The following is an 83452-nucleotide window of genomic DNA, read 5'->3' as shown; positions in this document are numbered from 1 at the left end:
CCCTGCTGTCATGCGCCGGCTCTCGCGCGATCACCCGATCAGGAACCCTGTTCGACCAGGCCAGCCCCGTGATCGATAAGCGGATGGCGTCTGAGTTCAGTGACCTGACCTGACACCTGGGCGTGGAACCGTAGGTCGCCCTCATGGTGACTGCGACGGTTCGTGAGTGGCATGACGAGGAGGGGTGGGGGGTGCTCGACTGCGCCGAGACGCCGGGTGGTTGCTGGGGGCACTTCTCCGCCGTCGAGATGGAGGGGTTCCGGACGTTGTCGGTCGGGCAGCGGGTCGGGCTGGTGTGGGAGGCGCCCGGGTTCAAGCAGGACGGGTGCGACTTCCGGGCGGTGCGGATCGTGCCTCGGGTGGAGGGGGCGTGAGAAGAGGGATCCCCTGGGTCTTGACCCACGGAAGTGGCCCCAGGGGATCTGCCTCCTGGGGCCACCGTCATTGCCGGGCTTGTCCGGCTTGTCAGCCGTAGAACGGGCCCGGCGTGCTCCACGTCGAGTGGCCGAAGACGTTGTCGTCCGCGATGGTGACGCTGACGTTGGTGACCTTGAGGCCGTACTGGGCCGGGGTCATGCCCGTGGGGCAGTCCACCGTGACGGCCGGGAAGTTCATGTAGAAGTGCGGGCCCGCGTCCCGGGTGGGGTTCTGGCGAAGCTCGTAGAGGACCCAGTTGGCTTCCGGGTAGTAGTAGGTCGGAATCAGCTCCTGCTGCTCGGTGCGGACGACGAAGCTGGTGTCGTGGTCGAAGGTGCCGTCGGGTCGCAGGCAACCGAAGGTGCGAGCGGTGTCGGCGTAGGCCTTGAAATGGTCGTCGGTGCTGCTCAGGCCCGCGATGTAGCCCGGCTGGTCGCGGACGTTGTGCAGGGTGATGCCCAGCTCGAAGCCGCCGCAGCCCGGGGTCGGGTTGTAGTCGTGGTACGTGTTCAGACACTTGCGGTCCCCGAAGGCGGCGGTGGGGTCCGGGTTGTAGGGCTTCGGGACGACCGTGTCGTAGAACTTCACCGTCGCCGAGACGCCGTCGGCGGTGGGCGCCGGGATGTCGACCGTGGTGGTGGCCTGGGCGGTGCCCGGGCCGGACAGGGCGAGGCCGGTGGCGGCGAGCAACCCGATGGTCAGACGCGTCAGCGCTCTTCGTGCGTTCCGCAGGTTTCCGCGGTTCCCCGGGTTCCCTGGGCTCCCCGGGTTCCCTGGATTCCGCACCTTCCGCGTGTTCCCCGTGTTGCGCATGTTCCGCATGTGAAGGAATCCCCCCTCGTGCACGTGGTGCACTCTCACATGGACAGTGGCATGCACACGCTAGTCGGCCCAGGGGGTGGTCATCCGGCGCACACCTTGACGCTCACAACCGGAACGTTCCAGTCGTTCGAGCGGCGGGAGTCGCGTGCCGTCCTCCGCTGCCGGCCGCCGGCGCTCGCGAAGACGAACAGACGCAGGACCAGGAAGCGGCCGACTCCGGCGAGGGCGGACGCGGAGAGGTAGACCCCCTGCTCCCACAGCATGCTCGGCGACGACTGAGCCGTGTGCAGCAGGAACACCGCGGCGCAGGTCACCACGTACGCCGCCGTGGCCGAGCCCGCGGACTGCAGGTGCCGGCGCCAGCCGGGGCGCCGGCCCGTGCCGAAGGTGACGAGCGCGTGCAGCTCGGTGCACAGGAGGGTGGACGCGACGGTTGTCACCGCGTTCGCGGCGGCCCACGGCATGGTCACGGCGAGCAGCGGTACGGCGAGGGAGGCGAGGAGGCCGACACCGCCGCCGCAGATCACGAACCGGATGAAGGAGGCGAGGGGGCCGGGAGTCCGGGAGGCGCTGCTGGTCTGCCGCGGCTCGCCGTGCGAGGGCTGCGGCTGCGCCGGCGTCCGCCTCTGCGGTTGCGGCTTCGACTCGAGCAGCGTCGACTCCATGACGTTCCTTCCGGGCGGGGCGGCTTCGATCTCTGCGACTCAGCTGACACCGGCCCGACTTCAGCCGGCCTTCAGCCGGGTTTCAGGACGGGTTTCAGCCGGGTCTGCCTGCGTTGCGATCAGCCGGTATCGGCCGGGATCAACGATGCCGTCGTCCGCCGTAAGGAACGATGGAGCGCGCTACCGGACCGGTGGTACAGCCAGCTCCACCATGCCGGGATGGGTAGCCACCGACGGCCTCCCCACCTCGTCGCCCTCCCCACCTCCTCGCTTCTTTGTGTCACTCGCCCTTGGCGTCCCGGTCCCGGAGTTCCTCGATGTAGCTGTGGGCCATGGCCGTGGCGCGGGTGAACCAGTCGGTGATGGCGGCGAGTTCGTCCGCGGAGTAGTCGGCGAAGAGGTCCGTCAGCCGGGCGTAGTGGGGCTCGGAGAGGGCGACGACCCGGGTGACCGCGTCCGGGACCGCGGCCACGCGGACGCGGCGGCGGTCCGCCGGGTCCGGGACGCGGTTGACGTAACCGGCGCGTTCGAGGCGGTTGAGGATGCCGGTCGCGCCGCCGGTCGTGACGTGGGCACGTTCGGCGATGTCACCGGCCGTGAGGAGGTCCTCGCCGGCCTCCAGGACGTAGGCGAAGCAGAGGAGGTCGGTGATGCTCAGGCCCAGTCGCTGGGCCATCTCGTGCCGGCCGAGCAGGTGTGCCGCGACGAGGGAGTCCATCGCCGACAGCGCCTGGGCCGGAGTGGCGGAGGGACGCGACTTGGCTGGCATTGCGGGTTCCTGTTTCCCTTAGTTCGTGAGAGGTTCAGAAAGTAAACTTCTTACGCCGTGAGGTACCCGTACGGGAGGAAGGCGGGCGGGCACATGAGCGCACATCAGTATGACGAGGGGCATACGGTCGCCGGATGGACCGGCTTCGGCATCGCGAGCGTCGGGACGACGGTGTGGGGACTGGGGCTGTGCCTGGTGTCCGTACCGCTCCTGGCGGCCGGGATCGCGATCGATGTCGTAGGCCTTCTCGCCACCTGGGCCCTGCATCTCACCGGCTGGGGCAAGCCGCCGGGCAGGCGTCCCAGGGAGCAGTGGGGTATGCGGGTGCGGGACACGGCCGCGCGGGCCGGGCATCCCGGGTGCGTGGGGTGCCGGCTGGCGGGGCGGGGGGTTGCTCGTACGGCAGTGGACACGGCCCCGGCACAGGCGCCGGAAGCGGAGAGGGAAGCAGCCGCGGCCTCCGGCGTCATGCCTGTTTCCGCAGGTGAGGCGGAGCCCGCTGCCGCCCCCTTTGGCGGCTGAATCCCGCGCGGCCGCCGTTGTCAGTGGTGCCCTCTACTCTCGGAAGCGATGGCACAGGCATGGAAGTGCTCGGGGCTGCGATGGGTGGCGGGCTGTCCCGTGCTGGTGTGGGACGGCGGGCGGCGCACTGCGCTGACCTGGGGGAAGAGGGTGGCCTTCGGGGTCGCGGAAGGGGGCGGGCGGACATGTGTGGGAGCGCGGGGGCATCCCTGTCCGGTGCGGACGGCCGTGCCGGGGCGGAGTACGGGGGCGCGCTGCGAGGAGTGCGCGCGGCTGGACCGGGCGCACTCCGTCGCGGCCGACACGATCGCCGACGACCCGCGCCCGTACCGCGTATACCTGGCCTGGTTCGGGCCCGGCATGGTCAAGGTGGGGATCACCGCCGAAGAGCGTGGCTCGGCCCGGCTGCTGGAGCAGGGCGCGGTCTGCTTCAGCTGGCTGGGCACCGGACCGTTGATGGCGGCCCGGCGCACTGAGGAGCTGCTGCGCGCCGCGCTCGGCGTGCCGGACCGGATCCCTTACGCCGAGAAGCGGGCGGTGCGGGCCCGGTTGCCGGAGTCGACGGGGGAACGGGCCGCCGAGATCACGGAGCTGCACGGGCGGGCGGTGGCGCTCGGCGGCTGGCCGGAGTCGCTCACGCCCGCGCCCTGCCGACCCGTCGATCACGTCGACGTGTTCGGGCTCGGGGGCCTGCCCGCCGCCGTCGGTGCGGTGAGCGAGCTGGTCGCGGGCGGTGCGGTGGGCGGCCGGCTGGTGGCGGCGGCCGGGCCGGACCTGCACCTGGAGACGGGGGCCGGCTCGGTGGTCGTGCTGGACACGCGGCTGATGACCGGGTGGGAGCTGGTTGCGGTCGGGGGCGAGGAAGTCACGGTGCCGGTACGGCGGTTCAGTGCGCCTTCGGGTGTGCAGTCCGGGTTGTTCTGACCATGAAGCCCGGGGTCTCCAGCGTTCCCCGGGCTTCGCAGGCGCCCCCAGGCCTTCCCAGGCCTTCCCTGAGAGTCACCTGTGCGTTTCTCAGGAAAATCACAGAGATACGAAAGGGTGCTCTCAGGGGGTCCCGACATCGTGTTCATCATGACCACGACCTCGCCCCAGGGGCGCACCGAACTGCTGAGGCCGGACGGGAGCCCCGTTCGAGTGCTTGTGGTGGACGACGAGCTGTCGATCACCGAACTGCTGTCCATGGCCCTCCGCTACGAGGGCTGGCAGATCCGCAGTGCCGGTGACGGCACGGGCGCCCTGCAGACCGCCCGTGAGTTCCGGCCCGACGCCGTCGTCCTGGACATGATGCTGCCCGACATGGACGGGCTGACCGTTCTGGGGCGGCTGCGGCGCGAGCTGCCCGACGTGCCGGTGCTCTTCCTCACCGCGAAGGACGCGGTCGAGGACCGGATCGCCGGGCTCACCGCAGGCGGCGACGACTATGTCACCAAGCCCTTCAGCCTCGAAGAGGTCGTGGCCCGGCTGCGCGGGCTCATCCGGCGCTCGGGCGCGGCCGACCGGCGCTCGGACTCCGTCCTCGTCGTGGGTGACCTCACCCTGGACGAGGACAGCCACGAGGTGTCGCGGGGCGGGGACAACATCCACCTCACCGCCACCGAGTTCGAGCTGTTGCGCTTTCTGATGCGCAACCCGCGCCGGGTGCTCAGCAAGGCGCAGATCCTCGACCGTGTGTGGTCGTACGACTTCGGCGGCCAGGCCAACGTGGTCGAGCTCTACATCTCCTACCTGCGCCGCAAGATCGACGCCGGCAGGGAGCCGATGATCCACACCCGGCGCGGTGCCGGCTACCTGATCAAGCCCGCCGCGTCATGAGCGAGCGGCGCCGGCCGCGTACGCGACAGCGAGCAGACGAGCCGCGCACCCCGAGCGCATCGAGCACCCCGAGCACTCCACTGACCTCGCCCACCCCGCGTACCCGGCGGAACCGTGCGGGCAGGACCCGCACCCCGCGTACCCTGCGGACCCGGCTCGTCGTCGCGTCGGTGGTGCTGATCGCCGTGGTCTGCGCGGTGATCGGCACGGTGACGACGCTGGCGCTGCGGTCGCATCTGTACGACCAGTTGGACGGGCAGTTGCACGAGGTCGCCATGCGCGCCTCGGGCAACTTCCCCCTGCCCGACGTTCCCAAGGGCGGCAGCGGCGGCGACTCCAGGGACCGCTCCAACGTGCCCGGTGCGCTGAAACCGGGTAAGCCGATCAACATCAAGGATTTCGTCAAGCGGGGCCCGCAGCCGCCCGGCACCATCGCGGCGGAGCTCACGGAGGGCGTCATCACCGACGCCAAGGTCGGCCAGAAGACCGACGACGCCGCCCAGATGGAGGCGGTGTCCCTCAGCGACGCCGCGAAGCAGGCGCTCACCCAAGTGCCCCATGACGGCAACTACCACACCGTGGAGCTCTCGGGTCTCGGCGGTTACCGCGTCACCTACGATGCCGGTCCCAACGGCGCCTACTACGTGGCGATACCGACCGCGGCCACCGACAGCACCATCAACACCCTGATCCTCGTCGAGCTCAGCGTCACCGCCGCCGGCCTCGGCGCCGCCGTCATCGCCGGATACGTGCTCGTCGGGCTCGCGACCCGGCCCCTCCGCAAGGTCGCCGCCACCGCCACCCGCGTCTCCGAACTCCCCCTGCACACCGGCGAGGTGAACCTCAGCGAGCGGGTGCCCGAGTCCGAGACCGACCCGCACACCGAGGTCGGCCAGGTCGGCGCCGCGCTCAACCGGATGCTGGACCATGTCCACGGTGCCCTGCACGCCCGCCAGCAGAGCGAGACGCGGGTACGGCAGTTCGTCGCGGACGCCAGTCATGAGCTGCGCACCCCGCTCGCCTCCATCCGCGGGTACGCCGAGCTCACCCGGCGCGGCAGGGAGCAGGTCGGGCCCGACACCCGGCACGCGCTCGGCCGTATCGAGTCCGAGGCGGGCCGGATGAGCCTGCTCGTCGAGGACCTCCTGCTGCTCGCCCGGCTGGACGCGGGCCGGCCCCTCCAGTTCGAGGAGACCGACCTCGTACCGCTGGTCGTGGACTCCATCAGCGACGCGCGCGCGGCCGGACCGCAGCACACCTGGCGACTCGACCTGCCCGACGAGCCCGCACTGGTGTCCGCTGACGCGGCCCGGCTCCAGCAGGTGTTCGTCAACCTGCTGGGCAACGCCCGTACCCACACACCGCCCGGTACGACCGTCACCGCGCGCGTGCGGCGGCGCGGGCCGTGGCTGTGCGTGGACGTCGAGGACGACGGCCAGGGCATCCCGCCCGAACTGCTCCCGCGTGTCTTCGAACGGTTCGCGCGCGGCGACACCTCGCGCTCCCGCACTTCCGGCTCGACCGGTCTGGGGCTCGCGATCGTGCAGGCCGTGGCGGCCGCACACGAAGGCGCGGTGACCGTCGACAGCGTTCCCGGGCGCACGGTGTTCACCGTGCACCTGCCCGCACTGGGCCCGACGTCCCCCCGTCCGGCGCCAGAAACGAACTGGCAACCGCACTCACAGGCGCAGCACAGCGCCGCCATATGGGTGCAACAGGGCGCTTGACCAGAGTCGTTCCCATGCGAACCGACTCTTCTCCCGGCACCCTGCCGGCGCGGGAGCACCTCCCGGCCGCACCAGCCGGAACACCTGTCCTGGACGTAGTGATCCCCGTCTACAACGAGGAGAAGGACCTCCAGCCGTGTGTGCTGAGACTGCACGAGCACCTCAAGCGCACGTTCCCGTACGCGTTCCGCATCACGATCGCGGACAACGCGTCGACGGACACCACCCCGCAGGTGTCCCGGCGGCTGGCGGCGGAGGTCCCGGAGGTCAGGGCCTTCCGGCTGGAGCAGAAGGGCCGCGGCCGAGCGCTCAGGACCGTCTGGTCCGCCTCCGAGGCCCCGATCCTCGCCTATATGGACGTGGACCTGTCCACCGACCTCAACGCCCTGCTGCCGCTGGTGGCACCGCTGATCTCGGGCCACTCCGACCTGGCGATCGGCTCCCGGCTCGCCCACAGCTCCCGGGTGGTGCGCGGCCCCAAGCGGGAGTTCATCAGCCGCGCCTACAACCTGATCCTGCGCGGCTCGCTCCAAGCCCGCTTCTCGGACGCCCAGTGCGGCTTCAAGGCGATCCGCCGCGATGTCGCCCGGGCGCTGCTGCCGCTGGTCGAGGACACCGGCTGGTTCTTCGACACCGAGATGCTGGTGCTGGCCGAGCGCGCGGGACTGCGGATCCACGAGGTGCCGGTGGACTGGGTCGACGACCCCGACTCCACCGTCCACATCGTGAAGACGGCGACCGAGGACCTCAAGGGCGTGTGGCGGGTGGGCAAGGCCCTGGCCGGCGGATCGCTGCCACTGGACCGGATCGCCCGGCCGTTCGGCGACGACCCGCGGGACCGCGAGATCCAGGACGTACCGAAGGGGCTGGCCCGTCAGCTCGTCGGGTTCTGTGTCGTCGGTGGCCTCTCCACCCTCTTCTACCTGCTGCTCTACAGCGTCTTCCGGCAGTTCGGCGGCTCGCAGATCGCCAACGCGCTGGCGCTGCTGGTCTCGGCGGTCGCCAACACGGCGGCCAACCGGCGCCTGACCTTCGGCGTGCGCGGTCGCGGCGGCGCCGTCCGGCACCAGGCACAGGGTCTGGTCGTCTTCGCCATCGGCCTCGCGCTGACCAGCGGCTCCCTCGCCGCCCTGAGCGCGGCCACCTCCGACCCGGCGCACTCCACCGAACTGGCCGTCCTGATCGCCGCGAACCTGGCCGCGACGGTGCTGCGCTTCCTGCTCTTCCGGGCCTGGGTGTTCCCGGACCGGGGTGAGGACGCCCCGACGCCGCCGAACGGGCAACCGTACGAGCCGCAGCCGTACGAGCAGCAACAGCCCGGCCAAGAGCAGTACGGCCATCAGCAGTACGGCCAACAGCAGTACGACCAGCACCCGCCGCACCCGCCGCTGCCGCAGCGGCCGACGGCACCGACATACGCCACAGGGCCCCAGAGCTCGTACCAGACCGTGCACCTGCAGCCGGTGCGCCCGGCCGACACCGACCCGAGGAACTCCTGATGACCACTCACACCGACCGGACGACCTCACCGGGTCCCTCGGACTGGGGGCCGCCGACGGCCCCGGGCAACACAAGCACGGCGGATACGGCAGATACGGCGAACACGGCGGGTACGGACGTACAGGAACCGGGGATTCCCAAGGACCCCCGCTGGGCGCGTCCCGCGTTCCTCGGTCTGCTTCTCGTGACCGCCGCGCTCTACCTCTACAACCTGAGCGCCTCCGGCTACGCCAACTCCTTCTACTCCGCGGCCGTCCAGGCCGGCAGCCAGAGCTGGAAGGCGTTCTTCTTCGGCTCGCTGGACGCGGGCAACGCCATCACCGTCGACAAGCCCCCGGCCTCGCTGTGGCCGATGGAGCTGTCGGTCAGGATCTTCGGCCTGAACTCGTGGGCGATCCTGGTCCCCGAGGTCCTGATGGGCGTCGGCACGGTCGCCGTCGTGTACTCCTCCGTGCGCCGCCGGGTCGGTGCCGCTGCCGGACTGATCGCGGGCGCGGTGCTCGCGCTCACCCCCGTCGCGGCGCTGATGTTCCGGTTCAACAACCCGGACGCGATGCTGGCGCTGCTGATGGCGGTGGCCTGCTGCCTCGTGGCCCGGGCCCTTGAGGACGGCCGCACGAAGTGGCTGGTGTGGGCCGGTGTCGCGATCGGCTTCGCGTTCCTCGCGAAGACCCTGCAGGCCTTCCTGATCCTGCCGCCGCTCGCCATCGTGTACGCGGTCTGCGCGCCGGTGAGCGTGCGGAAGCGGTTCGGCCAGCTGGCCGCGGCGACGCTCGCGCTGGTCGTCTCCGGCGGCTGGTGGGTCGCGATCGTCGAGCTGTGGCCCGCTTCCTCCCGCCCCTACATCGGCGGCTCGCAGAACAACTCCTTCCTGGAGCTGACCTTCGGCTACAACGGGCTCGGCCGGCTGAGCGGCGACGAGACCGGCAGCGTCGGCGGCGGCGGTGGCGGAAACGCCGGTACCGGCATGTGGGGCGAGACCGGCTGGAACCGGATGTTCAACTCCGAGATCGGCGGCCAGATCTCCTGGCTGCTGCCGGCCGCGCTGATCCTGCTGGTCGCCGGCCTGGTGGCCACGCTCCCCCACTCTCGGCTTCGCTCGAGCGGGGGGACCCCCATCCTCGGCCGGACATCCGCGACCCGGAGCGCGTTCCTGGTGTGGGGCGGCTCGCTGCTGATCACCATGGTCGTCTTCAGCTACATGGCGGGCATCTTCCACCAGTACTACACGGTGGCCCTCGCCCCGTACCTCGCCGCCGTGATCGGCATGGGCGCGGGGATCCTGTGGGAGAAGCGCTCCAGGGTCTGGGCCTCGCTCACCCTCGCGGCCGCGGTCGTGGCGAGCGCGGCCTGGGGATACGTCCTCCTCGACCGCACCTCGGACTACCTGCCCTGGCTGAAGTGGCTGGTCCTCCTCGGCGGCCTGGTCGCCGCGCTCGGCCTGATCTTCGTAGCCAGGCTGGGCCGGCAGCTCGCTCTCGCCGCGGCGAGCCTGGGGATCGTGGCCTCGCTGGCCGGTCCGACGGCGTACACCCTCACCACCGTGCGGGAGGGCCACACCGGCTCCATCGTGACGGCCGGTCCGGCGGGCGCGAGCATGATGGGCGGCCGGGGCGGCCCCAGGGGCGGTGGCTTCGGCGGCCGTGTGCCGGGCCAGAACGGGAACGGGAACACCAACGGGAACACCAACGGGAACACCCAGGGACAGGGCCAGCCGGGCAACGGCTTCCCGGGCGCCGGCACCGGAGGCTTCCCCGGCGGCGGCATGCCCGGCCAGAGTCAGCAGGGCGACGGCGGCCGCACGGGTGGCGCCGGCGGAGCGATGGGCGGTCTGCTCAACGGGGCCTCCGTCACCGCCGAGGCCAAGAAGCTGCTGGAGACGGACTCCGACCAGTACACCTGGGCCGCCGCCGCGATCGGCTCCCAGAACGCCGCGAGCTACCAGCTCTCCACCGGTGAGCCCGTGATGGCGATCGGCGGCTTCAACGGCACCGACCCGTCCCCGACGCTGGCCCAGTTCAAGAAGTACGTGGAGGACGGCAGGATCCACTACTTCATCTCCTCCGGCTCCGGCCGCGGCGGTGGCATGGGCGGCAGCAGCGGTACGTCCTCGCAGATCACCTCCTGGATCGAGGCCACCTTCAAGAAGGTCACGGTCGGTTCGGCCACGTTCTACGACCTGACGCGGAAGGCGTAGGAGTCCGGCCGGGAAAAGAGAAGCCGACAGCGGCGGTGGCCCGGGGTTCGCACGACCCCCGGGCCACCGCCGTTTCCGTACGCCGAGAAACAACGTTGTACGCCGTACAGGAACTGTTCTACGGTGTACAGCATGACGACGTCCCCCAACGAACCGTCGCCCAGGAAACCGGCGCCCACGAAGCCGTCGCCCGAGGAACAGGCGGCCCCGCCTCCCGCACCGGCCGGCGGCCACCCCCAGCGTTGGCTGATCCTCGGTGTCATCTGTCTCGCGCAGCTCACCGTGCTGCTCGACAACACCGTCCTGAACGTGGCGATCCCCTCGCTCACCCGCGAGCTGGACGCCTCCACCTCCGACGTCCAGTGGATGATCAACGCGTACTCGCTGGTGCAGTCGGGTCTGCTGCTCACCGCGGGCAGCTCCGCGGACCGTTACGGCCGTAAGAAGCTGCTGGCGGCGGGGCTGGCCCTGTTCGCCGTCGGCTCGCTCGTGGCGGGCCTGGCGAGCACCAGCGGGCAACTGATCGCCGCGCGCGCCGGGATGGGCGTCGGCGGGGCGCTGCTGATGACCACCAGCCTCGCCGTCGTGGTCCAGATCTTCGACGACACCGAGCGGGTGAAGGCGATCGGCCTGTGGTCCACGGTCAACTCGCTCGGCTTCGCCGCAGGCCCGCTGCTCGGCGGGGTGATGCTCGACCACTTCTGGTGGGGCGCGATCTTCCTCGTCAACATCCCGGTCGCGGTCATCGGCCTGATCGCCGTGCTCGCCCTGGTCCCCGAGTCCAGGAACCCGCGGGGCGAACGCCCCGACCTGCTAGGCGCGCTGCTGTCCACGATCGGCATGACGGGCGTCGTCTACGCGATCATCTCCGGGCCCGACCACGGCTGGACCTCGACGCCCACCCTCACCTCCGCCGCGATCGGAGTCCTCGTGCTGGCCGGGTTCGTGACGTGGGAGCTGCGTGTCCCGTACCCGATGCTGGACATGCACTTCTTCCGCAACCAGCGGTTCACCGGCGCCGTCGCGGGCGCGATCCTCGTCGCCTTCGGAATGGCCGGCTCGCTCTTCCTGCTCACCCAGCACCTTCAGTTCGTGCTCGGATACGGCCCCTTGGAGGCCGGTCTGCACACCGCGCCGTTCGCTCTCACCATCGTCGCGCTCAACTTCACCGGAGTCGGTGCGAGGCTGCTGCCGAAGCTGGGCACGCCGCTCACCATCGCCGCCGGGATGACGTGCCTGGCGGCGGGGCTCGCCTCGATCGCCCTGCTCGGCACGGACAGCTACGGCGGCATGCTGCTCGGCCTGATCATCATGGGCGTCGGTGTCGCCTTCGCCATGCCGGCCATGGCCAACGCCGTGATGAGCGCGATCCCGCCGGAGAAGGCGGGCGTGGGCGCGGGCGTCAACGGCACGCTGGCGGAGTTCGGGCAGGGGCTGGGGGTCGCGGTGCTCGGCGCCGTGCTGAACTCGCGGTTCGCCGCGGCGGTTTCCGTGGCGGCGGCTTCCCTGCCGACGGCGTTGGCCGAGGCGGGGTCGTCCGGGGAACGGCGTCAGATCACCGATGCCTTCGCCTCCGGCCTGGAGACCAGCCAGTTGGTGGGTGCGGTGGCTGTGCTGCTCGGGGGACTGGTCGCTGCGGTGTTGTTGCGGCGGGCTGAGCGGGGAGACTTCGCCTAGGAGCTCGGGTGGCCGGGCAGGCGGGCGACTGCGGGTTCGTTGTGGTCGGTCGCGCCCACGAGGAGGTCCCCCCGCTCGAGCGGAGCCGGGAGCGGGGGAGGAGCCGCACACAGGTGCAGTCCCGTGCCTCCTGGTGGGGCGCCTAAGCTGACCGGCGTCGGAAAGTCGAGGAAGGTGCGCCCATGGTGAGGTCGGCCGAGCGGCGGACGGCGCGGACCAGCGTCTGGCTGGAGGGCAAGGCGCGTCGCCGTGGGCGCGGGGGCAGGCAGCCGTCCGGGCTCGACCGCGACCGGATCACCGAGGTCACCGTGCGGCTGCTGGACACCGAGGGGCTGGCCGGGTTCTCCATGCGCCGGCTCGCCGCCGAGCTGAACGTCACCGCGATGTCGGTCTACTGGTACGTCGACACCAAGGACGACCTCCTGGAACTGGCCCTGGACGCGGTGATGGGAGAGCTGGAGCTGCCCGATCCGGAGGCCGACGAGGACTGGCGGGACCAGCTGCGCACGCTGGCCCACGGCTACCGTGCCGTGCTGATCCGCCACCCCTGGCTGTCCCCGCTGGCCGGTCGCTTCCTCAACCTCGGTCCGAACTACCTCGCGTTCGCCCGGTGCGTCCAGCAGGTCATCCGCAAGACCGGCCTGCCCGTGCACCGGCTGATGGGGGCCATCGCGGCCGTCTTCCAGTTCGTCTACGGCTACGGCACGCTCGAGGGCCACTTCTACACGCAGGTGACGGGCACCGGCATGACTCCGGACGAGTACTACCGGGCGGCCATGTCCGAGGCCACCGAGCACCCGGACGCCGCGGAGATCATCCAGGGGTCCACGGACATCATGACGGCCCGCGGCGGCGACACGGTCGGGGAAATGATGGACCGGGACTTCGAGTTCGCCCTGGATCTGCTGGTGGCGGGCATCGAGACGATGGTGACGAGGGCCGACTGAAGCCCACGCGCCGCCCGAACACCGCGCCCCGTCGGGACACCGGGCGCTGCCCGAACACCGCGCTCCGTCGGGACACCGGGCGCCGCGCGAACACCGCGCCCCGTCGGGACACCGGGCGCCGCGCGAACACCGCGCTCCGTCGGGACACCGGGCGCCGCGCGAACACCGCGCTCCGTCGGGACACCGGGCGCCGCGCGAACACCGCGCTCCGTCGGGACACCGGGCGCCGCCCGAACACCGCGCCCCGTCGGGACACCGCGTCCCGTCAGAGCACCACGCGCCGTGGGAGCACCGCGCCCCGCCCGGACACCGCGCCCCGTCGGGAGCACCGCGCCCCCGAGCTTCCGGGGCGTCCCCGCCTCGCTAAGGCCAGCCCGGCTCCGCCTCGCTAAGGCCAGCCCGGCTCCGCCCCGCCCCGGCCTGCCCGGCCCCACCCCGGTCCGCCCGGCACCGCCCAACTCCGCCCCCGCTCAGCCCTCCACCAGCCGCGCAGGGAATCCGCCGGTGGCCACCGGCCCCCACCGCTCCGGTGTGACCCGGATGATCGACTTCCCCTGCTTCACCATGGCCGCCCGGTACTCGTCCCAGTCGGGATGCTCACCGGCGATGTTGCGGTAGTACTCCACCAGCGGCTCCACGGAGTCCGGCGGGTCGATGACCTCGGCGGTGCCGTCGATCTGGACCCACGGCCCGTTCCAGTCGTCGCTCAGCACGATCAGGCTGACCCGCGGATCCCGCTTGGCGTTGCGGGTCTTGGCGCGCTCGGGGTAGGTCGACACGACGATCCGCCCGGAGTCGTCGACGCCGCAGGTCAGCGGCGATCCCTGGGGGCCGCCGTCGGCCCGCCGGGTCAGCAGGATCGCGTGGTGGCGGGGCCGTACGAAGTCCAGCAACTCGTCCAGCGATACGGAGGTGTTGGTCGCGATGTTCGGTGCCATGGCGCCAGCCTAGAACCCCTGGGCGCCACAGGCCTCCCAGGGAGCGCCAGGGAGTGCCGGGGCCTCCCAAGGAGACCAGGAAGACCAGGGAGTCCCAGGGCGTGATCCGCCGGAGGGGGCCTCAGCCGCCGCACGGCCGTCAGTCCTCCAGCGCCTCGCTCAGGTTGTCGTACACCGGCACGTCCCGCCGCACCCCAGTGAGCTCCAGGACGCGGGTGGGGACCCCGTCGGGCCGGGCCACGACCCGTAGCCGCGCACCGGGCGGGAGCCGGTGGCCGACCTCGCCGACGAGGCGGACGCCCTGGGAGTCCATGAAGTGGGTCGCGGTCAGGTCCAGGACCAGGGTCCGCAGCCGGTCGGCACGGGTGTCCAGGGCGGACAGGACCCGGTCCAGCAGGCCCTCGGCGTTGGAGACGTCGATCTCGGGCGGAAGGGCGAGGATGGTGGTGCAGCCGGGCAGATCACGCAGATCACGCAGCTCGCACGGATTCGGGAAGAAGGTCACAGTGCTCACCTGGCAGACGTTCGTCCGGATTCCGGGGTGGCCACTTCCTGACCTGTCGCCCCCATTCCACCATGCCGACGACCGTGCCCGAAAGGGCTTGCGTCCGGGCGTCGGCCGGACGTCACCTCGACGCAACCAAGCAGCTAAAGTGCTGTCCGTCCTGTGCTCGCAGTCGGGAATGTGCTGCGGAGCTCTCCTGCGCACGGCCGCTCGGTCGTGCATGCCGAAGAGGTTCGTGGTGGCTGCGTCCGAGTTTCCTGATTTGCCCCGTTTTCACGCTGGTTACGAACTGGCGGAAGTCCTGACGGCGGCAGCTCAGCAACTGCACGACACGGTGACCCCGCACAGCACCATGCACACCGCGGTCCGTCTCGCCGTCACCCTCCTGCCCGGCGCCGACCACGCCGGCATCTCCGTCATCGAGCGCTCCCACCACCGCCGTACGGTCGCCTGGACCGACGAGGTCGTGCGCTCCGCCGAGGCCGGTCACACCTCAGGCGCGCAGGCGCCGTACTGGGGACATCTGTGGACCGCGCCAGTCGTGCGGCTGGAGGACAGCGAGGCCGACGACGGCGGGGCCCTGCTGGCCGAACTGGGCCTGCGCTCGGCGCTGTCGCTGAGGCTGCGTGCCGACCGCCGCCGGCTGACCGTACTCACGGCCTACTCCCGCAAGCCGCGCGCCTTCGACGAGGCCGCCACCCGCGTCGGCCGGCTGTTCACCGCGCACGTCAGTCTGGCCCTCGACTCGGCCACCGTACGGGAGCAGTTGACGGAGGCCATGCGCACCCGGGACCTGATCGGGCAGGCCACCGGGATCCTCATGGAGCGGATGGACATGGACGCGGCGGAGGCGTTCGAATCCCTGGTCAAGGCCTCGCAGCGGGAGAACATCAAGCTGCGCGACCTCGCCCGCCGCATCGTGGACGCGCACAACGCCCCCTGACCGCTCTGTGACGGACCGGGGGGCGCGGGGCGTTAACGGGCATTGACGGGATATCCGTACGGTCATGAGCCCTGATACGTCCGACACGCTGGAAATGGCCATCGTGCGCAGCAGCGGTCTCGACACGCTGCTGCGCGATCTGACCGACCGCGCGGTGCAGGCGGTGCCCGGCGCGGCAGCCTGCAGCATCACGGTGCGCCGTGCCGACCGGCTGCTGACGCTGGCCGGCAGCCGCGGCCTGCCCAGCGGCCTCGACCAGCGCCAGTACGAGAACGGCTCGGGGCCGTGCGTGGAGGCCGCCGAGACGGAAACCGAGCAGTACGCCCCCGACCTGGAGGCGGAGACCCGCTGGCCCATGTACACCTCGTACGCGCTGTCCGAGGGAGTGCGCTGTGTGCTGGCGATCCCGATCGCCGTCGAGGGCGAAAGGGGCGCCGCCCTCAACCTGTACGGCCTCGAACCCGGTTCGCTGGGCCCGGGCCGGGAAGCCGCCCGCGCGTTCGCCGCCCGGGTGGGGGACGCGATCAACGTCGCCCTGCGCGTCGAGCGCCGCCGCGAGTCCGTCGCCGACGTGCGCACCGCGCTGGTCTCCCGCAGCGTCATCGACCAGGCCATCGGCATCCTCATGGCCCAGGAGCGGATCGACGCCCGGATCGCCCTCGAACGCCTGCGCCGGGTCTCCCAGAACCACAACGTCAAGCTCCGGGACCTGTGCACCGACCTGGTGGCCCGGGTGAGCGGCGGCGACGGGCGTTCGCGCGGTGGCAACTGAGGCCCCGCGCGAGGGGATCGGGGCGTGTCCGGTTCGTACGGACGCCTGCGCTCCGCCGCCCGCACCGCCTACCGTGGCCCCATGAGCGCGGAAGACCTCAGCCCCGAGGAACAGTGGCCGCTGCCGCCCGCCTGGATGTGGGACTGCGCCGAGTGCGTCCGCCGCTACGAGGCGATGAAACACGTTCAGGCCGTCATCGCCGGACTGACCGCCGAGGACCCGGGTGTCGACTGGGACGTCACCGACAGCATCGTCGGCACACAGATCAGCCTGAGCCGGCACCTGGCCGACGCGCACCGCGAGGCGCTGCCCGACTGGGACCCCGCCTGCGCGACCTGCGCCGGGCACCGCACCTCCGTGGCCAGAACCGCAGAACGCTCCCCCGACCTGCTCCCGGGCGCCGTGATGGCGGCCGAGGAACACCGCGCCCGCCACCTGTTCGCCCCGCCGCGCGTCGTCGGCCTCATGTAGCCGCGCTTCGTCGGCCTCGTGGAGCTGCGCGTCGTCGGCCTCGTGGAGCCGCGCGTCGTCGGCCTCATGTAGCGCGCTATGCCTGCGGCAGCGACTCCCCCTGGACCGCCTGCACGTCCAACTCCACCCTCAGCGTCGTCCCGATGGCCGCGATGCCCGCCTGGACGACCTGGTTGTAGTTCATCGCGAAGTCCTCGCGGTGCAGTTCCGTCGTCGCCCGGAAGGCCGCCCGGGTGCCGCCCCAGGGGTCGGAACCGGTACCGAGGTAGGCCAGGTCCAGGTCGACCGGCCGGGCGACGCCGTGCAGGGTCAGTTCGCCGTGCACGGTCCAGCGGTCCGAACCGGCCGCGGTCAGCCCGGTCGAGTGGTACGTGATCTCCGGGAACCGCTCGACGTCCAGGAAGTCCGCGGACCTGAGGTGGGTGTCCCGCATGCCGTTGCCGGTGTCGATGGACGCGGCCTTGATGACCGCCTCCACCCGGGACTTGGTCACGTCGTCCGGGGCGACCTCGATCGAGGCCGAGAACTCCGTGAACCGGCCGTGCACGCTGGAGATCCCCAGGTGCTGGGCGACCGCGGCCACACTGGAGTGCGCCGGGTCGACGGTCCACGGCCCGGGCGGCGGCAGTTCGGTGCCGCCCTGCCGGGCCAGCGTCACCGTGCCGACCTCGGCCCGGCCGCTCGCCGTGACGAGCGCGCTGGCGGCGGCGGGTGCGTAGCCGACGGCGGTGACGATGACGGTGTACGCCCCCGGCTCGAGCGGAGTCGTATCCCGTACGGCGCCCTCGGGGTCGGCCTCGGCGCGCAGCACCTGCGAGCCGGTCATGTCGGTCACCGTGACGACCGCGTGCGACACGGCCCATCCGTCCCGCGTACGGATCTTCGCGGTCAGTCCCATCCCGATTTCTCCCTGCGAAAGCTTTACAAACTGGTCATACCGCCGGTCATGGCGCCGGTCGTGCCCCTGGTCACAGCGCTGGTGGTAACGAGACCGGCCCGCGCCGGGCACGCCTCCGCTCGGAGCGTGCCCGCCGCGGGCCGGATCCAACTACTCGCTCGGGTGGCCGAGTTCGATGTCGTGGCCGTCCACACCCTGACCGTTGACGGTCAGCGCGGTGGCGACGGGCGGGTAGCCGGTGGCGATGACGGTGTACTCGCCGCTGTCGAGGTCGGTGAAGGCGTACGCCCCGTCGCTGCCGGTGGTGGCGGTGCCGATGACGTTGCCGGCCGCGTCGACCAGGGTGACGCGGGCGTCGGCCAGCGGACCGTGCGGTGCCCGTACGACGCCCTGGAGCTGGGCTCCGGCGTCCAGGTCGACCTCGATCCGGGTCACCCCGGTGCCGCCGACCTCGACGGGCAGCGCACGCGGCCGGAACCCGGCGGCGTTCACCGCGACGGTCACCGCACCCGGCACCAACTCGGCGAAGGCGAACTCGCCCTGCTCCCCGGTGCTCCCGGTGGCCAGCAGGTCACCGCGCACGTCGGTGACGATGACCATGGCGTCCTTGACCGGGCTGCCGCCGTGCGCGGCGCGCACGACACCGGTCAGGCCACTGGTGCCGGACAGGAGGATGTCGTACGAGACCGGCTCGGCGCCCACCACGACGGTGGAGGCCTGCGGCTGGAAGCCGTCCGCCGACGCGATCAGCACGTACGACCCCGCGCCCGGCGCGTCCACCGTGTACGAACCGTCGGCCTGCGCGACCGCCCGGCCCAACTGCCGTCCGCCCAGCGAGATCAGGGTGACCGCGGCCTGCGGCACCGGGGCGGACTCCGCGCCGCGCACGAACCCGTGCACCGCGACACCGCCGGAGGAACCCGGGGCCTGCTCGGGCCGCGCGATCGTGGCGAGGGCCGCGAGCCGCTGCGTGCCCTCGGGGCCCGCCTCCGCCGAGGAGTCGGTGACCGCCCAGCTCGGGACGTGCTCCCCGGCGGGAGCCTGCGCCTCGGCCGGAGTCTGCGCCCCGGAGGCCTGAGCCGGAGCGGCCTGCGCCGGGGTTTCCGGCGCGGCGGCCTGCGCCAGTGCGCCCTTGGTCTTCAGCGGGACCTCCTTGATGAACAGCGTGATGAGGAAGGCGAGCAGCGCCAGGGCCGACGCGATCAGGAAGACGTCGGCGATGCCGTGGCCGTACGCGCTCTCCATGACCGTGCGCAGCGGGGCGGGCAGCTTGTCCATGTCCGGGATGGAGTCGCCGGAGCCCGAACCGGACGCGAGGGACGCGTACTTGGGGCCGAGACCGGCGATGCCGTCCTTGGCGTAGTCGCCGATGCGGTTGGCCATCACGGCGCCCAGCGCCGAGACGCCCATCGCACCGCCGAGGGACCGGAAGAAGGTGACCGTGGAGCTGGCCGCGCCGAGGTCCTTCGGGTCGACCTGGTTCTGCGTGGACAGCACCAGGTTCTGCATCATCATGCCGACGCCGAGACCGAGGAGGGCCATGAAAATGGCGACCTTCCAGTAGTCCGTGTCGTAGCGGATGGTGCCCAGCAGGCCGAGGCCCGCCGTGATGAGCACGCCGCCGCTGACCAGCCAGGCCTTCCACTTGCCGGTGCGGGTGATGAACTGCCCGGAGACGGTGGAGGAGACGAACAGGCCGCCGATCATCGGGATCGTCATGACGCCCGACATGGTCGGGGACTTGTCCCGGGCCAGCTGGAAGTACTGGGCGAAGAACACCGTGCCGGAGAACATCGCGACGCCGACGAACATCGAGGCCAGCGACGACAGGGTGATGGTGCGGTTGCGGAACAGCCGCAGCGGGATGATCGGTTCCTTGGCCCTGGACTCGACGAGCACGAAGATCAGGCCGAGCACGATCGAGCCCGCGACCATCGCGTACGTCTGCCAGGACAGCCAGTCGTACTTGTCGCCGGCGAAGGTGACCCACACCAGCAGCAGCGAGACCGCGGCGGAGATGAAGAACGCGCCGGCCCAGTCGACCTTCACGTCCCGCTTCACGACGGGCAGGTGCAGGGTCTTCTGCAGCACGATCAGCGCGATGACGGCGAAGGGGACACCGACGTAGAAGCACCAGCGCCAGCCCAGCCACGAGGTGTCGGTGATGACACCGCCGAGCAGCGGGCCGCCGACGGTGGCGACGGCGAAGGTCGCGCCGAGGTAGCCGGAGTAACGCCCGCGCTCACGCGGGGAGATCATCGCGGCCATCACGATCTGCGCGAGGGCGGACAGACCGCCGACGCCGACGCCCTGCACGACACGGCAGGCGATCAGCATGCCGGGGTTCTGCGACAGACCGGCCGCCGCCGATCCCAGCACATAGATGACCAGCGCTATCTGGACGAGCGCCTTCTTGTTGTAGAGGTCGGCGAGCTTGCCCCACAGGGGAGTTGTCGCCGTCATCGCGAGCAGGGTGGCGGTGACGACCCAGGTGTAGGCGGACTGGCCGCCGCCGAGGTCGCCGATGATCTCCGGGAGGGCGTTCGAGACGATCGTGGACGACAGGATCGCCACGAACATCCCGAGCAGCAGCCCGGAGAGCGCCTCCATGATCTGCCGGTGCGTCATCGGAGTGCCGTCGGGGGCCCCTCCTGAGTGCTTGGCGTGGGCCCGCACACCGGCTGGTGTGGTGGTTGCCATGGACTTCCTTCTCTTACGTGGTGATCGCGGGTGTACGGGTGGACCGGTCCGTGGACCGTTCGAGCACGGGCGCGGTGGGCGGCCGGGATTCCGGGTGCACGGTTCGGCAGTCGTCGAAACTCGACCTGAGCCGCGCCATGAGCCGGGTGAGCTGTCCGACCTCGTCATCGGTCCAGTCGCTCAGCCGTTCGGCGAGCATGTCGCTGGTCCGCCGGGTCAGTTCGTCCATCCGGTCCCGCCCCGCGGGCGTGAGGTGCAGGATGCGTGAACGTTTGTCCGCCGGGTCGGGGGAGCGCTCGATCCAGCCGCGCTCGGCCACGTGGGCCACATGCCGGCTGGTCACCGACATGTCCACGGCCAGCAGTTCGGCGAGCTTGCTCATGCGCATGTCCCCGTGGCGTCCGAGAAGCGTCAGTACGGCGGCGGAGCCACTGGGGCAGTCGGACGGCAGGATCCGCCCCATCTCCCTGCGTACGGCGCCGAAGGCGCTGAACTGACGGATCAGCTCCTCGTACCGCGCCTGCTCGGCCATCACACCTCCCGTGTTCGTTGCTTAGGGCAACCATAGGAGTTGTTGGTTGCTACAGGCAAATGGACGCGGGGGTTGCGAGACAAAAACTTGGCAAAGGCAAGTATTACGGAAGTAAATACGCAGGTGGTATGAGGTGATCCGGTGCCTCGGCCCACACTTGGGTCCCCTCCGGGGATTCGCTAGGGTCTCGGGGCATGGCTAACACCCAGGGCCCCCAGGGCACCAACGACCCCGCCGGCAGCACCCAGATGTTCCGCGCGTTCGTCGACGAGGCCGCCCCGCGGGGCAGCCGGCAGCAGACGGCATCCTCCGGCGGTCCCCGCCTCGGCCTGATCATCGGCGTGATCGCCGCGGTGGCGATCGTCGCGGCGGTGGCCTGGCTGGCGATGAGCTGACCGGGCTGAGGCAACCGCCGTCGATCGGGCCGAGGAACCGCCTTCGACCGGGCTGAGGCAACCGCCTTCCGCCGGGCCGAGGAACCGCCTTGGACCGGGCTGAGGCAACCCCCTCCAAGGGCTCCCTACTTCCACTGGACGGACACGTCCCGCGTCTCCACGTGCATGCCGATCGGTACGCGCCAGGCGTCGACGCACACCGTCCAGGTCCGCTCCTTCCGGGCCCCGGCCTCGATCGGGGCGGGGAGCGCCGCGGTGGACCCGAGCGTCGCCCAGTCGATGCCGAGTGCGCCGATGACGTGCGTCCCGAAGGTCACGCTGCCCGAACGCACCGCGGAACCGCCGGTGTTGCGCAGGGCGAGCGTCACGTCCTCGCACCAGCGCTTGTCCGTGGCCTTGCGAACGGGGGCGCTCACGGCCAGGACGGCGGGTGACGACGGGCGCGGGCTCGGCGTCGTAGGACCGGACCCGGCGCCCGGGGACGACGGTGACGTCGGGCTGTCGCTCGCGCCGGCGGGCGGCTCGGACTGCCGGGGGCTCGCCGAGGCACGGCCCGCCGAAGTGCGGGCCGCCGGCGTACGGTCCGCCGAAGTGCCGCTCCCGCCGGGCGGGGGGCCTCCGCGAGGAGACCCTGTGGTCGGTGGCGTCGGCGGCGGCGTCGTCTTCGGCGCGCTCTCGTCGAGCGGGATCAGCCGCACATCACCCGTCGGTGTCACCGCCGTACGCGCGGGCCGGGGCGGGCCGCCCGCAGGGCCCGTCGCGGTGTACCCCTCGCCGGCCCCGCCGCCCGCGCACGCGGCCAGGACGCCGCCCAGACAGACGACGGCCGCCGACGCGCCGATGAAGGCGCCCCGACGGCCTTGTGTCGATGTCGCTCGAAGCATCGCGCCATGGTGGCTGACGCTCCGTCAAAGAGGAACCCTCGCGGCGCTCCCGGGCGGGCCTCAGTCCGAGATGAGGCCTTCCCGCAGTTGCGACAGCGTCCGCGTCAGCAGCCGGGAGACGTGCATCTGGGAGATGCCGACCTCCTCGCCGATCTGCGACTGGGTCATGTTCGCGAAGAAACGCAGCATGATGATCTGCCGCTCGCGAGGCGGGAGCTTGGCCAGCAGCGGCTTGAGGGACTCGCGGTACTCGACGCCCTCCAGGGCGGTGTCCTCGTAGCCGAGGCGGTCCGCGAGGGAGCCCTCGCCGCCGTCGTCCTCCGGGGCCGGGGAGTCCAGCGAGGAGGCGGTGTACGCGTTGCCGACCGCGAGGCCGTCGACGACGTCCTCCTCCGACACTCCGAGCACCGTGGCGAGTTCGGCCACCGTGGGCGACCGGTCCAGCTTCTGGGAGAGCTCGTCGCTGGCCTTGGTGAGGGCGAGCCGCAGTTCCTGGAGGCGGCGCGGCACGCGGACCGACCAGGAGGTGTCGCGGAAGAACCGCTTGATCTCACCGACCACCGTCGGCATCGCGAACGTCGGGAACTCCACGCCCCGTTCGCAGTCGAAACGGTCGATCGCCTTGATCAGGCCGATGGTGCCGACCTGGACGATGTCCTCCATCGGCTCGTTGCGCGAGCGGAAGCGGGCTGCGGCGTACCGCACCAGCGGGAGGTTGAGTTCGATGAGGGTGTCCCGGACGTACGCACGCTCGGGGCTGTTCTCGTCCAGTGCGGCGAGCCGCAGGAAAAGGGAGCGGGACAGGGTGCGGGTGTTGATGGCCTCCGGAGCAGGGAGGGCGGGAGCCGGCGCGGCCTCGACCGCCGTTACTTCGTCGAGCGCGGGCGCAGCCTCGCTCTTTGTGAGCGTGAGCACCTTCGAGCTGCCCTTGTCTGCGGACATGCCACCCCCTTTGGGTCGCGGGACGGTCGCGGCGGACGCTCCCGTCTGGGGAACGCAGCCTTCACCTGAATACCGGCGCCGAAGCCCCGGCAAACGCTCTTCCGGCAGAATGTCACATGTCGGCAACACGCTGTAGTGACATGTCGACATGTGAGATGTGAATACGCCCTGGATAAAGGGGGTCTGACGGTTTTCTGACGCGCAAGCCCCGGCATCCTCGCTGGTGAGCGATTCGCTCGGGACGGTGACCTGTCGATCATGTATGCGATTAGAGAGCCCTCGGAGCCCTCTAGGCCTCGATCCGGTTCGCGGAGCGCAGCCGTTGGAAGCTGCGCGCGAGAAGCCGCGAGACGTGCATCTGGGACACCCCGAGTTCCGCGCTGATCTGCGACTGGGTGAGATTGCTGTAGTAGCGCAGCAGCAGAATTCGCTGTTCGCGTTCCGGCAACTGGACGAGCAGATGCCGGACCAGATCGCGGTGCTCGACGCCGTCCAGGGCCGGGTCCTCGTAGCCGAGCCGGTCCAGCAGTCCCGGCATCCCGTCGCCCTCCTGCGCGGCCTCCAGCGAGGTGGCGTGGTAGGAGCGTCCGGCCTCGATGCAGGACAGCACCTCGTCCTCGGTGATGCGCAGCCGCTCGGCGATCTCGGAGGTGGTCGGGGTGCGCCCGAAGGCGGTCGTCAGGTCCTCGGTCGCGCCGTTGACCTGTACCCACAGCTCGTGCAGCCGGCGCGGTACGTGGACGGTGCGGACGTTGTCCCGGAAGTACCGCTTGATCTCGCCGATCACCGTCGGCATCGCGAAGGTCGGGAACTGCACGCCCCGGTCCGGGTCGAAGCGGTCGATGGCGTTGATGAGACCGATGGTGCCGACCTGGATGACGTCCTCCATCGGCTCGTTGCGGGAGCGGAAGCGCGCGGCCGCGTAGCGCACGAGCGGGAGGTTGGCCTCGATGAGCGCCCCGCGCACCCGGGTGTGCTCCGGCGTGCCCGGCGTGAGGCCCTTGAGCTGGGCGAAGAGCACCTGGGTGAGGGCCCGGGTGTCGGCACCGCGACTGCGCTGCGGTGCGGCTGCCGCGACGTCGGCGACGTCTGCGGCCTCGGCGACCTCGGTGACTTCCTGGGGCGGCGCGGTACTGGCCGACACGGTCAACGCCACCTCTTCATCGGTCTGCATCGGTCAACTCATCCATCAAAAGCGGTCATAGCATCACAAGACATGTGCACTGTGTGCAAGCACCGCATAACCCCGTGTTGAGGGAAGAGTTGGCCACACGAACCGGAAAAGCCCCCGCCGGAACGGCGGGGGGCTGTGAAGCAGCGGGAAAGCCCTAGTACTCGTAGTCCGCGATCACCCAGGTGGCGAACTCTTTCCACAGGGCCACGCCCGCCTGGTGCTCCGGGTGCTCCGCGTACCGGCGCAGCGCGGCAGCGTCCTCGAAGCCGGAGTTGATGGCGAAGTCGTAGGCGATGGGGCGGTCGCTGACGTTCCATCCGAGCTCCCAGAAACGGATCTCCGGGATCTTGCCGTCGAGGGACCGGAAGGCCTCCTCGCCCTTCACCACGCGCGGATCGTCGCGCTCGACGCCCTCGTGGAGCTTGAAGAGGACCAGGTGGCGGATCATGTGCGCTCCTCCTACTTCGCCCCGCCGGCGAGCCAGGTGAAGAAGTCGCCGACGGCCTTGGCGGCGTCCGATATGCCCTGGAAGGCTATCTGGACGTAGTCGGCGGCCTTGGGTGGGTCTGTGATGATCACGTAGAGCACGAAGACCACCACGGCGTAGACGGCGATCTTCTTCGAGTTCACCGCCATCGCGGCCTCCCTGTTTCCCCTGTCACCGATGAGTCCAATTCGCGCACATGATCGCACGAAGGGCCCCGTCTGACGACGGGGCCCTTGTGAAGCGGTAGCGGAGGGATTTGAACCCTCGGTGACTTGCGCCACACTCGCTTTCGAGGCGAGCTCCTTCGGCCGCTCGGACACGCTACCGAGGGAGACCTTACAGCACGGTGGGGGATGGTTTGAAATCCGTTTCCCGGGCCGCCGGGGCGGTCAGCGGGAGCGGAAGAAGTCGGTGAGGAGCGCGGCGCACTCCTCGGCGAGCACGCCCTCGATCACCTCGGGCCGGTGGTTGAGCCGCCGGTCGCGGACGACGTCCCAGAGGGAGCCTGCCGCGCCCGCCTTCTCGTCCCGGGCGCCGTAGACCACCCGGTCCACCCGGGACTGCACGAGGGCGCCCGCGCACATCGTGCACGGCTCCAGCGTGACAACCAGCGTGCACCCGGACAGCCGCCACTGGCCCGCCTGCCACCCACCACCACCCTTGCCGGAGGCGCTTCTTGCCGCTGAGTTCAATGCGGCGGCGCCCCGCCTCAGGGCGAGGACCTCCGCGTGGGCCGTCGGGTCGCCGGTGGCCTCGCGTTCGTTGTGTCCGGCCGCGAGCACCGTCGTACCGTCCGGGGACAGCAGGACGGCGCCGACGGGGACGTCCCCGCCACGGCCGGCCTGCCCGGCCTCGGCCAGGGCGAGCCGCATCGCGGCCCGCCAGCGGTCGCGTACCGGATCCGGCGGTCCTTGGAAGCCCTGGTCGGTCAGCGGACGGTCTCCAGGGTCTCCGAGGCACCGAGGGACTCGGCGATCTCCGTGAGCGCGTCCGTGGACAGCGACTTCAGCTCCTTCTCGCCGACGCCGAGGTCGTCGAGGATGCCGGGGTCGCCGAGCGGGCCGTGCGGCACCGCCTCGGCGGAGGTGGCACCGCCCGCGGCGTCGTCGTCCTCGTCGTCACCGTCCTCGGTCCCGTCGAGGTCGAGGGAGTCCAGGTCGGCGACGTCGTCGTCCCCCGGATCCCGGCCGAGCAGTTCGTCGGTGAGCAGGATCTCGCCGTACGAACTGCGAGCGGCGGCGGCGGCGTCCGAGACGTAGATGCGAGGGTCGTCCTCGCCGTCGATCCGGACGACACCGAACCAGGCGTCCTCGTGCTCGATGAGCACCAGCACCGTGTCGTCGTCGGGCGAGGCTTCACGGGCCAGGTCGGCCAGGTCCGACAGCGTCTCCACATTGTCGAGGAGCTCTGTGTCGCTCGCTTCCCACCCGTCTTCGGTGCGCGCGAGCAGTGCGGCGAAGTACACCGTGACTCTCCCACTGGTCTTAGGCGTGCCGGTTGGGGGTCCCCCCGGCGGAGGTTGCGGGCGGGGAGAGCTCTGCTCCAAGCCCCACCCACTCGGAATCGTGGCAGAAACCAGACGCTCAGGGGACGTCTTCGGCTCCCTGTGTGTCCCGGCTGCCGCCGATCTCATGGCAGCCGAGGGTCCGTCGAGGTCTCACCAGCGCACTCGTTGCCGCCAACAGCGGATCGTACGCGGCTTTTCCAGGCCTGAACGCACGACCACCCGCACAACGCCCGTGCGTCCTGTGATCTTCCCTTCCCGGCCACCTTCCGGCGTGTCCCGGCCCGCCCCCACCGGTCTCCGGGCAGCGGACCCGTGGATCACCAGCGGAAGGTGCGCATGCGCATCGCCTGCCGGAGGCGGGCGGCCTTCACCCGGCGGGGCTGGACACGGTCACGCAGCTCGCGGGCCTCGGCCAGTTCGCGCAGGAACTGGGCCCGGCGCCGCCGGCGCTCGGCGTCCGTCTCCGGAGTGTCCGGCCGCTGGAGCACACCGGGTATCTCCGGCCTTCCCTGAACGCTGCCCGGACTCGCAGGACTCCCCGGACGGGCCGGACCTGCCGGACTCCCCCGACCGCCCGACCGGCCCAGCGCGCCCGGCCTTCGCGGGCCGCCGCGCCTCCCCGCCCTGCCCGGTGGCTGTGACTCAGGTGATTCAAGCGACTCCTGTGACTTACGTGACTCCTGTGACTTGGATGCTCTCGAGGCGTACGACGTGTGCGGTTGTCGGCGTGTCCCCGGCGTTGTGCGCGGCGACGGATCCTTGCGGGTTTCCCGGTCAGGCATAGGTTCATCACCCCAGTCCGTCCCTCCCGCTTTCCCCGGGACGGGCGATTTGACGCCACCGAGCGGGTGTCGGGGGCCTGCCCGGTCCGTCCGGGGGCACCGGGCCCACACCGCCCGGCTACTGTTGTCGCCATGCGTCTCCACGTCGTCGACCACCCCCTGGTCGCCCACAAGCTCACCGCGCTGCGCGACCAGCGCACCGACTCCGCGACCTTCCGCCGTCTCGCCGACGAACTGGTCACCCTGCTCGCCTACGAGGCCACGCGCGACGTGCGCACCGAACAGGTCGACATCACGACGCCGGTCGCCGCGACCACCGGGGTCAAGCTGTCCTACCCGCGTCCGCTGGTGGTGCCGATCCTGCGGGCCGGCCTCGGCATGCTGGACGGCATGATGCGGCTGCTGCCGAGCGCCGAGGTGGGCTTCCTGGGCATGATCCGCAACGAGGAGACGCTGCAGGCATCCACCTACGCCACGCGTATGCCGGAGGACCTCTCCGCCCGCCAGGTGTACGTCCTCGACCCGATGCTCGCCACCGGCGGCACGCTGGTCGCCGCGATCCGCGAGCTGATCAGGCGGGGCGCCGACGACGTCACCGCGGTGGTGCTGCTGGCCGCCCCGGAAGGCGTGGAGGTCATGGAGCGCGAGCTCGCGGGCACCCCGGTCACGGTGGTCACGGCCGCGGTCGACGACCACCTCAACGAACTCGGTTACATCGTCCCGGGCCTCGGCGACGCGGGGGACCGGCTGTACGGAGCGGCCGAGTAACAGCCCCCGCCCCTCCCGTACGACCGCCCCACCCGTACGACCGCCTCTCGCGTACGACCAATCAGCGCGTACGGCCGGTCAACACGCCTTCTTCGAGGTGCCCTTCGGCTGCGGCGCGGTCAGTCCGGCCAGGGCCTTGTCGGCGGCGGCCTTCGGGGAGAGGGCCTTGAAGCCGGTGCCGATGATCAGGTCGATCTCCGTGCCCTTGCGGGCCGCGTCGGTGCGCCGCTCGGCGGTGGTGAGCTGGGTGGCGAGGACCGGCAGCGAGGTGTTCAGGGAGGACGCGGGGCCGAGCAGTACGCCGGTGCCCTTGACCTTCTTGTCGAACTCCTTGGACGCGTTGCCCACGTCGCCGATCTTGAAGCCGCGCTTCTTCAGCTCGTCCGCGGTCTCCTTGGCGAGTCCGCTGCGGGGCGTCGCGTTGAACACGTTGACGGTGATCCCGGCGGGCTTGGGAAGGGCCGCCGCGGTCGCACCGGCCGAGGGGCTCGCCTTCGTGCCGCAGTCCGTCCTGGTACCGGCCGCGGCCTTCTTGCCGCCGCCGGTGAAGACGTCGATGAGCTGCAGGGTCCCCCAGCCGATCAGCCCGAGCGCGGCGACGGAGGCCACCAGCCCGAGCACGAGCCTGCCGCGTCGCCGGGGTTGGCGCATCCGGGGGTATTTGTCTCCCGTGATCCGGTACTTACCGCCCATGCCGGGGGGAGTCAGCATGCTCATGGGCGCAGCGTAGTGCGCCTGGGCGGCGATTCCTACTAGATGATCATTGGACGCCGCACAGTCCAACCCGAAAGGGCCAACCGGTGCCGGACGGTGCGTCAGTCCAGTTCCAGGACACGTGCGTGCAGCACCTGACGCTGCTGCAGTGCCGCCCGCACCGCGCGGTGCAGGCCGTCCTCCAGGTACAGGTCGCCCTGCCACTTCACGACGTGCGCGAAGAGATCGCCGTAGAACGTGGAGTCCTCGGCGAGCAGGGTTTCCAGGTCGAGCTGCCCCTTGGTCGTCACCAGTTGATCGAGGCGGACCGGGCGCGGCGCGACATCCGCCCACTGCCGGGTGCTTTCCCGGCCGTGGTCGGGGTACGGCCGGCCGTTTCCGATGCGCTTGAAGATCACACGGAAAGCCTACCGGTCGAGACGTTCCGGGCGCAGCCTCCCGGCTCGGGACGCGTGGGCCAAGTACGTGCGGATCACCTCCCATACCGGTCAAAGGGGGTGCATGCCGACCGGTGGGAGACAGCGGCACACCAGGAGTGGGTGGGCCGGTGATCCGGACACCTTGCGGTGTCCGGATCCGGAATCAGCCGCGTTTGTGCTGTTTCAGCGGCTGCGGTGCCGGTTTCTTCGCTTCCGGTTTGGGTGCGTTGCGTACGGCCTCCGCGCGCAGCAGGGCGCGCAGGACCGCGTACGGGTCTGTGGGCATGCGTGTGTTCCTCGCCTGGTGGCTGCTGACTGGCCTGGGGGGAGACGGCCTGTCAGCAGCGCAGGACCACGGAGCGCAGGGCACGCGCGGCGTACGGCGCGACGGGCGGCGCGGGAAGGGGCCGGCCACCCTCCGGCGCACCGGGTGCCGGGGCCGGGAGGGGTACGGGGCGCAGGGGTACGGCGGCTCGGCGGACGGCGGTGGCCGGTGGCCGTACGGCCGTTGTCGCGGCGGCGTCCAGGACGTCGTACTCGACGATCTCCAGGGACGCGACCGGCGCCGCGTGTGCCGCGGCATGGGTGCCCGGCACCAGGACGGCGAGCAGCAGCACGAGCACCCGCAGCCAGGCGCGGCTGCGCGGGAGGCTTCGTACGGTGCTCATGGGAGGTCATCTCCCCATGACACGCCGGTCGCTCAGCACGCCCGGGAGGCAAACCACCCGTTCGGCGGACGCCACGGTCACAGCGTGCGCGGGACCTGAACCGCCCGGGCCCGGATGGTGAGCGCGGTGACGATCTCGACGACGCCGACCGCGACCAGCCAGATGCCGCCGACCAGGGTGAGCACCGCGACCGACTCGAACGGGGAGTCGATCAGCACGACCCCGCCGGCGAAGGTGACGATCCCGAGGAGGATCTGCCAGCCGCGCGCGGGCATCGAGTGGTCGGAGAGGGCGGCCAGGGTATGGGTGATCCCGCGGATCAGCCAGCCGATGCCGATCCACAGGGCGAGCAGCAGGATCGACTGCATGGGTCCGCGGAAGCAGAACAGGCCCAGCAGGAGGGACAGGGCGCCGCTGATGAAGGCCAGCACCCGCAGTGAGGTCGTCCGGTGGGTGCCGAAGGCGGAGACCAGCTGGAAGACGCCGCTGACGACGAGGTAGACGCCGAAGAGGATGCCCGCCGCGAACAGGGAGGCGCCGGGCCAGACCAGGATCAGGACGCCGAGGATGAGGGAGGCGACGCCGGTGAGCAGGACCGCCTGCCAGGCGGCGCGGGAGAGCGCGTGCAGGGGCCCCTCGAAGGGCGGTTCGGGCTCGTGTGCGCCCGCCGGTCGCTCGTGTGCGCCCGCGGGGCGGGCGTGGACCTTGCGGTCGTCGTACGGCGGGTCCCCGGGGGAGCCGGTCGGTGCCTCGGTCATGGTCCATGCTGGGACCGCGCAGGACGGGCCCGCCATCCGGGACGGTCCGGTCGGGTTACTTCCTGGCTGCCTTCGCCGCCGCCTTCATCTCCTGTTTGTGGGCCCGTACCTTGGTCAGCGACTCGGGTCCGGTGATGTCGGCGACGGACCGGTAGGACCCCGGTTCGCCGTAGGCGCCCGCGGCCTCGCGCCAGCCCTCGGGCCGGACGCCGAGCTGCTTGCCGAGCAGGGCCAGGAAGATCTGTGCCTTCTGCTTGCCGAAGCCGGGCAGTTCCTGCAGACGCCTCAGCAGTTCGCGCCCGTCGTCGACGCCCTTCCAGACGAGCTCGGCCCGGCCGTCGTAGTGCTCGACGAGGTACTGGCACAGCTGGTGGATGCGCCCCGCCATCGAGCCCGGGTAGCGGTGCACGGCGGGCTTCTGCGACAGGAGCGCGGCGAAGGCCTCCGGGTCCAGCGCGGCGATCCGGTGCGCGTCCAGGTCGTCGGCGCCGAGCCGGTCCGCGATGGTGCGAGGGCCCTTGAACGCCCACTCCATCGGGACCTGCTGGTCCAGCAGCATGCCGACCAGCGCGGCGAGCGGAGAGCGCCCGAGCAGCTCGTCGGCCTCGGGGTCCTGGGCGAGGTGAAGGGTGACGTCCATGTCCCCGATCATGCCTGCTGAGGCCGTGGGGCGCTCCTCAGGCCGCGGTGGGGCCGTGGGCCGGTTCTCGGGGCCCGCCGGGGCTGTGGGCCGTTCGCAGCCCCAGCACCGCGCGCGCGGCCCAGCACCGCCCCCGAGGAGGCGTACGGGATCGACCGGGCCGAGACGGTGCGGGCGGCCGTCGAGGAGGTGGCTGCCGAAGGGCCGGTGGCCGGGGCGGACGTGGCCGGCGGAGGGCCGGTGGCGCGGTGGGGCGACACCCATCGCCTCGCCCCCTGGCGGGCGCTGAGCGGCACCTCGTACGACGAGGACGGACCGGGGCTGTCCGGCGACCACGACTGTGTGCTGTCCACGTCCGCCGTGCCCGTCTGGAGCGATCTGAGCGTGCGCGGCCCGGCCGCCCGGTACGTCTGGGACCTGGCCCGCCGTGAGGACAGCCGCTGGGTCGTGCCGTTCGGCGCGTCCGGGGTGCCCGGTTCGGCCCATCACCGTGACCAACTCCCCTTGTGGCTCAAGGGAGATCTCGTCCCGGTCGGCACCGACTGGGCGCGGCTGAAGAAGGAGAGCGATGTCTGACGCGTACGTCCCGGCCCGCGAGCCCGTGCACGAGGAGAGCGTCGACGGCTTCGGCACCGTCCGTGTACTGCCCCTCGACGCGCACGCCGACGCCGGGCTGGTCCATTCCTGGGTGAGCGAGGAACGGGCCGTCTTCTGGGGCATGAACGGCCTGACACAGGACCAGGTGGCCGGGATCTACGCCCACATGGCCACCCTCGACACCCATCACGCCTATCTGATCGTGAAGGACGGCGAACCGGTCGCCCTGCTGCAGACCTACGAGCCCGAGGCCGACCGCGTCAGCCTGTGCTACGAGGTGCGGCCCGGCGACATCGGCGTCCACCTGCTGCTGGCGCCCGCCGGGCCGGGCGGCGCGCGGCCGGGCTGGTCGTCGGTGCTGCTCGGGACGGTGACCTCGTACGTGCTGAAGGGGCTGGGCCGCAGTCGGGTCGTGGTCGATCCGGACGTGCGCAACGAGAAGGCGATCACCCGTTTCCGCAAGCAGGGGTTCGAGGAGGGACCGGTCGTCGTCCTCCCGGAGATAGACGTGCCGGACGTCCACCTGCCCGAGAAGCACGCCCAACTCGCCTTCCTGGAACGGGCAGTGGCCTTCCCGGAGCGGACGGTGGGCTCCGCGGAGCGGACGGTAGCCTTCCCGGGTGACGCCTGACGACCTGATCACCCACTTCGCCCTCGAGCCCATCCCGCGCGAGGGCGGGCTGTTCCGGCAGACCTGGGCGGGCCCCGAGCGGCCGGACGGCCGGCCGGAGGGCACCGCGATCGTCGCCCTGCTGACCGCCCGCCCCGGTGACTTCTCGGCCCTGCACCGGCTGCCCACCGACGAGATCTGGCACTTCTACCTCGGCGACCCGCTGCACCTCCTGCTCCTCGCCCCCGACGGCACCTCCCGCGCCGCCGTCCTGGGCCCGGACGTCCTCGCCGGCCAGCACGTCCAGCTCACCATCCCGGCCGGCACCTGGATGGGCGGCCGGGTCGCGGCGGGCGGCGCGTGGACCCTGTTCGGCTGCACCATGGCGCCCGGATTCACCTTCGAGGGCTACGAGCACGGGGACGCGGCGGAACTGACGGCCCGCTACCCGGCCGAGGCGGACCGGATCGCGGACCTGTGCCGGCCGTGAGGATTCCCGCGGGGTGAGCACCCAGGCGCTCCCGTCCGTACGTATCCGGAAGGCGGCCCGGAAGGCGGCAAGTCCACAGACGGAGACATGACGTGGAGCGTGACGGTGAGCTCAGGACAGGACGACCACGACACCGGCGACTTCAAGGGCTGGTGCTGCTCGGCACCGTGCTGGTCCTGCTCGTCTTCTCGGGCGCCGGAACCGCGTCGGCGCACGCCGCCCTCCGCGGCAGCGACCCCGAGGACGGCAGCGTCCTCAAGTCGGCCCCCCGCCACATCTCCCTGACCTTCACCGAGTCCGTCGGCCTGCTCGACGACTCCTTCCGCGTCATCGACCCCGACAACCAGCGGCTTGAACCGGCCGACGTCCAGCACGCGCCGGACCGCTCCGACACCGTCCGGGCCACTCTGCCCCCCAAGCTCACCAAGGGCACGTACGTGGTGGCCTGGCGGGTCGTGTCCGCCGACAGCCACCCCATCTCGGGCGCCTTCACCTTCTCCGTCGGCGCACCCTCCCCCACCCCGCCGGCCATCGACACCGGCCCCGTCGAGGACCCGGCGACCGCCGGCCTCTACAACATCGCCCGCTACCTCGCCTACCTCGCCGTCGCCCTGCTCCTCGGCACCGCCGTCTTCGTCACGGTGTGCCGCCCGCCGGATCCCCGCCCGCTGCGCCGGCCCCTCTGGGCGGCCCTGTGGACCCTGCTCGGGGCCACCATCGCCCTGCTGGTGCTGCGCGCGCCCTACGAGTCGGGGGTGGGCCCCGCGTCCGCCTTCGACGCCTCCGGCCTCGAACGCACGGTCACCACCCGCCCCGGCGCGATGCTGCTGCTCCGCCTGGCCCTGCTGCCCCTGGCCGCCTTCTTCCTCGTACGACTGCCGCGGCGCGCCGAGTGGTCCCGCCCCTGGCTCGCGGCGGGCGCCGCGCTCTCCGTGGGCCTGGCACTGACCTGGGCCGGCGCCGAGCACGCGTCCGCCGGGATCCAGGTGCCGGTGGCGATGACGTCGGCCGTGCTGCACGTCCTGGCGATGGCGGTGTGGCTGGGCGGCCTCGCGGCCCTCCTCCTCACCCTTTACCGCTCGTCGGCGGCCCCGCCCGACATGGTCGCCCGCTTCTCCCGGCTCGCCTTCACCTCCGTGACCGTCCTCGTCGTCACCGGCGTCTACCAGTCCTGGCGCGGCCTCGGCTCCCTCGACGCACTCACCGGCACGTCGTACGGCCGCCTGCTGACCGCCAAACTGGCCGCGGTGATCCTCCTGTTGACGGCGGCGTCGATGTCCCGGCAGTGGACGGCTCGGCTGGCTTCGGCGGATGTGGCGGCGGACGTGGCGTCGGATGTGGAGGACGTGGCGTCGGAGGTCGAGTCCGCGGCTGTGGTGCGGGAGCGGGTGTCGGAGCGGGTGCCGGAGCCGGTGGGGGGACCGCCTGGATCGGCCGGGCCTTCCGGGGCGGTCCGGGAAGGGGCCACGGAAGGGGCCACGGAAGAGACCGGGGACGGGGCTGGGGAAGGGACCGGAGAAGGCCCCGGGAAGGGGACCGGGGAAGGCCCCGGGGAAGGCACCGTGGGCCCGTCGCACCCCGCCGCCGAACCTGCCGCCCAATCCGCCCCCGAAGACTCCGCTCCCGAAGACCCCCGCCGACGGGGCCTGCGCCGCGCGGTGCTGGCCGAAGTGGGCGTCGGCGTCGTCGTACTGGTGCTCTCGACGGTGCTGTCCGGAACCCTGCCGGGCCGGGCGGCGGCCGAGGTGGAGCAGTCGGCGCAGGCCGCGCAGTCGGGCGGGGTGCAGACCGCGTCCGTCACCACCATCCCCTTCGACACCGGCACCCCCGGCGGCTACGGCAAGGCGCAGATCACCCTCATCCCCGGTACCAGCGCCGGTGACTACTCGGTCGAGGCCGTGGTCTACGGCCCCGACGGCGGCCTGTCCAGCGTCCCGGAACTCCGGCTCTCGTTCACGCTCCCCTCCCAGAAGATCGGCCCGCTCAACGCCAACCTCACCGACAAGGGCGGCTACTGGGCCACGGACGCGCTCACCCTCCCCATCGCGGGCGACTGGACGATGAAGGTGACGGTCAGGATCTCGGAGATCGACCAGGCGAGCGAGACGAAGAAGGTGCGGCTCGGGGGCTGATGATCCGCTGGTCCTCAGCGAGGAGGCGGGACATGGTCTCGGCGGCGTGTACGGCGGAGTCGGCGCAGCAGTTGTTGAACAGGACGTGCAGCTCGTCCACCTGCCGGGCGAGGGTACGTAAGCGGGGGATCCACCCGGCGAGTTCGGCGACGGAGTAGTCGTAGCGGAAGCGGTCCTCCTTGCTGCCGGTTCCCCAGGCCGTGCTGCGTCCGTGGAACCGCACGACCGACAGGTGCGGGGTGGTGACAGGGGTGACGGGCGGCACGGAGGACGCGAGGGTCTGCGTCATGTCGACGGCGACGGCGGTGAAGCCGTGGTGGGCCAGCAGGGTGCGGGTGGTCTCCGTCCGCTTCTCGTCCGCCCACCACTGCGGATGGCGGAACTCCACGGCGACGGGCCAACCGGCCGTCCGTCGCGCGCAGTCCGCGAGAAACGCCTCCGACCGGGCACCGGGCCGGAACCAGGGCGGGAACTGGAACAGCACGCAGCCGAGCCGCCCCGCCGCCCTGAGCGGTTGTGTCCCGGCGGTGAACCGCTCCCACACCGCGTCGAGGACTGCCGGGGACCGGGCATCGGGAGGCAGCCCGTCCGGCATCAGCGCGGCCCGGGTCGGATGCCCGGTGAGCAGCGAGAACGCCTTCACGTCGAACACGAACCCGTCCGGCGTCCGCTCCGCCCACAGCCGGCTGTTCCGCTCGCCGGGCAGCGCGTAGTAACTCGCGTCGACCTCCACGACCGGGAAGCGCTCGGCGTAGTACCGCAACCGCCCCTCGGCGTCCCGCCGCCCGGCCGGGTACCAGCCGCTGCCGACCAGGGCACGATCGGTCCACGAACAGCTGCCGACAAGGACGTTGGCCATGGAGGACCGGTTACCCGCCGCTCAGGAGGAGAAGCCCCTTCCGGGCCGGCTGTCAGGCCGGTCTTCAGCGCCGGTCTTCGGCGCCGCTCTCATAGCCGGCCTTCAGGGCTGGTGCGGCCGCTGCTGCTGCGGCGCCTGACCGTACGCCTGACCGTGGCCCTGTCCTCCGGGCCCGCCCGCCCCCTGCGCCTGAAGCTGTTCCGCCTGCTCCTTGGTCACCTTCTGCTCCGCCCCGCAGAAGGTGCACTGCGTCGCGTACTTCGTGGAGAGCGGAAACAGCGGCACGAAGAACAACGTGAACTTCGTGACCCGCTTCCGGAGTGTGTGGGCGGACGGATTCCCGCACTGCCCACACACCAGCGTCAGTATCGCGAGCTGGTACAGATATCCCTTGGTACCGAAGATGATCACGCCGCTGATCCTTCCCGTGCCACCGCTCCCGACGAGGTGCCGGTCGGCCGACAGTACTTCGAACCCGCCTGTGGGCGCGTCCGCGGCGGCTGGGTCACCTGGTAGAACCGTAATGCGTCCGGGGCGGCGCGTGCGCACGCAGCACGGGGACACACACGCCCTGCCCCCGCAGGCCCGCGCCACCACGGCCACATCCCCGGCGAGCAGAAGGAACGTCCGTGCTGACCGTCTCCTCCTGAACCCTCCTGTGGTCCCCCTCGCCGACTGGGTTGACCGGCCGGCTCAGCGGACTCGGTCGTAGACGAGGGCCAGCGTGCCGTGCTCGCCCGCTGTCTGGCTGACGAGCGACCACTGGCCGGCGGGCAGGCCGTCGTCGAAGAGGCGGGGGCCGCCGCCGAGGAAGACCGGGAAGACCGTGAGGGCGAGCCGGTCTACCTGGTCGGCCGCCAGCAGCGCCTTGATGACGCTGGCGCTGGAGAGGACGAGAATGTCGCCGCCTTCAGTGGCCTTGAGGTCCGCGGCCACCTCGGCGGCCGGCCTGTCGACGATCCTCGTCCGCTCCCACGGAGCCTGGTCGAGGGTGGAGGAGAGGACCACCTTGTCGGTGTCGACGAGCCACTTCGCGAAGCCCTCGTCGCGAGGGTCGGCGCCCTCCATGCCGATGACAGTGGGCCAGAAACCGAGAAATCCCTCGGCGTTGACCCGCCCGAGAAGGGCCGTGGTCGCGGGCTCCCAGAGGCTGGTCAGGTGGTCGCGGGCGACGTCGGTGACCGCGTACGGCATCACCCAGCTCATGTCGAGCGGGTTGTCCGGCGCGGCGTAGTGGCCGTCGAGGGAGAGGGCCAGGTTGGTGACAACTCGGCGGCCGGCGATCTGCTCTGTCATTTCGCGCTCCTTGTGTCGGTGCTGTCGGTGCTGTCGGTGCCGCGGGTGGTGTGAGTGCTGTCGGTGTCGTGCGCGTCCGCGGCGAGGGTCGCCGCGAGCTTGTCGAGGCTCTGTCCGAAGCCGATCTCGATGTCCGCGATGAAGTCCGCGGAGTCGACAGTGGTGTCGGTGATCCGGTACTGGACGTCGAGGTCCGTGCCCGCGCCGGTGGGCCGCAGGCCCATGTCGACGTGGGCGGTGAAAGCGAGGCCGCCGTCGGGAAGCAGCGGGGAGAGCCGGTAGGAGAGGCGCTCACCGGGGCGTACGTCGTCGACGACTCCCTCGGCGCGTCCGGCGACCAGGTCGGAGCCGGCGGTGTCTTCGGCGTCGCGGTACTCCTGGACGATCCGCCCACCGGGTCGCGCCTCGAAGACGAGCTCCGAGACGCGGAGGTCCTCGGGAGTCCACCAGCGCGCGAGCCGGACGGCCTCGGTCAGGTGGCGCCAGACCAGCTCGGGGCGCCCGCTCAGCGACCGGTGGAACGTGAATGAGCGGCCGTCGGCCCACCCCGGCTCCTTGGCGGCGAGCCGCTCCGCGTGGAGGCTGCGCTCGTAACGGTCGTACGTCGCGTGCGGGCCGCTGACCTGGTCCGCGGTGTCGGCGAGTCGGCCGAGCGCGGCTGCCAGGTCACGCAGTGGGCCGGGCCGCAGTGCGTAGATGCGGCGCTGACCGGTTCGGTGGGAGGTCACGACGCCGGCGCGTTCGAGGGTCTGCAGGTGCTTGGTCGTCTGCGGCTGGCGTGCCTCGGCGAGCTGAGCGAGAACACCCACCGGGCGGGGCCGCTCGGCCAGCAGGCTCACGAGCCGCCAGCGGGCCGGGTCGGCCAGTGCGGCGAGGAGTGCGTCCATGTGACTAATATTCTCTACAGGGAATATTCGTGTCAAGGAATAATTGGCCTCTGGTCGGAACGGACAACGACGAGGGGCCCCGCTGCTTGAGCGGGGCCCCTCGACACTCTGACCACGATCAGAGCGGCAAAGACGGGAATCAGGTCCGGTTCACCCCCTGCGCCAGGCACCGATCAGTTCCTCGGGGCTGTACGTCGCCTGGAGGCCGGAACAGCTGACCCCGTTGCGGGAGACCGCCACGAGCGGTACGGGACCGTCGGTGATCGCCGCCCGGTGCTTCTGCAGCGCGGCCAGGTCGTGGCTGTCGAACGAGGAATTCTCCAGCCATTTGATCGAGCCGAGGAACAGCAACTGGTTGGCCACGGGCTGCCGGTCGGCGCACACCAAGTCGATTTCGACATCGTTGCCGCGCGTCCAGTACCCGCCGATCACCGGAGTAGCGGGCAGGAGCCCGTCCGGCAGGAGACAGGCGAGGGATTCCCGGACCAGAGGCTCGATCGCGCGGCCCCGCCAACTCGTCCACTGCTCCCTGATCCGGCTCAGCGTGAGATCTCCCCGCATCCGCTCGATCTCCGACATGTGCGGATCCAGGAACGCGAGCCAGAACCGCAGGTAGGGGTCCGCCACTCGGTAGCGGCGTTCCCTCGACGGCCGCAGCGAGAGGGGTAGTTCGGCTGCCACCACCCGTTTCTCGGTCAGGGCGTCCGTGGCCCGGGCGAGAGTGGTGTGGGCGATACCGCCGGCGGCGCGCGCGATGTTGGTGAAGGTCCGCTCCCCGGCTCCGATGGCCCGGAGGACTTCCCTGCTCATCGTCTGTGGCGGGAACTCCGCGGCCAGTGAGCGCTCGGCGGAGACCAGCAGTGCCGAGATCGGGTTGTCCAGCGAGTCGCGCAGGAACTCCCAGATGTCCGCCCCGGCTCGCCACTCCGCGCAGATCAGCGGAAGGCCGCCCGTGACCAGGGCGGCGTCGAGGGCCGCGGCCGGCGACAGGTCGAGCATCTCGCCGATGTCGGCAGGGCTCAGCGGCCCGACGACCATTTCCCGGCCGCGCTCGTGGAAGGGGCGGTCGTGGCTGTTCAGCGCCTCCATCACGGACAGGTCGGATCCGACCAGGAGGAGGAGTACGGGCTTACGGCTGAGCAGGCGGTCCCAGGCCCGTCGCAGCATGCCCTCGAAGGCATCGATACGGTCCATGAGGCACGGAACCTCGTCGATGACGACCACACTCGGGCTGTCTTCGGGAAGGATCTCCGCAAGGAGCCTGAGTGCGGCATTCCACTGCGCCGGGGTCTCTTCGGAGAACAGTTCCCGCTCCGGCAGAGTGGATCTGGCGACGGCGTCGAGCAACCCCGTCAGCTCGTCCTTCGCCGTGCCACCCGCGGCGGTGAAGAAGAGATACGGCGTCTCGGTGCGCCGGAGGAACTCCTCGACGAGCCTGGACTTGCCGACCCGCCGCCTTCCCCGCATGAGTACGCACTGACCTGGCTGTGCTGCCGACCCGGCGGCGTCGCGAACCGCCTGGAAAGCGCTCCCGAGCACGCTCAGCTCGCGGTCCCGCCCGATGAAACGACGCATGGGGATACCTCTGCGGTCGATAGTATCGAGAGAGATGCTATCGAGAGAGATGCTATTGCAGTCGCTACCATTCTCTCGCGACTACCATCTTCCCCTCATTCGAGCATGACGCTGTGGATGCGGGAGAGGGTGAAGACGCGTTCGGCGTCCCGCAGGTGGCACCAGGCTTCAAGGCAGGGCGGGTCGAGTGCCAGGCGGCTCCGAGGCCGCGTGGCCTCCGGTTTCATTCGGTGCTGCTCAGCGCGGTCATCGGGGTGATGCGGGTGGTGCGGCGGGCGGGCAGGAGGCCGGCGAGGGCGGTGAGGCCCGCCAGACCGGCGACGACCGCCAGCAGTTGTCCGCCGGGCAGTCCCAGGGGCGCGGTGACGAGGACGATACGGACGAGCAGCCAGGCGTAGGGGATGCCGAGTGCCAGTCCGAGGACACCGCCGAGGACTCCGTACAGGCCGGCTTCCAGGGTGATGGTCCGGCGCAGTGCGCCGCCGCCCAGTCCCAGGGCGCGCAGCAGCCCGAACTCCCGGGTGCGCTCGATCGCGGTCAGGCTGGTGGTGGCGGTGACGCCGACGACGGCGATGAGGACGGTCAGGGCTACGAGGCCGAGGGCGATGGCGCCCGTCATCTGGATCGCGTCTCGGTCGCCGTCCCGGGCTTCCGCCAGCACGCTGATGCTGACGTCGTCACGGCCGGGGAGGTGCGCACGGATCAGGGCTTCCAGTGCCCGCTGCGCCTTCCCGCGGCCGGTCAGGCCCTCGGCGGCGGCGTCGGCGAAGACACCCGTCGGGCTCTTGGGGGCGCCCAGCCGGTCGAGGTCGGCGGGGGCGACGAGGACGTCGGCCATGCCCGGGCCGTCACCGGGCAGCGTGGCGGCGACGGTCAGCTTGATGCTGCCGCGGTGGGACGGAAGGGTGAAGGTGTCGCCCGCCTTGACACCGAGGACGTCGGCCACGTGGGACCCGACGACCGCGCTGCCCGGGCCCAGGCCGTCGAGGGAGCCGGTGACGGTGTCGATGGACTTGCCGGTGGGCAGAGCGTCCGGGTCCAGGTCCGAGACCTCGGCGTCCCGGACCGTGTCCTTGGGGCCGATCGAGACGTCGACGGTGCGGTAGCCGGTGACATGGGCGAGCTGGGGCGATGCGGTGAACTGCCGTACGACGTCGGAGCCCAGGCCCTTGCCGTCGCCCACGACCCGGAAGTCGGCGGGAGCTTCGACGGCAGAGGTGTGTGCCAGGTAGCCGTTCAGGCTGTCGATGCTGACCAGGGCGCCGGAGACCAGGGCGACGCCGAGCGCGACGACGACCGAGACGCCCGCGGCACGGCGCGGCGTACCGCCGACGCCGCTGACGGCCAGTCTGCCGGTGCTGCCCAGCCGGCGCAGCGGCCACCCGGCCACGGCCAGCACGGGGCGGACCAGGAGCGGCCCCAGGGTGACGAGCGCCGCGAAGGCGAAGCCCGCCGAGGCGACGGTGGTCAGCATGGCGCTGCCGCGGTCGTAGTCCTGCTGGCCCGGCTCGGGCAGGTCGCCGAGTTGCAGAACGGCGAGTCCCGTGGCGGAGGCGGCGAGGAGGATTCCGGCGGCGAGCCGGGTGCGGTTGACCTGGCGTTCACCTGTGACGGTGCCGGCGGCGCGCAGTGCCTGGAGCGGTGACACGCCGGCCGCCGACAGGGCGGGGGCGAGGACCGCGCAGACCGTCACCAGCACGGCTCCCACGATCACCAGCACGGCCTGCCGCACGGCCGAGCCGGGTGCCGACAGTTCCTGTCCGGCCAGGATGCGGGCGACCGACGGGGCGAGGTGCCCGGTGCCCAGCGCCGCCAGCACACCCAGGGTGCCCGAGACCGCCCCGACCAGGGCGCCTTCGACGGCGAGCGCGGTCACCAGCCGGCCCTGCGGGGCGCCGATGGCGCGCAGGAGTGCCAACTGCCGCAGCCGCTGGGCGAAGACGATACGGAAGGTCGAGGTGGCGACCATGGCGGCGGCCAGCACGGCCACGGCCAGGAACGTGGAGATCACCTGGAAGAGCTCCTGGACGCCTCCGCTCAGGGCCTGGTGCGCTTCCTGGGCCCGCACAGTGTCGCCGGACCTGACCGACGCGGCGGAGGACGACTTGGCGAGTACGCCGCGCACCTGCCGGGACAGCTCGCTCACCGGGACACCGTCCTTGGCGCGGATGTCCACGCGCTGGAAGCCCGGCTGATCCACGAGGGGCGCGACAAGCGCGTCGGTGGTGTAACCGCCGGCCTGCTGCTCGGTCGTCGCGTTGCTCTCCACCACACCGGTGACGGTGGCGGTGGCCTTGATGGTCTTGTCCCCGTCCTTGGGATCGGGAAGCAGCAGGGTCGTGCGGGTGCCGGTGGCCAGCTCCAGTTCTTCGGCGGCCCGGCGGTTGACCGCGATCTCGCCGGCCCGGTCGGGGTAGCTTCCCTTGACGAGCTTCACCCCGGACAGCGGTCCGTCGCCGGGGTCGGAGTGCAGCTGCAGCCAGCGCTCGGACGGACCGGCAAGCGGTGAGCCGGTGTTCACGCGGCCGACGGCCTCGGCCACACCGGGCAGCGCGCGGATCCGCTTCAGCGCGGTACCGCTGACGGCCGCGGAATCCTCTCCGGAGGTCGCGACCAGGTTCGCGGCCTCTGGTGTGCCGCGGAAGTGGTCGACGGTGGTGTTCGTGGTGATCTGCTGGGCCATGACCGTCGCGAAGACCACGAAGGCGGCCACCAGGACCGACATCCCGGTCGTCACCAGCCGGCCGGGCCGCCGGCCCAGCTCGACCAGCTGCGATCCCAGGACGCTCGCCCGCCAGGAGGGGTTCATGCGGCCCTCCCCACGGTCCGAAGTGCCAGGGTGACATCGGCGCCGGCCGCAGCGTCGAGGTCGTCGACGATGCGTCCGTCGGCCAGGACGAGCACGCGGTCGGCGTAGGCGGCGGCACGGGGATCGTGCGTCACCATGACCACGGTCTGGCCGAGGTCGCGCACGGAGCGGCGCAGGAAGTCGAGGACCTCCGTGCCCGACCGCGAGTCCAGGTTGCCGGTGGGCTCGTCGGCGAAGACCACAGCGGGCCGGGCCACCAGGGCCCGGGCCAGCGCCACGCGCTGCTGCTGGCCGCCGGACAGTTCGCTCGGCCGATGCGACATCCGGTCGCCGATGCCGAGCACGCCGACGAGATGGTCGAGCAGGTCGCGGTCCACAGGCCGGCCGGACATGGTGACCGGCAGCGCGATGTTCTCCAGAGCCGTCAACTGCGGCAGCAGGTTGAACGACTGGAAGACGAAGCCGATCTTGTCCCGCCGCACCCGGGTCAGCGCCCGGTCGGACAGCCCGGTCAACTGTGTGCCGTCCAGGACCACCTGGCCCGAGGTGGCCGCGTCCAGACCGGCCAGGCAGTGCATCAACGTCGACTTTCCCGAGCCCGACGGCCCCGCGATGGCCGTGAACCGCGCCCGGTCGAAGCCGACGGTCACTCCGTCCAGGGCCCGGACTTCTGCCTGCCCCTGCCGATAGATCTTGACCAGATTCAAGGCCGCGGCGATGTGCTCACCTGCCGCAGCGCCAATGCGTGTGTCCTGCGTCGTAGCCATGGGCTGAATTCCGTTTCCCGCAGCGCTTCAGGAGGTGATCTGGGGAAGCGAAATCTCGATTCCGGCTTCTATGCAGTGGCGGTTGGCCGTGTCCTCCAGCTGCTTCACGTCACTCTTCGACGGCGGCGTACCCTGTCCCTTCGCGTTGCCGAGCGCCCAGCCGTCGTAAACCGAGATGTTGGCGCCGAGGTATCCGTCCTTCATCTGCGACCTGCGCTGGCGCTCGCTCTTCTCCCACTTGTCGATGGCTGCCGTGCCGTCGGGGATGTGCTGCGCAGAGTCGACGAGCTTCTGCGCCAGCTGGCAGTCCACCATGGACGCCTGGCTGAGCTTGTTGTGCTGGTGCCACCAGTAAGCGCCACCGGCGGCCAGCACCACGGCAAGCGCCGCCGAAACAGTGCCGAACAGTATCTTCCTGCCGGTCGACGCCTTCTTGTCCGACGCCTCATTGTTCAGGGTGGGTGCGGAAACAGCCATGATGCCCTCCAGGTAATTCTTCGAATTCTTCCGAGTTGTTCGTCGATACTGTTCGTCGATCAACACGGGTAATTCTTGGGGGACCTGGCATCGCGGCACATCGGCTCAGGATCTGGTCTTCGCGCCGCGCGGCTGCGACCGGGAGGGGAGGGCGTGACTACGACCGCAGTCGCAGGCCCGCCCTCAGTGCGCTGGTCAGGGCCCGCTGACGGGTGGTCAGTCGGCGGGGCTGGCGAGACCCGAGTCATAGGCGAAGATGACGGCCTGCACGCGGTCGCGCAGGCCCAGCTTGGTCAGGACCTTTCCGAAGTGGGTCTTCACGGTCGCCTCGGCGATGAACAGGCGGGAGGCGATCTCGCTGTTGGACAGGCCCTCGGCGACCAGGCCGAGCACGTCTCGTTCGCGCGTGGTCAGCAGGTCCAGCCGCTCGTCGTGGCGGGACGAGGGAGCCAGCTTGCCGGCGAACCTGTCCAGGAGTTGGCGGGTGACGCGCGGGGCCACCACGGACTCGCCGGCCGCCACGACGCGGATCGCCGTCACGACTTCCTCGGGCGGGGTGTTCTTCAACAGGAAGCCGCTCGCTCCGGCCTGCAGCGCGGCGAAGGCGTCCTCGTCAGTGTCGAACGTGGTGAGCACCAGCACGCGGGGCGCTCGGGGGAGTTGGCACAGTCGGCGCGTTGCCTCGACCCCGTCCATGACGGGCATGCGGATGTCCATGATGACGACGTCGGCGTCGGTGTCTGCCAGCAACTTCAGGGCGTCCGCGCCGTTTTCCGCCTCGCCCACGACCTCCATGTCGCGCTGCGCGGCCAGCACCATCGAGAATCCCGCCCGGATCAGTGGCTGGTCGTCCACCACGACCACCCGGATCATCCCGCTCATCTCATTCACCCCGTTCATCCCGTTCATCCCGTTCATCCCGTCGTTTTCACCGGCAGCTCCGCAGCGACCTGCCATCCCGCGCCCAGGCGCGGTCCGGCGGTGAAACTGCCGCCGGACACCTCCAGGCGCTCACGCATCCCTATGAGACCGTTCCCGCCGGTGCCCCGGTCCGCCGCGGGACTGGAGCCGGCCAGCTTGCCGGCTCCGTCGTCGACCACGCCGATCCGCACCACGTCCTTGTCGAACCGCAGGGTGATGGTGACCTCCGCGCTGGGACCGGCATGCCGCAGTACGTTGGTGAGACTCTCCTGGACGACCCGCAACACGGTCAGTTCGTCCGCCGTCGACAGCCCGTCCCGCTCACCCTCGGTCTCCACGGTCACCTTCAGTCCGGCGGCGCGGGCGCGCTCGGCCACCGTCTCCAGATCGTCCAGCGAGACCCGGCGGCGACCGGTTTCCGTATCCAGCGCCCCGTCCTGCCCGGGGGCCCGGCCGCCGCGCAGGACCCGCACGATCCGGTGCATGTCCTCCAGCGCGTCACGGCCGGTGTCGGCGACGGCCTTCAGCGCGGTCGCGGCTTTGTCGGCGTCCGTCCTGAGGACGTAGCCGGCGCCGTCGGCCTGCAGAATCATCACCGCCAGGCTGTGGGCGACCACATCGTGCAGCTCCCTGGCGATCTCCGCGCGCTCCTCGGCGGCCGCGAGCTGCACCAGGTGCTCACGCTCCCGTTCGGCTGTGGCGGCCCGGGCTTCCAGGCTGGCCACGTACAGCCGGCGCGTCCGCAGCACCATGGCGGTCAGCCATATGGCCGCACAGACACCGCCGACCGCGACGATGTCGATCAAGCTCTCGCTCGCCGACCTGCCGAACGGGACCATCCCGCCGAAAAGCGCCGCGATGCCCAGCACCACGCCCGCGCCGGCTGCGTAGGCGTGCCACATCGTCCGGGTGTGGGTGACCACGGAAACCATCGCGACGAGCAACGCCACGTCGTACGCGGCCAAGTCGTGCGTCACCACGTACTGGATCAGCGTAAGTCCCCAGACCACGCACATCACCGGCATCGGCCGATGCCGCCGCAACAGCAGCGCCAAGGCCATCATGCAGCCGATGAGAAGGTCGTACGCCTCGTCGTAGCGCGAGGTCACCAATGCCACCGTCACCGCGATCGACACGTCGTAGACGGTGTGTATCCGCGGCAGGGCCATCAAGCGGCGCAACATGGCCGCCAGGCTACGACAACCGCTCCGCGGGGCCGGACCACCTGCTGCCCGCGCGGACACGCCGAGAAGGCCACTGTTGGACGCAGATGCCTGGTTGGTACCGGGCATCTACTGCGGACGCGCATGCCTGGCTCGCGTCCAAGCTGAGCAGGCACAGCCAGGGCGTGACGGTGTCGGGGCTCACGATTTCGGGGCCTTCAGCTTGGGAAGCTGAGGTGATCTGAGGCTCGCTGTGTGGCTGACCTGCTGCGAAAGTGCGTCGCTGACCGGTGGCACGTCCGTTGCTTCCCCGGTGTTCCCCCTGGTTCCCGGCACGATCTGGCACGCGTGTGGCACGACTGCTTCCTTGTGGCAGGCCCCTTGGGGGCCAGGCGCTTGGAAGATGCGGGCACGCCCTGGTGGGTCGGGCCGTCGGTGTTTCGCCAGTGTCGTGCTGGGCTGTCGAGTGCCGCTGCCGTCCGTCGTGGTTGCCGTCAGCGTTGCCGTCACTGCTAACGGAAGCGACGTGACGGCGGGCCTGGCACGCCGATCTTCTGATGTTCCTCGACTTGCCTCCGCCAATTGGCACCGATGCCGGTTTTCGACGCGGCGTCTCTGACACGGGCGAGAGCCGCCGACGACTGTCGGCACCTGTCGACGCCGACCACCTTCGGACGGTCCGCAGACGGCCCGAATCCGAGTCTGTGCCCTCGCCGAGGAGACCACGCAGCCCTACTGAAGTGACAGAGCGATTCGCTGGATTGACGGTCTATGGATGCAGGGGTGGCCGGTTTGGTGGGTGCTTTGGGGGGCGGCGTCCTGGGTGCCATCGGCGCTTGGGGAGCGGGCCTAATCGCACTTCGCAGGGCCAGGTATCAGGCAGATGCTCAAGTCACGATGACCCATGATCAGTGGCTTCGGCAGATTCGCCGGGAGGCGTACTCGAAGTTTCTGGAGGCGGCCGACAAGATGCAACCTCTACTCCTGGTCGAGGTAACTGGCGGCGTCATCATAGGAGATGAGTTACGCGATGCTGGCACATGGTCGACGGCTCGGCAGGTCTTGGACGAGTTCATTAGTGCCAAAGCCACGCTTTTGCTTGAGGCCCCGGTGGAGGTCAGGGAAGCCGCGTACCGTCTCCATGAGCCGATAGCTGATCTCTTCGGGCGAATCATGGGGCTCGCCCCCAGCGAAGTGAGCGCCGAGGCTATCGGCCGGTACAACGACTACATTGCAGCACTGTCCGATGTGCGGGAGCTCTGCCGTAAGTCTCTTCAAGGAAGGGGCGGGCCGGGCTTCTGACCTGCGGACTTGTTGACGATCAACGCTGCGACCCGCGACTTAGCTGTCGGTGGTTGTCGGCGTTGGTTGTCGTCGGGCTTCCTCGGACGGCCCCGGGACGGCCCGATCCGTCAGGGAAGCGCCTCTCAGGTGACGGACGGCGCTGGACGGGGGTGAATGAGACCAGAACCGAGACCAGGGCGCCGGGTCATACCTGCTTGACGACGATGGTGTCCGGGAGGAGCTTCTCCAGGTCGTCCACGTCCGAGGTGAAGACGGTGACCTGGCCCTTCTGCTGGCGTGCGATGACAGTGAGCACGGCGTCGATGGCGTACTTGTGGCCGTGCAGCTTGGCGTCAGCCAGGAGGCGCCGGGCCTGGCGGGCCTCGTCCTTACCGATGTCGGCGACCTTGAGTCGGGAGAGCACCCAGTCCCAGCGCTGCTCGGTGGTTCTGCCGTCGTACGCCTCCACCAGGGTCATGGGCGACGTGACCACTTCGGCTTCGCCTCGTGCTGCGAGATCGAGCCAGGCGATCATCTTCCGGTCGCCACGCACGGCCAGGGACAGGGCTTCGCAGTCGAGTACGAAGGCGCGCAGTGGCCGCTGCCCGTGCTCACCGGCTCGCTTGGTCACGCGGCCTCTCCGGCGTTGTGTCCTCCGGCGGTGAGGCGACGCTCGTGCTCGGCGTCGAGATCTTCCAGCTCCGAGAGTGCTGCCGCGCGCTCGTCCTCGGTGACCGCGCCGTGTTCCTCCTGCAGCCAGTCGACCAGTTCCAGCAGTCGGTCCCGATCGCGCTTGAATCGCAATGCTTCGGCGACGTACGCCGAAAGTCCCCGCTCAGCCGCCTCGGCGCGGATCTCGTCCAGGAGATCTTCGGGGATCGTCACCGTCACTTTCTTGGTCGCCATACAAGTCACCATACTCTTGGTGTGAATGCCCCGACCAGATTGCCGTGACCCGTAGGGCAAGGAGGCCAATGGCCAATCCGTGAGCCCTGCCCATGCGTGATCGCCGACTCCTACCGCTTCACTCGGCCACCGCGTGCCGTTCACTCTCATCAGCGCATGCTGCGTCGGATGAGGATGGCTGTCCTTCGCGGTGGTCAGCCTCCTGCCGTTGACGGAACGACAGGAGGAGAGTCCATGTCCCTGCTGCCTTCGACAGACGTCTTCAGGTCGATCGAGCTAAAGGTTCCGCAGCTGCTCGGTGGACAGTTGGTCTGTCCACATGTACCCGGGGAGAGATGTTCGGTCGGCGAGCACCTCACGCTCTCGGAGGCGAAGGAAGCGGCGGCACGGGATGCCGCTGATGCTGCTGTTCGGGATGCGCTGTGGCGGTGCGTGGGGCGCGATGCCCGAAGCGACGTGCCGAACTTGGCCCAGCGTGGCCAGTTGCTCGCGTTGTACTTCATCATCCCCTACCTGCGGAAGTCGGCCGCGAGAGTTTCACGGAGGCTCTGCGTCGATGTCGCAGAGGTGAGGTCAGCCATGCTCGTCGGCGCCTTGTACGGGCTGGCACTGGCCGCTGAAGCCGACGACGTCCGTGATCAGGTCATCCGGGCTGCCAATGCCGCCGGCTGGGCGGTGGAGCGGTCTGATCCGGCCGAGCGTACGACGGATCCGCACAGCCTTGTCGACCGTGCGAGCCTCCTTGACGACGACTACTCGCCCATCCGCAACGAGTCGGACATCCAGGCCGTCGGTGAGGTGGACTCTTTGCTGGGGGAGCGCATCAGCGGCGAACGCATGGGCGCTACCTTGCACCGCCTCGGGCTCTTGGCCGCATTCCTCGCCTCGGGTTCGGGGCAGGTGCCCGGGGGCGAGCCCTACGAACTCGACGGACTGCGGAAGGAAGCCGAGTGAACCCGAGCGCAAGGCGGCTGTCGCAGTGGCTGGGCGAGCCAATGCCCCTCCGCAAGGTGGCAGATCTCCTTGGGGTCGACGCAGCGAAGGCGTGCGGACTGGTGAGGGCGGGCCGCTTCCCCTGCCGTGTCACGAAGGAGAAGGGGAAGTACGTAGTCCTTCCCGCCGATGTGTTGGTGGCCATGGGACTCGATGATCCGATCGTGCGGATCGTCGACCTGCTGGCCGGAGCCGAGTTCGCGAGGAGATGGGACTGAGGGCCGGCCGCCGCCGGGCCGAGTGCGACATCGGAGGGCAGGCCGCGTGAACGTCCCACCCTCCGCGGTGACGCCGGCATGGAACGGGTTGGTGGGGCGCATGTGGATGGTCGGTGCGCTGCTGATCCGCCGAGCGGCTCCGCGTCGGCGGCTTCGGTCGCACGAAAGCCCAGGCCATGCCTGGTGATACCGGGTGGCTCCGAACCGCCGGGAGCCGGATGGTTCTGCGGTTCTCCCTTCCCTACAGGGAGGGAACCGCCTGATCCGTTCCCCACTGCACCGAATCGGGTCCGACGAGAAGCGAAGGAGCAAGATCATGTACGACTGTGAGGGATGCGGACGGTCCCGGCAGGGGTTGTTCTTCGGCTCCGGGATCGGACAAGCGGAGTGGTGGTGCTGGCGCTGCCAGAGTACCGATCAGAAGGAACTGATCAGCTCTCTGGATGACCACGCCCGGGGCGTGCTCAACCGTGACGCCGACGGCGTGCACTGGCCCTACGGCCCGAACATCTACGTCCAGATGCGCGCGGACCTGTTGGACTGGGCGGACCGGCACGACCTCAAGAGTGGCAACACGGGGTGTTCGTCCGGACTCCACTGGCTCGACAGGGGCCGCTGCGCCAAGAGGGAATGCCAAGGCAGGCCGGGGTTCTACGACCACACGACCACGTGGCTTTCGCGGACCACCGGCAGGCCCGCTCTGGTGTTCAATCAGCCGTACAGGCAGGTGGACCCGGCCGAGGTTTGGGATTACATCAGCGAGTACCCGTCTCTCACGGCCGAGGTCGGGCCGGAGAGTTGGTACGGCGCAGGTACCAGCGGTGTCTACATCTGGAATGACGGCAACCGTTCCGTGGCTGTTCGGCCGCCCCGTTAACCGCGCATCGAAGGGTTCCACCTCGCGGTGGGCCGCTCCGGAACCGTGCCCGGTGAGGCACTGGCGGAGGATACGAGATTCGAACTCGTGAGGGGGGGAGCGGACTGTTCAGCGGCTTCCGGACACAGCTGAACGTAGGTGAATGAGACCAGAACTGAGACCACGAGGTGACGGGGGCTCGCGTCGTTCGCGGGGTACTGCACCCAGGTCGAATTCCTACTTGTTTGATAATGTCGGTCCCATGAGCGAGATTCCTTACAGCGTCGGCGAAGGGCCAGCCACCAGGGTCAGCCTCTCCCTCCCCGAGGGGACGGCGGAGGCGATCCGCCGACGGGTCGGCAAGCGTGAGTTCTCCGCGTTCATCACCGAAGCGGTGGAGCGCGAGCTGCGCGGTCAGATCCTGGACGAGTACCTGGCCGACTACGAACGCCGCCAGGGGCCGATCTCCGAGCACGAGCAGGAGCGGGCACGCCGGGTCTTCGACGAGGTGTTCGCCGAGGAGGGGCAGTGGCCCGCCGCAAGCTGAGCCACGAAGGCACCCTCGTTCTCGACTGCGAGGGCCTGTCGAAGTTTGTCAGCGATCACGAGCCCGTCGTCGCCCTCATCGCCGAAGCCCGCAAGCGAGGCATGGAGGTGGTCATCAGCGCACTCACCATCATCGAAGCGGTGCATCGCCGGACCGACAAGGCGCGGCTCGCCTGGGTCCTGTCCGGCGTGCGGATCGTGCACATCGGCGACGAGGAGGCCAAGGCCGCCTCAGCCATGCTGATCAACGCTGGGTTGCATGGTCACAAATACGCCATCGACGCTGCCGTGGCCGAGACGGCGCTGCGCCAGCGCCGCCCGGTCGTCGTGCTCACCTCGGACATCGACGACATGACGAAGCTCTGCGGCGACAGAGTGCGCCTCGTCGCCGTGTAGTCGACGTCCAGGATCGGAACGCCGGGGACGGAAGGTCGGCCCGTACGACCTTGTCCGAGCGCGGCGGGGCCGGTGGAACAGTCGGTAGCACCCAGGGCAGCAGCCGCGTATTGGCCTCGTCCCGCGCGAAACGGCCGGGGCGAATTCCGTGGCGGACCGAAGTCCGAGCCACACAAGCATGGCGTGGTGTTCCTAACGCCGCCACGCTCGGCCTCATCGACATCGAGTACGTCCCCCCGGCGGGCGCCCGCGACGACTACCGGGACAACTGGGGCGGCGACTACCTCGACCAGCTCAGCCGCTACGACGGCCTGTCCGCACTCCGCCTCAATCCCCTGGGCGCCCACGCCGTCGGCCTCACGGGCGACTACGCCCCTGCCCAGGCCCCGCCTCGGCCGTCCCGACGGGCAGGGTCACGGTCCTGGCGAACTTGGACATCGTGGCCCTCGACGGGCTGCCCTCCGCCGACACACTCCTCCTGGACGCCTTCTCCGACCGGAAAACCGACCGGGTCTGGACGCTCACCCCCGCTTCTCTTCTGCACGCCCTCGACCGCGGGCACACCCTCGACGAGCTCCGTGCCTACCTGAACCAGGCTGCCTCGCACCCCGTGCCCCAGACCGTCACCACCCTGCTCGACGACACCGGCCGCCGCACCGGCCGACTCCGCGATACAGGGCAGGCCCATCTCATCGAGAGCGCGGACGAGGCGCTGGCAGCCCTCATCATCAGCGACCGCCGCCTGCGCGTGCTGTGTACCCGCATCGGTGAGCTCCACCTCGCGGTCTCCCCCCGACCGTCTGCCGGCGTTTCGCAAGGCCGCCCTGGCTCTGGGCTACCCGCTGGCCTGATGGCACGAGGAGAGCCGCCTCGGGGCATCTCGGGCCGGGCGGGGCGCACTCGATGCGTGACCGCTGATCACCGGCAGAGGGCGCGTTCGCCGCATGCCTGTGGCAAAGGGCCCTGACCGCAGGCGCGGCGAGCGGCCTCATGAGCTCCTCGGCTGTGGTGGAAGGCCCTCCGACTTCGCGGCGCCCAAGACCAGCGGCCTGCCCACCCTGGCCAAGGGACTGTGGGCACGGTGACCCCCGAGCGCGGGGCACCTGCGCCGCCCGCGCGCCCGCTACCGAAAGGCCGGGCATACAACGATTCATGCACCCAATGGAGTAATACGGTGATACGGCTGAAGCCGATACGTTACGCGACAGAAACCCTGCTAAAGGGGCGGATCGCTAATGTCTGACCGTTGATGAGGCCGACGAGGCGGGAGTCGCAAATGAGGTTCTCCGTCCGAGGCCGTTGGGCGCAGACCATGGGCAACGCATTCGGCTGGCGCACCATCCGTGGACGCATGGCGCTCATCCTCGCCGTACCGACCTGCCTGCTGCTGGTGATGGTCGGCGTGGCCGTCAACAACCAGCTCCATGCGTACCAGGACGCGCGTGACACCAGGTCGCAGGTCGGGGTGAGCGTGCGCATCCAGGCTCTGGTGCACAACCTGCAGACAGAGCGCATCCTCACCTACGGCCTGCTCGCCGGCGAAAACAGCTACCGCGCACAGCTCACCGGCAAGCGCGAGCAGGTCGACGACTTCCGCCGTCAGCTGCGTGACGAGCCGCTCGCGGCCGGCGCGATGAGCCGCTTCGGGAAGTTCGACTCGATCCGCACCGACGTGGACTCAGGCACGGCCGACCGCAAGAAGACCCAGACCTATTACACCGACGTGATCGGCGCGCTCAATGCCGCCGACCCCGCCGCGGACAAGGCCACCCGCGGCGACCGGCTGTTGCGCGACGACCTGGCCGCCCTCCAGGCGCTCGCCGAGGCGAAGGAAGCCCAAAGCCAGGAAGGCAGCCTGCTCGCCGGCGTTCTGGCCACAGGTTCCTTCAAGGGGTCGAGCTTCCTCGACTTCGTCGAAGCGCGGGCTACGCGCCGGTCCGCAATGGGCCGCTTCTTCAAGCTCGCCACTCCGTCCCAGCGCGACGACGTGACGAAGATCTTCTCCTCGCCCGTGATCCAGCGCCTCGACAGCCTCGAGAACGCGGTCCTCAAGGCCCACGACGGGTCACGGCTGCACGCCGACCCGGCAGCGTTCGCCCGCGACGGGAGCCGCGTTGACGCCACCCTGCATCGGGCGCAGCAGCGGATCGACACCGACGTACAGGCCCGCGCCAAAACTCTCAGCGACGACGCCGCCACCGCCCTGGCCGGCTACATCGCCCTCGGCGTGCTGATGGCCGCCGCCCTGGTCGCCGCCGCGATCCTCGCCGGCCGCGCCATCACCAGGCCCCTCGACGCGCTCGCCCGCGAGGCCGACGACGTCGCCCAGCGCCGCCTGCCCGACACCGTGGCGCGCATCCAGGCCGGCGAACTCGTGCCACCCGAGGAGGACCGGGGGCTGCCCAGCAGCGCACAGGAGATCACGAGGGCCGTCTCCGCCCTGCACAACGTCGAGCGAACCGCCGTCGGACTCGCCGCCGAGCAGGCCGTGCTGCGCCGCAACACCACCGAGTCCCTCGCCAGCCTCGGCCGCCGCAACCAGGGGCTCGTCCGCCGACAGTTGAGCCTCATCACCGCCCTCGAACAGCAGGAGCTCGACCCCGAGGCGCTCGCCGAGCTCTTCGAACTCGACCACCTCGCGACCCGTATGCGGCGCAACGCGGAGAGCCTGCTCGTCCTCGTCGACGAACGCAGCCCCCAGACCAGCAGCGTGACCGCCAGCAGCCTCGAACTCGTACAGTCCGCCATGGGCGAGGTCGAACAGTACCGACGGGTGACCCCGGCCGAGATCGAGCCCCGCCGGATCAGCGGCCGCGCCGTCGCCGAACTCTCCCATCTGCTGGCCGAACTGGTCGAGAACGCCCTCACCTTCTCCCCGCCCGACCAGCCCGTGGACGTCCACGGCTGGGGGGACGGCAACGAGTACTGCATCGCCGTCGTCGACCACGGCGTCGGCATGTCCCCCGAGGATCTCGACCGCGCCAACGCCCGTATCGCCGGGGAGGAGGCGTTCCTCGTGGCCCCCACCCGGTATCTCGGCCACTACGTCGTCGGCCGCCTCGCCCGCCGCCTCGGCGTCGAGGTCCTGCTCTCGGACACTCCCGGCGGGGGCGTGTCCGCTCTCGTCACCCTCCCCGCCCGGATCCTCGCCCCCGACGAGGCCCCGCCGCCGGACCGGCGGACGTACGTCTCCTCCATGCTCAACGGCTTCCGGGCGGGCGTCGCGCGCGCCGAGGCCAGATAGGAACCACCCGTGACCTCCGCGCACCAGAACTTCGCCTGGCTCGTCTCCGACTTCGTCCGCACCGCCGACGGCGTCACCCACGCGGTCGCCGTCTCCTCCGACGGCCTCCTCATAGCGGCCTCCGAAGGCCTCACCTGCGATCGTGCCGACCACCTCTCCGCCGTGGTGTCCGGCATCGCGTCCCTCACTCAGAACGCCGCCACGACTCACGGCTTCCGCGGCATGAAGCTCGTCATGATCGAAATGTTCGACGGGTTCATGATGGTCAACCAGATGCGCGACGGCTCCTGCCTCGGTGTCCTCGCCGAGGAGGGCTGCGACATCGGCCTGGTCGGCTACGAGATGGCCGTCCTCTCCGATCGCGGCGGCGCGCTCCTCACCCCTCAGCTCGTCGGCGAACTCCGGCAGGCGCCCGGGAGGCGCTGACCAAGAGGGAGTTACGCGCTTCCACCGCCGTCTCCCGCCGCCACAAGGCTGCTTGTGCATGCCGCGAGGAATCCTCACCGCTCCAGATGGGCCAACACCGCCAGCACCCGCCGATTGCCCCGCTCCGTCGGTGTCGGCCCCAGCTTCTGGAAGATGTCGCCGGTGTGCTTGTTGACCGCCTTCTCCCTGATGAAGAAGGGTGATCCTCGTGCCCTGCCGTGTCGGGAGCTGTGCGGCTGCGGTCGACAGTCCGTGGCGGGCCTGCACGCAGCCGTTGCAAGGCGGTGCTCCGGCGAGAGCGGGAAGTGCCTTGTTGTCCTCGTCGCGCGCCCGGGTGGGGGTGAGCGGCAGGTTCCGCCATGCCTGAAGCAGTACGGCGAACTGCTCCGGGGGTTCCTGTTCCGCCCAGGCGTCGTACGCCTCGGTGGGCGCCACGCGGTCGCCGTCCCGGCCCAGGAGCCCGGCAGCGTACGCGGTTTCGCGAGTGAGGCGTACGACGGCGTCGTCGGCCTGGGCGGCCTTGCCGATCCGGCCGATTTCACGCGCACCGATTTCCTGGATCAGGAGTCCCCGTTCCAGTGCCCACCGGGCGCCCGGTGCGAGGCCGGGGCTCGGATGCCCGAACATGATGAACTGCGCGGGCTCCCCCGGCGCGGCCTCCGCTCGGCGTTCGAGCAGTTCCCGGGCCGCCGCAGGGGCCTTGGCGACCACTGAGGTGGGCCGCCGCCGCTCTCGGGTGCCCGACGTGGGAGCAAGGGCCGTGCTTCGGGTACGGCCGGCTGACGCGCAGGTACGGGCGGTACGCGGCCATGTCGTACTGCAGGGTGTGCCGGGCCGTCCTCAACGGGGGTTATCCGGGAACTGCAACCAAAACTGCAACCACGGAACGACGAGGTCCCGACCGCTGAACGGTCGGGACCTTCGTTTGCCCAGGTGGGCGGCTGCGGAGGATACGAGATTCGAACTCGTGAGGGGTTGCCCCCAACACGCTTTCCAAGCGTGCGCCCTAGGCCTCTAGGCGAATCCTCCGCCGCAAACAATACAAGACGTTGAGGAGTGCTCGCGAACTCGTTCCCCCCGCTCAGATCCTGTAGCCTTGGCGCAGCCCCTCACGCGGCGCTATCTGACTGAACTCCCCCAGGGCCGGAAGGCAGCAAGGGTAGGTTGGCTCTGGCGGGTGCGTGGGGGGCGCTTGCGTTGGCGGGTGCTGGGGGAGGGTGACCGGCGGGCGGGGCCCGATGTCAGTGGGCGCCTATAACCTCGTAAGCGTGTCGTCTCTCGCGTTGTACCGCCGCTATCGCCCGGAGTCGTTCGCCGAGGTCATCGGGCAGGAGCATGTCACTGACCCGCTGCAGCAGGCGCTGCGGAACAACCGGGTCAATCACGCGTACCTGTTCAGCGGTCCGCGTGGGTGCGGGAAGACGACCAGTGCGCGGATTCTGGCCAGGTGCCTGAACTGCGAGCAGGGACCCACGCCCACCCCTTGCGGTGAGTGCCAGTCCTGCCGCGACCTGGCGCGGAACGGTCCGGGGTCCATCGACGTCATCGAGATCGACGCCGCCTCGCACGGCGGTGTGGACGACGCGCGCGACCTCAGGGAGAAGGCCTTCTTCGGGCCGGCCGGCAGCCGGTACAAGATCTACATCATCGACGAGGCCCACATGGTCACGTCGGCGGGCTTCAACGCGCTCCTCAAGGTCGTCGAGGAGCCCCCGGAGCACCTCAAGTTCATCTTCGCCACCACCGAGCCCGAGAAGGTCATCGGGACCATCCGGTCGCGGACCCATCACTATCCGTTCCGGCTGGTGCCGCCCGGGACGCTTCGGGACTACCTCGCCGAGGTCTGCGGGCGCGAGAACATCCCTGTCGAGGACGGTGTGCTCCCGCTCGTCGTGCGCGCGGGCGCGGGGTCCGTGCGTGACTCCATGTCCGTCATGGACCAGCTGCTCTCGGGGGCGGGAGCGGATGGTGTGACGTACGCCATGGCGACCTCCCTGCTGGGATACACCGACGGCTCGCTCCTCGACTCCGTCGTCGAGGCCTTCGCCACCGGTGACGGTGCCGCCGCCTTCGAGGTGGTCGACCGCGTCATCGAGGGCGGCAATGACCCCCGGCGGTTCGTGGCCGACCTGCTGGAGCGGCTGCGGGACCTGGTGATCCTCGCCGCCGTGCCGGACGCCGCGGAGAAGGGGCTCATCGACGCCCCCGTCGACGTCGTCGAGCGGATGCAGGCCCAGGCCGGCACCTTCGGCGCCGCCGAACTCAGCCGCGCCGCCGACCTCGTCAACCAGGGCCTGACCGACATGCGGGGCGCCAACTCGCCCCGTCTCCAACTGGAGCTCATCTGCGCGCGCGTGCTGCTGCCCGCCGCCTACGGCGACGAACGCTCGGTCATGGCCCGTCTCGACCGTATCGAGCGGGGCGTGAACTTCTCCGCTGGTGGGGGCGCGCCCGCGATGGGCTACGTGCCGGGGCCGGAGGCGCATGGGGGAGCGGGCGCGGGAGCGGTGGGCGCGCCGGTTCAACCGGTTCCGCCCGGCAGTGGGCCCGCTGCGGCTCGGGCCGCCGTACGGGCTGCGGGTGCGCCGGGAGGCGGCGGTACGGCGGCCGGGGCGGGGGCTTCGGGTGCCGTGGCGCCGGTGGGACATTCGGCGGCTTCGGGACAGGGGCCGGCCTCTGGCTACGGCGCGGCTCCGGGGCACGGTGGCGGCACCGACCAGGCTGTCGCGGGCGCTCCTGGGGCTCCGGGCGCCGGGACGGGTGTCGGCGCGGGCCCGGCTGCGGGCGCTGATCCGCGCGCGTCCAGCGGCTCACCCGCGTCCACCGGTTCACCCGGGTACGGCGATTCACCTGGGTATGGCGATAGGCCCGCGTACGGCGATACGCCGCCCGCGGCGCCCGCCGGTTCATCCGGCAACGCTTCGGCCCCCGGCCACCCCGGCGGCGCACCGTCCCCGGCGCCCGAGCAGTCCCGCCCCCAAGGGGCGCCGGCTGCCCCGGCCCCGGGTGCCTGGCCCACCACAGCCCAGGCGGGCGGCGCCCGACGGCCGGGCGGCTGGCCCACCGCGGCCCCCGCGGGCGGCGGCCGACCCACACCGGCCGCGGGCCCACCCGCCTCCGCCTCCGCAGGCACGCCCCCACCGGCGCAGGCCTCGCCACCCGCGCCCGCATCCACGGCCCCGGCCGCCTACACCCCCTCGGCCGGAGGCCCGGACCCCCGCACGCTGTGGCCGAACATCCTGGAGGCGGTCAAGAACAGGCGCCGTTTCACCTGGATCCTGCTCAGCCAGAACGCCCAGGTGACCGGCTTCGACGGCACCACCCTCCAGCTCGGCTTCATAAACGCCGGCGCCCGCGACAACTTCGCGGGCAGCGGCAGCGAGGAGGTACTGCGGCAGGCGCTGGCCGAGCAGTTCAACGTGCAGTGGAAGATCGAGGCGATCGTCGACCCGTCGGGCGGCGGCACCGCAGCCCCGGCCGGCGGCACTCCCGGCTTCAACGGCGGCGGTGGCACCGGTTACGGCGCGGGCGGCGGCGGTGGGTACTCCGGCGCCGGTGGCGGTACGGCGCCACAGCGCCCGGCGTACCCGCAGTCGGCCCCCGCTGCACCCACCTCGCCCTCGTCCTCCTCGTCCCCGGCTCGCTCGGCGACTCCTGCCCCCGCCCCCCGGCCGGCCGCCCCCGAACCGCCCCCGGTCTCCCCCGAGGACGACATCCCCGCGGACGACGATCCCGACCTGGACGAGTCGGCCCTCTCCGGCCACGAACTCATCGTCCGGGAGCTGGGAGCGACGGTGGTGGAGGAGTTCACCAACGAGTAAGACGAGCACCACAAGCCCATAACCACAAGCACCACGAGTGACCCGGCCTCGGGTAGCAGAGGGGCCCTCTTGGAGGAACCCACAACCCGCCCACCCCCACCCCTTCGGAACCCCGCACAAAAACCCCGTTAGGCTGGCCCGCGTGAAGGTCCTCGTCATCGGTACCGGCGCCCGCGAACACGCCCTGTGCCGCTCCCTGTCCCTCGATCCCGACGTCACCGCGCTGCACTGCGCCCCCGGCAACGCCGGCATCGCCGAGGTCGCCGAGCTGCACCAGGTCGACGCCCTGGACGGCGCGGCCGTCTCCGCGCTGGCCGTGGAACTCGGCGCCGACCTGGTGGTCGTAGGCCCGGAGGCGCCGCTCGTCGCCGGGGTCGCCGACGCCGTCCGCGGGGCGGGCATCCCCGTCTTCGGCCCCTCCAAGGAGGCCGCGCAGCTGGAGGGCTCGAAGGCCTTCGCCAAGGACGTCATGGCGGCGGCGGAGGTCCCCACCGCCCGCTCATACGTCTGTACGACCCCGGAAGAGGTCGAGCGAGCTCTCGACGCCTTCGGTGCGCCGTACGTCGTGAAGGACGACGGTCTCGCCGCCGGCAAGGGCGTCGTGGTGACCGGTGACCTCGAGGCGGCGAAGGCGCACGCCAACGCCTGCGAGCGCGTGGTCATCGAGGAGTTCCTGGACGGCCCTGAGGTCTCCCTGTTCGCCATCACCGACGGCGTGACGGTCGTCCCCCTACAGCCCGCCCAGGACTTCAAGCGCGCCCTCGACGGCGACGAGGGCCCGAACACGGGCGGCATGGGCGCCTACTCCCCGCTGCCCTGGGCCGACCCGAAACTGGTCGACGAGGTCATGGAGACCGTGCTCCAGCCGACCGTCGACGAGATGCGCCGCCGCGGTACCCCCTTCTCCGGCCTGCTCTACGCCGGTCTCGCGATCACCTCCCGCGGCGTCCGGGTCATCGAGTTCAACGCCCGCTTCGGCGACCCGGAGACGCAGGTCGTCCTGGCCCGTCTGAAGACCCCGCTGGCCGGCATCCTGATGGCCGCAGCCACCAGCAACCTCGCCGACCTGCCGCCCCTGCGCTGGAGCGACGAGGCCGCGGTCACCGTGGTCATCGCCTCGCACAACTACCCCGGCACCCCGCGCACCGGCGACCCGATCACGGGCCTGGACGAGGTGGCCGCCGAGGACGCCCCGCACGCGTACGTCCTGCACGCGGGTACCAGGCAGGAAGGCGACGCCGTCGTCAGCGCGGGCGGCCGCGTGCTGTCCGTGACGGCGAGCGGCAAGGACCTCTCCGAAGCCCGTGACCGCGCGTACCGGGCCGTCGGCCGCATTCTTCTCGACGGTTCCCAGCACCGTACGGACATCGCGGCGAAGGTGGCGTCCGGAACCTGAGAACACCGCTGGGACCCCGGACGAAACCCCGGGGCAAACTCCCGGCGCCGATAAACCCCACAGGCCCCGAATCCGTCTCAGGATTCGGGGCCTGATCCTTGCTTTCCGTCATCCACCTTTCCCCAAAGCCATTCCATCGAGTGACCGATACCCCATCCGGCTGACGGGGCCCCAGGCCCCAACTAGGGTGCGGCGCAAGCTTTCCGGCACTTGGCCCACCGGCATTGCGATGTCAGTGGTGGGTGCCACAGTGGGGGAGTGAGCAACGCCAGGAGAGCCAGGCAGCCCGGACAGCAGGGAGGGGGTGTGGCCCGGTCGTGACCGTGATGGGTGTGGAGGCAGGCGCGCAGGCCGCGCGGCACCGGGCACTCGCCGTGCTGCGCATCCGCGGCCGGGCGCTGGCCGTCGCGCTGCTGCCCGCGGCCGTCGCCGTGGTGCTGCTGGCGGGCGGCGTCACGCACCACCTCGTGGGGCCGGGCTGGGACGCGGCCCGGTGGGTGGCGGCGGTGGCCGCCGTCCTGGTCCTGCTCGCCGCGGGCACCATCGCCCTGGTCGTCTCCCGCGCCCGTCCCGCCGTCAGCCCGACGGTCCCGATCGCCGAGGAGTCGGCACCCGACCTGTACCGCATGGTGCGCGACCTCGCCGAGCGGCTCGACGTGCCCGCCCCCTCCGCCATAGCGCTCACCCCCGACTGCGACAGCTGGCTCGAGGACCGCACCCACCCGGCCCACGGCCCGCCCCCGCAGGACGACCAGGACGAGATAGCGGGTGTCCACAGCGCCCACCGCCGGGCCGTGGCCGCTCCCGTGCTGGTCATCGGCTCCCCGTTCCTGTGGTGGATGCGCGTCGGCGAACTCCGCGCGGTCCTCGCCCCGGTCGTCGCCGGTACGGGACCTTCGGCGCAGCCCGACATAGCGGCGGCCCGCCGTTTCGTACGGGGCCTGGACGCGGCCGTGGCCGTGGCCTCCGCCTCCGGCCGCGACCCGGTGACCCGCACGGTGCTCGTGGGTATCGGATGGGTCGCCCGGCTCCTGCTGCGCAGCTGCCGAGGCCATGCCGCGGAGATGGAGCGCGGGGTGGCGGTCGCGGCGGCCGAGCGTGCACAGGCTGTGGACTACGGGCTGCGGATCGTCGCCCAGGAGCAGGTGGGCCTCGCGTACGCGGGCTGGGACCGGCTGCTGACCAAGGTCGCGCTGCCCGCCTGGCGCATGGGCCGCTGGCCCTCCCGTCTGGACGCGGGCGTCGTCGCGGCGCTGACCGAGCTGTCCCGCCGGGACCGGCTGGCCGAGGGCTTCGCCTCCAGGCTGGGCGAGCGCCCCGCCTGCGACCTGCTGGAAGAGCCCGGCACGGTGGACGAGGCGGCCTCGCTCCTCGCCGCGCGCCTCTTCCACGGAGTCCCGGCGGAGTCCGGTCCTGACTGGTCGCCGGTGGGCTGGCAGGAATATCCGGACGAGGTCGTCGACCGCAAGTGGCGCACGGACGCCGCCCGCCTGCACCGTGTCCTCGACACCCTGGGCGTCCGCCGCTCCCCCGAGCCCGCGTCCCCGGCCCCCGCCGCCCCCACTCTGGCCCGGGTCATCGACCACCTGACCGACCCCAGCCCCCCCACCACCGGCACACCGACCGCGCCCATCGAGGCCGACCTCCTCGACCCGCCCGTCCCGGATTGCCCAGCCTCCCCTCATGACCCGGCGGCTCCCCGCCATCCGGCGGCCCGCCACGACCAGGACGTCCCCCACGATCAGGACGTCCCCCACGATCAGGCGGCCCCCCATCAGGACGCCTCCCACCACCAGAACAGCCCTCACGACAAGGACGACGACCCCCACGACAAGGACGACCCCCGCCACCTCCCCCGCGGCAGTGACCGCAGTGCCGCACTCGCCGCTCGGCTCAGTGCGGAGCTCGCCCGCGAGGAGGAGGCGGCGGCCGCCCCGCGGGGGGATGCTGCCCAGCCCGTCCCCGGACAGGGCAGCCCCGACACGGCGCTCTGGGACGACGGCACGCTGCCGCTCTTCCCCCTGCAACCGCCCCGGACCGGACGGGAACTGCTCGCCGAGCACGTCACCGCGATGGTGTGCTGCGCCGCGATCGACAACGCGGGTGCGACCCCGGGCCTCGACTGGCTGGACGGCCCGTCGCTCATGATCAACGGCGAACGGACGACCGACCTGGCCTCCCGCGTCCTCAGCCTCGTCGAGGACGGCGATCCGACGCCCCTGCAGGTCTGGCTGATCGAATCAGGCATACGCCCGGAAAAACCGGTTCGCCTGGCCTGACGGGTCGCATCACGGCACGCCGGTCCGCGTCTCATCCGCCTCCGTCCCCATCTCCGTGATCGGATCCCCTGATTCCATTTTCGGCCCATTCGCAACGAATAGTGACAGTGCGCGTGCGTAATGTGATGTGCTGGGACCGATCGCGCGCAGGCAAGGGCTCGCGACATACGACAGACGCACGACCGACAACCACGACTCACGACCACGACTCACGGCTGACGACTCACGACCCAGGCCACCACCCACGCGGCAGGCGCACAGCACACGCAGACACGCAAGCCACAGAGACACGCAGCCACACAAGGCCCGCAAGGCACACAGGCCCGCAAGACGCACAGATACGCACGAAACGCACAACGGGGGAACCAGGGAGGGGAGAGTCCATGGGTTCGGGACCGGGACCGCAGCAGATCCGCCGCTGGGAGTCGGGAGCACTCGCGCACGCCGTGACGGATCCCTTCGGCCAGGGCCCCGTGCCCTGGCTCCGCGGCAACGTGACGTACTTCGACGACACCGGCCAGGTCGTCCCCTGGTACGTGGACCCAAGTTCGCAGCAGTCCACCGGCGAGAGTGTCACGGCGCACCCCCGCGTTCCCGCCCCCCGCGCCGCCGGAGGCCCTCGCGCCGCCGAGGGCCCCCGCGCGAGTGGAGGCCCCCGCTCCGCCGACGACGTGCACCGTCAGATCAAGGGCTTCACCTCCACCGGCGCGGTCGCCCCCGGCGAGGCCGTCGACTTCCATGTCACCGTCGACCCGCCGCAGGAATTCGCCGTCGACATCTACCGCATCGGCCACTACGGCGGTGACGGCGCCGCCAAGATCACCACCAGCCCCCGGCTGTCCGGCATCGTCCAGCCGCAGCCGCTCACCGCCGACCGCACGGTCTCCTGTCACCACTGGTGGCTGTCCTGGCGCCTGCAGATCCCGAGCTACTGGAGCGTCGGGGCGTACGTCGCCGTCCTCACCACCGTCGACGGCTACCGCTCCCACGTCCCGTTCACCGTCCGCCACGACCACCCGGCGGACCTGCTCCTCCTGCTGCCCGACGTGACCTGGCAGGCGTACAACCTCTATCCGGAGGACGGCCGCACCGGCGCCAGCCTCTACCACGCCTGGGACGAGAACGGCCGGCTGCTCGGCGAGTCCGACGCGGCGACGACGGTCTCCTTCGACCGCCCGTACGCGGGCGCCGGTCTTCCCCTCCATGTCGGCCACGCCTACGACTTCATCCGCTTCGCCGAGCGCTACGGCTACGACCTCGCCTACGCCGACGCCCGCGACCTGCACGCCGGTCACATCGACCCCACCCGCTACCGCGGTCTGGTCTTCCCCGGCCACGACGAGTACTGGTCGGCGAACATGCGCCGCACCGCCGAGCGGGCCCGTGACCACGGCACCTCCCTCGTCTTCCTCTCCGCCAACACCATGTACTGGCAGGTGGAGCTGGGGCCGTCCCCGTCCGGCGTCCCCGACCGTCTGCTCACCTGCCGCAAGCGCAAAGGGCCCGGGAAACCCGTGTTGTGGCGGGAGATCGACGGCGCCGAGCAGCAGGTGGTCGGCATCCAGTACGCCGGCCACGTCCCCGAACCGAGCCCTCTGATCGTCCGCAACGCCGACCACTGGCTGTGGGAGGCGACCGGCGCGCACGAGGGTGACGAGATCGAGGGCCTGGTCGCGGGCGAGGCCGACCGCTACTTCCCGCGTGCCCCGTTGCCCGAGCACGACGAGCGCATCCTGCTCGCGCACTCCCCGTACACCGACTCCGGGGGCGTCCTCCGCCACCAGGAGACCTCTCTCTACCGCACCCCATCCGGCGCCCTGGTCTTCGCGTCCGGGACGTTCGCCTGGTCCCCGTTCCTGGACCGCCCGGGCCACGTCGACCCCCGTGTCCAGCGTGCCACCGCGAACCTCCTGGACCGCATCTGCAAACGTGACTGAGCTCCGTCGGCACACCCCCGTCCCAGTGTGTTCCTCCGCGTACGGGAGAATCGACCCATTGGACAGAACCACGGGGAGGAACCGTGTCCGGATTCGTCGAAAAGCCCGAACCGCTTCAGGTTCCGGGTCTGGTGCATCTGCACACCGGCAAGGTGCGCGACCTGTACCAGAACGAGGCGGGCGACCTCGTGATGGTCGCCAGTGACCGCCTCTCCGCCTTCGACTGGGTGCTGCCCAGCGAGATCCCCGACAAGGGCCGCGTCCTCACCCAGCTCTCCCTGTGGTGGTTCGACCAGCTCGCCGACCTTGTCCCCGACCATGTCCTGAGCACCGAACTGCCGGCCGGCGCGCCCGCCGACTGGGAGGGCCGCACCCTCGTCTGCAAGTCGCTCCAGATGGTCCCGGTGGAGTGTGTGGCCCGCGGCTACCTCGCCGGCTCCGGCCTGCTCGAGTACAACGAGTCCCGCACGGTCTGCGGCCTCGCCCTCCCCGACGGCCTGGTCGACGGCTCGGAACTGCCCGCTCCGATCTTCACCCCCGCCACCAAGGCCGCGGTCGGCGAGCACGACGAGAACGTCTCCTACGAGGAGGTCGCCCGGCAGGTCGGCGCCGACACCGCCGCGCAGTTGCGGCAGGCGACCCTGGCCGTGTACTCACGGGGCCGGGACATCGCCCGTGACCGGGGGATCATCCTCGCGGACACCAAGTTCGAGTTCGGCTTCGACGGCGGGACGCTCGTCCTCGCCGACGAGGTCCTCACCCCGGACTCCTCCCGCTTCTGGCCGGCCGACCAGTGGGAGCCGGGCCGCGCGCAGCCGTCGTACGACAAGCAGTACGTCCGCGACTGGCTGACCTCGCCGGAGTCAGGCTGGGACCGCAGGAGCGAGCAGCCCCCGCCGCCGCTGCCCGAGCAGGTGGTGGCGGCGACCCGCGCCCGGTACGTGGAGGCGTTCGAGCGCCTGACCGGCACGAGCTGGAGCTAGCGGCAACAAGCACAGGAGAAGAAAAAAGAACCCCGGTCCAGTGGACCGGGGTTCTTTCTCACAAGAGCGGACGACGAGGTTCGAACTCGCGACCTCAACCTTGGCAAGGTTGCGCTCTACCAACTGAGCTACGTCCGCAATGCGCCGTGGCGCGAGACCAACTATACCCAACCCCGCTCCCGCGCGAGCCGCACAGCCGCGTGCCGATTCTCCGCCCCGAGCTTCGAGGCGGCCGACGACAGATAGTTCCGTACGGTCCCCTGCGACAGCGCGGCCCGCTCGGCGATCTCCGCGACGGGCGCTCCGTCGGCGGCGAGCTCCAGCACCTCCGCCTCCCGCGAGGTCAGCGGCGAGTCCCCGGCGGAGATCGCGTCGGCGGCCAACTCGGGGTCGACATACCGGTTTCCCCCATGCACCGTGCGGATGATCTCCGCGAGCCGCTGCGCGCTGACGGTCTTGGGCACGAATCCCCGCACCCCCGCCGCCAGGGCCCGCTTCAGATGCCCGGGCCGCCCGTGACTGGTCACGATCAGCACCTGGCAGTCGGGCAGCTCGGTCCGCAGTGATGTGGCGACCCTCACACCGTCCGCGCCGGGCATCTGCAGATCGAGTACGGCCACATCGACCTGGTGGGCGAGCGCCATCGCCAGCGCTTCCGGACCGGAGGCCGCCTCGGCCACGACCAGCAGATCGTCCTCCAGGGACAGCAGCGCGGCGAGGGCGCCCCGGATCAGATGCTCGTCGTCGGCGAGCAGCAGCCGTACGGGAGCCGTCGTCATGCCACGACCTCCGCGTCGACCTCAATCGTGCTCAACGGCACCTGGGCCACCACCCGGAACACGCCCCCCTCGGCGAACCCCGTCTCCAACGTCCCGTCCACCGCCGCCAGCCGCTCCCGCAACCCCGCGAGCCCCGACCCGCCGTTCCCGCCGCTCCCACTGGCCCCGCCGGGGGCCCGAGCCCCGTCGTTCTCCACAGTCAGCACCACCCGCGCCGCCACAGCCCGCCCCTCCACAGCCTGCTCGTCGGCCCGCCGTGCCGCGAAAGCCCGCCTTCCCGCAGCCCGCGTGTCCATGACCCGCCCCGACATCCCCCGCACTTCCGCAGCCCGCCCCGCCGCAGCCCCTTCCTCGACCACCCGCCCCTCCTCCACAACCCCCTCCTCTACAACCCTCTCCTCGGCCCCCCGCCCTCCCGCAACCCGCTCCCCAGTCACCCGTACCACCACCGTGCACCGCTCCGCGTCCCCGTGCCGCAGCACATTGGTGGTCGCCTCCCGTACCACCCACCCGAGCGCCGACTGCACCTCGGCCGGCAGCCCGGACGTCGCGCCGCCGGTCACCTCGCACCGGATCCCCGCGGCCCTCAACACGCCCCGCGCACCGGCGAGTTCGGCTTCGAGGTCGGCCTCCCGGTATCCGCGTACGACATCTCGTACCTCGCGCTGCGTCTCCCGCGCGATGCGCTGCACCTCGACCATCTGCTCCACGGCCTCGGCGCGCCCCCGCCGCGCCAACTGCACGGCCAGTTCGCTCTTCAGCGCGATGACGGCCAGATTCCGCCCCATCACGTCGTGCAGGTCCCGCCCGAAGCGCAGCCGCTCCTCGGCGACGGCGAGCCGGGCCCGGGTCTCGCGGGCCTCGTCGAGTTCGTAGACGGCGTCGAGGAGCCAGACCGAGAAGATCGAGGTGAAGGCGAGGAATCCGGCGCCGACCAGTACGGTCAGCGCGATGACCAGGGTGGCGCTGCCGGGCAGACCGATCGGGAACGCCACCAGCCCCGAGCCGGCCCCGAAGCCCGCCACGACCGCGAGAACCCGCCGGCGGCGGCGGACGCCGAGGCAGATGATGCCGGCGCCGAAGACGAGCACGACCGTGAAGACTCCGCCCGCCGCGCCCTCGGCCCCTTCGCCGTCCGGGCCGTGCTCGGCGATCCCGATGGCCGCCACGGCGATCACCGCGGTGACGGAGCCGAGCGTCCACAGCATCCGGACGGGCTGCTCACGTCGGCCGCGCGTCCAGTCGAGCGCCGCCGACGCGGTCATGGCGCAGACGACGCCGTGCACGCACACCATCAGCGCCAGCCAGAGCGCCGACCCCGTTCCCACCCGTCCGAAGACCGGCAGAGCGACCGAGGCGACCTCGATCAGCAGGAAGAAGTGGAACGACCACCGCGTGTAGGTCTCCACCTTCGCCGGAGTGCTCTTGCCCCGCCACCACCGCACCGGACTGCGCACCTCGGTCCCCCCGTCCGTCAGCGCCGCGGCTCCCACCGGAACCACCGCCGTACAGCCAACACCCCGATCGCGGTCCAGGCCAGTGCCGTCATCACCGGGCCCACCGCCTCGTACAGCGACAGTTCACCGCTCCAGCCGCCGCGCACCAGCGTGATCACCGGTGACAGCGGCAGCAGTTCGAGCACCGGGGTCACCCGGTGCGACATCAACTCCAGCGGTACGGTGACCCCGGAGCCCCCCATGGAGAGGACCACCAGCGGCATCGAGCTGACCTGGGCACTCTCCACGGTACGAGTGAAGGCCGCCGTCACGGCGGCCAGCGCCGCGCAGATCATCAGCCCCAACACCACTCCCACCACAGCCAGTTGGGGAGCCTTCGGCGCGGGCAGGTCGAGCAGGACCGAACAGCCCACCGCCAGGATCAGGGACTGCGCCAGCCCCGTGACGACGGCCGGCAGCGCGGCCCCCGCCAGGATCTCCCGGTCCCGCGGCTCACCCGTGCGCAGCCGTTTGAGGACGAGTTCCTCGCGCCGCCCGACGAAGACACCGACGAGCACCGAGTACACGGCGAACAGCAGCGAGAACCCGATGGCCCCCGGCAGCAGCACCAGCCCGATGCTCAGCCCCGAGCCCTCGAGGTCCATGTCCTGGACTATCGAGCGCACACTGAGCGGCAGCAACAGCGGCACCAACACCGCCGTGACGATCGCGCCCTTGCTCCGGCCGAACAGCGTCAGCTCGGCCCGCGCGAGCGCCGCGACACGCCCCGCCGGAGTGGTGACGGTCCCGCTCATGCCGCGTACTCCTCGTTCTTCTCGACCGTCTCGACGGATGCCTCGTGTGCGATCCTCAGGAACGCCTCCTCCAGCGAGGCCGACCGCACGTCCAGCCGCCGTAGCTCGACCCCGGCACGCCGGGCCCACACCAGCACTCCGGTGGCCGTCCGCTGGAGTTCCCGCGTCCGCAGCCGTACGACGTTCCCCTCGACCTCGTGTCCGACCACGCCGAGCTCACCGAGCGAGGGCAGGTCGCCCACGAAGTAGCCGTGGGGCAGTTCGAAGGAGATCCGGGAGGGTTGCGCGGCGGTCACCTCGCCGGGTGTCCCGGTGGCCGCGATCCGCCCCGCGTGGAGGATGGCCAGCCGGTCGGCGAGATCCTCGGCCTCCTCCAGGTAGTGCGTGGTCAGCAGCACGGTCGTACCGTCGTCGCGCAGCGCCCGTACCAATTCCCAGGTCGCCTGGCGGCCTTCGGCGTCCAGCCCGGTCGTCGGCTCGTCCAGGAACAGCACCTCGGGCCGGCCGAGCAGCGCGAGCGCCAGGTCCAGGCGCCGCCGCTCGCCCCCGGACAACTGCTTGACCCGTACGCCGGCCCGCCGCTCCAGCCCGACCAGAGCCAGCGCCTCCCGCGGCGGCCGCGCCCCGCTCACACAGCCCGCCCACATCCGCACGGTCTCCGCGACCGTCAGCTCGGACGGAAAGCCGCCCTCCTGCAGCATCACCCCGGTCCGCGGGCGTACGGCGTCCCGCTCGGCGTGGGGATCGTGCCCGAGGATCCGTACCCGGCCCCCGGCCGGCCGGGCGAGCCCCTCCAGCAGCTCGACGGTCGACGTCTTTCCGGCGCCGTTGGTGCCGAGCAGGGCGAAGACCTCACCGCGGCGCACGGAGAAGGTGATGCCTCGCACCGCCTCGAACCCGCCCCCGTACACACGCCGGAGGTCAGTGACCTCAATCACGTGTCCGTGTTCGTCGGTGTTCATGTCCATGCCCTCAGCGTCCCGGCGTTCCGGGCCCGGGAGCAGTGCGCGATGTCATCACTCGGCATGACAAATGTCAGACGGAGAAGCGGACGCGCGGGCATGGGAACAGGCGGAACGCCTGCCTGCGAACACAGCACGAAAAAACCCCGGTCCACTGGACCGGGGCCTTCTTCACAAGAGCGGACGACGAGGCTCGAACTCGCGACCTCAACCTTGGCAAGGTTGCGCTCTACCAACTGAGCTACGTCCGCATTGCCTCCGACCGGCTCTCACCGATCGGCGCGAGCACCAGCCTACCTGATCCACAACTGTGGTCGGACCGGCGGTGCAGAGCGGGTGACAGGAATTGCACACTGCGCCTTCCCCCTGGAAGGGGGATGTTCTACTACTGAACTACACCCGCATGTACTCCGTGGACTGGGCTTTTCGGCCTCGCCCCTCGGCGTGCTCCAGACTCTAGCTGACCAGGTGGGGTGCAACGCAAGTCGGTTGTGCCGAGGGGCGGATGACCGGTCGTCGGCCCATGGATCACTGCGCGGCGGCGAACGCCTCGTAGACCTTCTTGGGGATGCGCCCGCGCGCCGGGACGTCCATCTTGTTCGCCTGTGCCCAGGCCCGGACGGCCGCCGGGTCGGGGGCGACCTCCGTCTGCTTGTACGCCTTGCCCGACCTCGACCGCTTGCGGCCGGCCTCCACGTACGGCGCGAGCGCCTTGCGCAGTTGCTTGGCATTGGCTTGATTCAGGTCGATCTCGTACGACTTGCCGTCAAGTCCGAAGGCGATCGTTTCCGCCGCTTCCGAGCCGTCGATGTCGTCAAAGAGAGTGACCACGACCTTCTGCGCCACGAATATCGGTCCCTTCGTGCGACACCTCTGCGATGACGTGCCAAGACGTCTGGGAGATGCCGACTGTCCGCCTGTTAATGGGCAAAGTATCGGCTATTGCCAATTCATTTGTACAGTGCCCGGCATTGCAATGTGAAGCCCGACTAAATCTGTCCGCGTGTCCCCGGCGCAATACCTGTGGTGCATCGATCCGAGATCTTTCCCTGAACTTTTCGTGAAGGCGCCCCTCCGATACCTGATCGTGATGGCCGTCACGTAGATTCCTACAACTCTACCCGCGTAGAAATTTTGTCCGGGTAGTCTGAAGACACCTGCAGGAACCTGCTCCAGCACCACAACACCGGGAGTGCCAGTGGCACGCGTCGTAGTCGACGTCATGCTCAAGCCGGAGATCCTCGACCCCCAGGGCCAGGCGGTGCAGCGCGCACTGCCGCGGCTCGGTTTCGAAGGCGTCTCCGACGTACGTCAGGGAAAGCGATTCGAACTGGAAGTTGACGGGCCGGTCGACGAGGCCGCGCTCGCCCGCATCCACGATCTTGCGGAATCCTTCCTCGCCAACACCGTGATCGAGGACTTCACCGTCAAGGTCGAGTCCGAAGAGGCAGTCGCGGAGGCCGCGAAGTGACCGCTCGTATTGGCGTCGTCACTTTCCCGGGCAGTCTCGACGACCGGGACACCCAGCGCGCGGTCCGCCTCGCGGGCGCCGAACCGGTCGCCCTGTGGCACAAGGACAAGGACCTCCACCAGGTCGACGCCGTGGTGCTGTGCGGCGGTTTCTCCTACGGCGACTATCTGCGCGCCGGTGCCATCGCGCGCTTCTCGCCGGTGATGGAGACCCTCATCGAGCAGGCGAAGGCCGGCCTCCCGGTCCTCGGTATCTGCAACGGCTTCCAGATCCTCACCGAGGCCCACCTGCTCCCGGGCGGGATGCTCGGCAACGACCACCTCCACTTCATCTGCCGCGACCAGAAGCTGCGGGTGGAGAACGCGGACACCGCCTGGACGACCGACTACGCGGCCGGCCAGGAGATCAACATCCCGCTGAAGAACATGGACGGCCGGTACGTCGCCGACGAGTACACGCTGGACAAGCTGGAGGCGGAGGGCCGGGTGGCCTTCCGGTACCTGGACTTCAACCCGAACGGTTCGCTGCGGGACATCGCCGGCATCACCAACGAGGCCGGGAACGTCGTAGGCCTCATGCCCCACCCGGAGCACGCCGTGGAGCCGCTCATCGGCACCGGCCGCACCGACGGCCTCCCCTTCTTCACCTCGATCCTCAAGAAGCTGGTCAACGTATGAGCCGGACGCCTCTGGACACGGTCGAGCACGCGGCCGCGACCCCCGACGTCGAGCTGCCCTGGGCCGAACTCGGCCTGAAGAAGGACGAGTACGAGCGGGTCGTGGAGATCCTCGGGCGCCGGCCCACCGGTGCCGAGCTCGCCATGTACTCGGTCATGTGGTCCGAGCACTGCAGCTACAAGTCCTCCAAGGTGCACCTGCGCCAGTTCGGTGAGAAGGCCCCGCAGTCCGACGCCCTGCTCGTCGGCATCGGCGAGAACGCGGGCGTCGTGGACGTCGGCCAGGGCTACGCGGTCACCTTCAAGGTCGAGTCGCACAACCACCCCTCCTACGTCGAGCCCTACCAGGGAGCCGCGACCGGCGTCGGTGGCATCGTGCGCGACATCATCGCGATGGGCGCCCGCCCGGTCGCCGTCGTGGACCCGCTCCGTTTCGGTGCGGCCGACCACCCCGACACCAAGCGCGTGCTGCCCGGCGTCGTCGCCGGCATCGGCGGCTACGGCAACTGCCTGGGCCTGCCGAACATCGGCGGCGAGGTCGTCTTCGACGCCTGCTACCAGGGAAACCCGCTGGTCAACGCCGGTGCCATCGGTGTGATGCGGCACGAGGACATCCACCTCGCGAAGGCGTCCGGCGCGGGCAACAAGGTCATCCTGTACGGGGCCCGGACCGGCGGCGACGGCATCGGCGGCGCGTCGATCCTCGCCTCCGAGACCTTCGACGACGCCAAGCCCTCCAAGCGCCCCGCCGTCCAGGTCGGCGACCCCTTCCAGGAGAAGCTCCTCATCGAGTGCACCCTGGAGGCCTTCAAGGAGAAGCTGGTCGTCGGCATCCAGGACCTGGGCGCCGCGGGCCTGTCCTGCGCCACGTCCGAGCTGGCGTCGAACGGCTCCGGCGGCATGCGCGTGACGCTGGACGACGTACCCCTGCGCGACTCGACCCTCTCGCCCGAGGAAATCCTCATGAGCGAGTCGCAGGAACGCATGTGCGCGGTCGTCGAGCCGGAGAAGGTCGGCCGGTTCCTGGAAATCTGCGACAAGTGGGACGTCATCGCCACCGTCATCGGTGAGGTGACCGACGGCGACCGACTGGAGATCTACTGGCACGGCGGCAAGATCGTCGACGTCGACCCGCGCACGGTCGCGCACGACGGCCCGGTCTACGACCGCCCGTACGCCCGCCCGTCCTGGCAGGACGAGCTGCAGGCGGACGACGCGAACAAGCTGCCCCGCCCGGCGACCTCGGCCGAGCTGAAGGACCAGGTCCTGAAGCTGGTCTCGTCCCCCAACCAGGCCTCCAAGAAGTGGATCACCTCGCAGTACGACCACTTCGTGCAGGGCAACACGGTGCTGGCGCAGCCCGAGGACTCGGGCATGATCCGTATCGACGAGGAGACGGGGCTCGGCGTCGCCATCGCGACCGACGGCAACGGCCGGTACGCGAAGCTGGACCCGTACCACGGCGCCCAGCTGGCGCTCTCCGAGGCGTACCGCAACGTCGCCACGACCGGCGCCAAGCCCCTCGCGGTCTCCGACTGCCTGAACTTCGGTTCGCCCGAGGACCCGGCGGTGATGTGGCAGTTCGCGGAGGCCATCCGCGGCCTCGCCGACGCCTGCCAGCAGCTCGGCACCCCGGTGACCGGCGGCAACGTCTCCCTCTACAACCAGACCGGCGAGGCGGCCATCCACCCGACCCCGGTGGTCGCGGTCCTCGGCGTCATCGACGACGTGGCCCGGCGCACCCCGGTCGCCTTCCAGGAGGAGGGCCAGCTGCTCTACCTCCTCGGCGACACCCGCGAGGAGTTCGGCGGCTCGGCCTGGTCCCAGGTGATCCACGACCACCTCGGCGGCCTGCCTCCGAAGGTCGACCTGGAGCGCGAGCGCCTGCTCGCCGAGATCCTGATCTCCGCCTCCCGTGACGGCATGATCGACTCCGCGCACGACCTGTCCGACGGCGGCCTGATCCAGGCGGTCGTCGAGTCGGCGCTGCTCGGCGGCAAGGGCGCGCGCCTGATCGTCCCGGACGGCCTGGACGCGTTCACCCTCCTCTTCTCGGAGTCGGCGGGCCGCGCGGTCGTCGCCGTCCCGCGCTCGGAGGAGCTCCGCTTCAACGACATGTGCGGGGCGCGGGGTCTGCCCGTCACCCGCATCGGTGTCGTCGACGGCGACACGATCGAGCTTCAGGGCGAGTTCGAACTGTCCCTGGAGGAGCTGCGGACGGCCCACGAGGGGACGATTCCGGCGCTGCTCGCGTAGGCGTTGGTACGAGAACGAGGTCCCGTCCGGTTCCGGGCGGGACCTCCTCGGTTCATCGCACGTATTTCTTGAGGACCTCGGTGTCGAGTTCGATGCCGATCGGGTCGGGGACGAGCACCTTCTCACCGAACTTCGCCGTGTGAATGTCGCGGTAGCCACCGACCGTCCGGTCCGGGGCGCTGTGCACGGTGACAGTGCAGGAGTCCCGGTCGATCAATAGGTACAGAGGGATCCCGGACTGGCCGTATGCGGCCGGCTTCTCGTGCCGGTCCCGTCGGTCGGTGTCCGAGTCGTACGAGGTGACCTCGACGACCATGAGCGCGCCGTCCGGGTCGGCCCATTCGCCGTGTCCCGCGAAGTGGGCCTCGGGTGCGAGCACCGCATCCGGTTTCGCCCTGCCCTCCCGATACACCTCCACCCGGAGACCTCGGCCCTGATACAGATCCAGGTCGGGCCTGGCCTGCATACAGCGTCGGGCCAGCCAGGTCACGATGGTGTCGTGGTCGCCGTCCGCCACCTTCTTGACTCCGATCCGTCCGTTGACGAACTCCAACGTGACGGTCTCGGGAGCGGCGGATGCGATCGATTCGAACTCCTCCACCGACATCTGAGACGTGCGCTCGGCCATAACCGTCATGTTGCACCCCCTTCCAGGCGAAGGCCAGTGTTGTCCGTGACCGGCGGGGCGGGGTGACTTTCGCTGCCGATCACACTCAGGGGTGATGGGCACACCAACCGGTGCCGGGGCTGCCACGGGTTCCGGCGGGCCGGGGTGGTGCCGCTGCCGGCCGCCCTGGCGGCCTGCTCCGCGCCACGGCCGCACATCGCATCCGTCCACATGTCCGACCGGCAGGAATCCGGAGGAACGATGTCCTTACGCAAGCTCGGAATGACGACCTTCCGCTTACTCCAGATCACATTCCTGGCCCTGGTGATCGCGGATCTGTGGGCCGGGCTGCCGTATCCCGGCTGGTGGAACATCCTGCTGCTGGTCCTGGCGTACGCCGTCGTGCGCACCCTGAACCGGGCTGACCACCGGATCGGAGCCTCCCGCGAGGCCGTCGAGGTCGCCCCGCCCGTCACCGGCCGCTGGTCCGCCCTCAACAGCCCGGCCGACCGCACCCCGAGCCACGGCACCCACGCCTACGGGCAGACGTACGCCATCGACGTCGTCGCCGAGCCGGAGCCGGGCGCCCGCCCCGGCTTCCGCGTGCTGTGGCCGCTCGCCCGCCGCAGCCGTGACTTCCCGGCGTTCGGCAGGCCCGTGCTCGCCGTCGCGGACGGCACGGTCGTTCGGGCCGTCGGCCACCAGCGCGACCACCTCAGCCGCACGTCCGTGCCCGGTCTCCTGTACCTGTTCCTGATCGAGGGCTCGGCCCGGGAACTGGGCGGAGTCGGCCGCATCGTCGGCAACCACGTCGTGCTCGACCTCGGCGACGGCACCTACGCCCTGTACGCGCACCTGCGCCGCGGTTCCCTCACCGTGGCCGAGGGGGACCGGGTCCGCGCCGGCCGGCGGATCGCCGACTGCGGGAACTCCGGCAACTCCACGGAACCCCACCTGCACTTCCAGCTGATGGACGGCCCCGACCCGGACACCGCCCGCGGCCTCCCGTTCAGCTGGCACGGCATCGGCGTCCCGCGCAACCACGAGATCTTCGACGCCCCCACGACCACCCCCCAGTCGGCCTAGGCTGCTCCCCATGCCCCCGGCCAAGAAGCGCGCGCGCAGCTACGACCCCGGCAGGATCCGCACCGCGGTCCTCACCCAGTTCGGCCACGTACGGGAGGCGGTGCGCACCCTCAGCCCCGAGCAGTTCGCCCTCCCCACCCGGCTCCCCGGCTGGACCGTGCGGGACCTGGTCGCGCACATCGGGATGGCCCTGGGAGCCGTCGACCGGCTGCTCGACGAGCCCGAACCGGGGCCGGGACCAGGCCGGCGGGCCGGTGCCCTCCTCGACTGGCCCCACGCGATCCGTGCCGACGCCCCCGACATCGCCGCCCACGCCCATGAACTCGCCGAGCGGAACCCGGACCTCGACGCCCACCTCGCCGACGTGCAGCAACGCTTCACCGCCCGCATCGCCGACACCCCGGGCGCTCGACTGCTCGACACCAGCGCCGGGGCCCTGTCGATCGACGACTACCTGGTCACCCGTACCGTCGAACTCGTCGTCCACACCGACGACCTGAACGCCGCCGTCTCCGGCCTCGACATCCCGTACGACCGTCAGGCCCTCGCCGCGGCCACCCGCCTGCTCGCCGACACGCTCGCCGCGAAGGCGCCCGGCGGCTCCACCGAGGTGCGGGTCCCGCCGTACGCCGTGGTGCAGTGCGTCGAAGGACCCCGGCACACCCGTGGCACCCCGCCCAACGTGGTCGAGACCGACCCGCTGACCTGGATCCGGCTCGCGACCGGACGGGTGAGCTGGAAGGACGCGGTCGAGGAGGCGAGGGTCAGCGCGAGCGGGGAGCGGGCCGACCTCGGCGGACTGCTGCCGTTGTTGCGCTGATTCCGCACTCGGGTTGGAACCGATCCCCCCGCTCGCCCCGTCGAATCGGCATGTACAGGCAGAAGCAGCGACTGATCACGCCCCTGGTCACCACGGCCGCCGTGGCCCTCATCCCGCTCGCGGCAGCCTGCGGCAACGAGAAGGCGGGCAGCGAACCCGGCAGCGACTCGGTCGGCGCCGAGCGGCCCGTCACCGGCGTCCGCTGGAAGGTCGACAGCGTCACCGTGGACGGTAAGACGCACCGGGCCGGCCGGGACACCCACCTCACGTTCGACGAGAAGACCGGCAAGGCCGGCGGCAGGCTCGGCTGCAACCACGTCAACGCCAAGGCCACCGTCCGCGACGGACATATCACTCTCGGCGCCCCGTCCACCACCCGAATGATGTGCGACGCCTCACTCATGGACACCGAAAGGGCCCTGCTGAACCTCTTCAACAAGACGCTCAGCTACCGAGTCGACGCCGATAATCTGGTCCTGACCAGCGAAAACGGAAACACCCTGCGAGCCGTTGCCGACGAGTGATCCATGACGGCCGCGAATCCCCAATTCGGACCAGTGCACGATCTCGCCTACACTCGGTTGCGTGCCACGTGGTGACGGTCGACTCAGTCATGATCTGCTCCCCGGTGAGAAAGGCCCCCAGGACGCTTGCGGCGTCTTCGGTGTCTGGGCTCCGGGCGAAGAGGTCGCCAAGCTCACTTACTTCGGGCTCTACGCCCTCCAGCATCGAGGCCAGGAATCCGCGGGAATCGCGGTCAGCAACGGCTCCCAGATCCTCGTCTTCAAGGACATGGGTCTCGTTTCCCAGGTCTTCGACGAGACCTCGCTCGGTTCGCTCCAGGGTCATATCGCGGTCGGTCACGCCCGCTACTCGACCACCGGAGCCTCCGTGTGGGAGAACGCCCAGCCGACGTTCCGTGCCACCGCGCACGGATCCATCGCGCTCGGCCACAACGGCAACCTGGTCAACACGGCGCAGCTCGCCGAGATGGTCGCCGACCTGCCCAAGGACACCAACGGCCGCTCGACCCGCGTCGCGGCCACCAACGACACCGACCTGCTCACCGCGCTCCTCGCGGCCCAGGTCGACGCGGACGGCAAGCCGCTGACCATCGAGGAGGCCGCCCCCGTGGTCCTCCCCCAGGTCAAGGGCGCCTTCTCGCTCGTGTTCATGAACGAGCACACCCTCTACGCCGCCCGCGACCCGCAGGGCATCCGCCCGCTGGTCCTCGGGCGCCTGGAGCGCGGCTGGGTCGTCGCCTCCGAGTCCGCCGCCCTCGACATCTGCGGCGCGGCCTACGTCCGCGAGATCGAGCCGGGCGAGTTCGTCGCCATCGACGAGAACGGCCTGCGCACCTCCCGATTCGCGGAAGCGAAGCCCAAGGGCTGCGTCTTCGAGTACGTCTACCTCGCCCGCCCGGACACCGACATCGCCGGCCGGAACGTGTACCTCTCCCGCGTGGAGATGGGCCGCAAGCTCGCCAAGGAAGCCCCGGTCGACGCCGACCTGGTCATAGCGACCCCGGAGTCCGGCACCCCGGCCGCCATCGGCTACGCGGAGGCCTCCGGCATCCCGTTCGGCGCCGGTCTGGTCAAGAACGCCTACGTCGGACGTACGTTCATCCAGCCCTCCCAGACGATCCGGCAGCTCGGTATCCGGCTGAAGCTGAACCCGCTGAAGGAAGTCATCAAGGGCAAGCGCCTGGTGGTCGTCGACGACTCGATCGTGCGCGGCAACACCCAGCGCGCCCTGGTCCGGATGCTCCGTGAGGCGGGCGCCGCCGAGGTCCACATCCGGATCTCGTCCCCGCCCGTGAAGTGGCCCTGCTTCTTCGGCATAGATTTCGCCACCCGCGCCGAGCTCATCGCCAACGGCATGACCATCGACGAGATCGGCACCTCGCTCGGAGCCGACTCGCTGGCGTACATCTCCATAGACGGCATGATCGAGGCGACCACCATCGCCAAGCCGAACCTCTGCCGCGCCTGCTTCGACGGTGAGTACCCGATGGACCTCCCGGACCCCGAACTGCTCGGCAAGCAGCTCCTGGAGACCGAACTGGCCGCCGGTCCGGCAGCAACGGCCGCGGCCGACGCGATCCGCCGTCCGTAGCCGGTCCGCCCCACCTGCCGTACGACACGAAGGTTCTCCCCAGCCATGTCTGAGACAACTGGCGCCGGCTCCGCGGCGGCGTCCTACAAAACAGCGGGCGTCGACATCGAAGCGGGCGACCGCGCCGTCGAGCTGATGAAGGAGTGGGTGAAGAAGACGCAGCGCCCCGAGGTCCTCGGCGGCCTCGGCGGTTTCGCCGGCCTCTTCGACGCCTCCGCCCTCAAGAACTACGAGCGGCCCCTGCTCGCCTCCGCCACCGACGGCGTCGGCACCAAGGTCGACATCGCGCGCCGGCTGGGCGTCTACGACACCATCGGCCACGACCTGGTCGCGATGGTCATGGACGACATCGTGGTGTGCGGCGCCGAGCCGCTGTTCATGACCGACTACATCTGCGTCGGCAAGGTGCACCCCGAGCGGGTCGCCGCCATCGTCAAGGGCATCGCCGAGGGCTGCGTCCTGGCCGGCTGCGCCCTGGTCGGCGGCGAGACGGCCGAGCACCCCGGGCTGCTCGGTCCGGACGACTTCGACGTCGCCGGCGCCGGTACGGGCGTGGTGGAGGCCGACCGCCTCCTCGGCCCGGATCGCATTCGTACGGGCGACACGGTGATCGCCCTGGCGTCCTCCGGTCTTCACTCGAACGGGTACTCGCTCGTCCGCCACGTCCTGCTGGACCAGGCCGGTCTGTCGCTGGACGCGCGGATCGAGGAGTTCGGCCGCACGCTGGGCGAGGAACTCCTGGAGCCCACGAAGATCTACTCGCTGGACTGCCTGGCCCTCACCCGCACGGCCGACGTGCACGCCTTCAGCCACATCACGGGCGGTGGGCTCGCCGCCAACCTGGCCCGGGTGATCCCCGACACACTGCACGCGATCGTCGACCGCTCCACCTGGACCCCGGACCCCGTCTTCGACCTCGTCGGCACAACGGGCCGGGTCGAACGCCTGGAGCTGGAGAAGACCCTGAACATGGGCGTGGGCATGATCGCCATCGTCCCGGAGGAGTCGACGGACGTCGCCCTGGCCACCCTGGCCGACCGCGGGGTCGACGCCTGGGTCGCCGGTGAGATCACCGACCGCGGCGACCACACGACGGGCGCGGAACTGGTCGGCGACTACGCCGCCTGAACCCCGCCGTGGAGAGTGACACAGGCGACGAGGGCAGCGCAAAACCCGGTCCGGGAGGTGTGAACCACCCGGACCGGGTCGAGCGCAGCTGGATCGTCAAGCCCCGCGGCGTTGCGACGCGGGACCGGACTCGTCGTCCTCGTCCTCATCGTCGTCGTTGTACAGATCCGCGTACTGGGCGTACGGGTCGTCGTCGTCTTCATCGTCCTCGAACGGCTCGCCATTCGGCGGCTGACTCGAAGTCGAAGCGCCCAGCTCGCTGGCCAGACGCGACAGGTCTGTCCCGCCGCTGTTGTACTTCAGCTGGCGGGCGACCTTCGTCTGCTTGGCCTTGGCCCGGCCGCGCCCCATGGCTCGACCCCCTCGGTGACGGGGCTCGACGGCCCCAGAGTCTTGACACGCGTTCATGATCTGGAACGGACTCTCCGCAGAGAGACCGGTCCGTAGGGCATCCACGGTACCTGAGCCCACGCCCATACGGTACGTCGCCCACCGTACGTGCCCGGACCCAGGACCCTCGGGGCGCCCTGTCCCCGCTGGTCAACCGCGATTTTAACCACTTCTCGGCAGGCGACCCGCCGACGGACGTGAGAGTTCTCTCTAAGTGTGCGCCGACGGGTACCGGTCAAACCCGAAGGACGCCCTTCAGTGCGCCCCGCGAGCCTCCGCCATCCGCTGTTCGGCGATCCGGTCGGCCGCCGCAGCCGGCGGAATCCCATCGGCCTTCGCACGTGCGAATATGGCGAGCGTGGTGTCGAAGATCATCGCCGCCTTCGCCCGGCACCGGTCGAAGTCGAACCCGTGCAGCTCGTCGGCGACCTGGATGACGCCGCCGGCGTTCACCACGTAGTCCGGCGCGTAGAGGATCCCGCGGTCGGCGAGGTCCTTCTCGACGCCCGGGTGGGCGAGCTGGTTGTTGGCGGCGCCGCAGACGATCCGTGCGGTCAGCACGGGCACGCTGACGTCGTTCAGCGCGCCGCCGAGTGCGCACGGGGCGTAGATGTCGAGGCCCTCGACCTGGACCAGGCGCTCGGTGTCGGCGACCACGCCCACGGAGGGGTGCTCGTCGACGATCCGCTGCACGGCTTCCTGCCGTACGTCCGTGATCACGATCTGAGCGCCCTCCGCCAGCAGGTGCTCCACCAGGTGGCGGCCGACCTTGCCGACGCCCGCGATACCGACCGTACGGCCGCGCAGCGACGGGTCGCCCCACAGGTGCTGCGCGGAGGCCCGCATGCCCTGGTAGACGCCGAACGCGGTCAGGACGGACGAGTCGCCCGCGCCGCCGTTCTCCGGGGACCGGCCCGTGGTCCAGCGGCACTCGCGCGCCACGACGTCCATGTCGGCGACGTACGTGCCGACGTCGCACGCGGTGACGTACCGCCCGCCGAGCGAGGCCACGAACCGGCCGTAGGCGAGCAGCAGCTCCTCGGTCTTGTCCCGTTCCGGGTCCCCGATGATCACGGCCTTGCCGCCGCCGTGGTCCAGACCGGCCATGGCGTTCTTGTACGACATCCCGCGCGCGAGGTTCAGCGCGTCGGTGACGGCCTCCGCCTCACTGGCGTACGGGTAGAAGCGCGTGCCGCCGAGCGCGGGGCCCAGGGCGGTGCTGTGGAGGGCGATGACGGCCTTGAGGCCGCTGGCCCGGTCCTGGCAGAGCACGACTTGCTCATGACCGCCCTGCTCCGAGTGGAACAGGGTGTGCAGTACATCAGCAGGCGCGCCGGTTACGTCGGTCACGGTGGTGACTCCTGAGTAAGTAGCGGCGGGTGGAGACCGGCTCCCGTGAGGATGGCGGGGGCTGTGAGCACGAGATTAGAGCCTCGGAGCCCAGCGATCCGCGCACTGCTCGGGATCACCCCCTCGCGGAGTACACCCGTGCGACGATTTGCATGGTTTTCCCGCTCATTTGTGTGCGGGTTTCGCAGGTTTTCCTGGCAGACGGCGGGGGAGGGAGCAGGCGTGCCCAAGGTGTCCTCCGTGATCGTCCCCTACGCGACGTATCTGCGCGTGTACGAACCGCTGGCCGCCTTCCCCGAGCCGGAGCGCGGACACTGGGCGCGCTACGCCCGCCGCCCGGACCGCCCCTCGTACCAGGACGAACTGCGCCGCTCCCTGGCCGACCTGCTGCCCACTCCGCCGATCCCCGTGCCGGTGCACGAGAGCGGTGACGCCTTCGTGCTCGAGTCGGACGGCGTGGTGTGCGTCTGCCCGTGGCGCACCAGGCTGCGCGGCTGGCAGGCCCTGGACGAGCTCACCGAGGAACTCCCGCCGTCGGTCCTGGACGCGGTGCTGCCCCCCGTCGTACGGCGTCAGGCGGCCCAGGACTACGAGCGCTGGCTGGCCCGCAACCCGGACGCCCGGCCCTGGATCCGAACGGCGACCTGGCAGGTGCCGATCAACTGGTTCGTGCTGGTCTCCGACGAGGAGCGGCGGTTCGACAAGGGCTCCGGCGAGATTCCGCCGATGCTGCGCTACCGCACGCCCATGGTGCAGGCCCGGCGGCGCGTGGCGCGGGCCCTGCGGGCGCTCAAGGACGCCATCGACGAGGGGCCGCTGATCGACGGCCTGATCGACGTGGGGCGCTGGCTGGAGGAGTTCCACCCGCGTTCCGTGGTGGAGCTGGACTACGGCGGCCTGGTGCACGTGCTGCCGGCCGGCGAGCTGGAGGACGACCACTCGGCGGCCGACGTGGCCGACGGGATCGAGGCGCTGCGACACGGCGACGGGGTCGCCGCGGGCGAGGCGTACGCGCGGCTCGTGGAGCGCTGGCGGTCGGTGCGGGACCGGCGCTCGGCGAACTGAAAGTGGCTTACCTCACGAACGGATGTTTGACCTGACGCCGTTTTTGGGGTTTCGTCCTCGGACCGATGTGTGTCCTGAGGTTTCGTCAACAAGGGACGTAGGTCCCGATCCGGGCGTTCGCGCCAAGTGTGTCAAGCGTGACGGACCGCACGTACGGGGCCCTTGCGCCGCTTGCCCCTCCTCATGCCAAAATAGGACAAGGAGTCCGGGGAGGACTCCTCCGTCCCGTTGTGCCGTGATGTGGGCGGTATCTCAGCATTGCAAGCTTTGGGGGGTCTCGTGACTCCTGATCGTCCTGTGACTGATCGTCACAGTGGCGTGACTGTCCGCTATGGCATGGTCCATCGGCTTCCGTCGCTGATGAACACCTGGAGGGGCAATTCCATCGGTTTGGCCGACGCGGCTGGACGGATGGTGTAGTTGTAGTGCCGAGGACAAGCCGTTCGTCCTATAACCGACTCGACTCGCGTCCGCCATTTCGGGCAACGCGGGTCAAGGTGCAGAATTTAGAGGAAAGAACCGAGAAGGTTCGGTTCTCCCGAGGAGGCCGCTCATGACCGCTCGCACCCCTGATGCCGAGCCGCTGCTGACCCCGGCTGAGGTCGCCACGATGTTCCGCGTCGACCCCAAGACGGTCACGCGGTGGGCGAAGGCCGGCAAGCTCACGTCCATCCGTACGCTCGGCGGGCACCGCCGTTACCGCGAGGCTGAGGTCCGCGCTCTGCTTGCGGGCATCCCGCAGCAGCGCAGCGAGGCCTGAACAACTGAATAACCCGGGCAAAACCGGCAGGTCCCCCACTTGTCGACGTGCCCGGAACCACAGCTCCAAGCGACACGGGTCCTGCCCCAACAGGCCCCACGCCCAAGCCCCTCCGGCTTTCGAGCACAACACAGGGTGCGTCGTCGATCGCGCTGGACTCCGCCGGGTCCAGCGCGATCTTTTTTGTGCGCGGAAGGTGGCCGGTGAGGCGGGTCTGTGAGTGGCCTTGTCGGAGTCTGGGGAGGGCTGTCGGTTCTGCTGTGGGTGCCCCCGGGCGACTGGTGCAATTGCACATATAAAATTGACCAGTTGTAGGTGACCCGTAAGTACCGCAGTTTCGGAAACTCATGCGGTGACACCCATCACATGCCCGACTCCTTGCCCCCCTGCCTCATGTGCGCTAGAGGGCGTACGAGTTGGCGGCTCGGGACGCCTCGGCGATCACGTGGGGGCTGGGCTTTCGTCCTCGACGTCCGCGCCCCTGTCGGGCGCCGCCCGGTCGGCCTGGACGGCCTGTGGAGGGCCGTCCATCGCCAGCCGCAGCAGGTGGTGGCATATCGGGCAGTGCCGCGTCAGATGGCGGTACGAGGATGCGGCCGCCAGGTGCGCACGGAGCAACGCCCGCGTCTCGTGCCTGACCGATCCCGCCATACGACACCTCCAGAGGCCGCACGGAAGGCGGTCCCTGCCTTCTGGGTACCGGGGGAAGGGAACGCCGTCAAGACGGCGTGGGGCTCTCACGGAGGCTTCTCACGGGGCTTCAGCAGACCCGGAACGCACGTGAGCCCGGGTCCGAAGACCCGGGCTCACCGGCATTGGATACGAAGAAGGCCCGCGTCCCTTGTGGGGTGCGGGCCTCTGCGTTGACTGCCTAGTGCGGTCCTGACGGGATTTGCTGTACCCGATGGCGGCT

85 protein-coding genes, 5 tRNA genes and 1 other RNA gene are annotated in these 83452 nt (G+C 70.5%); 43 read left to right on the top strand and 48 right to left on the bottom strand.

The window, feature by feature from the left end:
* Positions 1-143: 143 nt before the first annotated feature.
* Positions 144-374, top strand: coding sequence for a cold-shock protein (locus ACIBK3_RS43185; RefSeq protein WP_399373823.1), 231 nt, complete (start codon positions 144-146; stop codon positions 372-374).
* 91 nt (positions 375-465) lie between these two features.
* Here the strand turns inward: ACIBK3_RS43185 and ACIBK3_RS43180 are convergent, their stop codons facing one another.
* The 3 genes from ACIBK3_RS43180 to ACIBK3_RS43170 all read right to left on the bottom strand — a co-directional run bounded on the left by ACIBK3_RS43180 (position 466) and on the right by ACIBK3_RS43170 (position 2673).
* The gene (locus ACIBK3_RS43180; protein ID WP_399373821.1) at positions 466-1107 is read right to left on the bottom strand and encodes a hypothetical protein; all 642 of its coding nucleotides are present in this window, start codon (positions 1105-1107) and stop codon (positions 466-468) included.
* 212 nt (positions 1108-1319) lie between these two features.
* Positions 1320-1904 carry a GtrA family protein gene (locus tag ACIBK3_RS43175; protein WP_399373820.1) on the bottom strand — a complete coding sequence of 195 codons (585 nt, stop codon included), beginning with the start codon at positions 1902-1904 and terminating at the stop codon, positions 1320-1322.
* 280 nt (positions 1905-2184) lie between these two features.
* Positions 2185-2673, bottom strand: coding sequence for a MarR family winged helix-turn-helix transcriptional regulator (locus tag ACIBK3_RS43170; protein WP_399373818.1), 489 nt, complete (start codon positions 2671-2673; stop codon positions 2185-2187).
* Between the two features lie 93 nt (positions 2674-2766).
* Between ACIBK3_RS43170 and ACIBK3_RS43165 the strand changes: the two genes are divergently transcribed.
* The 8 genes from ACIBK3_RS43165 to ACIBK3_RS43130 all read left to right on the top strand — a co-directional run bounded on the left by ACIBK3_RS43165 (position 2767) and on the right by ACIBK3_RS43130 (position 13058).
* Positions 2767-3195 (top strand): HGxxPAAW family protein, encoded by a 429-nt coding sequence (locus ACIBK3_RS43165; RefSeq protein ID WP_399373816.1) that lies wholly within the window; start codon positions 2767-2769, stop codon positions 3193-3195.
* A gap of 48 nt (positions 3196-3243) precedes the next feature.
* Positions 3244-4119 (top strand): DUF2797 domain-containing protein, encoded by an 876-nt coding sequence (locus ACIBK3_RS43160; protein ID WP_399373815.1) that lies wholly within the window; start codon positions 3244-3246, stop codon positions 4117-4119.
* Positions 4120-4269: 150 nt separating this feature from the next.
* Positions 4270-5010, top strand: a complete 741-nt coding sequence (locus ACIBK3_RS43155) for a response regulator transcription factor (RefSeq protein ID WP_399373813.1) — start codon at positions 4270-4272, stop codon at positions 5008-5010.
* Positions 5007-6737 carry a sensor histidine kinase gene (locus ACIBK3_RS43150; protein WP_399373811.1) on the top strand — a complete coding sequence of 577 codons (1731 nt, stop codon included), beginning with the start codon at positions 5007-5009 and terminating at the stop codon, positions 6735-6737. Before ACIBK3_RS43155 ends, ACIBK3_RS43150 begins: the two co-directional genes overlap by 4 nt.
* Positions 6738-6751: 14 nt before the next feature.
* On the top strand, positions 6752-8236 hold the full coding sequence (locus tag ACIBK3_RS43145) for a glycosyltransferase (protein WP_399373810.1): 1485 nt from the start codon (positions 6752-6754) through the stop codon (positions 8234-8236).
* Positions 8236-10434 carry an ArnT family glycosyltransferase gene (locus tag ACIBK3_RS43140; RefSeq protein WP_399373808.1) on the top strand — a complete coding sequence of 733 codons (2199 nt, stop codon included), beginning with the start codon at positions 8236-8238 and terminating at the stop codon, positions 10432-10434. The genes ACIBK3_RS43145 and ACIBK3_RS43140 overlap by 1 nt, the downstream gene beginning before the upstream one ends.
* A 132-nt stretch (positions 10435-10566) precedes the next feature.
* Complete coding sequence (locus ACIBK3_RS43135) at positions 10567-12111, top strand: MFS transporter (RefSeq protein ID WP_399373807.1); 1545 nt, start codon at positions 10567-10569, stop codon at positions 12109-12111.
* A gap of 182 nt (positions 12112-12293) precedes the next feature.
* Positions 12294-13058 carry a TetR/AcrR family transcriptional regulator gene (locus tag ACIBK3_RS43130; RefSeq protein WP_399373806.1) on the top strand — a complete coding sequence of 255 codons (765 nt, stop codon included), beginning with the start codon at positions 12294-12296 and terminating at the stop codon, positions 13056-13058.
* A gap of 470 nt (positions 13059-13528) precedes the next feature.
* Here the strand turns inward: ACIBK3_RS43130 and ACIBK3_RS43125 are convergent, their stop codons facing one another.
* On the bottom strand, positions 13529-13996 hold the full coding sequence (locus ACIBK3_RS43125) for a PPOX class F420-dependent oxidoreductase (protein ID WP_399373805.1): 468 nt from the start codon (positions 13994-13996) through the stop codon (positions 13529-13531).
* A gap of 139 nt (positions 13997-14135) precedes the next feature.
* Positions 14136-14510: an STAS domain-containing protein gene (locus ACIBK3_RS43120; protein ID WP_399373804.1), complete on the bottom strand. Its 375-nt coding sequence runs from the start codon at positions 14508-14510 to the stop codon at positions 14136-14138.
* A gap of 211 nt (positions 14511-14721) precedes the next feature.
* Between ACIBK3_RS43120 and ACIBK3_RS43115 the strand changes: the two genes are divergently transcribed.
* The 3 genes from ACIBK3_RS43115 to ACIBK3_RS43105 all read left to right on the top strand — a co-directional run bounded on the left by ACIBK3_RS43115 (position 14722) and on the right by ACIBK3_RS43105 (position 16687).
* Positions 14722-15444: an ANTAR domain-containing protein gene (locus tag ACIBK3_RS43115; protein ID WP_399373802.1), complete on the top strand. Its 723-nt coding sequence runs from the start codon at positions 14722-14724 to the stop codon at positions 15442-15444.
* Between the two features lie 64 nt (positions 15445-15508).
* Positions 15509-16216 carry a GAF and ANTAR domain-containing protein gene (locus ACIBK3_RS43110; protein ID WP_399373801.1) on the top strand — a complete coding sequence of 236 codons (708 nt, stop codon included), beginning with the start codon at positions 15509-15511 and terminating at the stop codon, positions 16214-16216.
* An 81-nt stretch (positions 16217-16297) separates the two neighbouring features.
* On the top strand, positions 16298-16687 hold the full coding sequence (locus tag ACIBK3_RS43105; protein WP_399373799.1) for a hypothetical protein: 390 nt from the start codon (positions 16298-16300) through the stop codon (positions 16685-16687).
* A gap of 76 nt (positions 16688-16763) precedes the next feature.
* Here ACIBK3_RS43105 and ACIBK3_RS43100 read toward each other — a convergent pair whose 3' ends face one another.
* The 3 genes from ACIBK3_RS43100 to ACIBK3_RS43090 form a co-directional block, all read right to left on the bottom strand.
* Positions 16764-17585 carry a YceI family protein gene (locus ACIBK3_RS43100; protein ID WP_399373798.1) on the bottom strand — a complete coding sequence of 274 codons (822 nt, stop codon included), beginning with the start codon at positions 17583-17585 and terminating at the stop codon, positions 16764-16766.
* 150 nt (positions 17586-17735) lie between these two features.
* A complete protein-coding gene (locus ACIBK3_RS43095) occupies positions 17736-20285 on the bottom strand; it encodes an MFS transporter (RefSeq protein ID WP_399373797.1) in 2550 nt (849 codons plus the stop codon).
* Positions 20286-20298: 13 nt separating this feature from the next.
* Positions 20299-20817 carry a MarR family winged helix-turn-helix transcriptional regulator gene (locus tag ACIBK3_RS43090; RefSeq protein WP_399373796.1) on the bottom strand — a complete coding sequence of 173 codons (519 nt, stop codon included), beginning with the start codon at positions 20815-20817 and terminating at the stop codon, positions 20299-20301.
* Between the two features lie 194 nt (positions 20818-21011).
* Here ACIBK3_RS43090 and ACIBK3_RS43085 point away from each other — a divergent pair, with 194 nt between their 5' ends.
* Positions 21012-21212, top strand: coding sequence for a hypothetical protein (locus ACIBK3_RS43085; RefSeq protein WP_399373795.1), 201 nt, complete (start codon positions 21012-21014; stop codon positions 21210-21212).
* A gap of 125 nt (positions 21213-21337) precedes the next feature.
* On the opposite strand, the gene ACIBK3_RS43080 is transcribed toward ACIBK3_RS43085, so the two are convergent.
* From ACIBK3_RS43080 to ACIBK3_RS43040, 9 genes are all read right to left on the bottom strand, one after another.
* Positions 21338-21628: a hypothetical protein gene (locus tag ACIBK3_RS43080; RefSeq protein WP_399373793.1), complete on the bottom strand. Its 291-nt coding sequence runs from the start codon at positions 21626-21628 to the stop codon at positions 21338-21340.
* Positions 21629-22156: 528 nt separating this feature from the next.
* Positions 22157-23038: an RNA polymerase sigma factor SigF gene (locus ACIBK3_RS43075; protein WP_030682856.1), complete on the bottom strand. Its 882-nt coding sequence runs from the start codon at positions 23036-23038 to the stop codon at positions 22157-22159.
* 289 nt (positions 23039-23327) lie between these two features.
* The gene (locus ACIBK3_RS43070; protein WP_399373791.1) at positions 23328-24212 is read right to left on the bottom strand and encodes an RNA polymerase sigma factor SigF; all 885 of its coding nucleotides are present in this window, start codon (positions 24210-24212) and stop codon (positions 23328-23330) included.
* A gap of 154 nt (positions 24213-24366) precedes the next feature.
* Positions 24367-24660, bottom strand: a complete 294-nt coding sequence (locus tag ACIBK3_RS43065; protein ID WP_399373789.1) for a Dabb family protein — start codon at positions 24658-24660, stop codon at positions 24367-24369.
* Between the two features lie 11 nt (positions 24661-24671).
* On the bottom strand, positions 24672-24848 hold the full coding sequence (locus tag ACIBK3_RS43060) for a hypothetical protein (RefSeq protein ID WP_399373787.1): 177 nt from the start codon (positions 24846-24848) through the stop codon (positions 24672-24674).
* Between the two features lie 92 nt (positions 24849-24940).
* Positions 24941-25025: transfer RNA gene (locus ACIBK3_RS43055), tRNA-Ser, on the bottom strand.
* A 63-nt stretch (positions 25026-25088) separates the two neighbouring features.
* Positions 25089-25571 (bottom strand): tRNA adenosine(34) deaminase TadA, encoded by a 483-nt coding sequence (gene tadA / locus ACIBK3_RS43050; protein WP_399373786.1) that lies wholly within the window; start codon positions 25569-25571, stop codon positions 25089-25091.
* A 56-nt stretch (positions 25572-25627) separates the two neighbouring features.
* Positions 25628-26164 (bottom strand): hypothetical protein, encoded by a 537-nt coding sequence (locus ACIBK3_RS43045; protein WP_399373785.1) that lies wholly within the window; start codon positions 26162-26164, stop codon positions 25628-25630.
* Between the two features lie 359 nt (positions 26165-26523).
* Positions 26524-26694, bottom strand: a complete 171-nt coding sequence (locus ACIBK3_RS43040; RefSeq protein ID WP_399373784.1) for a hypothetical protein — start codon at positions 26692-26694, stop codon at positions 26524-26526.
* 426 nt (positions 26695-27120) lie between these two features.
* Here ACIBK3_RS43040 and upp point away from each other — a divergent pair, with 426 nt between their 5' ends.
* Positions 27121-27756: a uracil phosphoribosyltransferase gene (upp, locus tag ACIBK3_RS43035; protein ID WP_399373782.1), complete on the top strand. Its 636-nt coding sequence runs from the start codon at positions 27121-27123 to the stop codon at positions 27754-27756.
* Positions 27757-27834: 78 nt separating this feature from the next.
* On the opposite strand, the gene ACIBK3_RS43030 is transcribed toward upp, so the two are convergent.
* From ACIBK3_RS43030 to ACIBK3_RS43005, 6 genes are all read right to left on the bottom strand, one after another.
* Entirely contained in the window at positions 27835-28473 is a 639-nt protein-coding gene (locus ACIBK3_RS43030; RefSeq protein WP_399373780.1) for a LytR C-terminal domain-containing protein, read from the bottom strand.
* A gap of 98 nt (positions 28474-28571) precedes the next feature.
* Positions 28572-28868 (bottom strand): type II toxin-antitoxin system VapB family antitoxin, encoded by a 297-nt coding sequence (locus ACIBK3_RS43025; RefSeq protein ID WP_003999914.1) that lies wholly within the window; start codon positions 28866-28868, stop codon positions 28572-28574.
* Positions 28869-29052: 184 nt separating this feature from the next.
* Positions 29053-29175, bottom strand: a complete 123-nt coding sequence (locus ACIBK3_RS43020) for a hypothetical protein (RefSeq protein WP_399373779.1) — start codon at positions 29173-29175, stop codon at positions 29053-29055.
* A gap of 52 nt (positions 29176-29227) precedes the next feature.
* On the bottom strand, positions 29228-29557 hold the full coding sequence (locus ACIBK3_RS43015; RefSeq protein ID WP_399373777.1) for a hypothetical protein: 330 nt from the start codon (positions 29555-29557) through the stop codon (positions 29228-29230).
* Positions 29558-29634: 77 nt separating this feature from the next.
* Positions 29635-30315: an HdeD family acid-resistance protein gene (locus ACIBK3_RS43010; RefSeq protein WP_399373776.1), complete on the bottom strand. Its 681-nt coding sequence runs from the start codon at positions 30313-30315 to the stop codon at positions 29635-29637.
* Positions 30316-30370: 55 nt separating this feature from the next.
* On the bottom strand, positions 30371-30955 hold the full coding sequence (locus tag ACIBK3_RS43005) for an HhH-GPD-type base excision DNA repair protein (protein WP_399373775.1): 585 nt from the start codon (positions 30953-30955) through the stop codon (positions 30371-30373).
* Between the two features lie 168 nt (positions 30956-31123).
* Here ACIBK3_RS43005 and ACIBK3_RS43000 point away from each other — a divergent pair, with 168 nt between their 5' ends.
* The 4 genes from ACIBK3_RS43000 (at position 31124) to ACIBK3_RS42985 (ending at position 34784) form a co-directional block, all read left to right on the top strand.
* Positions 31124-31531: a penicillin acylase family protein gene (locus ACIBK3_RS43000; protein WP_399373774.1), complete on the top strand. Its 408-nt coding sequence runs from the start codon at positions 31124-31126 to the stop codon at positions 31529-31531.
* On the top strand, positions 31524-32183 hold the full coding sequence (locus ACIBK3_RS42995) for a GNAT family N-acetyltransferase (protein ID WP_399373772.1): 660 nt from the start codon (positions 31524-31526) through the stop codon (positions 32181-32183). Before ACIBK3_RS43000 ends, ACIBK3_RS42995 begins: the two co-directional genes overlap by 8 nt.
* Complete coding sequence (locus tag ACIBK3_RS42990) at positions 32173-32652, top strand: cupin domain-containing protein (protein WP_399373771.1); 480 nt, start codon at positions 32173-32175, stop codon at positions 32650-32652. Before ACIBK3_RS42995 ends, ACIBK3_RS42990 begins: the two co-directional genes overlap by 11 nt.
* 152 nt (positions 32653-32804) lie before the next feature.
* The gene (locus tag ACIBK3_RS42985; protein ID WP_399373830.1) at positions 32805-34784 is read left to right on the top strand and encodes a copper resistance CopC/CopD family protein; all 1980 of its coding nucleotides are present in this window, start codon (positions 32805-32807) and stop codon (positions 34782-34784) included.
* On the opposite strand, the gene ACIBK3_RS42980 is transcribed toward ACIBK3_RS42985, so the two are convergent.
* The 10 genes from ACIBK3_RS42980 to ACIBK3_RS42935 all read right to left on the bottom strand — a co-directional run bounded on the left by ACIBK3_RS42980 (position 34726) and on the right by ACIBK3_RS42935 (position 45559).
* Positions 34726-35643 (bottom strand): DUF72 domain-containing protein, encoded by a 918-nt coding sequence (locus ACIBK3_RS42980; protein ID WP_399373769.1) that lies wholly within the window; start codon positions 35641-35643, stop codon positions 34726-34728. The two genes, ACIBK3_RS42985 and ACIBK3_RS42980, sit on opposite strands and share 59 nt — an antisense overlap.
* Positions 35644-35745: 102 nt before the next feature.
* Entirely contained in the window at positions 35746-36054 is a 309-nt protein-coding gene (locus tag ACIBK3_RS42975) for a zinc-ribbon domain-containing protein (protein WP_399373768.1), read from the bottom strand.
* Between the two features lie 282 nt (positions 36055-36336).
* Positions 36337-36939, bottom strand: coding sequence for a dihydrofolate reductase family protein (locus tag ACIBK3_RS42970; RefSeq protein WP_399373767.1), 603 nt, complete (start codon positions 36937-36939; stop codon positions 36337-36339).
* Positions 36936-37826, bottom strand: coding sequence for a metalloregulator ArsR/SmtB family transcription factor (locus ACIBK3_RS42965; RefSeq protein ID WP_399373765.1), 891 nt, complete (start codon positions 37824-37826; stop codon positions 36936-36938). Before ACIBK3_RS42965 ends, ACIBK3_RS42970 begins: the two co-directional genes overlap by 4 nt.
* Before the next feature lie 150 nt (positions 37827-37976).
* Entirely contained in the window at positions 37977-39401 is a 1425-nt protein-coding gene (locus ACIBK3_RS42960; protein WP_399373764.1) for an ATP-binding protein, read from the bottom strand.
* Between the two features lie 223 nt (positions 39402-39624).
* Positions 39625-42210, bottom strand: coding sequence for an FtsX-like permease family protein (locus ACIBK3_RS42955; RefSeq protein WP_399373763.1), 2586 nt, complete (start codon positions 42208-42210; stop codon positions 39625-39627).
* Entirely contained in the window at positions 42207-42977 is a 771-nt protein-coding gene (locus tag ACIBK3_RS42950) for an ABC transporter ATP-binding protein (RefSeq protein WP_399373761.1), read from the bottom strand. The genes ACIBK3_RS42955 and ACIBK3_RS42950 overlap by 4 nt, the downstream gene beginning before the upstream one ends.
* A 27-nt stretch (positions 42978-43004) precedes the next feature.
* A complete protein-coding gene (locus ACIBK3_RS42945; protein WP_399373759.1) occupies positions 43005-43520 on the bottom strand; it encodes a hypothetical protein in 516 nt (171 codons plus the stop codon).
* 150 nt (positions 43521-43670) lie between these two features.
* Positions 43671-44336: a response regulator gene (locus ACIBK3_RS42940; RefSeq protein ID WP_399373757.1), complete on the bottom strand. Its 666-nt coding sequence runs from the start codon at positions 44334-44336 to the stop codon at positions 43671-43673.
* Positions 44337-44368: 32 nt separating this feature from the next.
* Positions 44369-45559 carry a sensor histidine kinase gene (locus ACIBK3_RS42935; protein ID WP_399373755.1) on the bottom strand — a complete coding sequence of 397 codons (1191 nt, stop codon included), beginning with the start codon at positions 45557-45559 and terminating at the stop codon, positions 44369-44371.
* A gap of 876 nt (positions 45560-46435) precedes the next feature.
* Here ACIBK3_RS42935 and ACIBK3_RS42930 point away from each other — a divergent pair.
* Positions 46436-46840: a hypothetical protein gene (locus ACIBK3_RS42930; RefSeq protein ID WP_399373753.1), complete on the top strand. Its 405-nt coding sequence runs from the start codon at positions 46436-46438 to the stop codon at positions 46838-46840.
* 187 nt (positions 46841-47027) lie between these two features.
* On the opposite strand, the gene ACIBK3_RS42925 is transcribed toward ACIBK3_RS42930, so the two are convergent.
* Both ACIBK3_RS42925 and ACIBK3_RS42920 read right to left on the bottom strand, forming a co-directional pair.
* Entirely contained in the window at positions 47028-47453 is a 426-nt protein-coding gene (locus tag ACIBK3_RS42925) for a hypothetical protein (RefSeq protein ID WP_399373751.1), read from the bottom strand.
* A complete protein-coding gene (locus ACIBK3_RS42920) occupies positions 47450-47728 on the bottom strand; it encodes a CopG family transcriptional regulator (protein WP_079661300.1) in 279 nt (92 codons plus the stop codon). Before ACIBK3_RS42920 ends, ACIBK3_RS42925 begins: the two co-directional genes overlap by 4 nt.
* Before the next feature lie 234 nt (positions 47729-47962).
* On the opposite strand from ACIBK3_RS42920, the gene ACIBK3_RS42915 reads away from it, so the two are divergent.
* The 8 genes from ACIBK3_RS42915 to ACIBK3_RS42880 all read left to right on the top strand — a co-directional run bounded on the left by ACIBK3_RS42915 (position 47963) and on the right by ACIBK3_RS42880 (position 54407).
* On the top strand, positions 47963-48682 hold the full coding sequence (locus ACIBK3_RS42915; RefSeq protein ID WP_399373749.1) for a hypothetical protein: 720 nt from the start codon (positions 47963-47965) through the stop codon (positions 48680-48682).
* Positions 48679-48939 carry a hypothetical protein gene (locus ACIBK3_RS42910; RefSeq protein ID WP_393844682.1) on the top strand — a complete coding sequence of 87 codons (261 nt, stop codon included), beginning with the start codon at positions 48679-48681 and terminating at the stop codon, positions 48937-48939. Before ACIBK3_RS42915 ends, ACIBK3_RS42910 begins: the two co-directional genes overlap by 4 nt.
* 316 nt (positions 48940-49255) lie before the next feature.
* Positions 49256-49816, top strand: a complete 561-nt coding sequence (locus tag ACIBK3_RS42905) for a hypothetical protein (RefSeq protein ID WP_399373747.1) — start codon at positions 49256-49258, stop codon at positions 49814-49816.
* 241 nt (positions 49817-50057) lie between these two features.
* Positions 50058-50342: a hypothetical protein gene (locus tag ACIBK3_RS42900; RefSeq protein WP_030973973.1), complete on the top strand. Its 285-nt coding sequence runs from the start codon at positions 50058-50060 to the stop codon at positions 50340-50342.
* Positions 50324-50737 carry a DNA-binding protein gene (locus ACIBK3_RS42895; RefSeq protein WP_399373745.1) on the top strand — a complete coding sequence of 138 codons (414 nt, stop codon included), beginning with the start codon at positions 50324-50326 and terminating at the stop codon, positions 50735-50737. Before ACIBK3_RS42900 ends, ACIBK3_RS42895 begins: the two co-directional genes overlap by 19 nt.
* 439 nt (positions 50738-51176) lie before the next feature.
* Positions 51177-51704: a helicase-associated domain-containing protein gene (locus ACIBK3_RS42890; protein WP_399373828.1), complete on the top strand. Its 528-nt coding sequence runs from the start codon at positions 51177-51179 to the stop codon at positions 51702-51704.
* Between the two features lie 309 nt (positions 51705-52013).
* Entirely contained in the window at positions 52014-53981 is a 1968-nt protein-coding gene (locus ACIBK3_RS42885; protein WP_399373743.1) for a nitrate- and nitrite sensing domain-containing protein, read from the top strand.
* A gap of 9 nt (positions 53982-53990) precedes the next feature.
* Positions 53991-54407 (top strand): roadblock/LC7 domain-containing protein, encoded by a 417-nt coding sequence (locus tag ACIBK3_RS42880; protein ID WP_399373741.1) that lies wholly within the window; start codon positions 53991-53993, stop codon positions 54405-54407.
* A gap of 944 nt (positions 54408-55351) precedes the next feature.
* Here the strand turns inward: ACIBK3_RS42880 and ACIBK3_RS42875 are convergent.
* A tRNA-Ser gene (locus ACIBK3_RS42875) sits at positions 55352-55436 on the bottom strand.
* Positions 55437-55507: 71 nt separating this feature from the next.
* Between ACIBK3_RS42875 and ffs the strand changes: the two genes are divergently transcribed.
* From ffs to ACIBK3_RS42845, 6 genes are all read left to right on the top strand, one after another.
* Positions 55508-55606: signal recognition particle sRNA small type (gene ffs, locus ACIBK3_RS42870), an RNA gene on the top strand.
* A 69-nt stretch (positions 55607-55675) separates the two neighbouring features.
* Positions 55676-58228 carry a DNA polymerase III subunit gamma and tau gene (locus tag ACIBK3_RS42865; RefSeq protein WP_399373739.1) on the top strand — a complete coding sequence of 851 codons (2553 nt, stop codon included), beginning with the start codon at positions 55676-55678 and terminating at the stop codon, positions 58226-58228.
* A gap of 142 nt (positions 58229-58370) precedes the next feature.
* A complete protein-coding gene (gene purD / locus ACIBK3_RS42860) occupies positions 58371-59624 on the top strand; it encodes a phosphoribosylamine--glycine ligase (protein ID WP_399373737.1) in 1254 nt (417 codons plus the stop codon).
* 326 nt (positions 59625-59950) lie between these two features.
* Positions 59951-61903: a hypothetical protein gene (locus tag ACIBK3_RS42855; protein ID WP_399373827.1), complete on the top strand. Its 1953-nt coding sequence runs from the start codon at positions 59951-59953 to the stop codon at positions 61901-61903.
* A 383-nt stretch (positions 61904-62286) separates the two neighbouring features.
* On the top strand, positions 62287-63840 hold the full coding sequence (locus ACIBK3_RS42850; RefSeq protein WP_399373736.1) for a N,N-dimethylformamidase beta subunit family domain-containing protein: 1554 nt from the start codon (positions 62287-62289) through the stop codon (positions 63838-63840).
* An 83-nt stretch (positions 63841-63923) separates the two neighbouring features.
* A complete protein-coding gene (locus tag ACIBK3_RS42845; protein ID WP_399373734.1) occupies positions 63924-64823 on the top strand; it encodes a phosphoribosylaminoimidazolesuccinocarboxamide synthase in 900 nt (299 codons plus the stop codon).
* Between the two features lie 65 nt (positions 64824-64888).
* Here ACIBK3_RS42845 and ACIBK3_RS42840 read toward each other — a convergent pair.
* From ACIBK3_RS42840 to ACIBK3_RS42805, 8 genes are all read right to left on the bottom strand, one after another.
* Positions 64889-64961 (bottom strand) — tRNA-Gly (locus tag ACIBK3_RS42840).
* Positions 64962-64984: 23 nt separating this feature from the next.
* A complete protein-coding gene (locus ACIBK3_RS42835; RefSeq protein ID WP_399373733.1) occupies positions 64985-65602 on the bottom strand; it encodes a response regulator in 618 nt (205 codons plus the stop codon).
* Positions 65599-67059 carry a sensor histidine kinase gene (locus ACIBK3_RS42830; RefSeq protein ID WP_399373826.1) on the bottom strand — a complete coding sequence of 487 codons (1461 nt, stop codon included), beginning with the start codon at positions 67057-67059 and terminating at the stop codon, positions 65599-65601. The genes ACIBK3_RS42835 and ACIBK3_RS42830 overlap by 4 nt, the downstream gene beginning before the upstream one ends.
* Positions 67060-67076: 17 nt before the next feature.
* Positions 67077-67853, bottom strand: coding sequence for an ABC transporter permease (locus ACIBK3_RS42825; RefSeq protein WP_399373732.1), 777 nt, complete (start codon positions 67851-67853; stop codon positions 67077-67079).
* Positions 67850-68815 (bottom strand): ABC transporter ATP-binding protein, encoded by a 966-nt coding sequence (locus ACIBK3_RS42820; RefSeq protein WP_399373824.1) that lies wholly within the window; start codon positions 68813-68815, stop codon positions 67850-67852. Before ACIBK3_RS42820 ends, ACIBK3_RS42825 begins: the two co-directional genes overlap by 4 nt.
* Positions 68816-68993: 178 nt before the next feature.
* Positions 68994-69066 (bottom strand) — tRNA-Gly (locus ACIBK3_RS42815).
* 80 nt (positions 69067-69146) lie between these two features.
* Positions 69147-69218, bottom strand: a tRNA-Gly gene (locus ACIBK3_RS42810).
* Between the two features lie 125 nt (positions 69219-69343).
* Positions 69344-69661, bottom strand: a complete 318-nt coding sequence (locus ACIBK3_RS42805; RefSeq protein WP_289921314.1) for an Lsr2 family protein — start codon at positions 69659-69661, stop codon at positions 69344-69346.
* A 352-nt stretch (positions 69662-70013) separates the two neighbouring features.
* On the opposite strand from ACIBK3_RS42805, the gene purS reads away from it, so the two are divergent.
* Genes purS through purL form a run of 3 tightly spaced genes read left to right on the top strand, consistent with a single transcriptional unit; the run spans position 70014 to position 73218 of the window.
* Positions 70014-70286: a phosphoribosylformylglycinamidine synthase subunit PurS gene (gene purS / locus ACIBK3_RS42800; RefSeq protein WP_399373730.1), complete on the top strand. Its 273-nt coding sequence runs from the start codon at positions 70014-70016 to the stop codon at positions 70284-70286.
* Positions 70283-70963: a phosphoribosylformylglycinamidine synthase subunit PurQ gene (gene purQ, locus ACIBK3_RS42795; protein ID WP_399373729.1), complete on the top strand. Its 681-nt coding sequence runs from the start codon at positions 70283-70285 to the stop codon at positions 70961-70963. The genes purS and purQ overlap by 4 nt, the downstream gene beginning before the upstream one ends.
* Positions 70960-73218 (top strand): phosphoribosylformylglycinamidine synthase subunit PurL, encoded by a 2259-nt coding sequence (gene purL / locus ACIBK3_RS42790; RefSeq protein ID WP_399373727.1) that lies wholly within the window; start codon positions 70960-70962, stop codon positions 73216-73218. Before purQ ends, purL begins: the two co-directional genes overlap by 4 nt.
* A gap of 52 nt (positions 73219-73270) precedes the next feature.
* On the opposite strand, the gene ACIBK3_RS42785 is transcribed toward purL, so the two are convergent.
* Complete coding sequence (locus ACIBK3_RS42785) at positions 73271-73855, bottom strand: Uma2 family endonuclease (RefSeq protein WP_399373725.1); 585 nt, start codon at positions 73853-73855, stop codon at positions 73271-73273.
* A 231-nt stretch (positions 73856-74086) separates the two neighbouring features.
* Here ACIBK3_RS42785 and ACIBK3_RS42780 point away from each other — a divergent pair, with 231 nt between their 5' ends.
* The 5 genes from ACIBK3_RS42780 to purM all read left to right on the top strand — a co-directional run bounded on the left by ACIBK3_RS42780 (position 74087) and on the right by purM (position 78974).
* Entirely contained in the window at positions 74087-74911 is an 825-nt protein-coding gene (locus ACIBK3_RS42780; protein ID WP_399373724.1) for a M23 family metallopeptidase, read from the top strand.
* 10 nt (positions 74912-74921) lie between these two features.
* Positions 74922-75731 (top strand): sterol carrier family protein, encoded by an 810-nt coding sequence (locus ACIBK3_RS42775; protein WP_399373722.1) that lies wholly within the window; start codon positions 74922-74924, stop codon positions 75729-75731.
* A 50-nt stretch (positions 75732-75781) separates the two neighbouring features.
* Positions 75782-76255 (top strand): META domain-containing protein, encoded by a 474-nt coding sequence (locus tag ACIBK3_RS42770; RefSeq protein ID WP_399373720.1) that lies wholly within the window; start codon positions 75782-75784, stop codon positions 76253-76255.
* A gap of 61 nt (positions 76256-76316) precedes the next feature.
* Entirely contained in the window at positions 76317-77846 is a 1530-nt protein-coding gene (gene purF / locus ACIBK3_RS42765; protein ID WP_399373718.1) for an amidophosphoribosyltransferase, read from the top strand.
* A gap of 45 nt (positions 77847-77891) precedes the next feature.
* Complete coding sequence (gene purM, locus ACIBK3_RS42760; RefSeq protein ID WP_399373717.1) at positions 77892-78974, top strand: phosphoribosylformylglycinamidine cyclo-ligase; 1083 nt, start codon at positions 77892-77894, stop codon at positions 78972-78974.
* Positions 78975-79070: 96 nt separating this feature from the next.
* Here the strand turns inward: purM and ACIBK3_RS42755 are convergent, their stop codons facing one another.
* Together ACIBK3_RS42755 and ACIBK3_RS42750 are read right to left on the bottom strand one after the other, a co-directional pair.
* On the bottom strand, positions 79071-79325 hold the full coding sequence (locus ACIBK3_RS42755; RefSeq protein ID WP_399373716.1) for a DUF3073 domain-containing protein: 255 nt from the start codon (positions 79323-79325) through the stop codon (positions 79071-79073).
* A gap of 294 nt (positions 79326-79619) precedes the next feature.
* On the bottom strand, positions 79620-80714 hold the full coding sequence (locus ACIBK3_RS42750) for a Leu/Phe/Val dehydrogenase (protein WP_399373714.1): 1095 nt from the start codon (positions 80712-80714) through the stop codon (positions 79620-79622).
* Positions 80715-80936: 222 nt separating this feature from the next.
* Between ACIBK3_RS42750 and ACIBK3_RS42745 the strand changes: the two genes are divergently transcribed.
* Both ACIBK3_RS42745 and bldC read left to right on the top strand, forming a co-directional pair.
* The gene (locus ACIBK3_RS42745) at positions 80937-81779 is read left to right on the top strand and encodes a hypothetical protein (protein WP_399373712.1); all 843 of its coding nucleotides are present in this window, start codon (positions 80937-80939) and stop codon (positions 81777-81779) included.
* A 553-nt stretch (positions 81780-82332) separates the two neighbouring features.
* Positions 82333-82539: a developmental transcriptional regulator BldC gene (bldC, locus tag ACIBK3_RS42740; protein ID WP_003949541.1), complete on the top strand. Its 207-nt coding sequence runs from the start codon at positions 82333-82335 to the stop codon at positions 82537-82539.
* A 441-nt stretch (positions 82540-82980) separates the two neighbouring features.
* On the opposite strand, the gene ACIBK3_RS42735 is transcribed toward bldC, so the two are convergent.
* Positions 82981-83190 (bottom strand): DUF6274 family protein, encoded by a 210-nt coding sequence (locus ACIBK3_RS42735; protein WP_399373711.1) that lies wholly within the window; start codon positions 83188-83190, stop codon positions 82981-82983.
* Between the last annotated feature and the right edge of the window lie 262 nt (positions 83191-83452).

Origin of the sequence: Streptomyces sp. NPDC050287 (assembly GCF_044459385.1) — a bacterium.
In the GTDB taxonomy this organism is placed as follows: domain Bacteria; phylum Actinomycetota; class Actinomycetes; order Streptomycetales; family Streptomycetaceae; genus Streptomyces.
The sequence above is the reverse complement of the archived record's forward strand: the minus strand, read 5'-3'. Positions and strand labels throughout refer to the sequence as shown.

Bases quoted from the DNA above. Each gene is read 5' to 3' on its own strand.
- ACIBK3_RS43185 (WP_399373823.1), top strand. From the start codon at position 144: ATGGTGACTGCGACGGTTCGTGAGTGGCATGACGAGGAGGGGTGGGGG.
- ACIBK3_RS43175 (WP_399373820.1), bottom strand. From the start codon at position 1,904: ATGGAGTCGACGCTGCTCGAGTCGAAGCCGCAACCGCAGAGGCGGACG.
- ACIBK3_RS43170 (WP_399373818.1), bottom strand. From the start codon at position 2,673: ATGCCAGCCAAGTCGCGTCCCTCCGCCACTCCGGCCCAGGCGCTGTCG.
- ACIBK3_RS43165 (WP_399373816.1), top strand. From the start codon at position 2,767: ATGAGCGCACATCAGTATGACGAGGGGCATACGGTCGCCGGATGGACC.
- ACIBK3_RS43160 (WP_399373815.1), top strand. From the start codon at position 3,244: ATGGCACAGGCATGGAAGTGCTCGGGGCTGCGATGGGTGGCGGGCTGT.
- ACIBK3_RS43155 (WP_399373813.1), top strand. From the start codon at position 4,270: ATGACCACGACCTCGCCCCAGGGGCGCACCGAACTGCTGAGGCCGGAC.
- ACIBK3_RS43150 (WP_399373811.1), top strand. From the start codon at position 5,007: ATGAGCGAGCGGCGCCGGCCGCGTACGCGACAGCGAGCAGACGAGCCG.
- ACIBK3_RS43145 (WP_399373810.1), top strand. From the start codon at position 6,752: ATGCGAACCGACTCTTCTCCCGGCACCCTGCCGGCGCGGGAGCACCTC.
- ACIBK3_RS43140 (WP_399373808.1), top strand. From the start codon at position 8,236: ATGACCACTCACACCGACCGGACGACCTCACCGGGTCCCTCGGACTGG.
- ACIBK3_RS43135 (WP_399373807.1), top strand. From the start codon at position 10,567: ATGACGACGTCCCCCAACGAACCGTCGCCCAGGAAACCGGCGCCCACG.
- ACIBK3_RS43130 (WP_399373806.1), top strand. From the start codon at position 12,294: ATGGTGAGGTCGGCCGAGCGGCGGACGGCGCGGACCAGCGTCTGGCTG.
- ACIBK3_RS43125 (WP_399373805.1), bottom strand. From the start codon at position 13,996: ATGGCACCGAACATCGCGACCAACACCTCCGTATCGCTGGACGAGTTG.
- ACIBK3_RS43115 (WP_399373802.1), top strand. From the start codon at position 14,722: ATGCCGAAGAGGTTCGTGGTGGCTGCGTCCGAGTTTCCTGATTTGCCC.
- ACIBK3_RS43110 (WP_399373801.1), top strand. From the start codon at position 15,509: ATGAGCCCTGATACGTCCGACACGCTGGAAATGGCCATCGTGCGCAGC.
- ACIBK3_RS43105 (WP_399373799.1), top strand. From the start codon at position 16,298: ATGAGCGCGGAAGACCTCAGCCCCGAGGAACAGTGGCCGCTGCCGCCC.
- ACIBK3_RS43100 (WP_399373798.1), bottom strand. From the start codon at position 17,585: ATGGGACTGACCGCGAAGATCCGTACGCGGGACGGATGGGCCGTGTCG.
- ACIBK3_RS43095 (WP_399373797.1), bottom strand. From the start codon at position 20,285: ATGGCAACCACCACACCAGCCGGTGTGCGGGCCCACGCCAAGCACTCA.
- ACIBK3_RS43090 (WP_399373796.1), bottom strand. From the start codon at position 20,817: ATGGCCGAGCAGGCGCGGTACGAGGAGCTGATCCGTCAGTTCAGCGCC.
- ACIBK3_RS43085 (WP_399373795.1), top strand. From the start codon at position 21,012: ATGGCTAACACCCAGGGCCCCCAGGGCACCAACGACCCCGCCGGCAGC.
- ACIBK3_RS43075 (WP_030682856.1), bottom strand. From the start codon at position 23,038: ATGTCCGCAGACAAGGGCAGCTCGAAGGTGCTCACGCTCACAAAGAGC.
- ACIBK3_RS43070 (WP_399373791.1), bottom strand. From the start codon at position 24,212: ATGCAGACCGATGAAGAGGTGGCGTTGACCGTGTCGGCCAGTACCGCG.
- ACIBK3_RS43065 (WP_399373789.1), bottom strand. From the start codon at position 24,660: ATGATCCGCCACCTGGTCCTCTTCAAGCTCCACGAGGGCGTCGAGCGC.
- ACIBK3_RS43060 (WP_399373787.1), bottom strand. From the start codon at position 24,848: ATGGCGGTGAACTCGAAGAAGATCGCCGTCTACGCCGTGGTGGTCTTC.
- tadA (WP_399373786.1), bottom strand. From the start codon at position 25,571: ATGCGGCTCGCCCTGGCCGAGGCCGGGCAGGCCGGCCGTGGCGGGGAC.
- upp (WP_399373782.1), top strand. From the start codon at position 27,121: ATGCGTCTCCACGTCGTCGACCACCCCCTGGTCGCCCACAAGCTCACC.
- ACIBK3_RS43030 (WP_399373780.1), bottom strand. From the start codon at position 28,473: ATGAGCATGCTGACTCCCCCCGGCATGGGCGGTAAGTACCGGATCACG.
- ACIBK3_RS43020 (WP_399373779.1), bottom strand. From the start codon at position 29,175: ATGCCCACAGACCCGTACGCGGTCCTGCGCGCCCTGCTGCGCGCGGAG.
- ACIBK3_RS43015 (WP_399373777.1), bottom strand. From the start codon at position 29,557: ATGAGCACCGTACGAAGCCTCCCGCGCAGCCGCGCCTGGCTGCGGGTG.
- ACIBK3_RS43010 (WP_399373776.1), bottom strand. From the start codon at position 30,315: ATGACCGAGGCACCGACCGGCTCCCCCGGGGACCCGCCGTACGACGAC.
- ACIBK3_RS43005 (WP_399373775.1), bottom strand. From the start codon at position 30,955: ATGGACGTCACCCTTCACCTCGCCCAGGACCCCGAGGCCGACGAGCTG.
- ACIBK3_RS42995 (WP_399373772.1), top strand. From the start codon at position 31,524: ATGTCTGACGCGTACGTCCCGGCCCGCGAGCCCGTGCACGAGGAGAGC.
- ACIBK3_RS42980 (WP_399373769.1), bottom strand. From the start codon at position 35,643: ATGGCCAACGTCCTTGTCGGCAGCTGTTCGTGGACCGATCGTGCCCTG.
- ACIBK3_RS42970 (WP_399373767.1), bottom strand. From the start codon at position 36,939: ATGACAGAGCAGATCGCCGGCCGCCGAGTTGTCACCAACCTGGCCCTC.
- ACIBK3_RS42965 (WP_399373765.1), bottom strand. From the start codon at position 37,826: ATGGACGCACTCCTCGCCGCACTGGCCGACCCGGCCCGCTGGCGGCTC.
- ACIBK3_RS42960 (WP_399373764.1), bottom strand. From the start codon at position 39,401: ATGCGTCGTTTCATCGGGCGGGACCGCGAGCTGAGCGTGCTCGGGAGC.
- ACIBK3_RS42955 (WP_399373763.1), bottom strand. From the start codon at position 42,210: ATGAACCCCTCCTGGCGGGCGAGCGTCCTGGGATCGCAGCTGGTCGAG.
- ACIBK3_RS42950 (WP_399373761.1), bottom strand. From the start codon at position 42,977: ATGGCTACGACGCAGGACACACGCATTGGCGCTGCGGCAGGTGAGCAC.
- ACIBK3_RS42940 (WP_399373757.1), bottom strand. From the start codon at position 44,336: ATGAGCGGGATGATCCGGGTGGTCGTGGTGGACGACCAGCCACTGATC.
- ACIBK3_RS42935 (WP_399373755.1), bottom strand. From the start codon at position 45,559: ATGTTGCGCCGCTTGATGGCCCTGCCGCGGATACACACCGTCTACGAC.
- ACIBK3_RS42930 (WP_399373753.1), top strand. From the start codon at position 46,436: ATGACCCATGATCAGTGGCTTCGGCAGATTCGCCGGGAGGCGTACTCG.
- ACIBK3_RS42920 (WP_079661300.1), bottom strand. From the start codon at position 47,728: ATGGCGACCAAGAAAGTGACGGTGACGATCCCCGAAGATCTCCTGGAC.
- ACIBK3_RS42915 (WP_399373749.1), top strand. From the start codon at position 47,963: ATGTCCCTGCTGCCTTCGACAGACGTCTTCAGGTCGATCGAGCTAAAG.
- ACIBK3_RS42905 (WP_399373747.1), top strand. From the start codon at position 49,256: ATGTACGACTGTGAGGGATGCGGACGGTCCCGGCAGGGGTTGTTCTTC.
- ACIBK3_RS42900 (WP_030973973.1), top strand. From the start codon at position 50,058: ATGAGCGAGATTCCTTACAGCGTCGGCGAAGGGCCAGCCACCAGGGTC.
- ACIBK3_RS42885 (WP_399373743.1), top strand. From the start codon at position 52,014: ATGAGGTTCTCCGTCCGAGGCCGTTGGGCGCAGACCATGGGCAACGCA.
- ACIBK3_RS42855 (WP_399373827.1), top strand. From the start codon at position 59,951: ATGGGTGTGGAGGCAGGCGCGCAGGCCGCGCGGCACCGGGCACTCGCC.
- ACIBK3_RS42850 (WP_399373736.1), top strand. From the start codon at position 62,287: ATGGGTTCGGGACCGGGACCGCAGCAGATCCGCCGCTGGGAGTCGGGA.
- ACIBK3_RS42835 (WP_399373733.1), bottom strand. From the start codon at position 65,602: ATGACGACGGCTCCCGTACGGCTGCTGCTCGCCGACGACGAGCATCTG.
- ACIBK3_RS42825 (WP_399373732.1), bottom strand. From the start codon at position 67,853: ATGAGCGGGACCGTCACCACTCCGGCGGGGCGTGTCGCGGCGCTCGCG.
- ACIBK3_RS42820 (WP_399373824.1), bottom strand. From the start codon at position 68,815: ATGAACACCGACGAACACGGACACGTGATTGAGGTCACTGACCTCCGG.
- purL (WP_399373727.1), top strand. From the start codon at position 70,960: ATGAGCCGGACGCCTCTGGACACGGTCGAGCACGCGGCCGCGACCCCC.
- ACIBK3_RS42785 (WP_399373725.1), bottom strand. From the start codon at position 73,855: ATGACGGTTATGGCCGAGCGCACGTCTCAGATGTCGGTGGAGGAGTTC.
- ACIBK3_RS42780 (WP_399373724.1), top strand. From the start codon at position 74,087: ATGTCCTTACGCAAGCTCGGAATGACGACCTTCCGCTTACTCCAGATC.
- ACIBK3_RS42775 (WP_399373722.1), top strand. From the start codon at position 74,922: ATGCCCCCGGCCAAGAAGCGCGCGCGCAGCTACGACCCCGGCAGGATC.
- ACIBK3_RS42770 (WP_399373720.1), top strand. From the start codon at position 75,782: ATGTACAGGCAGAAGCAGCGACTGATCACGCCCCTGGTCACCACGGCC.
- purM (WP_399373717.1), top strand. From the start codon at position 77,892: ATGTCTGAGACAACTGGCGCCGGCTCCGCGGCGGCGTCCTACAAAACA.
- ACIBK3_RS42755 (WP_399373716.1), bottom strand. From the start codon at position 79,325: ATGGGGCGCGGCCGGGCCAAGGCCAAGCAGACGAAGGTCGCCCGCCAG.
- bldC (WP_003949541.1), top strand. From the start codon at position 82,333: ATGACCGCTCGCACCCCTGATGCCGAGCCGCTGCTGACCCCGGCTGAG.
- ACIBK3_RS42735 (WP_399373711.1), bottom strand. From the start codon at position 83,190: ATGGCGGGATCGGTCAGGCACGAGACGCGGGCGTTGCTCCGTGCGCAC.